Annotated in this window: 112 protein-coding genes and 1 pseudogene (2 of these 113 cut by a window edge); 75 read left to right on the top strand and 38 right to left on the bottom strand. The window is 48.2% G+C overall.

Annotated elements, in window-relative coordinates; genetic code table 11:
• On the top strand, positions 1–835 hold the 3' portion of the coding sequence (locus KJS63_RS15330) for a transglutaminase domain-containing protein (protein ID WP_213619892.1). The gene continues 1547 nt to the left of window position 1, outside the view; only the last 835 of its 2382 coding nucleotides appear in the window; the start codon falls outside the window, past its left edge; its stop codon occupies positions 833–835.
• Positions 836–908: 73 nt separating this feature from the next.
• Here the strand turns inward: KJS63_RS15330 and KJS63_RS15325 are convergent, their stop codons facing one another.
• The 3 genes from KJS63_RS15325 to KJS63_RS15315 are packed head-to-tail and all read right to left on the bottom strand — an operon-like array spanning position 909 to position 1944.
• Complete coding sequence (locus KJS63_RS15325; RefSeq protein WP_213619891.1) at positions 909–1160, bottom strand: helix-turn-helix domain-containing protein; 252 nt, start codon at positions 1158–1160, stop codon at positions 909–911.
• A gap of 6 nt (positions 1161–1166) precedes the next feature.
• Positions 1167–1337 (bottom strand): YvrJ family protein, encoded by a 171-nt coding sequence (locus KJS63_RS15320; protein WP_213619890.1) that lies wholly within the window; start codon positions 1335–1337, stop codon positions 1167–1169.
• A complete protein-coding gene (locus KJS63_RS15315) occupies positions 1330–1944 on the bottom strand; it encodes a sigma factor-like helix-turn-helix DNA-binding protein (RefSeq protein ID WP_213619889.1) in 615 nt (204 codons plus the stop codon). Before KJS63_RS15315 ends, KJS63_RS15320 begins: the two co-directional genes overlap by 8 nt.
• A gap of 627 nt (positions 1945–2571) precedes the next feature.
• On the opposite strand from KJS63_RS15315, the gene KJS63_RS15310 reads away from it, so the two are divergent.
• From KJS63_RS15310 to KJS63_RS15290, 5 genes are all read left to right on the top strand, one after another.
• Positions 2572–3087 carry a mismatch-specific DNA-glycosylase gene (locus KJS63_RS15310; RefSeq protein ID WP_213619888.1) on the top strand — a complete coding sequence of 172 codons (516 nt, stop codon included), beginning with the start codon at positions 2572–2574 and terminating at the stop codon, positions 3085–3087.
• Between the two features lie 158 nt (positions 3088–3245).
• A complete protein-coding gene (locus tag KJS63_RS15305) occupies positions 3246–4244 on the top strand; it encodes a LacI family DNA-binding transcriptional regulator (RefSeq protein ID WP_213619887.1) in 999 nt (332 codons plus the stop codon).
• A 164-nt stretch (positions 4245–4408) separates the two neighbouring features.
• Entirely contained in the window at positions 4409–5878 is a 1470-nt protein-coding gene (locus tag KJS63_RS15300; RefSeq protein WP_213619886.1) for a glycoside hydrolase family 32 protein, read from the top strand.
• A 42-nt stretch (positions 5879–5920) separates the two neighbouring features.
• Positions 5921–6919, top strand: coding sequence for a PfkB family carbohydrate kinase (locus tag KJS63_RS15295; RefSeq protein ID WP_213619885.1), 999 nt, complete (start codon positions 5921–5923; stop codon positions 6917–6919).
• Positions 6912–8858 (top strand): sucrose-specific PTS transporter subunit IIBC, encoded by a 1947-nt coding sequence (locus tag KJS63_RS15290; RefSeq protein ID WP_213619884.1) that lies wholly within the window; start codon positions 6912–6914, stop codon positions 8856–8858. Before KJS63_RS15295 ends, KJS63_RS15290 begins: the two co-directional genes overlap by 8 nt.
• Before the next feature lie 80 nt (positions 8859–8938).
• Here KJS63_RS15290 and KJS63_RS15285 read toward each other — a convergent pair whose 3' ends face one another.
• Together KJS63_RS15285 and KJS63_RS15280 are read right to left on the bottom strand one after the other, a co-directional pair.
• Complete coding sequence (locus KJS63_RS15285) at positions 8939–9862, bottom strand: exonuclease domain-containing protein (protein WP_213619883.1); 924 nt, start codon at positions 9860–9862, stop codon at positions 8939–8941.
• Positions 9863–10070: 208 nt separating this feature from the next.
• Complete coding sequence (locus KJS63_RS15280) at positions 10071–10274, bottom strand: hypothetical protein (RefSeq protein WP_213619882.1); 204 nt, start codon at positions 10272–10274, stop codon at positions 10071–10073.
• A gap of 138 nt (positions 10275–10412) precedes the next feature.
• Between KJS63_RS15280 and KJS63_RS15275 the strand changes: the two genes are divergently transcribed.
• Positions 10413–11363, top strand: coding sequence for a ring-cleaving dioxygenase (locus KJS63_RS15275; protein WP_213619881.1), 951 nt, complete (start codon positions 10413–10415; stop codon positions 11361–11363).
• Positions 11360–11968: an alpha/beta hydrolase gene (locus KJS63_RS15270; protein WP_213619880.1), complete on the top strand. Its 609-nt coding sequence runs from the start codon at positions 11360–11362 to the stop codon at positions 11966–11968. Before KJS63_RS15275 ends, KJS63_RS15270 begins: the two co-directional genes overlap by 4 nt.
• 116 nt (positions 11969–12084) lie before the next feature.
• Here KJS63_RS15270 and KJS63_RS15265 read toward each other — a convergent pair.
• Both KJS63_RS15265 and KJS63_RS15260 read right to left on the bottom strand, forming a co-directional pair.
• Positions 12085–12877, bottom strand: a pseudogene (locus KJS63_RS15265) (SDR family oxidoreductase).
• A 107-nt stretch (positions 12878–12984) separates the two neighbouring features.
• A complete protein-coding gene (locus KJS63_RS15260) occupies positions 12985–13962 on the bottom strand; it encodes an aldo/keto reductase (protein WP_213619879.1) in 978 nt (325 codons plus the stop codon).
• 170 nt (positions 13963–14132) lie between these two features.
• Here KJS63_RS15260 and KJS63_RS15255 point away from each other — a divergent pair, with 170 nt between their 5' ends.
• A complete protein-coding gene (locus tag KJS63_RS15255; protein ID WP_244862615.1) occupies positions 14133–15755 on the top strand; it encodes an S-layer homology domain-containing protein in 1623 nt (540 codons plus the stop codon).
• Positions 15756–15785: 30 nt separating this feature from the next.
• On the opposite strand, the gene KJS63_RS15250 is transcribed toward KJS63_RS15255, so the two are convergent.
• Positions 15786–16217, bottom strand: a complete 432-nt coding sequence (locus KJS63_RS15250) for a threonine/serine exporter family protein (protein ID WP_213619878.1) — start codon at positions 16215–16217, stop codon at positions 15786–15788.
• 21 nt (positions 16218–16238) lie between these two features.
• The gene (locus KJS63_RS15245) at positions 16239–16931 is read right to left on the bottom strand and encodes a threonine/serine exporter family protein (RefSeq protein WP_213620077.1); all 693 of its coding nucleotides are present in this window, start codon (positions 16929–16931) and stop codon (positions 16239–16241) included.
• A gap of 327 nt (positions 16932–17258) precedes the next feature.
• On the opposite strand from KJS63_RS15245, the gene KJS63_RS15240 reads away from it, so the two are divergent.
• From KJS63_RS15240 to cyoD, 5 genes are all read left to right on the top strand, one after another.
• Positions 17259–17519 (top strand): hypothetical protein, encoded by a 261-nt coding sequence (locus KJS63_RS15240; protein ID WP_068615010.1) that lies wholly within the window; start codon positions 17259–17261, stop codon positions 17517–17519.
• A 280-nt stretch (positions 17520–17799) separates the two neighbouring features.
• Entirely contained in the window at positions 17800–18720 is a 921-nt protein-coding gene (locus KJS63_RS15235; RefSeq protein WP_213619877.1) for a ubiquinol oxidase subunit II, read from the top strand.
• 24 nt (positions 18721–18744) lie between these two features.
• Positions 18745–20727 carry a cbb3-type cytochrome c oxidase subunit I gene (locus tag KJS63_RS15230; protein WP_068615012.1) on the top strand — a complete coding sequence of 661 codons (1983 nt, stop codon included), beginning with the start codon at positions 18745–18747 and terminating at the stop codon, positions 20725–20727.
• The gene (cyoC, locus tag KJS63_RS15225) at positions 20727–21332 is read left to right on the top strand and encodes a cytochrome o ubiquinol oxidase subunit III (RefSeq protein ID WP_068615015.1); all 606 of its coding nucleotides are present in this window, start codon (positions 20727–20729) and stop codon (positions 21330–21332) included. Before KJS63_RS15230 ends, cyoC begins: the two co-directional genes overlap by 1 nt.
• Before the next feature lies 1 nt (position 21333).
• A complete protein-coding gene (gene cyoD, locus KJS63_RS15220) occupies positions 21334–21660 on the top strand; it encodes a cytochrome o ubiquinol oxidase subunit IV (protein WP_213619876.1) in 327 nt (108 codons plus the stop codon).
• Positions 21661–21793: 133 nt separating this feature from the next.
• Here cyoD and KJS63_RS15215 read toward each other — a convergent pair whose 3' ends face one another.
• From KJS63_RS15215 to KJS63_RS15205, 3 genes are all read right to left on the bottom strand, one after another.
• A complete protein-coding gene (locus KJS63_RS15215) occupies positions 21794–22462 on the bottom strand; it encodes a hypothetical protein (protein ID WP_213619875.1) in 669 nt (222 codons plus the stop codon).
• A 128-nt stretch (positions 22463–22590) separates the two neighbouring features.
• The gene (locus KJS63_RS15210; RefSeq protein WP_213619874.1) at positions 22591–24663 is read right to left on the bottom strand and encodes a class I SAM-dependent methyltransferase; all 2073 of its coding nucleotides are present in this window, start codon (positions 24661–24663) and stop codon (positions 22591–22593) included.
• A 112-nt stretch (positions 24664–24775) separates the two neighbouring features.
• A complete protein-coding gene (locus KJS63_RS15205) occupies positions 24776–25516 on the bottom strand; it encodes a peptidylprolyl isomerase (protein WP_213619873.1) in 741 nt (246 codons plus the stop codon).
• Between the two features lie 240 nt (positions 25517–25756).
• Here KJS63_RS15205 and KJS63_RS15200 point away from each other — a divergent pair, with 240 nt between their 5' ends.
• From KJS63_RS15200 to KJS63_RS15180, 5 genes are all read left to right on the top strand, one after another.
• The gene (locus tag KJS63_RS15200; protein WP_213619872.1) at positions 25757–26830 is read left to right on the top strand and encodes a GGDEF domain-containing protein; all 1074 of its coding nucleotides are present in this window, start codon (positions 25757–25759) and stop codon (positions 26828–26830) included.
• A gap of 112 nt (positions 26831–26942) precedes the next feature.
• A complete protein-coding gene (locus KJS63_RS15195) occupies positions 26943–28319 on the top strand; it encodes a spore germination protein (protein ID WP_213619871.1) in 1377 nt (458 codons plus the stop codon).
• Positions 28312–29412 (top strand): GerAB/ArcD/ProY family transporter, encoded by a 1101-nt coding sequence (locus tag KJS63_RS15190; protein ID WP_213619870.1) that lies wholly within the window; start codon positions 28312–28314, stop codon positions 29410–29412. Before KJS63_RS15195 ends, KJS63_RS15190 begins: the two co-directional genes overlap by 8 nt.
• Positions 29409–30512 carry a Ger(x)C family spore germination protein gene (locus KJS63_RS15185; RefSeq protein WP_213619869.1) on the top strand — a complete coding sequence of 368 codons (1104 nt, stop codon included), beginning with the start codon at positions 29409–29411 and terminating at the stop codon, positions 30510–30512. Before KJS63_RS15190 ends, KJS63_RS15185 begins: the two co-directional genes overlap by 4 nt.
• 88 nt (positions 30513–30600) lie before the next feature.
• Positions 30601–31539 carry an aldo/keto reductase family protein gene (locus tag KJS63_RS15180; protein ID WP_213619868.1) on the top strand — a complete coding sequence of 313 codons (939 nt, stop codon included), beginning with the start codon at positions 30601–30603 and terminating at the stop codon, positions 31537–31539.
• A 93-nt stretch (positions 31540–31632) separates the two neighbouring features.
• On the opposite strand, the gene KJS63_RS15175 is transcribed toward KJS63_RS15180, so the two are convergent.
• From KJS63_RS15175 to KJS63_RS15160, 4 genes are all read right to left on the bottom strand, one after another.
• Positions 31633–31956: a hypothetical protein gene (locus tag KJS63_RS15175; RefSeq protein ID WP_213620096.1), complete on the bottom strand. Its 324-nt coding sequence runs from the start codon at positions 31954–31956 to the stop codon at positions 31633–31635.
• Between the two features lie 533 nt (positions 31957–32489).
• Complete coding sequence (locus KJS63_RS15170) at positions 32490–33833, bottom strand: MFS transporter (protein ID WP_213619867.1); 1344 nt, start codon at positions 33831–33833, stop codon at positions 32490–32492.
• 37 nt (positions 33834–33870) lie between these two features.
• Positions 33871–35199 carry an aminotransferase class III-fold pyridoxal phosphate-dependent enzyme gene (locus KJS63_RS15165; RefSeq protein WP_213619866.1) on the bottom strand — a complete coding sequence of 443 codons (1329 nt, stop codon included), beginning with the start codon at positions 35197–35199 and terminating at the stop codon, positions 33871–33873.
• A 255-nt stretch (positions 35200–35454) separates the two neighbouring features.
• Entirely contained in the window at positions 35455–36690 is a 1236-nt protein-coding gene (locus KJS63_RS15160) for a helix-turn-helix domain-containing protein (protein WP_213619865.1), read from the bottom strand.
• A 335-nt stretch (positions 36691–37025) separates the two neighbouring features.
• On the opposite strand from KJS63_RS15160, the gene KJS63_RS26235 reads away from it, so the two are divergent.
• The 3 genes from KJS63_RS26235 (at position 37026) to KJS63_RS26435 (ending at position 38270) form a co-directional block, all read left to right on the top strand.
• A complete protein-coding gene (locus KJS63_RS26235) occupies positions 37026–37292 on the top strand; it encodes a hypothetical protein (RefSeq protein WP_244862613.1) in 267 nt (88 codons plus the stop codon).
• Between the two features lie 356 nt (positions 37293–37648).
• A complete protein-coding gene (locus tag KJS63_RS26230) occupies positions 37649–38101 on the top strand; it encodes an IS3 family transposase (RefSeq protein WP_244862611.1) in 453 nt (150 codons plus the stop codon).
• The gene (locus tag KJS63_RS26435; RefSeq protein WP_280520815.1) at positions 38001–38270 is read left to right on the top strand and encodes an IS3 family transposase; all 270 of its coding nucleotides are present in this window, start codon (positions 38001–38003) and stop codon (positions 38268–38270) included. Before KJS63_RS26230 ends, KJS63_RS26435 begins: the two co-directional genes overlap by 101 nt.
• Before the next feature lie 209 nt (positions 38271–38479).
• Here the strand turns inward: KJS63_RS26435 and KJS63_RS15150 are convergent, their stop codons facing one another.
• Positions 38480–39427: an AEC family transporter gene (locus tag KJS63_RS15150; protein ID WP_213619864.1), complete on the bottom strand. Its 948-nt coding sequence runs from the start codon at positions 39425–39427 to the stop codon at positions 38480–38482.
• 1 nt (position 39428) lies between these two features.
• Positions 39429–40661, bottom strand: a complete 1233-nt coding sequence (locus tag KJS63_RS15145; protein ID WP_213619863.1) for a M20 family metallo-hydrolase — start codon at positions 40659–40661, stop codon at positions 39429–39431.
• Positions 40662–40989: 328 nt separating this feature from the next.
• On the opposite strand from KJS63_RS15145, the gene speB reads away from it, so the two are divergent.
• Complete coding sequence (gene speB, locus KJS63_RS15140; protein ID WP_213619862.1) at positions 40990–41991, top strand: agmatinase; 1002 nt, start codon at positions 40990–40992, stop codon at positions 41989–41991.
• Positions 41992–42336: 345 nt separating this feature from the next.
• Here speB and KJS63_RS15135 read toward each other — a convergent pair whose 3' ends face one another.
• Positions 42337–42513, bottom strand: a complete 177-nt coding sequence (locus KJS63_RS15135) for a hypothetical protein (protein WP_187386108.1) — start codon at positions 42511–42513, stop codon at positions 42337–42339.
• A gap of 198 nt (positions 42514–42711) precedes the next feature.
• Here KJS63_RS15135 and KJS63_RS15130 point away from each other — a divergent pair, with 198 nt between their 5' ends.
• On the top strand, positions 42712–44157 hold the full coding sequence (locus tag KJS63_RS15130; protein WP_213619861.1) for a SulP family inorganic anion transporter: 1446 nt from the start codon (positions 42712–42714) through the stop codon (positions 44155–44157).
• Between the two features lie 248 nt (positions 44158–44405).
• On the opposite strand, the gene KJS63_RS15125 is transcribed toward KJS63_RS15130, so the two are convergent.
• Positions 44406–44756 carry a hypothetical protein gene (locus KJS63_RS15125; RefSeq protein WP_213619860.1) on the bottom strand — a complete coding sequence of 117 codons (351 nt, stop codon included), beginning with the start codon at positions 44754–44756 and terminating at the stop codon, positions 44406–44408.
• Between the two features lie 157 nt (positions 44757–44913).
• Here KJS63_RS15125 and KJS63_RS15120 point away from each other — a divergent pair, with 157 nt between their 5' ends.
• From KJS63_RS15120 to KJS63_RS15085, 8 genes are all read left to right on the top strand, one after another.
• Positions 44914–46524 carry an AraC family transcriptional regulator gene (locus tag KJS63_RS15120; RefSeq protein WP_213619859.1) on the top strand — a complete coding sequence of 537 codons (1611 nt, stop codon included), beginning with the start codon at positions 44914–44916 and terminating at the stop codon, positions 46522–46524.
• 154 nt (positions 46525–46678) lie between these two features.
• A complete protein-coding gene (locus tag KJS63_RS15115) occupies positions 46679–47662 on the top strand; it encodes an ABC transporter substrate-binding protein (protein ID WP_213620076.1) in 984 nt (327 codons plus the stop codon).
• A 9-nt stretch (positions 47663–47671) separates the two neighbouring features.
• On the top strand, positions 47672–48676 hold the full coding sequence (locus KJS63_RS15110; RefSeq protein ID WP_213619858.1) for a FecCD family ABC transporter permease: 1005 nt from the start codon (positions 47672–47674) through the stop codon (positions 48674–48676).
• A complete protein-coding gene (locus KJS63_RS15105; RefSeq protein ID WP_213619857.1) occupies positions 48673–49701 on the top strand; it encodes a FecCD family ABC transporter permease in 1029 nt (342 codons plus the stop codon). The genes KJS63_RS15110 and KJS63_RS15105 overlap by 4 nt, the downstream gene beginning before the upstream one ends.
• Before the next feature lie 39 nt (positions 49702–49740).
• Complete coding sequence (locus KJS63_RS15100; protein ID WP_213619856.1) at positions 49741–50556, top strand: alpha/beta hydrolase; 816 nt, start codon at positions 49741–49743, stop codon at positions 50554–50556.
• Positions 50557–50671: 115 nt separating this feature from the next.
• Complete coding sequence (locus tag KJS63_RS15095; protein WP_213619855.1) at positions 50672–51448, top strand: Cof-type HAD-IIB family hydrolase; 777 nt, start codon at positions 50672–50674, stop codon at positions 51446–51448.
• A 131-nt stretch (positions 51449–51579) separates the two neighbouring features.
• A complete protein-coding gene (locus tag KJS63_RS15090) occupies positions 51580–52614 on the top strand; it encodes a LacI family DNA-binding transcriptional regulator (RefSeq protein ID WP_213619854.1) in 1035 nt (344 codons plus the stop codon).
• 258 nt (positions 52615–52872) lie between these two features.
• Positions 52873–54780: a sensor histidine kinase gene (locus tag KJS63_RS15085; protein ID WP_213619853.1), complete on the top strand. Its 1908-nt coding sequence runs from the start codon at positions 52873–52875 to the stop codon at positions 54778–54780.
• Positions 54781–54794: 14 nt separating this feature from the next.
• Here the strand turns inward: KJS63_RS15085 and KJS63_RS15080 are convergent, their stop codons facing one another.
• From KJS63_RS15080 to ytaF, 3 genes are all read right to left on the bottom strand, one after another.
• Entirely contained in the window at positions 54795–55037 is a 243-nt protein-coding gene (locus tag KJS63_RS15080) for an NHLP leader peptide family RiPP precursor (protein WP_213619852.1), read from the bottom strand.
• Positions 55038–55113: 76 nt separating this feature from the next.
• Complete coding sequence (locus KJS63_RS15075) at positions 55114–56049, bottom strand: hypothetical protein (RefSeq protein WP_213619851.1); 936 nt, start codon at positions 56047–56049, stop codon at positions 55114–55116.
• Between the two features lie 204 nt (positions 56050–56253).
• A complete protein-coding gene (gene ytaF, locus KJS63_RS15070) occupies positions 56254–56871 on the bottom strand; it encodes a sporulation membrane protein YtaF (protein WP_213619850.1) in 618 nt (205 codons plus the stop codon).
• A gap of 183 nt (positions 56872–57054) precedes the next feature.
• Here ytaF and tatA (KJS63_RS15065) point away from each other — a divergent pair, with 183 nt between their 5' ends.
• The 7 genes from tatA (KJS63_RS15065) to KJS63_RS15035 all read left to right on the top strand — a co-directional run bounded on the left by tatA (KJS63_RS15065) (position 57055) and on the right by KJS63_RS15035 (position 61218).
• Positions 57055–57258 carry a twin-arginine translocase TatA/TatE family subunit gene (tatA, locus tag KJS63_RS15065; RefSeq protein ID WP_068615103.1) on the top strand — a complete coding sequence of 68 codons (204 nt, stop codon included), beginning with the start codon at positions 57055–57057 and terminating at the stop codon, positions 57256–57258.
• 242 nt (positions 57259–57500) lie between these two features.
• Positions 57501–57890, top strand: coding sequence for a DivIVA domain-containing protein (locus KJS63_RS15060; protein ID WP_213619849.1), 390 nt, complete (start codon positions 57501–57503; stop codon positions 57888–57890).
• 242 nt (positions 57891–58132) lie between these two features.
• Positions 58133–58600, top strand: coding sequence for a Dps family protein (locus KJS63_RS15055; RefSeq protein ID WP_068615109.1), 468 nt, complete (start codon positions 58133–58135; stop codon positions 58598–58600).
• Between the two features lie 276 nt (positions 58601–58876).
• Positions 58877–59044, top strand: a complete 168-nt coding sequence (locus KJS63_RS15050; RefSeq protein WP_187386109.1) for a hypothetical protein — start codon at positions 58877–58879, stop codon at positions 59042–59044.
• Positions 59045–59222: 178 nt separating this feature from the next.
• On the top strand, positions 59223–59561 hold the full coding sequence (locus tag KJS63_RS15045) for a KGG domain-containing protein (RefSeq protein ID WP_213619848.1): 339 nt from the start codon (positions 59223–59225) through the stop codon (positions 59559–59561).
• Between the two features lie 183 nt (positions 59562–59744).
• Positions 59745–60308: an RNA 2',3'-cyclic phosphodiesterase gene (gene thpR / locus KJS63_RS15040; protein WP_213619847.1), complete on the top strand. Its 564-nt coding sequence runs from the start codon at positions 59745–59747 to the stop codon at positions 60306–60308.
• A 145-nt stretch (positions 60309–60453) separates the two neighbouring features.
• Positions 60454–61218 (top strand): cell wall hydrolase, encoded by a 765-nt coding sequence (locus KJS63_RS15035; protein ID WP_213619846.1) that lies wholly within the window; start codon positions 60454–60456, stop codon positions 61216–61218.
• 37 nt (positions 61219–61255) lie between these two features.
• On the opposite strand, the gene KJS63_RS15030 is transcribed toward KJS63_RS15035, so the two are convergent.
• On the bottom strand, positions 61256–62431 hold the full coding sequence (locus KJS63_RS15030) for an MGDG synthase family glycosyltransferase (protein WP_213620075.1): 1176 nt from the start codon (positions 62429–62431) through the stop codon (positions 61256–61258).
• Between the two features lie 301 nt (positions 62432–62732).
• Between KJS63_RS15030 and KJS63_RS15025 the strand changes: the two genes are divergently transcribed.
• From KJS63_RS15025 to KJS63_RS14985, 9 genes are all read left to right on the top strand, one after another.
• On the top strand, positions 62733–63347 hold the full coding sequence (locus tag KJS63_RS15025) for a TetR/AcrR family transcriptional regulator (RefSeq protein WP_213619845.1): 615 nt from the start codon (positions 62733–62735) through the stop codon (positions 63345–63347).
• Positions 63348–63371: 24 nt separating this feature from the next.
• The gene (locus KJS63_RS15020; protein WP_213619844.1) at positions 63372–65555 is read left to right on the top strand and encodes a YhgE/Pip family protein; all 2184 of its coding nucleotides are present in this window, start codon (positions 63372–63374) and stop codon (positions 65553–65555) included.
• A 205-nt stretch (positions 65556–65760) separates the two neighbouring features.
• Positions 65761–66339, top strand: a complete 579-nt coding sequence (locus KJS63_RS15015; RefSeq protein ID WP_213619843.1) for a TetR/AcrR family transcriptional regulator — start codon at positions 65761–65763, stop codon at positions 66337–66339.
• A gap of 45 nt (positions 66340–66384) precedes the next feature.
• Complete coding sequence (locus tag KJS63_RS15010) at positions 66385–68658, top strand: YhgE/Pip family protein (RefSeq protein ID WP_213619842.1); 2274 nt, start codon at positions 66385–66387, stop codon at positions 68656–68658.
• A 351-nt stretch (positions 68659–69009) separates the two neighbouring features.
• Entirely contained in the window at positions 69010–73605 is a 4596-nt protein-coding gene (gene gltB / locus KJS63_RS15005; protein ID WP_213619841.1) for a glutamate synthase large subunit, read from the top strand.
• 650 nt (positions 73606–74255) lie between these two features.
• Positions 74256–74801 carry a dTDP-4-dehydrorhamnose 3,5-epimerase gene (gene rfbC, locus KJS63_RS15000; RefSeq protein WP_213619840.1) on the top strand — a complete coding sequence of 182 codons (546 nt, stop codon included), beginning with the start codon at positions 74256–74258 and terminating at the stop codon, positions 74799–74801.
• 306 nt (positions 74802–75107) lie between these two features.
• Positions 75108–75995, top strand: a complete 888-nt coding sequence (rfbD, locus tag KJS63_RS14995; protein WP_306432908.1) for a dTDP-4-dehydrorhamnose reductase — start codon at positions 75108–75110, stop codon at positions 75993–75995.
• Positions 75996–76084: 89 nt separating this feature from the next.
• Positions 76085–76990, top strand: coding sequence for an ABC transporter ATP-binding protein (locus KJS63_RS14990; protein WP_213619839.1), 906 nt, complete (start codon positions 76085–76087; stop codon positions 76988–76990).
• A complete protein-coding gene (locus KJS63_RS14985; protein WP_213619838.1) occupies positions 76983–77801 on the top strand; it encodes an ABC transporter permease in 819 nt (272 codons plus the stop codon). Before KJS63_RS14990 ends, KJS63_RS14985 begins: the two co-directional genes overlap by 8 nt.
• 398 nt (positions 77802–78199) lie before the next feature.
• On the opposite strand, the gene KJS63_RS14980 is transcribed toward KJS63_RS14985, so the two are convergent.
• Positions 78200–78619: a bactofilin family protein gene (locus tag KJS63_RS14980; protein ID WP_068615140.1), complete on the bottom strand. Its 420-nt coding sequence runs from the start codon at positions 78617–78619 to the stop codon at positions 78200–78202.
• 203 nt (positions 78620–78822) lie between these two features.
• The gene (locus KJS63_RS14975; protein WP_213619837.1) at positions 78823–79788 is read right to left on the bottom strand and encodes a M23 family metallopeptidase; all 966 of its coding nucleotides are present in this window, start codon (positions 79786–79788) and stop codon (positions 78823–78825) included.
• Between the two features lie 197 nt (positions 79789–79985).
• Between KJS63_RS14975 and cls the strand changes: the two genes are divergently transcribed.
• Positions 79986–81416 carry a cardiolipin synthase gene (gene cls / locus KJS63_RS14970; RefSeq protein WP_213619836.1) on the top strand — a complete coding sequence of 477 codons (1431 nt, stop codon included), beginning with the start codon at positions 79986–79988 and terminating at the stop codon, positions 81414–81416.
• Positions 81417–81423: 7 nt separating this feature from the next.
• Here the strand turns inward: cls and ligD are convergent, their stop codons facing one another.
• The 3 genes from ligD to ku all read right to left on the bottom strand — a co-directional run bounded on the left by ligD (position 81424) and on the right by ku (position 84666).
• Complete coding sequence (gene ligD, locus KJS63_RS14965; protein WP_213619835.1) at positions 81424–82317, bottom strand: non-homologous end-joining DNA ligase; 894 nt, start codon at positions 82315–82317, stop codon at positions 81424–81426.
• Positions 82318–82718: 401 nt separating this feature from the next.
• Positions 82719–83663 (bottom strand): ATP-dependent DNA ligase, encoded by a 945-nt coding sequence (locus tag KJS63_RS14960; RefSeq protein ID WP_213619834.1) that lies wholly within the window; start codon positions 83661–83663, stop codon positions 82719–82721.
• A gap of 97 nt (positions 83664–83760) precedes the next feature.
• The gene (gene ku / locus KJS63_RS14955; protein WP_213619833.1) at positions 83761–84666 is read right to left on the bottom strand and encodes a non-homologous end joining protein Ku; all 906 of its coding nucleotides are present in this window, start codon (positions 84664–84666) and stop codon (positions 83761–83763) included.
• 280 nt (positions 84667–84946) lie between these two features.
• Here ku and tsaE point away from each other — a divergent pair, with 280 nt between their 5' ends.
• The 12 genes from tsaE to KJS63_RS14895 all read left to right on the top strand — a co-directional run bounded on the left by tsaE (position 84947) and on the right by KJS63_RS14895 (position 94483).
• Positions 84947–85441 (top strand): tRNA (adenosine(37)-N6)-threonylcarbamoyltransferase complex ATPase subunit type 1 TsaE, encoded by a 495-nt coding sequence (gene tsaE, locus KJS63_RS14950; protein ID WP_213619832.1) that lies wholly within the window; start codon positions 84947–84949, stop codon positions 85439–85441.
• Positions 85438–86286, top strand: coding sequence for a tRNA (adenosine(37)-N6)-threonylcarbamoyltransferase complex dimerization subunit type 1 TsaB (gene tsaB, locus KJS63_RS14945; RefSeq protein WP_213619831.1), 849 nt, complete (start codon positions 85438–85440; stop codon positions 86284–86286). The genes tsaE and tsaB overlap by 4 nt, the downstream gene beginning before the upstream one ends.
• A gap of 12 nt (positions 86287–86298) precedes the next feature.
• A complete protein-coding gene (rimI, locus tag KJS63_RS14940; RefSeq protein ID WP_068615160.1) occupies positions 86299–86820 on the top strand; it encodes a ribosomal protein S18-alanine N-acetyltransferase in 522 nt (173 codons plus the stop codon).
• Entirely contained in the window at positions 86817–87866 is a 1050-nt protein-coding gene (gene tsaD, locus KJS63_RS14935; RefSeq protein ID WP_244862610.1) for a tRNA (adenosine(37)-N6)-threonylcarbamoyltransferase complex transferase subunit TsaD, read from the top strand. Before rimI ends, tsaD begins: the two co-directional genes overlap by 4 nt.
• Positions 87867–88088: 222 nt before the next feature.
• The gene (locus tag KJS63_RS14930; protein ID WP_213619829.1) at positions 88089–88877 is read left to right on the top strand and encodes an SDR family oxidoreductase; all 789 of its coding nucleotides are present in this window, start codon (positions 88089–88091) and stop codon (positions 88875–88877) included.
• Positions 88878–89130: 253 nt separating this feature from the next.
• Complete coding sequence (locus tag KJS63_RS14925; RefSeq protein ID WP_213619828.1) at positions 89131–89787, top strand: cysteine hydrolase family protein; 657 nt, start codon at positions 89131–89133, stop codon at positions 89785–89787.
• 203 nt (positions 89788–89990) lie between these two features.
• Entirely contained in the window at positions 89991–90734 is a 744-nt protein-coding gene (locus KJS63_RS14920) for a glycerophosphodiester phosphodiesterase (RefSeq protein WP_213619827.1), read from the top strand.
• Complete coding sequence (locus tag KJS63_RS14915) at positions 90731–91921, top strand: SLC45 family MFS transporter (protein WP_213619826.1); 1191 nt, start codon at positions 90731–90733, stop codon at positions 91919–91921. Before KJS63_RS14920 ends, KJS63_RS14915 begins: the two co-directional genes overlap by 4 nt.
• 46 nt (positions 91922–91967) lie before the next feature.
• On the top strand, positions 91968–92543 hold the full coding sequence (locus KJS63_RS14910; RefSeq protein ID WP_213619825.1) for a DUF1572 family protein: 576 nt from the start codon (positions 91968–91970) through the stop codon (positions 92541–92543).
• 417 nt (positions 92544–92960) lie between these two features.
• On the top strand, positions 92961–93377 hold the full coding sequence (locus KJS63_RS14905) for a DUF2500 domain-containing protein (RefSeq protein ID WP_213619824.1): 417 nt from the start codon (positions 92961–92963) through the stop codon (positions 93375–93377).
• Positions 93370–93828 carry a GNAT family N-acetyltransferase gene (locus KJS63_RS14900; protein WP_213619823.1) on the top strand — a complete coding sequence of 153 codons (459 nt, stop codon included), beginning with the start codon at positions 93370–93372 and terminating at the stop codon, positions 93826–93828. The genes KJS63_RS14905 and KJS63_RS14900 overlap by 8 nt, the downstream gene beginning before the upstream one ends.
• A 94-nt stretch (positions 93829–93922) precedes the next feature.
• Complete coding sequence (locus KJS63_RS14895; protein ID WP_213619822.1) at positions 93923–94483, top strand: GNAT family N-acetyltransferase; 561 nt, start codon at positions 93923–93925, stop codon at positions 94481–94483.
• A gap of 8 nt (positions 94484–94491) precedes the next feature.
• On the opposite strand, the gene KJS63_RS14890 is transcribed toward KJS63_RS14895, so the two are convergent.
• Complete coding sequence (locus tag KJS63_RS14890) at positions 94492–95265, bottom strand: YqcI/YcgG family protein (RefSeq protein WP_244862644.1); 774 nt, start codon at positions 95263–95265, stop codon at positions 94492–94494.
• Positions 95266–95421: 156 nt separating this feature from the next.
• Here KJS63_RS14890 and KJS63_RS14885 point away from each other — a divergent pair, with 156 nt between their 5' ends.
• Positions 95422–95790: a hypothetical protein gene (locus KJS63_RS14885; RefSeq protein ID WP_213619821.1), complete on the top strand. Its 369-nt coding sequence runs from the start codon at positions 95422–95424 to the stop codon at positions 95788–95790.
• 148 nt (positions 95791–95938) lie between these two features.
• On the opposite strand, the gene KJS63_RS14880 is transcribed toward KJS63_RS14885, so the two are convergent.
• The 3 genes from KJS63_RS14880 to KJS63_RS14870 form a co-directional block, all read right to left on the bottom strand.
• Positions 95939–96310 (bottom strand): rhodanese-like domain-containing protein, encoded by a 372-nt coding sequence (locus KJS63_RS14880; protein WP_082927081.1) that lies wholly within the window; start codon positions 96308–96310, stop codon positions 95939–95941.
• Positions 96311–96398: 88 nt separating this feature from the next.
• Positions 96399–97319 (bottom strand): cysteine synthase A, encoded by a 921-nt coding sequence (gene cysK / locus KJS63_RS14875; RefSeq protein WP_213619820.1) that lies wholly within the window; start codon positions 97317–97319, stop codon positions 96399–96401.
• A gap of 424 nt (positions 97320–97743) precedes the next feature.
• Entirely contained in the window at positions 97744–99696 is a 1953-nt protein-coding gene (locus KJS63_RS14870) for an ABC-F family ATP-binding cassette domain-containing protein (RefSeq protein WP_213619819.1), read from the bottom strand.
• Positions 99697–99943: 247 nt separating this feature from the next.
• On the opposite strand from KJS63_RS14870, the gene KJS63_RS14865 reads away from it, so the two are divergent.
• The 7 genes from KJS63_RS14865 (at position 99944) to groL (ending at position 105302) form a co-directional block, all read left to right on the top strand.
• Positions 99944–100576 carry a 5-formyltetrahydrofolate cyclo-ligase gene (locus KJS63_RS14865; protein WP_213619818.1) on the top strand — a complete coding sequence of 211 codons (633 nt, stop codon included), beginning with the start codon at positions 99944–99946 and terminating at the stop codon, positions 100574–100576.
• Between the two features lie 62 nt (positions 100577–100638).
• Complete coding sequence (gene moaC, locus KJS63_RS14860) at positions 100639–101106, top strand: cyclic pyranopterin monophosphate synthase MoaC (RefSeq protein WP_068615200.1); 468 nt, start codon at positions 100639–100641, stop codon at positions 101104–101106.
• Positions 101107–101145: 39 nt separating this feature from the next.
• A complete protein-coding gene (locus KJS63_RS14855) occupies positions 101146–101631 on the top strand; it encodes a MogA/MoaB family molybdenum cofactor biosynthesis protein (protein WP_068615203.1) in 486 nt (161 codons plus the stop codon).
• An 81-nt stretch (positions 101632–101712) separates the two neighbouring features.
• Positions 101713–101940 (top strand): twin-arginine translocase TatA/TatE family subunit, encoded by a 228-nt coding sequence (tatA, locus tag KJS63_RS14850; RefSeq protein ID WP_213619817.1) that lies wholly within the window; start codon positions 101713–101715, stop codon positions 101938–101940.
• Positions 101941–102273: 333 nt separating this feature from the next.
• Positions 102274–103035, top strand: a complete 762-nt coding sequence (tatC, locus tag KJS63_RS14845) for a twin-arginine translocase subunit TatC (RefSeq protein WP_068615210.1) — start codon at positions 102274–102276, stop codon at positions 103033–103035.
• A gap of 269 nt (positions 103036–103304) precedes the next feature.
• On the top strand, positions 103305–103586 hold the full coding sequence (gene groES, locus KJS63_RS14840; RefSeq protein WP_068615212.1) for a co-chaperone GroES: 282 nt from the start codon (positions 103305–103307) through the stop codon (positions 103584–103586).
• Between the two features lie 96 nt (positions 103587–103682).
• Complete coding sequence (gene groL / locus KJS63_RS14835) at positions 103683–105302, top strand: chaperonin GroEL (RefSeq protein WP_068615214.1); 1620 nt, start codon at positions 103683–103685, stop codon at positions 105300–105302.
• Positions 105303–105563: 261 nt separating this feature from the next.
• Here groL and KJS63_RS14830 read toward each other — a convergent pair whose 3' ends face one another.
• Together KJS63_RS14830 and KJS63_RS14825 are read right to left on the bottom strand one after the other, a co-directional pair.
• Positions 105564–105908, bottom strand: a complete 345-nt coding sequence (locus tag KJS63_RS14830; RefSeq protein ID WP_213619816.1) for a hypothetical protein — start codon at positions 105906–105908, stop codon at positions 105564–105566.
• A gap of 156 nt (positions 105909–106064) precedes the next feature.
• Positions 106065–106934, bottom strand: coding sequence for an AraC family transcriptional regulator (locus KJS63_RS14825; protein ID WP_213619815.1), 870 nt, complete (start codon positions 106932–106934; stop codon positions 106065–106067).
• Positions 106935–107235: 301 nt separating this feature from the next.
• Here KJS63_RS14825 and KJS63_RS14820 point away from each other — a divergent pair, with 301 nt between their 5' ends.
• Positions 107236–107385, top strand: a complete 150-nt coding sequence (locus tag KJS63_RS14820) for a hypothetical protein (RefSeq protein WP_213619814.1) — start codon at positions 107236–107238, stop codon at positions 107383–107385.
• Between the two features lie 148 nt (positions 107386–107533).
• Positions 107534–108835, top strand: a complete 1302-nt coding sequence (gene melA, locus KJS63_RS14815) for an alpha-glucosidase/alpha-galactosidase (RefSeq protein WP_213619813.1) — start codon at positions 107534–107536, stop codon at positions 108833–108835.
• A gap of 363 nt (positions 108836–109198) precedes the next feature.
• On the opposite strand, the gene KJS63_RS14805 is transcribed toward melA, so the two are convergent.
• Positions 109199–110077, bottom strand: coding sequence for a cation diffusion facilitator family transporter (locus KJS63_RS14805; RefSeq protein WP_213619812.1), 879 nt, complete (start codon positions 110075–110077; stop codon positions 109199–109201).
• Positions 110078–110264: 187 nt separating this feature from the next.
• Here KJS63_RS14805 and KJS63_RS14800 point away from each other — a divergent pair, with 187 nt between their 5' ends.
• The 3 genes from KJS63_RS14800 (at position 110265) to KJS63_RS14790 (ending at position 111856) form a co-directional block, all read left to right on the top strand.
• Positions 110265–110489 carry a hypothetical protein gene (locus KJS63_RS14800; protein WP_213619811.1) on the top strand — a complete coding sequence of 75 codons (225 nt, stop codon included), beginning with the start codon at positions 110265–110267 and terminating at the stop codon, positions 110487–110489.
• Positions 110490–110618: 129 nt separating this feature from the next.
• Positions 110619–111293, top strand: coding sequence for a Na-translocating system protein MpsC family protein (locus KJS63_RS14795; protein WP_213619810.1), 675 nt, complete (start codon positions 110619–110621; stop codon positions 111291–111293).
• 170 nt (positions 111294–111463) lie between these two features.
• Positions 111464–111856 (top strand): response regulator, encoded by a 393-nt coding sequence (locus KJS63_RS14790; RefSeq protein WP_213619809.1) that lies wholly within the window; start codon positions 111464–111466, stop codon positions 111854–111856.
• A 249-nt stretch (positions 111857–112105) separates the two neighbouring features.
• Here KJS63_RS14790 and KJS63_RS14785 read toward each other — a convergent pair whose 3' ends face one another.
• Positions 112106–113863, bottom strand: a complete 1758-nt coding sequence (locus KJS63_RS14785) for a glycine betaine ABC transporter substrate-binding protein (protein WP_213620071.1) — start codon at positions 113861–113863, stop codon at positions 112106–112108.
• A complete protein-coding gene (locus tag KJS63_RS14780) occupies positions 113863–115065 on the bottom strand; it encodes a quaternary amine ABC transporter ATP-binding protein (protein ID WP_068615236.1) in 1203 nt (400 codons plus the stop codon). The genes KJS63_RS14785 and KJS63_RS14780 overlap by 1 nt, the downstream gene beginning before the upstream one ends.
• Positions 115066–115293: 228 nt before the next feature.
• Here KJS63_RS14780 and KJS63_RS14775 point away from each other — a divergent pair, with 228 nt between their 5' ends.
• Positions 115294–115343, top strand: partial view of a GbsR/MarR family transcriptional regulator gene (locus KJS63_RS14775; RefSeq protein ID WP_213619808.1) — the 5' portion only. It continues 517 nt past the right edge of the window; only the first 50 of its 567 coding nucleotides appear in the window; it begins with the start codon at positions 115294–115296; the stop codon falls past the right edge of the window.

The following is a 115343-nucleotide window of genomic DNA, read 5'->3' as shown; positions in this document are numbered from 1 at the left end:
GTTGATTCTTGGGGTTAAGCAGTATAGATATGACTATGATACTTTGACTCTGGAAGTAAATTACGATGACACTGAAGAGCATATTAAGAAGAAGCAGGGCGAGATCATTGCGGAAGCCAAAAAGATTGTAGCTGCAGTAATCAAGCCGGGTATGAGCGATGATGATAAACGCAAGGCGCTTTATGATTATCTCAACGATAATACCAAGTATGATGATGAAGCTTTAAAGAGTGCGGAAGCAAGCGGCTTCAAGCAAGTGGATGAGAAGTATAGTGATTCGTTTAACACTTATGGAATCATGGTTAAGAAGGTGGGTGTCTGTGCATCCTACGCGGCGACCTACAAAATGCTTAGTGATCTGTCCGGGCTGAAAGCTATCACGGTCACTGGCTATATGAGCGGAGTTCCTCATGCATGGAACAAGGTGAAGATTGGGCAGGAATGGGTAAACGTGGATACAACGAATAACGCAACCAACTCGGGTGTGCCGTATCTGCTGTACAACTCTGACGATACTACTGCAAAATCCATAGAATATGAAACAGATCAGGCTTATTGGCTTGATAAGGAATTGTCAGAATTCAAATCTACCGATAATTCCAAGGACTATTATGTTATGAATGGCCTTGAAGTTAAATCGGTGACTGAATATGGAACCAAGCTCGCAGATCAATTGAAGTCAGGCAAACCGGTTATAGCTATCCGGATGGGGGCCAAGTTAAACGAAGATGAAGTGTTCGATGAGGCGGCCAAGGTGCTAAGCGAGGTGGCTAAGGATAAGCTTAAGACCGCCAAGCTTGCCACCTTGGGGACATATATTGTACTTAAGCCATAATTTGATTAAATATAATGAGCACAGAGAAGGAGGGTCAGCCGATCGGCTGACCCTCCTTTTTTGGATAAAACATCTATTCCCTTTGCTCCTTCTCCAAGGTGTGAATGAACTCTGTAAGTGTAGGTATGCGGCTTCGGTCGTAGGCGAGAATTTTCTCGGTTAGCTTCTCATGGATGCTCTGTTCCAGATCCTCCCGGTCCGACCGACCGACCGACCGGCTGTGCTTTTTGACCAGCGGAGCGAATTGGTTCAAAATTTGATAGAGCGCATCCCTGTCCCCTGACTGGGCTTTGGCTACCAGCTCAAGCAGTGTATTGTTCTCCATCGCGGGTTACTCCTTTGCTTTTTTTCTTTTATGGAAATCGGCGTCCAGTTCCTGAATCGAGTGGTCGAGAGCACTTAGCTTCTTCTCAAACCGGAAGAACAGATATCCAATGACGACAATGGGAAAGCCAACGTTGTTAACGGCGTGAACCAAAAAGTTAAGCAGAGCTTCATCCACTTTTCTTCACCCCTTTCGATTGAACAGAGGAACGCAGCTTGTGCAGTGCCTGCTGCCGGGTCTTGAATACGGCCTGTGGGCTAACTTGTAGGCTTTGGGCGATTTCGGTATCCCTGTAACAAAGCACGTAAGACATAAGCACAATCTGCTGCTGCTTGCCGGTTAACAGGCGGAACGACCCGTAAAGCTTCTCATCCTCAATGGTATCGGCGAACGAGGAGTACTCTTTGAAATAAAAATCGACGGATGGACCATACTCATACGGACGTGCTGGGTGGCCGTGTCTGTCTTCTGGCAGCGGCTGATCAATGATCAGCGGGTTGCGCTGCTGTATCTTTTGGTTCGACCGGATGAAGGACAGAGTTGACAGATGAATCACGGAGGCCACATACCGGATGAACCTGATCTGAAACAGATGCTCTTGGAAGGCACGTTGAATTTGATTCCAACAGTTCATACACCCTGTGAGAGCGTTTGCTAGAGTGATGACATGAGGAGTGTGACGGAAGAAGGACTGGATAACCGGATTCTGGAAGGCGACTTCATGAACAGCTGCATAATGCTCAAATATCGTTAGCTCATCGCGGGTTAAAGCTCTTACTTTCATAAGTCTAAACCCCCTTCGTTATGATGACTCCTTACACTTAAGATATTAGAGGATTATCCAAAATAAACCTGTATTTGAACGTATGTTCTTATTTTTAGAAAAAAATAATAGTGCATTTACTGGAGTTCAATTATTTCACAGCTGGAATTTTCTTACAAGGGTCTAAAGGGCTGAAATGAAGCGGATTGCTGTTATCATTCATAGGGTAAGTTGCAGACTAGAAACAAGTTTGGCAGCACGGGTACATAGAGGGGCAAGAAACGGTGGTTGAATAATCACAGACAGCACGGCGAGACAAACAAAACAACACGACATTTGCAACCAAGACGATTTGACGAAATGTAATCTTATCAATCTGGCACGACAACCCCTCCCTCTGTTTATTTAAGCTTTTACCTGGTAATCTTAGGTCTTTGTTTGGTTCTATCTATAGAGGAGGTATAGAAGAACAAGGTGATCTGGCTCTAGCCAAGTAAAAAGCTTATATTATTAAAGTGTCCCAACTTATGGGAAAAACAACCTATTTTACGGGTTTTTTATCAATTTTGTCAGTGATTTTTCTCTCACTTGATCTTTGAATGCTTTACCGCGTCATAGGGCTTTTAGAAGGAAGGAGGTAAATAGACCATGCAAGAAGTCACAGACCATCTGGATTACGGTCTCCAAATTGTGTTTATCGGTTTCAATCCAAGTCTTCGCTCAGGGGAAGTCGGGCATCATTATGCCAATCCCCGGAATAACTTCTGGAGAATTCTGCATCAATCCGGCCTCACTCCCCGGCTGTACGATCCTTCAGAGGATCAGGATCTGCTCAAGCTGGGATATGGCTTTACGAATATTGTCGCGCGGCCTACTCGGGGCGTTGAAGATATTAGCCGGGAGGAATACCGCGAGGGAAGGGAGATTCTTGAGGCGAAGCTTAAGACCTATCGTCCGCAAATTGCCTGCTTTGTAGGCAAGGGGGTCTATACGGAGCTTACGCGGAGGAAGAAGGTAGCCTGGGGATTTCAGCAGGATTCCTATGTTGAGGGTATACATGAATTTGTAGCCCCTTCTTCAAGCGGTTTGGTCCGTATGCCTATGGATGAGATTGTCGCTATCTACAGACAGCTGCGGGATTTTATCTCCCCGGATCAGGAATAGGGGTGCTGATATTTCGACTTAATCTCTATTGGCTTCTGGTTGGGAGTGGGGCAGATGCAGCCTGAAATTTCAGAGATGGTGGATGCTGCTTGATCAAACCAAGTATAATTGGGATGGACAGAGCATTCTATCGCCAATAATCATGTGAAGGTGAACAAATGATAAAGACGATTTCAGATATTGCCCGGATCGCAGGTGTATCTAAGAGCACGGTATCCCGTTATTTGAACGGGGGATCGGTCAGTGAGCCAACCAAGCAGAAGCTTGAGCAGATTATTAAGCTCAACAATTATGTTCCTAATACATTTGCTCAAAGCCTGAAAGCTAAAAAGACCAGTATCATTGGGACGGTTGTGCCTAGACTGGACTCTTTTGCAACCTCGCAAACCCTGATGGGGATTGATGAGGAGCTTAGGAACTTTAACTATCATATGCTGATTTCAAATACAAGCCAGGATATGCAGAGGGAAATAGAAGCGATCTATGATCTGGCAAGACAAAAAATCTCCGGTATTATTCTGCTGGCCGCTCAAGTGACCGAAGGCCATCTTAAGGCCATCCGGGAGATTGAGATTCCAGTCCTGCTGGTCGGGCAGCAGCATTCTGAGCTGCATAGCTTGATTCATGATGATTTTCAGGCCGGTTATACAATGGGCAGGCATGTGCTCGCGAAAGGGCACCGGAGAATTGCCTATCTGGGTGTGACGGAGAAAGATGTGGCTGTAGGCATACACAGGAAAGAGGGGTTCAAGCAGGCTGTAAGTGAAACAGGAGACTGTGAGGTAAGGTACTTTGAGACGGGATTCAACATGGCGGATGCCGTGGCAGCGTCATCCCGAATCCTTGAACAATATGACCCAACGATCATTGTATGCGCAACCGATAATATTGCCCTTGGGGTATTCAAAACGGCTTATTCGAACCACATTTCGATTCCATCGGGTCTGTCTGTTACCGGTTTTGGTGGGTATCAGATTACAGAGATTATTCATCCAGCCCTGACTACAATTAAATTTTACTACTCGCAGGCGGGAAAAATGGCAGCACAGAGCATTATCAAATTGGTGAATGAAGAGCAGGTGGATCGATTAACCATACTGAACAATGAGCTGATTGACCGGGAAAGCGTTGACAAAGTTTTGAGCTCTGATTTATAATTTCATTGGAACCGGTTCCGTCGCGGTTTATGCAAGAGCTTAGGCACGTGGAACCGGCCCAAAATTTTTTTACTGTGAATTGGAACCGGTTCCTCTCTTTTTTTAGCTTGTTTTGGAACCGGTTCCGTTTTGGCGAAAATCCTATTTCCTAATGGAGAACAATCATGAATATGTCACGAATGCAAAAGTACCGACGGATTGAGCAGGCGGCGCCGGGCGAACTAGAACGGCTTCGGGAACAGGTCAGCCGTTGCCCATGGAGACAGACCTTTCATATACAGCCATCCACTGGGCTTCTTAATGATCCAAACGGGTTTGCATACTACCAAGGAGAGTATCACTTGTTCTATCAGTGGTTTCCGCTGGGAACTGAGCACGGGATGAAATATTGGTATCATATGAAGTCCGCTGACCTTGCACATTGGCAGGATGTTGGGATTGGGATCGAGCCGGGAGGCCCTTATGATTCCCATGGAGCTTACTCCGGAAGTGCCATCGAGAAGGATCATAAGCTGTATTTGATGTATACCGGGAATACGCGTGATGCGGACTGGATCAGGAATCCTTACCAATGCATCGCTGTGATGGACGAACACGGGAGAATTGTTAAGGAGGAGAAGCCTGTTATTTCCTCCGTTCCTGAGGGGTATACCGAGCATTTCCGGGACCCGAAGGTGTGGGCAGAGGCAGGCCAATACTACTGCGTTATCGGTGCCCAGCGCAGCAATCTTACGGGATGTGTGCTGTTGTACCGCTCACCCGACTTGAAGGAGTGGGAGCTTCTCGGAGAGATGGTGACCCGCTTGAGCCATTTCGGTTATATGTGGGAGTGCCCCGATTATTTTGAGCTTGCGGACCAGGGTGTTCTCATATTTTCACCACAGGGCATAGAGCCGGAGGGAGAACATTTCCGTAATATCTACCAGTCCGGTTATCTGACCGGCAAGCCGCTGAACCTGGACACGAGAGTATTCGAGCATGGTGAATTTCAGGAGCTGGACCGGGGATTCGACTTCTACGCTCCCCAGACGATGGCGGCACCGGACGGACGGCGTCTGCTGGTTGCCTGGATGGGACTGCCGGAAATCGGGTATCCGACCGATGGCAGCGGGTGGGCCCACTGTCTGACTCTCCCCCGGGAGCTATCCTTACGGGAAGGGAAGTTGATTCAGAAGCCGGCTAGGGAACTCAGCAAGCTTAGGAAAGAGATGACCCGGGCCCATCACTCCTTACATGATGAAACCCGCAGGTTGGATGGTTTCAGCGGAGCCTCCTACGAAATGATCTGTGAATTTAGTGCATATGATGCCGAACAGTTCGGCATTGAGTTTAGAGCCGGTGCCCATGAGAAAACAGTGCTGAAATATGATCGGCTCCGCAAAAAGGTCATCCTGGACCGCTCGTTATCCGGTCAGACGGTGGGAGAAGAGTACGGACTGACCCGGGAGTGCACTGTGGATGCCCCGGCGCTCAAGTTTCAACTGTTCGTGGATACCTCGTCGGTGGAGATCTTTATCAATGACGGTGAGGAAGTATTCACAAGCCGTATTTTTCCTGACAAGCTGAGTACGGAAATCCGCTTTTTTGCATCTGGAGGAAGTGCGGAGCTGGATGCGGTGGTGTGGAAATATTAATGCTAATAGCTTGTTTCAAATTTTATGCTGGAAGGTGACAGCGTGGGGAAGTTATACACAATCGGGGAAGTTCTAATTGATTTTATTCCACTGCAAAAAGGGTGCGCGCTTAAGGATGTCGTATCCTTCGAGCGGGCCGCTGGAGGAGCGCCGGCGAACGTGGCTGCTGCGGTTGCGAAATTTGGGGAAGAGGCGTCCATGATTACAAAGCTCGGAAATGACGCGTTCGGTGATTTCCTGCTGGAGCAGCTGCAGGCCGCTGGAGTCCAGACGGACCAGGTTTTGCGGACTTCACAAGCAAATACTGGGCTTGCCTTCGTCTCCCTTATGGACAATGGAGAGCGTGATTTCTCTTTTTACCGCAACCCGTCTTCCGATTTGCTCCTGACTGCGGATGAAGTGAACATGGAGCAATTTAAACAAGGGGATATTCTGCATTTCGGATCGGTAGATTTGGTGGACAGTCCAATGAAGCAAGCCCATATTAAGGCTATAGAAGCTGTTCAGCAGGCGGGCGGTCTGATCAGCTTTGATCCCAATGTGCGTCTGCCTTTATGGGACGACCCTGAAGCCTGCCGGCAGACGATCCTATCTTTTATTCCGCTGGCCCATCTCATTAAGATCTCGGAGGAAGAAATCGAATTTATTACCGGAATCCAGGACGAGGAGCAGGCAGTGGCCTCTTTATTTAAAGGAAATGTCCGAGCAGTGATCTATACCAAAGGTGCGCAAGGGGCTGTGCTGCACCTGCCGGATTATCAATTTAACGCAAGCGGATATAAGGTTGAGGTTCAGGACGCAACAGGAGCAGGAGATGCTTTTGTTGGAGGCTTCTTGTATCAACTCCTCGTCAGAAGAGCGGATCAGAGCAGCTTGAAGAACATCCTTCTTGCAGATCATAACGAGATTTTGAGATTTGCCAATGCAAGCGGGGCTTTGACGACCACCGGGAAAGGCGCGATTCCTGCGCTTCCGTCCAACCGGGATGTATTAAATTTCATAAATGGTGCAGCTAGAGAAAGGGGCGAGGAGAATGTCTGACAATCGGGATATAGCCAAAGAAGTTGTACAGGCCATAGGTGGGCAGGAGAATATAGCTTCTTTCGCACACTGTGCAACCCGTTTACGCATTATGGTTCATGACAAGGAAAAGATCGATCAGAAGAAGATCGAGAATATTGACAAGGTCAAAGGGGCCTTCTTCAACTCCGGCCAGTATCAAATTATATTTGGAACGGGCACGGTCAACCGGATTTTTGAGGAAGTAGAGAACCTTGGCATTACAGGAACGTCCAAGGAGGAGCTCAAGGGCCAGGCGAAAAAGCAGGGAAACGCGTTCCAACGTGCGATCCGGACCTTTGGCGATGTGTTCGTGCCAATCATTCCTGTGCTGGTGGCTACGGGTCTCTTCATGGGACTACGCGGTTTGCTCACGCAGCCCCAGGTTCTTGCGTTATTCGGGGCTGTACCGGAGGACATTCCGGCTAACTTCCTGCTGTTCACGCAGATTCTTACGGATACGGCGTTTGCTTTTCTGCCTGCATTGATTGCTTGGTCGGCGTTCCGGGTGTTCGGAGGCAGTCCAATCCTGGGCATCGTGCTTGGGTTGATGCTGGTGAATCCAGCGCTCCCGAATGCATATAGTGTGGCGAATGGTTCAGCTGAAGCACTGACCATGTTCGGATTTATTCCAGTGGTCGGGTATCAAGGCTCTGTGTTGCCTGCCTTTTTCATGGGCATGCTGGGGGCCAAATTCGAGAAGTTTCTCAGAAAACGCATACCGGAAGCACTAGATTTGATCCTGACCCCTTTCATCACCCTGCTCGTGATGATTACACTCGGTTTATTTGCGATCGGTCCGATCTTCCACTCTCTGGAGACTTGGGTGCTTCAAGGGACGACATTTGTGCTCCATCTGCCATTTGGAATCGCTGGCCTTGTAATCGGTTTCTTCAATCAGATCATTGTGGTTACAGGCGTCCATCATATATTTAACTTCCTGGAGATCCAGCTCCTGCAGAAGTATGGCAACAACCCTTTTAATGCGATCGTAACCAGTGCTATGGCCGCACAAGGGGCAGCCTGTCTCGCAGTAGGACTCAAAACGAAGGATAAGAAGTTAAAAGCACTTGCGCTGCCGTCTTCCTTCTCCGCCTTTCTTGGAATTACGGAGCCCGCGATTTTTGGGGTTAACCTGCGCTTTATGAAGCCGTTCATTATGGGGTTGATCGGTGGGGCGATCGGCGGTTTTCTGGCCTCCCTCTTCGGCCTGGCTGCAACTGGTATGGCCGTTACAGTTATTCCGGGGACGCTGCTGTATTTGAATAATCAGCTTCCGCTATACATTCTCTGCAACCTGGTTGCCATGGCAGTGGCTTTTGTGCTCACCTGGATGTTCGGTTATAAAGACAAGCTGCCGGAGATTGCCCCGGAAGCAGCTTCAAGCGGGAATTCAAAGTCTGGTAAAGCAGCCCCTGCTGACAAGGCGGCTCCGGCTCCGGTCACTCAATTGAAGGTGCTGGAGGTTTCGGCCCCTATTACAGGAACAGTGGTTCCACTGGAGACGGTACCCGATCCCGCATTTGCCCAAAAGCACATGGGAGAAGGCATCGCCATTGAGCCTTCCGAAGGCAAAGCGGTTGCTCCTTTTGACGGTACGGTTGCGCTTGTTATGGATAAAAGCAAACACGCCATTATTTTGGAACATGAGAGTGGTGTACAGATCTTGATTCATATCGGAATCAATACGGTGTCCTTAAAAGGGAACGGCTTTACCACCCATGTCCAAACCGGGGATCAGGTAAAAGCCGGGCAGCTGCTCATTGAGTTCGATATCGAAGCCATCCGGGCTGCCGGGCTGCCTCTGATCACTCCGGTTCTTGTCCCTTCAGGGCTGGAACAGGTGGCCGAGGTTGCACCAAGCGCAGCTGGAGATGTGACTGCTAATGAGAAAAGCGTTATGAAGGTGCACCTTGCCTAATGCAGTGCACTAGGCAAAGAGGCCGTCCAAATGGACGGCCTCTCTTCTTGTTTAGAGCTGGGAGTACGGGAGTGCATTATCTAACCCAGCAGAGGCAGAAACTCTTCTTCCGGCAGAATCTTGACCTTCCGGCCCGAGGATATCAGCTTTTCGGCTTTTCGAATCTTGCTGTTGCTCTTGACGCCGTCCTGATGCTTTACATAATCCTTCGTGCCCACCACAAGATAGTGTGTAGTTGGCAGCACTTGGTCTGCGGGAAAACCGCCTGCATCGGCGACCCGCTGCATCGCTTCGCGGCGGGACAACGAGCCCAGGGTGCCGGAGAAGACGACGTTCTTACGGAATAATACATGATTCTCGTCAAACTCCGTCACGGAAGGAGTGATCTGGCTAGCCCGGACACTTCCCCCGGTGCTGCGGGTGGATGCGAATGTAATATGTGTATAATCGGGCAGAATAGAGCCGATCCGGTATTCATACCGCTGCGCCAGATCTTGAGCAAGCATGGTGTCTCCGGTCTGAAGACACTTCATGAAGACAAGTGCGGCTGCCCTGGCATCCTCAAGCGCGTCGTGATGACGGAACGCATCCAGACCGAGGTAGCTGCTTACGGAATTAAGCCGGTAGCTCGTGAGCCCCGGCCAGATTCTTTTGGCCAGCAGGTAGGAACAGACATATTGAAAGCCTTCGCTTGGAAGCTCGTTAGCCGTCATGCAGTGCTTAAGCACATTGATATCAAAAGCGGCATTATGGGCGACCACGATCTGGTTGTCCAATACTGGGCCGACCGTATCCCACACCTCCTTAAAGGTTGGCGCATCATGGACCATGGCTTCCGTAATTCCATGGACACGCACACAAAAAGGATCAAAGTCCGCAAGCGGATTCACCAAAGAGTAGAATTCATCCACAATCTGGCCCTCGCTCACAACAACAAGTCCAATGGCGCATACACTGCCGGGATTCATATTTGCGGTTTCAAAATCAAGAGAAACAAAATTCATAGATGAGTCACCACACTTTCAGTATCTCTATCTATTTTACAATAAACCGGTGTCGTATAGTTGAAATTAAGTTTTTTGTAAAATATAGTTACCGCCGGTTAGCTGCTGCGCATAGAGCTTAGAGAAAAGTTGAAGATAAGATAAAGCAAAGGGACGCGGGCAGCGTCCCTTTGCTTCATCTGAAGGTTAATAGAATCGGTTCATGGAGTTAAGATGAAACCTCCAGAATCCCAAGTGTGGGTTCAAATTCTGGTTGTGTCTGGTCCGCACCGGATTGGAACTGCTCATTCTCTCCGCAGCTTATGGCATCTCCAGGCTTGTTTAAGGGTTCCGTCTGCTTCTCTCCAAGTGGCCTGTGCACCAATCTGTCCATACTAACAGAGAAGATGTACGCCTCATTAACCGCTTTCATCCGAGTTCAAACTTCACTTTGAACAAGGGGCTTGACGTGGGAAGTAAACGGGTGTATATTTATCTTAAATTAAAGATATTCAAATTAAAGATAACTAAAATTGATTTCGCAAATAACAATAAAAGGAGTGTCCTAGCTATGACACAAAAAACCGCAGGTATTCACCACATCACCGCATTTGTTCGCAATCCACAGGATAATGTTGATTTTTACGCTGGCGTACTTGGGCTTAGACTGGTGAAACAAACGATAAATTTTGATGCGCCAGAAGTATATCACCTCTATTTCGGCAATCATATTGGCAGTCCAGGTACGGCGATCACGTTCTTCCCTTGGCCCGAATCCCGCTTAGGCAAAATTGGCGGGGGACAGGTGGGCACAATAACTTTTGCGGTGCCGGAAGGAACTCTTTCTTTCTGGGAGGAGCGGCTGAACCGTTTGGGAGTTGCTGTAACTAAGGCGGAAAGATTCACGGAATCGTATCTGCAGTTCACAGATCATGACGGTCTTCAGCTTGAGCTTGTGGAGCGCTCGGAAGGGGCATTAAGCCAGTGGGGATTCGGCGGGGTTCCGGCCGACAAAGCGATCAAGGGATTCGGAGGCGCCCAGCTGCTAAGTACAGCACCGGCAGAGACCATGGCTCTTCTGCAGAATGTTATGGGGCTTGACCGAGTTGGAGAGGATAGCGGTATGGTCCGGTTCCGTGCTCAAGGGGATATTGGTAATCTCATTGATGTAAATGCCAGCCCGGTAGGCTGGGGAAGGGGCGGAAGCGGAACCGTCCATCACATCGCCTGGCGTGCAGCGGATGACCAGGATCACGCGAAATGGAGAGCCCACATTCTCGAGAATGGATATAATCCGACACCAGTTAAGGACCGGCAGTATTTTAACGCGATTTATTTCCGGGAATCCGGTGGAATTCTATTTGAGATTGCTACAGATACACCAGGATTTGATAATGACGAGCCGGCGGAGTCGCTCGGTGAGAAGCTGATGCTGCCTAGCTGGTTTGAACCGCACAGGGCGGAGATTGAAGCGGGGCTGCTTCCGTTCAACGTCCGTGTATTGGAGGGGGATGCACAATGATTCATGTATTCAAAAAAGGTGTAAATTCCGCAGCGCCTGTGATTTTGCTTCTGCACGGGACAGGAGGAACGGAGCATGATCTTATTCCGCTGGCCGGGCTGATTGATCCCGGAGCTTCTTATCTTAGTGTAAGAGGCAACGTGCTGGAGAATGGCATGCCGCGTTTCTTCCGGAGATTGGCTGAAGGCGTGTTTGATGAGGAGGACTTGATCTTCCGCACACAGGAATTGAATACTTTCCTGGACTCTGCTGCAGAGCAATATGGCTTTGATCGGCAGAATCTGATCGCTCTTGGTTACTCGAACGGGGCGAACATTGCGGGCAGTCTGCTGTTCCATGAACCCGGCTCATTAAGAGGGGCCATTCTTCATCACCCGATGGTTCCCCGGAGAGGAATTCCACTTCCTGATCTTACAGATATCCCGGTCTTTATTGGAGCAGGTTCGAACGATATGTTGTGTACTCCACAGGAAACGGAGGAATTGGCCTCCCTGCTTCAAGGGGCGAATGCTTCCGTTGAAGTTCACTGGGAACAAAGAGGGCACCAGCTTACACAGACAGAAGTCAACGCGGCAGCTGAATGGTATCACAAGCATTTTAAGTAATTCTCTCTCTAATCACCCAACATTCATTAAATATGGAGAAGCCCTGACCTACTAGGTCAGGGCTTCTGTGTTTTATAACGCCCCCCACTGAAGGGGCGCCTTCATTCTTCGATGGCTTATCCGCGCAGCAAGGATTCCGCTCCGTCCACGTAAACCTCAGTCCCCGTCACATGGGAAGACTCGTCACTTGCCAGGAACAGCACCAGGTTGGCTACCTGGGCCGGAGAGCCGGGCTGATCTTCAAGCGGATGGCTGCCCTCTGGAAATTCCACCGGAATTTTGACCTTTTCCAGATCGTCCGTGGGATACGTATTCTCATTGATATTGGTGTCAATGGCCCCTGGACAGATCGCATTGACTCTGATTTTGTAGCGGGCCAGCTCCAAAGCGGCCATCTTCATGAAGGCAACCTGGGCTGCCTTGGTCGAGGCATAGGCTGAGAAGCCGATGCCGGAGAACACACGGTTCCCGTTAATGGAGCTGGTGATAATCACACTACCGCCATGATCTTTAAGGTAGGGAACTGAATATTTGACGGTTGCAAAGGTTCCCCGAAGGTTGATGTTCATCGTCTGATCCCAATCTTCAATGCCCATCGTCTCGATAGGAGCCATAACACCATTGATGCCGGCGTTGGCAAATACGATATCCAGCCTGCCGGACTGTTCACTGACACGCTTGAATCCTTCCTCAATCATGCCGGGCTTGGATATATCACATTCCACTACGTATGCCCGGCCTCCGGATTGTTCAATCTTTGCCTTGGTCTTCGCAGCATTCTCGGGAGTGCGGTCGAATAGATATACCTCTGCTCCATGTTCGGCAAAGCGAATCGCGGCCGCTTCCCCGATTCCTGATCCTCCCCCCCGTGACGACGGCAACCTTTCCTTTCAGGCGTTGTTCTGGCATGCTCGGGTATCCTCCTTAAACTGGTTTGTATTTTATACAATTCAGTAGTTAAATACCCTGGCACCTGGACCTGAATCAGCTGATCTTAGTCCAGCCGCGTTTCTGGTTTACGGCAGAGCTACGCCGCGAGAGGTGACATACAGCTTATACCATTCCTCGCGGGTCATTTGTCTGGACTGGGCTTCCGCATCCCGGCAGGCCTGTATCCGCTCTGGATTGGTTGTCCCGATAACCGGTTGAATCATGGCAGGGTGGCGCATGAGCCAGCCGAGCACGATCGCTTCGGCTGTGGTGCCCTTCTCTTGGGCCAACTGCTGCACAAGCGCCGCTGTGTTCTTAATGTTCTCGGGCTGATCCTCCAGAGACCGGCCTGAGAATTTACCCTGAGCCAGAGGCCCCCACGATTGTATCTGTACGCGGTTGGACTGGCAGTATTCAAGCAGCCCCTCGGCGAAGTTAACGGCGGTTCCGGCCTTCTGATTAATATGTACACCCTGATCCACGAAGTCGAGCCGCTCCAGACTGAGCTCCAGCTGGTTAACCACAAGAGGCTCGGGCAGTGCCTTCTCCAGGAATCGGATTTGAGCGGCGCTCATATTGGAAACCCCGAAATATCGGACTTTGCCGGAAGATTTCAATTTGCCAAACGCCTCGGCTACTTCCTCTGGTTCCATGAGCGGATCTGGACGGTGAAGCAGCAGGATATCCAGATAGTCAGTCCCGAGTCTCTGCAGAATGCCATTGACGGACTCCAGAATGTGTTCCTTGGAGAAGTCGTAGCGCCCCGGAATGTCGCCCTCGGCAAAACGGATTCCGCATTTAGATTGAAGCACGATCTGTTCCCGGAGGCCGGGTCTGACTTTCAGCAGCTTCCCAAAAGTCTCTTCGGCTTTGCCGCGGGTATAGATGTTCGCATGATCAAACATGGATATTCCAATGGACAGCGCAGCGTCCACAGCTCTTTCGGCCTGCAGGACGTGGTCTTCTCTAACCGGTTCTTCATTCCAGCCTCCGCCGAACGGCATGCAGCCTAGGATAAGGCGGCTGGTAGAGATTCCTCTTTGTTCAAGTGGCATGATTTTCATAGGTTTACCTCCTCGGATGCGATTTCATACTCTCTAACCATACATCTTGGAGACACCGCTTTCAAGAAAAGGGATATTTAATTTCTACCATTATTTGCGCATCGATAGATTTAGGGTTTTCTGATAGTATGGCGGCGAGGTTTAATCAGTGTTCTGGAAGAGGTGGCAGTGTGAGACAGGGGAAGGCCGGATGGATATTGGTCATTACAGCTATGGTGTGTGCGGGCAGCTTAGGGGTATCAGACGTGCGGAACAGGGCATCTGCGGAGGCGGTTAATCTACCTTTTACCGACATTGACCATGCTTATGGAAGAAATGAGATTGCTAGTCTTTACAAGGATAATATTATGTTGGGAACTTCGCCAACCCTGTTCTCGCCGGACAGGCCGATTACACGGGCAGAGAGCCTGACGGTTCTTGCCCGGCTGCTTAAGCTTGAGCCCGTCCAAGGTGCGATACCCGCGTTTACGGATGTGCCAAAGGGCAGGTGGTATTACAGTACCGTTCAGGCCGCCGTCAATATCGGGATTACCGAGGGCACGGGTTCAGGCACGTTTGCGCCTGAGCAGCCGCTGACCCGCCAAGAAGCTGCGGTATGGCTCGTCCGGTCGCTGAAGATGACAGCCTCTGCAGAGGACGGAGCCAATGTTTTCATAGATAGCGATGAAATTGCCCCGTGGGCGGCACCCTCCGTGGCGGCCGCACAGAAGCTGGGGCTGATGCAGGGGGATCAGGGGAAGTTTCGGCCCAATGATTCCATTACCCGGGAGGAGACCGCGGTTCTGATGGCCCGGGTGCTTCAGAACAAGAACTGGGCTGACGAGATCAGCCGCGCGCCTGCGGCTGGTATCCAGCTGGGATGGCAGTATGGGCAGACCAACGCCCAGTATGAACAGAGCGTGCTGAATTCGCCGGTTAACGTCATGTCGCCTCGGTGGCTGTTCCTGGAGGATAACAGTATGGTTAGTTCATACGTGAACCGTGCCATGATTACTTGGGCAGATCAGCATAACAGGAAGGTGTGGGCGATGCTGGGGAACGGCTTTGATGCGGATGCCACCCACACAGTCCTGGCCGATTCCGCCAAAACCACTTCGGTCGTCCAGCAGCTTGGGGACCTCGTGAAGAAATATGGGCTCGGCGGAATCAACATGGATTTCGAGAATATTTATCCTGAGGATAAGGCCGGTCTCACCCTGTTTATCCAGAAGCTTGCTGCCCGGCTTCATGCGGAGAAGGCAGTGCTGTCCGTGTGCGTTTCGCCGGACCTTGGCACGGACTGGACCGAAGCTTTTGATTATACGGCCATTGGTCAGTATGCAGATTATGTCGTGCTGATGGGATATGATGAACACTGGGATGGAGACCCGATCCCTGGATCGGTGTCTTCGCTGCCCTGGGTGAGAAGCGGGCTGGATAAGCTGCTTGGCCGTGTGCCGGCAGCTAAGGTTATAGTTGCCCTGCCTTTGTACACCCGGGATTGGGCGCTTCAGACAGACGGCACGGCGGCCTCGTCAGCAGATATTTCCCTGCCTGAGCAAAATAAACGGGTCAGCACCTACAGGCTGAAGCCGGCATGGGACAGCACATTGCAGCAGTATGCCGCTTCGTATAAGACCGGTTCTGTACGGCACCGGATCTGGATGGAAGACGGCCGCTCCCTGACAAGGAAATATCTATTGGGAGCAAGCCGTCATATCGGCGGTTTCGCTTATTGGTATGTGGGCGGGGAGAGTGGGGACGTGTGGCCCGCCCTTCGCAATGCGTCCAGATTCTCGGGATACTCTTTTTAGAATAACCAAACCTAGAATAACTTAAGTCCGTTACCTGCCCTGTCTGGCTCTTCTCAACATTTGGTTAAGAACTTCGGACAGGATCAGGCCCATGGCAATGGCTCCAGAGATGAGGAAGACCTTGGCGGCCAGCTGGACAGCGCTATTATAATCGTTCTCCATAAACTTTCGCATGGCGTCATAAGAGAGGCCTCCAGGAACTAATGGGATAATTCCGGCCACGCTGAAGATAATCACAGGCATCTTGTATATTTTCGCAAATATCAGACTTAGAATTCCCACAAAGGCACTGGCGGACAGGGAGGCCACAACGGGGCCAAAGTCCTCCAGAAGAAGATAGATAACCCAGCTGAGCATGCCGACCAGCCCGCACTGAAGAAGGGCCCGCTTCGGGACATTGAACAGAATGGTGAATGCGGAAGATGCGATGAAGCTGACAATCAGTTGAGCAACCAAGATCATGATGGAAATACCTCTTTCATCCTAGAAAAATAAAAACACAACCGCAATACCGGTTCCGATCGCAAACGCGGTCAGAAAGGCTTCTGCTCCGCGGGCTAGCCCGGATACCAGATGTCCGGCCATTAAATCGCGTACCGCATTCGTAATGAGAAGACCGGGGACAAGAGGCATCACTGAACCGATGATGATCTTGTCCAGGGATGATCCGATGCCTGCCCGCACGAGCAGCAGCGAGACTAAACCGATCAGGAAGGAAGCGAACAGCTCGGAGAAGAACTTGACCCGTACCAGCTGTTGAAAATAAATGACGGCCGAATAGCCGATGCCTCCGCTGATCAGGGAAGGCAGGAAATCGTCCCAGCCTCCCTTGAACATAATCATGAAGCAGGCGCTGGCAATGGAAGCCGCCGTAATCAGCAGCCAGGTCGGAAAGGCGTGAGCGGCCTTGTCGATATCCATCAGAGCTTCTCTGGCCCCCTCAAGATCAATGTCGCCAGCGCTGAGCTGGCGCGAGATCAGGTTCACGGCGGTAACCTTCTGCAGATCAGTGGTGCGTTCTGAAATTCCGATCAGCTTGGAGGAAGCCTCGCTGTCCGACTGGAACATGATTCCTGTCGGTGTGATATAGCTGTGTGGACGGGGCCTTCCCAGGCTGTTTGCAATCCGTGCCATCGTATCTTCAACCCGGTAGGTTTCAGCCCCGCTTTGCAGCATAATTTTTCCAGCCAGGAGACACAAATCTGTAACAGCTTCTGCGCTTATATTGTGATTCGGCTCTGAAGCAGCCGGGTTCTGTTCCAATGTAATCTACTCCTCTTGACATCTAATTCAGGCTTAACCGACCACATTATACCATGAGGGGCACGGTGAAGATATGTTTCGCTTCATGGGGAAGGGGTAAGTGAATGATAAGTTAACACAAGTTCAAATTGTGACGGAATTATAAAAATAATTTGAACAAATTATGAACATTTTTCGTTTTTTGTGGTATACTTAATACATCAAGTAACCCCTTTCAACATTTAACCAGGAGTGATGAATATGTCAGCCAAAGTATATCCTTTCAGCAAAGTTCAGCAAATGAAAGATGATGGCTACACCGTTGCCTTCTATATGACTGTAATATCCTGGGCGCTTCTTATATTTGGCGTTGTCCTTTGCCTTTTTAATCTGAGCGAATTCAATGACCGCAACCTTGCTCTTATGGGCGGACTCGGCAGCATGATCGCCAGTGTGTTTGTGTATACCATTGGAACCTCCATTTATTTGGTTCAATCGAACTCCAATAAAGAGAGCCGTTGAATATCGTAATGGTGGGTTGAAACAAAATTGTAAAAACCCTTTAGGACATGTCTTAAAGGGTTTTTTTGCGTCCATATTAATAGTTGTGAACACTTCGTGAAAATAATCCCGATTTGTGCAAATCAATTTATGACGATTTGGTTAAAACGTGACAAATCTCACATGCAATCTGCTAAACTGAAACAGCTTTGGTGTGTATGGGTATTAATATTAATAAAGTGCAGTTTGAATTTGCGGAAAACCGCCTTCAGACTGTACCTGATGAAGAGGTGATGGGAATATGAAAAGCAAGCGGTCCGGCTGGAAACTGCTCACGATTTTGGTCCTCAGTTATGCGCTGATCATCGCGGTATCCGTTGCCCTCGGATGGGATAAGTTCATCGTGCTTGATCCGAAAGGACCTGTTGCTGAAGTTCAGCAGAAGCTGATCATTCTAACAGGACTCATATGTATGGCTATCGTGATTCCAGTCATTGTGCTCATGGTGTACATCGTATGGAAATACCGGGATACGCCGGATAACGATGCGCCTTACCAGCCGAATTGGAACGACAGTAAGCTGCTCGAGACTATTTGGTGGGGGATTCCAATTGTGATTATTATTGTCCTGGGATACTTCACCGCACGGGACACGTACAAGCTGGCGAAGCCTCCGGTAACGGATGCGAATCCGATTACGATTCAGGTTACTTCGCTGGACTGGAAATGGCTGTTCCAATATCCGGGACAGAAGATTGCTACTGTGAACTACGTGCAGATCCCTGCAGGCGTTCCAGTACGTTTCCAACTGACTTCTGATGCGCCGATGAACTCCTTCTGGATTCCACAGCTTGGCGGTCAGGAATACTCGATGCCGGGAATGGCGATGCAGCTCTGGCTTCAAGCCGATAAGCCTGGCAAGTACTTTGGCTCTGGTGCGAACTTTACAGGACGGGACTTCGCGCATATGCAGTTCGAGGTTGAATCCAAACCGCAAGCCGAGTTCAACGACTGGGTGAAAGAGGTTCAAGCTTCCTCACCTGCTTTGACCAAGGAAGGGTACGCCCAACTGGCCAAACCAGGAACGGCGAAGCAGGAATTCTTCGGTTCCTATCCGGAGGATCTGTATAAGGAAGTTGTATTTAAAAACGGTGGAATGTATATGAACCATGGCATGGACAGTACCGAAACCGGCAGTTACAACGGAACATCAAAACCATAATGTTAGGCGAAAGAGGGTTACGTAATGTGGGAAAATATTAAAGAGTTCGCCTCCACTTTTTTCGTCACCGGTGATCCGCTGATTTATGGTGCGGATGTTGCCATCGTATTGACGAGTATCGCTATCGTCTTTGTTCTGACGTATTTCAAAAAGTGGAAGTGGCTTTGGACGGAATGGATTACAACCGTCGATCACAAAAAAATCGGTATCATGTATCTCATTGCATCACTGCTGATGCTGTTCCGCGGTGGTGTCGATGCGCTGCTGATGCGGACACAGCTTGCTCTGCCGAACATGAAGTTCCTTCAGGCAGATCACTATAACGCTGTATTTACAACACACGGTACGATCATGATCCTCTTCATGGCGATGCCGCTGATGTTTGCCTTATTTAATCTGGTTGTACCTTTGCAGCTGGGGGCAAGGGACGTGGCTTATCCGTTCCTGAACTCTATGAGCTTCTGGCTGTTCCTGATGGGGGCTATGCTGTTCAACTTGTCTTTCGTTATCGGGGGTTCTCCTGATGCGGGCTGGCTCAGTTATCCGCCTCTGTCTGAATTGTCGCACAGTCCGGGTGTAGGACAGAACTTCTATATATGGGGGATTCAGATCTCGGGTATCGGTTCCCTGGCGACGGGGATCAACTTCCTGGTAACCATCCTTAAGATGCGCGCGCCAGGCATGAAGATGATGAAGATGCCTCTGTTCTCCTGGTCTGTACTTTCCAGTTCGATCATGATTATTTTCGCGTTTCCAATCTTGACCGTTACTCTGGCACTGCTCTTCCTGGACCGTTTCCTGGGAGCGCACTTCTTCACAATGGATATGGGCGGCAACCCGATGATGTATGTCAACCTGATCTGGATGTGGGGGCACCCTGAGGTATACATTGTGGTTATTCCGGCATTCGGGATATTCTCCGAGGTTGTGGCAACCTTCTCGAAGAAGAAGATTTTCGGTTACAAATCGATGGTATTCTCCATGATGCTTATCAGTATTGTATCGTTCTTCACTTGGGTCCATCACTTCTTCACGATGGGATCGAGTGCGAACGTTAACGTATTCTTTGCGATATCGACCATGGTCATTGGTATCCCGACAGGGGTTAAGATATTCAACTGGCTGTTCACGATGTTCCGGGGACGGATTACGATTTCCCAGCCGATGCTGTGGACCCTCGGCTTCATTCCTTGTTTCGTGGTTGGTGGAGCCACCGGGGTCATGCTGGCGGTTGCGCCAGCGGATTACCAGTACCACAACAGTTACTTCCTGATCGCGCACTTCCACCAAGTATTGATCGGGGGCGTTGTGTTCGGTTACCTGGCTGGGATGTACTACTGGTGGCCGAAGGTGTTCGGCTTCAAACTTAATGACCGCCTGGGCAAATGGGCGTTCTGGCTCTGGAACATCGGTTTCTATGTATGTTTCATGCCACAGTATGCACTCGGCTTCATGGGTATGACCCGCCGTCTGTACACTTACGGTTCCGATACAGGCTGGGATCTGGGTTGGGCACCGCTGAACATGGTGTCCACAGTCGGGGCCTTCCTGATGGGTCTCGGGTTTATCTTCCAAGTATGGCAGATCAGCTACAGCATCAAGAATGGCGAGCGGGATCTCACTGGAGATCCGTGGGGTGGACGTACACTCGAGTGGTCGATTCCGTCACCTGCGCCAATGTATAACTTTGCGGTAGAACCGCATGTAACTACGGACGATGCATGGTGGAAAGTGAAAGAAGACAGGGAGAAAGGCATCAAGCCTGCACCTGTCAAGCTTGAACCGATCCACATGCCGAAGAACTCGGCTATTCCGTTCATCATGTCAGTCTGCTGGTTTGTTGCCGGCTTCGGCTTTGTATTTGACTGGATGTGGATGGCTATCCCAGGTCTGGTTGGGGTGGGAATCTGCTTGCTCGCACGTTCCTTCTCTTATGACACGGACTACTACATTCCAGTAGATGAAATTGAGCGCACTGAGGCAGCTCTAAGAGGGAGGACCGTCTAATGGCACACGCGGTAGCAGAGCATTCCCACGCGCATGAAGCCCATGAGAGTCATGAATCCCTGAAGGTGCTTGGCTTCTGGATCTTCATCGTTACAGATATTCTGATTTTTGGTACTCTATTTGCTTGTTACGCCGTACTGCATACGCACACGAACGGCGGCCCTGGCGCCAAAGAATTGTTCGAAATGCCAGGAGTTATTGCAGAAACATTCATCCTGCTTACAAGCAGCTTTACGAGCGGTCTCGCGATGCTTGCCATGCATAAGGGCAAGGTGAAGCAGTTGATTTCCTGGCTTGCCGTAACAGCCATTCTTGGTGCTGTCTTTATCGGGTTGGAATTGAAAGAGTTCATTCTGCTCGTGGAAGAAGGACACAAAATTTCCAGCAATGCATTCCTGTCTTCCTTCTATACCTTGGTAGGAACGCACGGACTTCACGTATCCATCGGTTTGGTCTGGATGATTGCCCTGATGATTCAGCTTGCACGCCGGGGTGTCACAGAAGTGACGAAACGCAAAGTAACCAATTTAAGCTTGTATTGGCACTTTCTTGACGTCATCTGGATCTTTGTCTTCACCGTCGTATATCTAATGGGGGTGATGTAAGATGAGTCAGCATCAAACCGGACATGAACATGCCGAGGGCCACGGCTCTCTGAAGTCTTATGTGTTAGGTTTTATCTTCTCCATCGTTCTGACGATCATTCCGCTTGTGATTGTAATGAACGGTCTGCTCAATAAGACACAGACCGTAATTACGATCATGATCATGGCGATCCTGCAATTGATTGTGCAGCTCTTCTTCTTCATGCATATCCGTGAAGGAGAGAAACCAAGATGGAATGTCATGACACTGATCGTAGGTATCATTATTGTGTTCACAGTGGTGGCCGGGTCCATCTGGATCATGTCCTTCAACTCCACGGTGCAATAAGAGGCCGGATCAGTCGCAGCTGAATAGTTGATTCCGGGAGAGACAGGCAAGGAAGTTGCCTGAAGGCTGCCGGATGTTATAAAAGGGCTGTTCTAAGCAGAATTGATCTGCTTAGAACAGCCCTTTTTACTGCCTATTTCAATTGCTCGGCGCCAATCATCGTGCCTGTGTCTGTAATTACCTTGAGCTTGATATTGGAAATAACCCAGCGATCCCGCTCATTTTCGGTCAGCTTCTGCACCGTAATTTGGGCTTTGCCCTTATCGATGTTCTCTTCCATAACAACTAGTGGATATTCGAAAGTGAACTGCACCTTATCCTTGGAGAGCTTAACGGGAGCAGGGAGCTGAACTTTGCCCATATGTGGGCTGGACCCCCCGGTCACCCAGTAGTTGGTATTGAAATCTTTGAGCGTTTGTTTTCTAAGAGCCGGGGATAGGACTGCATATTGAAGGGAACCATTGCGGTTCTGTATGCCTTTGATCCAGGTGTTTACCGCCTCTTCAGGGGTAGTCGCTTCCAAAGCGCTCTCGAACTGGCTGACCTGATGGGCAAGATCCGTAGCCTTCGGCAGTGTGATCCGGATATTGTTCTTGTCCGCTGTCACCTGTCCTTTGAACTCGTCAACAATCTTGCGCAAGGGCACCATAGTGGTTCCGTTTTCCACTTTTAATTTCAAATAATCGGCCGTATAGGGCATATCGTTGATAAACAGATTCAATCCTGATTTGGCCCATGCTGTTGCTGAAATTACTGCTGTTGCTACTACACATGCTGCTCCTGCTGCTACCCATTTTTTCATAAATTGTACGCCTCCATAAACTTGTATGATTCCGAACTCTATTGTAATAAATTTCCTGATGTATGGAGTGTCAGTACAGTTAACTTGCGGTAACAATTTAGAAGGAAAATATGAGCTTGTTTTACAAATTATTTACTTTTCTCAATCACAATGAGACATGTGCTGTCTGGCAGAGAGGCTGGCTGGCCATGTTCATCCATAAATAAGATCCGGCCTTGCAGAGCCTCGGTGTAGCCTTCTTGAAGAAAGTGGCGGCTTTCTATGATATGGGCACGACTTCCCAGAGTGCAGCGGATGAAGTCGGCATAGGCGCTAGGGGTGAAATATCCGAATTGCTCCTGGACCTCATGGACATAGGCCTCTTCCCCCCATGTATAGGTATACAGGAACTCCATAGCGTCATTGACTGGCATAAGGACTTCCATGTCTCCGATAAGCTCGAACCGGATCTGGCGTCCGCGGAAATCTTTCTGGTATCTCTGCAGCCATTGCAGCCCATCCTCTTCGAGGAACCGGATACGCCGCATAAGCTCCAGCGGCTCGGTCATGATGCCGTCCCGGATAATGATTCTTCCCCCAAGGGGAAGAACCTCAAAAGCGCTTTGAAGTGCTGCGGCGACAGTGGCGTGGTTGAACCTGCGACCTTCATATTCAATATAGGAGTACAGTTCATGAAGGATGGAGGAGAAGATAATAGAGTCCACTTGTCCGGATTCCACATAGCCGGATAAGTTCAGGGCATCCCCTTTCATCACCTGCCAGTTGTGTCCCTCCAGTTCCTTCTTCCGCTCAAGCGTTTCAATCACATTGGTGGAGATGTCAATCCCTACTGCTTGGACCTGAGGCAGCTCCTGCTCAATCAGGTCGAGCATAACGCCGCCGCCCGGTCCAATATCAAGCACACGGTCTCCGGTAATATAATCTAGGATGACCTTCTTGTAGTCCGAGGTCTGATTCATGTCCGACAGATATTCTTCTTCATTATGGAACCGATCATAAGCGTCGCGTCTCAAATCGAACAGGTCGAACAGCATAAGCACCGCTTTCTCGTAAAGAGGTGACTTCTCAGCCTCAATGCAGAACTCGATCAGTTTCTCTGCTGCAGCCGAGAACACAAAATTGAAGAATAATGTATCCGGGAGCTCCTGGAGCCGGTTTACCGTATGGGTCAGGTGCGGACTCTCTGGTATTCTGCCATCTAAGATCATTTCCCAGGTTAGGCCGGACAAATGTCTCTCGATAATTCGTTGTTTGTAAACATTAACTTTCTTGATGCCTTTGTAGTCATAATACATATGGTTCATCAGGCGCTCAAAGCTGATATGACGAATAGGCTCAGGCTGGGCATTGGCACATTGAACGGACAGAACTAGAATCTTGAGAAAATCGTCCAGCGAGAATTCCTGAGTGGCAGATTCCACATACCATAAGGTCTGGTGTCGAAGCGGGGCAAGCAGCTTCTCCAGGTCCACCTGCTGCATAGCTTGAGCAAGCTCATTATCAAATCGTTCGCCCTTCTGTACTTGGAGCGAGCGCAGCTTGCGCAGCCTGTCTTGAAGCAGACTCTCGGGAAGCTGGGATGACGCCGCGATCTGGTTGATCAGATCGAGCACTTCCTGCTGGACCGAGGTCCATAAGTCAACACTCACACCGGCAATAATGCACTGATTGAGAGCAGCCAGCAGGCGGGCTAGTTCCTCTGGTGTAAGAAGCCCTCTATGAATTAAATCCTGTAAAGGCTGGTTCTCCTCTGAAGGGACTTCCCCTCGGATCTGCTGACCAATCAACCCGTGTGTGGCGATTAAGGTATGAATCATATACTCACGGTCACCGGATTCCTTATGATGCTTATGATAAAGTTGGGCTGAGCCGATATTATGTACAAACAGGTTAATCCCTTGCCCCTGCCAGTCTCTTCGCTGACGGAGGGTTCCGCCTTTCGCAACCTCGGACCAGATGAGGACTTCTTCCACAACTTCTTTAATCCAGAAGGAGAGAGGGAGGCTGTCCAGAATAAGCAGGGTCCTCTCCACATAATCAAGAACAGGATTGGCATCCGTGAGTTCTTGCAGGGAGTCAATGCGTTCCAAATTAATGACGGTCTGTTCAGCGGACACGATATAGCCCATCCAGACGGGCAAATCTGATATATCCCCATCACCTTGATGGTAACGGGTTAAGCTTGAAAGTGAAGCCAGCATGAATAATCCTCCTCGGGGGCAGATTCTACTCCCCATCATAAACGATATATAGACGGATAAGTAAGAGAAAAAAAGGCAGGTGGGATCTCACGAATCCCGCCTGCCTGCACCTTTATTTAATGGTTTCTGGTTCTTTGTAGTCGACTCCGAAGGTATCAACGGTCACTTTCTTCATGATCTGCTTCGTTTTAGGAGCGTCGTTGGCATCTCGCGGCTGATTCACGATAGAGTCTACGACGTCCATGCCTTCAGTCACCTTGCCAAAGGAAGCGTATTTGCCATCCAGGCTTGGATACTCCTTGGCAACCATAATAAAGAACTGAGAACCTGCGCTATCGGGTGCATTCGTTCTGGCCATGGATAGAACTCCGCGGGTATGCTTCAGATCATTCTGGAATCCGTTCTCACTGAATTCACCTTTAATGCTGTATCCGGGACCGCCTTCACCAGTCCCTTGCGGGTCACCACCTTGAATCATAAAATCGGGGATGACGCGGTGGAAGTTGGTGCCGTCATAGAAGCCTTTTTTGATGAGGGAAATAAAGTTGTTGACTGTATTGGGAGCGACCTTAGGATAGAGCTCGGCCTTGATGATCTTGCCGTCCTCCATCTCAATGGTAACAACAGGATTCTTGCTGCCTTTATTGGCAATCTTGTCGGCCAGCGATTCTGTCGCTGCATCCTGGCCATTACCTGATGGAGCTTGCGATCCGGTACTTTCCGATGGAGCTGCTGGCGTTTCCGGTGTTTTGGCATTTTCGGCGCCTTTCTTCGCTCCGCAGGCGGAGAGGACAAAGATGAGCATCAACATCATGATGATGAGGAGCGGGCGGGTTTTGATGGCTTTTAACATAGTTAATAAATCTCCTTTATGATAGTGTCTCAGAGTCTATTATAGCTCTTTGTACAACTGAGAGAAACCTTGGCTCAGGCCTGGAAATTCGTTCCTGAAGAGTTTCTTCTTCATAGTTGTATATGATATCCTATAAAGATTAGGTTCATTCTTATGGGATTGATAGAATATCCTACCTGTTTAATATATACTGACATTTCATCATGCATCCTGCGGGATGAACATCTTGTGAGGGATCCTATGTTTGAGAAACTGATTAATAACTTTACACTGCTTACCTCCTTCTTGTTCTTTGGGAATATGGCCAGGAGCCGGTATCTGAAAGGGAAGGTGAGCCGGGCGGTCGATTACTTCGTCAGCGGTATTGTTCTTGGATTATTTGGGCTGCTGTTAATGCAGTTCACTTTTTCTGTAAACAAGCTGGTTATAGCTGACTTTCGGCAGATTGCCATAATCGTGTCCGTGTACCTAGGCGGGGCTGTGTCCGGATTCTGGACCACGCTGATCATTGCAGGATACCGTTTGTATTTCCTGCACGGAATAAGCTCAGCCTCCGTTCTGGCAGCGCTCAATGCTGTGCTGACCTACGTAATTGCGGCCTCGCTGCTCCCGCGCAAGAACAATCATTTATCCAAGTGGGCCATGGTGGTGGGGCTTTCTCTGGTCTCTACGATGGCGATTTTCTATGTAACTCTTCAGGAGAATGTGTTGAGGATCGTACTGCCTTACAGTCTCGTCTTCGGAATGGCGGGGCTGTTCACCTACTATTTGCTCCGGTATTTGAGAAGATCCGATGATCTGCTAGATATGATGCGGGAAGCGGCGCACAGGGATTTTCTTACGGGGCTGTATAATTCACGTGCCTTCCAGACTTTCTTTGAATCCAAAGTTGTGACAAGCAGGGCAGCCTCGGAGGTTTTCTCGCTGCTTGTGGTCGATATTGATCACTTCAAACGGGTGAATGATACCTATGGTCACGCAGCGGGTGACGCTGTCCTCCAGCAGCTGGCCCATGTGCTGAGGGATACGTTTGGCCCAGAGGATCACATCGCCCGCAAGGGTGGGGAAGAGTTCGTTGTGATTGTGGACCACTGCGGCCGGGATAGAATCAAGACTGCTGCGGAGAGGCTGCGCAGAAATGTGGAGAGGCATGTGTTTGCCCTGCCAGGAGGGGGCACTCTCAGGATTACCGTCTCGGTAGGGGCGGCAGTGTTTCCGGATATAGACGCTCACGAGCTGTTTGATAAAGCGGATCAGGCCCTGTATGCTGCCAAGGAATCGGGGAGAAACCGGGTTTGCTTAATAAGCGCATAGGAAGAGGGGCATGCCCGAAGGGCTGCTCCTTTTTTGCATGTTTTTATGCTTTTTGTGCCAAAATAGGGAAACCACGAGCGGGTGGGAATCCCAGGACAAGGAGCGATAGTCCATGCCAAGCAGCAGGAAGAAGCCAGACAGCCTCCTCGAGAGTCTTAGTGAGAAGCTGTCCAAAAGTTCAGACTTGGAACAACGCAGCTTGTGCACCGCCGAGCATCAGGTTAAGCTGATCTATTTGAAGAGCGTGTGTGATTCCGCTACTTTAAACCGTTTTATTCTCACCCCCTTTTTCGAGACAGAAAGCGAGCAGTCTTATGAGAACTACATCGCTTCTTTTCCCGGAACCACATCAAGCGAAGATATCAAGGAAATTCTGGACTATATCCTGCAGGGGCGTGTGGGGATTGTTTTTAATAGCGGCAAAATATATTTGTTCGAAGCCGTCCGTGTGGAGGCTGGACCAGTTCAGGATGCCCAGACGGAGGTTATTGTACAGGGGCCTTCGGATTCATTCAACGAGAGCCTGGAAGTGAATATGAACCTGATCCGCAGACGGTATCAATCCCATGATTTGAAGGTAGAGACAACCACTGTCGGCAATAAGTCCAAAACCAGTGTGGCGATTATGTATGATCAGACCCGAATTGATCCGGATGTGTTAGCTGAAGTGAAGAGACGCCTTGAGGGGATCGCCATTGATATTCTTCAGGCAGCGGCCGAACTGGACAAATATTTGTCTGCCAACAAGTTCCGCCTGTTCCCTACGACAATTGTTACAGAGAGGCCTGACCGGGCCGTATTCAATATTTCGGAAGGGAAGATTGTTCTGCTCGTGGATACGGCCGGGTATGCTGTCATACTTCCGGCTATCTTTAACGACTTCTTTACAGCTATGGATGATAAGCTCCAAGTGCTTCCTGTAGGGTGGTTTCTCAAAACTATAAGATACATCGGCCTGATTATGACCGTAACACTGCCAGCCTTTTATGTAGCCTTCACTTCATTTAATACCGAGGTGTGGAAGGTACAGATTGCGCTGTTGGTATCAGGGAGCCGGGCTACGGTTCCGTATCCTTCGTTTATGGAAGTTATCCTAATGCTGCTGATGATGGAGTTTCTGACCGAGGCAAGCTTACGTCTGCCCAAGGCTATCGGGCCAACGGCAACAACGGTAGGCGGTCTGATTCTGGGAACGGCTGCGACCGAGGCGGGGCTGGTCAGTAATATTATGATCATTCTCGTCTCCGCTGTAGCGATATCCAACTTTGTCATTCCGCTCAATATGATGGGCTTTACGATCCGGGTCCTCAAGTATGGATTTATCTTTCTGGGTACGATTTACGGTCTTCTTGGGGTTGTCCTTGGCATGGTGGGCGTTGTGATGTACTTAACAGGGCTTCGCAGCTTCGGGAAGCCTTATTTCAGAATGTTCGCCGTCGATAGAGCCAAGGTGAGCAGCTCTTCCAAGGGGGAGAGAACGGATGGTTAAATCGAAGTATTTCTACTATTTGTTCCTGATCAATGCCTTGATTAATATCATTAATTTTGTCCCAAGGGGGTTGATCTCCCATCGGTTCAGCGGGGCAATCATGAGCATTCTGGTGGCCGTACCTATCGGTACACTGTTTACATACTTGTTTGTGAAAGGAATGAGTAAATTCCCCCAGAAGGGTTTGCCTGAAATCCTGAATGAGAATTACCCAAGGATATTGTCAATCTTAATGCTATTGGGCCATGTCGTGATTTGGTATATCGCGGGACTGATTACCCTGTTATCCTTCGTGGATGTCTCTCTCCGGTATATCAGCTCAGACGTTCCGCCGTTCACCATTATGATCGGCTTCCTGGTTGTGGTCTGTTTGTCGATCCGCTTAACCTCAGAATCCATCATGTATGCTTTGGAAGTTCTGATTGTCCTAAATATTCCGCTGATCATCTACTTCCTGCTGAAGGGCCTTTTGAATCCGTACTTCAGCTGGGATGCGGTCATGCAGATTGTGACCTATTCGTGGACGATGCCTTCTTTTGATTCAATTGCCCAAGCCACGTTTATTTTCTCGGGTTATATTAACCTGGCTTTGTTCAACCGGGTATTTAAAAATTTAAGGGTCAGACATTTCTGGCTCATCGGTGTAGCGGGATTTCTGATCCTGCTTGTATCTTTTCTGGTTCCAATCGGCTATCTGGGAACGATAGGGGTCGAAAGGCATGTGTACCCCTGGTTCTCGACCGCTGACGTTCTAAGAACCAGAACCTTCATAGTTGAGCGTATTCTGTTTATATTTTATTTCACTTATTTGACGCTCTCTCTGGTCAGCACCATTGTTCACTGGCATGTGGCGCTTGAATTTGCAAAGGGCATATTTGTTTCAAGAAAACAGCGTACTTCACCGAAACGGAGCCTTGAATTGTGGATTATTATTCCATTTTCCATAGTGGCCTTGTTAGGGCTGAAGATGGGACAGTTTACACTGGATCATCTGGGGCTTCTGTTTCTTGATGTTCGTTTTATCGCTGAAATGTTGATGATCATGAGTATCTACTTTACCTACTGGTTAAAGAGGAGGAGGAGAAAAACATGAAGAAAGCAGCTTGTATGATACTGGCTCTTATTCTGTTTCTTCCTCTCCAGGGGTGTAAGTTTAAAGATATCGACCTCAAGTTGTTTGTTATGGCGATAGGCATAGATGTGTCTGATGAGAGCCCCAACAAAATCAAGGTAACCCTAAAGCTTGCCATCCCCCAAGGTGATCCGAAGAAAGCGGATGAGAAAGTCCAGATGCTTACCCAGGAATCGGAGACCATCGCGGAAGCTGTCCGCGAGATGAAGTCAAGAGTGGATAAGGAGCTCGATTTCGGACACTGCAAGGCCCTGATATTTGGGGAGAAATATGCAAAGACCAGTCTGCGCGATGCGCTGGATTGGGCGATGCGCAGGAGGGATATTCAGATGATGATGTACTGTGCTGTGGGCAAGCCTTCGGCCAAGGAAGTGCTTGGAGTTCAGCCGGCCTCGGAACGGATACCCGCCAACTCCTTGTTCCTGGCACTCAGCAGAGATGGAACCGAGTCCCCATTTATCGTGCCCGTTTTTTTCTATAATTTTAAAAGACGGTTTGATGAGACCGGTCTCGATCCGCTTCTTCCGGTAATTGAAGCCAAAAGTGAGCAGGAATTCGAGATCAGCACCGTTTATTTGTTCAACAAGCAGAAGATCGGCTATCTAATGAATCCGGAGGAGACAAGGTTCTATAACCTGCTGACCACAAAAAATTTACTTACGAACTTTAATATCAAGTACAACGGATCTCCCTATGCCTATAATGTGGAACGCTCCAAAGCAAGCTACAAAATCAAAAAAACTAAAGACGGGGAGCCTTATATCGAGTACAAAATCAATCTGGTTGCTGAACTAGAGGAGAACAAGACAGAGAACATTGTAACCGAGCAATTTCTTAACGATCTGTCTGCGGCAGCCGGGGCTGATCTGAATCAGAAGATTCAAAAAGCGTTGGAGAAGGTGCAGCAAAGCGGAAGTGATCCGTTCGGCTGGGGACTGCGCTATGCGGCTACCCACTGGAATAACCGTACCGAGTTCAAGGACTGGGCGGATATGAGCGAACGACTGAAATTTAAAGTGAACAGCAAAGTCTTCATTAAATATACAGGAATGATCCGCTAACTGCGGGTCATTTTGTTTTTGACCAGGACATAGGTACAATAATAGAAGACTTATCCAACAATCAACCAATTTGAAGGAGGCTTCTGGCATGCAATATCGGAGACTTGGAGGCAGCGGGCTCAAGGTTAGCGAGATCAGCTTGGGCAGCTGGCTGACTTATGGCGGTTATGTCGAGAGAGAGAAAGCGGTTCAATCTATCCGTACGGCTTATGATCAAGGTGTTAATTTCTTCGATACGGCAAATGTGTATGAACGAGGCGCAGCGGAGGAGCTGCTTGGCCAGACTCTGAGGGATTATCCGCGTGAGTCGTATGTGCTTGCAACCAAAGTATTTGGCAAAATGGGCGATGGCCCTAATGATCAGGGCTTATCCCGCAAACATATCACCGAACAATGCCATGCCAGCCTGAAGCGGCTGAGTGCTGATTATGTAGATATCTACTACTGCCACCGGTATCATCCCGAGACCCCGCTGGAGGAGACGCTGCGGGCGCTGGATGACCTGGTACGCCAGGGCAAAGTACTGTATGTTGGTGTCAGCCAGTGGACTGCGGCACAGATGGAGGCAGCCCTTGGCGCCGCAGACCGCTACCTGCTTGACCGGATTGTAGTGAACCAGCCACTTTACAACATGTTCGAACGCGGTATCGAACAGGAGATTATTCCGCTGGGTGAACGCAAAGGGATTGGGCAGGTTGTCTATTCCCCGCTCGCTCAAGGCGTGCTTACCGGGAAATACACAAGTAGCGGGGAGATCCCGGAGAACAGCCGAGCGGCGAAGCTGGGCTGGGACAGCACTCGCCTGACCGAGGACCGGATTGCCAAGGTGAACCTGTTGGCCGGCGTTGCGTCTGAGCTGGGCATATCCCTCACCCAGCTGGCGCTGGCCTGGATTCTGCGCCAGCCGAATGTGGCCAGCGCTCTGGTAGGGGCCAGCAAGCCGGAACAAGTGGGTGAGAATGTGAAGGCTTCGGGCATCGTTCTGCCGGGCGAGGTACTCATGCGGATTGAAGAGATCCTGGGTTAGTTTATAGCAGCAGAGAAATAACGCCCGCAGCTCCTGTCTTTTGAGAACTGCGGGCGTTATTTAATTCTGCGTGAAATCTGGGGAATTTAAAGATTATTCATCCTCTCCGCCATCATATCCGTTAATCAGGTCGGTTCCGTGCATAATAATCTCTGGCGGGGATGCGGGGTCCACCGGAGTATTCTCCTGGATGGCATCGGCATCAGGCACATCCTCAAGCGGCGCGTCCTCTGAAGCATCCAATAGGCCACCTGAGCTCTCTTCGGAATATGCACTTTTGCTCTGTGTGATCCTTGTATCATGCGGAAGCACATCATCGGCTGGAATGTCGTTTTCAGGATCGTGGCTCGTCAGAGTTTTATACTGCGCATACTCCTGATCGCCCCGGTTATCGTAACTTCTTGAATTGTGTTCCATAACTCTCGTCCTCCCTTTAACAGCTGTTTACATGGAGCTTACCCAAAACCCTTATCTTCCAAACGAAGCAAAGGGTGGGAAGTTCTGGGGGACGCATCATATGCAACAGACTATTCAAGGAGAGCTTCATAATTTATTGCATATTTTCTTTTATAGTCATTCAGAAGTGTCGGAGGACAAGAACATAGTCACTTGTAGGACAAGAACTTGGTCCGTTTGCCGAAATCCCTTTCTTTTCTTTATTGTGTTATTTGGGCAATCAATTTTAGATACACCTATCGCTTTTTCTTCACTGTACATTGATATTTGAATTGTTTGTTTTGTTTCCTTAATATACTTAAATGAAAAGTTGATTTTTGGTATTGATGCTAAATCACTAACTACATTCCTTCTTATTTTATTTTCAGTACCACCTTCTGGGGCATATTTAAGCCAGGCATAAAAACTGAATATTGTGTACTATTTGTTTATGTAAACAAAGCCAACAAAAAGATCGAGAAAAATTCCTGGATCTTTTTGTTGGCTTAAGGGCTCTAAATGGATCTCAAGGTTTTACCTGGACTACTCGTTTCTTGTAGCGTCTTTCTCTTTGTTTCTGGAGCCCATACTAATGCAACCAAGAAACCGATAAAACATAACACTGCTGCCCAAATCATCGTCTGATTGACACCTATTTTTAGTAATGCAACAGGGACGAGATAAGTTCCAACGGCAGACGAGAGACGCGTTATCGCAGTTGCAAAGCCAAAAGCTGACCCCCGGATTTCAGTTGGAAATAGTTCAAGTGGATATACTGCAGTTAAAATATTTGGACCCCCATTAAAGAGAGCGTATACAGCAAAACAAATTACGGCGATCATGCCCGTTCCTTCTGGCAGAAAACCTAAAACAAGCAAAGGTATCGTTAACAGTAAATATCCCCAAACAGCTAGAGGACGTCTACCCACAGTTTCAACTAATCGTAGTGCAGGAAAACAGCCTAAGAGCAAGAACAGTGTCAATGCAGCATATCCCCAAATCCATTGATTGCCTTCAGCCAATCCTAGTGCTTGCAAAATTTGAGGCCCAAAACTATACATTGCATACTGTGGTATGTTAATAATGGACCACAGAGTTATGACGAAAACAAGCCTTCCCAAATATTCCTTCTTAAATAGCTTGGCAAAACTTGCTTTATTTTTTTGATCTTCCTGCAGGTCTTCAATTGTAACATTATCTCCCCATATCTTCTTTGCAATTAATAAGGCTTCATCGACTCGCCCTTTACTTGCAAGCCAACGGGGGGACTCAGGAGTATCCCATCTACCAATCAATAAGATTATGCAAAAAACAGCTGAACTTCCTAACATCCATCTCCATGAATCAGGACCCCATGATAACATATAGAATCCAATGGCTGAAGCGACAATTGCTCCAACATTCCATATGGTTATTACTGCTCCATTTAAAACACCTCTATGTTTTTTGGGAGTGAATTCTGTTACTAATGCCATGGATATGGGATAATCTGCACCTATCGCAACGCCCATTATTAACCTCGTAATAAAAAACTCAAAAGGGCTTTGTACTATAAATATTGCTAATGAACTAACAAGCATTATCAATAAATCTATGATATACATTTTTTTTCGGCCGACAAAATCAGATAGATAACCGCCTATTAATCCCCCAAAAAACATACCAACCAAAGAGGCTATTGCCTCCAAACCAATCCAAGTTTCATTCATACTCAGTGCTGGCGCTGCGGTAACAAGTGCAATACCAATCATGATGAGTATATAACCATCAATAAAAATTCCACCACTAGCAAACCCGACTATTTTTCTTATTTTAGAAGAAGTTTTAGAGTCTTCAATTAATGATGCTGCAATACTCATGGCATTATGCCCCCCCTAATATGAATGAACGTGCTTGTCAATCAACTTTGTGCACATATTTATCAAGTAAAGATAAACCATTGTCCAAAACAGACATAACTTCATCAATCTGTTCTTTTGTACATATTAATGGAGGTGTAATTAGTACAATATTTTTGGTATATCCAAATAAAATTCTATTCTCTTCCATAAAACGAATCAGTTCATCTACAGGACTTGCACCTCCATAGTAGGGACACATGGGTTCGCGAGTTTTTCTGCTGTAAACCAACTCGAAACCTCGCATTAAACCAATACCTCGCACATCATCCATACACTGGTGTTTATGGCTAAGCGTTTTGAGCCATTCATCAATGTATTCACCCATGTTTTTTGCATTTTCTACCATATGTTCTTCTTCGATAACCTCTATTACAGCGTCTGCCGTCGCACAAGCTAGAATGTGACCACTATATGTTAGACCCGCTGGTAAATATTTATCATCGAAATAGTTACAAATATCCGTACTTACTGCCACTGCTCCAAGAGGAATATAGCCACTTGTTAATCCTTTAGCCATGACGACCATATCTGGTTTTATACCATAATGTTCAAAAGCGAAAAACTTGCCTGTTCGACCAAAGCCAGCCATTACTTCATCGAGGATAAGTAAAATATTGAATTTGTCACATATCTCTCTTAGCTTTTTTAAATATCCATCAGGAGGAGGAAGCATACCATTCGCACCTATTACGGTTTCTACAATTACTGCTGCAATATTGTATGGGTTCTCATACATCATAATCTCTTCAATGTGAGTAGCACATTCCAAATTACAAGATCTTGATTTTTTGCCGAATGGACAACGATAACAGTAAGGAGCAAAGCTTTTCACAGCCCCAGGCACACCTGGCTCAGATGCCCATCGTCTTTGATCACCAGTAAGCGAAGCAGCGCCAGCAGTAGCACCGTGGTATGAACGATAACGAGAGATAATCTTTTGTCTACCGGAGTAAATTTTCGCCATTTTAACTGCATTTTCTACAGCATCAGCACCCGCGTTAGTATAAAAGATCTTTCCAAAATTATCAGGAAGCTTACTAATTAACTTTTCCGATAAATTACCCTTAGGAATAGATGAGTATTGAGGAGAGCCACATGTAAGTTTATCGATCTGTTCTTTCATGGCAGCAATTACTTTTGGATGCTGTTTTCCTACATTGCAGCTAGCCTGATCGGCACGCATATCATAATATTTATTTCCATTTGCATCATATACAAATAGCCCGTTACCAGATACCATTGGTGTTCCGGTTACCTTATTCTGGACAGCCCATGTGAATAAACTATAATCCCTGTTTTTTTTTATAATCTCGCTTTGATTCATAATATACACCGTTCCCTTTCTTTTTATTTTTCATATCTATAAATTAACTTCTAGAAAAACTCGAAACAATGTTTAAACTGCACATATATGTTGTAGCGTGTGCTCAAATATTACATGAATATGTTATTTAACTTAACAAATAGATTGATTCTTATTGATTTTTTCTTTCACAGCTCGAATTTTTTTGCAACAAAAAAGCTTATTACAGAATGATTTTCCGATTCTGAATAAGCTTAAAATCATATGGGTTATCGATTAGATTGTTTGCCTGTCCGAAAATGCGAGTTTATAGAATATGGTTAGCAGTTGAAGTTCGAAACAATCATTGATGTCAAGGAAGTTCTTATTAATGATCTGCTCAATTTTTTGCAGTCTGCTAGACATGGTATTTCGATGAATAAACAGTTTCTCTGCCGCTATGCTAATGTTTTTATCACATTCGAGATATACGCTGAGTGTTTCAAACAAATTCGTTTTTTCTGTTCGATCAATTTCTAACAAAGGTTTAATGTTCAATTCAATTAACTCATTAAGCAAAGGGTTATTTATTTGAGAAACAATAAAGAGAGGAATCAACATATCTTTGACTTCAATTACCCTGTTAGAAATTCCCAACTTATAAGCGACGTTTGCGACTTGCTTTGCTTCATCTATACTCTGGTGAAAGTCATTGAGGTCTTCGTATATATTTCCAATCCCAATATTGAAACTTGATTTATCTTTATATTCTTGGAGTTCATTGAGTATCATGTTGGCGATTTTGTTAATGGGAAGATCAAACTGGTTCTTGGGAATTAGAATTAAAAACGAGTCCAATAGAGAGGCCATTAGAGCTTTTTCGAAGTAGCGATTAAGTGTTTTTTTACAAATACTCTCGATAAAGTCTACCACTTGAGAAGATCTTTTGACCCATTCTGACGTGTCTGTTTGATGTTTTGTTATAGACAATGAGATTACAATGGCTTGATGTGGGAGTGATAACTCGAATTTATGAAATCTTGCACTTGCGATAAAAGCGTTTTTATCTCTTATATCATTGGTCATGATATCAAATAAAATGTGTTGTCCCTTTATTCTTCTATCATCGTTGTTTACAATTCGATAGCTAATTTCAGAGACAAGGTCTGTTATGGCTGGTTGTTCGCTATCTAAATATATAAGTGGCAATTCGCCTTCTTTGGCCGCATTAATTACGTTAATAGGAACATGTGGCAAGTAATCACTCTGATAAATAATAACTGCGCTAAGATTTAGTCCTATTGCTTTGTTCATTAAAAAGAGCAGTTTCTCTTCTGGGTTTTCTTTTAATATCTCTCCCAGTATGATTAAGCAATCTCCACTTCTAAGACATGGAATTACATCCCCTGGATTTTTGGATAACTCTGCCACATGTGACCATCTAATGGCATTATATAGTTTCTTTTCGCCAGCCAATAGTTTTGCTCGTTTTAAATACTGGGACTCCAACAAGTGGATACATCTATAAGACATATGTTCCCCCCCTTTTTTTGCAAGTCGTCAATGAGTAATATGAAGTTCATGTTATTGTATATATCATTATATGTCAACAATAATAACAATAGGGCTTGATAGTAATTAAGAGTTAATAGAGAATTCGAAGTTAGTGGGGGAAGTTACATAATAAATTTGTTTATTATTATAAAGACTTAATTAAAGGTGACCACTTTAGTTATATTGCCGAAAATGAAAAGAACATGATACAACTACTGAACTGTAACCCGTAAGATGGACACTTGAAAAAAGTGACCTCTTACGGTTTTTTGTGTTTTAATCATACTATCGAGAAAACACGGAGAATGAACATCATGAGAAAAATCAGAACAGGATTTACTGAAGTAGAGATCAGGCTGTTGGAGTCCAATCCGAATCTAAGCCGCGTATCGAGGAGAAACATTTCGTATGCTCCAGCTTTTAAGCTCGCAGCGGTTCAAGCTAACCAAGCGGGAGGGCCACCCAAGGAAATTTTCCCAAAGCAGGCTTTAATATCGAATTCATCGGTTAGAGGACACCTACAGAGAGCCTATATCGTTGGAGAGAGACCTATGCTAAGTACGATGAGGCTGGTTTGCTAGCGGAGCGCAGAGGTATAGGAAGTACAGGGACGATCAAAACGTGAATCTTCAGCAGAAGAGAAGCTGAAACAAGCAGATGCTCAGATTAAACTCCTCGAAGCGGAGAACGAGCTTTTAAAAAAGCTAGAAACGCTCGAAAGGCGAGACAGTAAGGAGTTGACGCCTTCCGAGCGCTTTCAGCTCATTAACCAAACGGTTTGTAAGCATGCGTTACGACGTTTAACACGTTACCTTTGTCGAATTGCTGATGTTAGTTCGAGCGGCTATTATCGTTGGTGCAGCGCCGAAAAAACACGTGGCTACGAGAGACAGCCGATCCATACGACTTCCAGCTTATTAAGGGGCATTTTGAAGCCTTGAACGGAACAGCAGGCGCATTGGTCATCAAGATGAGGCTGGAGAAATTGAATGGCATAGTAATGAATCATAAAAAGATTCGTCGTATCATGCGCAAGTTCGGGTTGGCAGCTATGATCCGTCAAGCCAATCCCTATCGCAAGATGGCTAAAGCGACGCAAGAACATCGTACATGTCCTAACCTTCTGGAGCGCAAGTTTGATCAGGGAGAACCAGAGAAGGTCTTCCTTACAGACATCACATGCATGCGCTATGGTAGCGGTCAATGGGCATATCTTTCTTGTGTGAAGGATGGTGCTATGAAGCAAATATTGACGCACTATCTCTCTTCAACTTTAGAGTTAACATTGGTTGAACGGACCATGGCTCGCTTACTCAAACGATTGGACGGCAATATTCATCCAGACGCCATCTTCCATTCCGACCAGGGGGACACACCATACACACCCTAGAACCCGTCTCCTTATCGCCAAGGCTAGGTACTACAAAGATTGTCAATCTCTTAAAGAACTGCGACTACAGGTTAATGATTATATGGCCTATTACAATTCAGAAGGCTATCAATGGACATTAAAAAAGATGACTTCTGATGAATTCAGAAGCCATCTCTTAGCTGCTTAAGATCATAGTCACTTTTTCAATGCTATCCACAAAGGGGTTACAGTTCACTACCCGGTTCTTGAAGGCTTTTGCTTTCCTGGCGATATCGAAGGTGATCGGCCACACTTTGTTAATAGTCGGTATACATAAAGGGGCATCCAACAAGTCTTCATTGACGACTTTTGAATACACCCCGCTTGACTGAACCTACTCAGATTGTTACTACACTTCTATGGAAAAAGTACATATTGAGCACAAATTGCTGTTATTGGGATAGTCACAATACTTAGTAATGTGGAAAGTAATGTCCCTTTTGTAGCAAAATCGATATCTCTATCAAATTTTTGAGCAAATACAACAGAAGATAACGCTACGGGCATACCAGCTTGGATAACAATGACCAATTTTAATAAATCAGGCATCCATGTTACTTGATGTACTATTAATAATGCCAGAAAAGGCGTTACAAGTAATTTGAGAAAACACGTCCAAAATATAATTGAGTTACTAAAAAAGTCTTTGATTGGAATCGTGGCCAATTGTATTCCTAATATTAACATAGCCATTGCAGGTGTAGCAGATCCTATAATTTCAATTGATTCTTTAAAAACATTTGGCAGTGAAATTTGCGCCGAGAATAACAATAAGCCCAGAATTACACTAACAAAGCACGGATTCATCAGACTTCGCAAGAAAGTTTTTTTTCGAAACTTATCTTTTATATTACTTCCACCCATTTTTACCATCTGCATTCCAACAGAAAACATAAAGATATCGTACACCGCGTCACATAATATTCCATAGAAAGCAGCCTCTTGACCAAATAAAGAATTTAATACAACAACGCCTATCATACCTGTATTACCGAATACTGACATGAAAATAAAAAGATTCGATTGATTTACGTTGATATTTTTTATTTTAACTAATAGCTTTGCTAAAAGTAGTAACACCAATATCAATATCGTAAATATCAATACTATGATTAAAGCATTTTTTACGACTTGACTGGAGTAATCTAACTGCATAGAACTTAAAATCATACACGGATAAGTAACCGTTGTTGCTACCGTTGCAAGCTCAATGGATGTTGATTTTTTAAAAGTATTGAATTTGCGTGCAACATAACCTGGAATAATCATAACAAATATCTTAATCAAAGCTAAAGCAATGATCATATCACTCCTCCTTAGATAGCTTCAGTACGGTATCTAGGAGAACGTTCAAGCCTTTTTCAATATCAGCAAAATGAGCATTTTCTTCTGGGCAATGGCTCTTACCACCAACAGTCTTTATAAATATCATGCCGACTGGGTAGAGGTTTGAGATTTGAAAGGCATCGTGGCCTGCTCCGCTAAATAAATAATTAAATTTATCGCCGCGTTCAATTACAGATTCCTCTATAATGTGTTTAATCTTATCATCAAAAATTACAGCTTCCATATGACCAATTCGTTTAATTTCATAATCCACTTTATACTTTGCACATGTGTTCTTTACAATTTCATAGACCATCTCTAAGCCATGTTCTACAATTTTGGAATCTTCACTTCGTATATCCTGTGTAAAAGTAACTTTCTCCGGAATAATACTTGGTATATTCGGTTCCACCTCAAATTTCCCAAATGTAACTGTTGTATTGCCGTTATATGATTCAATCATTTCTTTCACCTTAGTTACAATTTGTGCAGCCGCCAATAATGCATCCTTACGCATGGACATGGGTAGAGGACCTGCATGATTTGCTTCCCCTTTAATTACAATTTCATTCCATGCCATCGATTTTACACCCTGTACAATACCTAGAGATAGTCCTTCTTCTTCTAGTATTGGTCCCTGTTCAATATGTAACTCCAAGTAGGCTTTCATATTGTTTATACGATTTTCTTCTTCTCCGCAGTAGCCAATTCTTTTTAATTCTCCTTCAAATGTAATGTTTGAACCAACTGCTTTTTGAGAGTAACACTCCTCTTTATTAAAAGTTCCAACAATAACCCCAGAACCCATCATGCCTGGCAAAAAACGAGTACCCTCTTCGTTAGTCCAAGAACACATGACAATTGGGCACAAAGTCGAAATATCCATGTCATTTAGGCTTCTTATTATTTCAAGTCCAGCTAACACGCCGATGATTCCATCAAATTTCCCGCCATTTTGAACAGTATCGAGATGAGAACCAATGACAATAGGTGGCAGTTGGTTATCTTTACCTTCTCGGATACCGTAAATATTTCCCATATCATCAATTTTCACTGTTAAGTTAGCGTCTTCCATCCAAGCAACCAACATATCTCTTGCTGCTTTATCCTCATCTGTTAAAGCCAATCTAGTCAGGCCCCGATTTTCCTGATATCCACCACAAGCCAATAATTTATCAAAAGATTCAATATACCTCGTAATATTAACCTTCATAATGTATACCTCTCTTCTAATCATAATGATTAGCATTATATGATTTAGCTAAATCACGGACAATTATCATAGCTAACATAATACATGTGCATTCTGCTGAAAGATCAAAGTACTGTCATGGGTTCCTATATCAACAAGTGATTGTAATTGTGTTGAAGAACAAATTATATGTTTTAGTTTATTGTAGGTTCAACAGGATGCATATTTTTATTATGCAAGAAGGCCATACCTCCTGGTTCATTAAACTAATACAATATGGATAAATGAAAAACATTTCTCATATTTATCGACTTAGCTAAAAAATAAAAGTTTTAGGAGGGTCAATCAATTGAGTCAAAAACTTAAAGCAACGAATAAACTTTTGAGAAACAGAACAGTCGGTGTAAATACTTTTATGAAATTACCTTTAGTTGAAGAAATTGAAGAATTGGAAGGAGAACCAGCTGATTTTGCTGTTGTAGGCATCCCGGATGATTCTGGTGCATTTTTTCGTGTAGGTCAACGTTTTGCGCCAAATTCCATTCGGGAGATCTCTGCGATGTTAAGATCAATAAATATGGCAATTGGAACTAATATTGATGAAGAACTCAGAGGTTTTGATAATGGGGATGTAAACTGTGTACCATCCAACACTGAAGAAAATCAACATCGAGCAGCAGAAAAAATTACTAAACTTGTAGAACATGGTATCATTCCTGTTTCCATGGGCGGCGATCACTCAATATCATTAGGCCCAATTCGAGCCGTGGGGAAACACTATGGAGCTGTAGGATTAATTCATTTTGACTCACATGTTGACTCTTATGAAGGAGGCTTCGGCTCAAGATACAACAACGGAACTACGTTACGACGCGGTATAGAAGAAGGTGTGTTGGACCCAAATAGAATCATCAGCGTTGGTATTAAAGGTACCTTATTTAACGAAGACGCAGGGGGGAAAATTTCAGAGGATTTAGGAGTCGAAGTTCTTACTATGCAGGACTTTGAGGAAATTGGAATTGAAGAAACTATCCAGCGTATTCGTGACAAAATCGGCGAAGGACCAGCATATCTTACTTTTGACATTGACTGTATGGATCCTTCATGCGCTCCAGGAGGTGCAGTTTATGAATTAGGTGGGTTTAACTCGCGCGAAATTATTCATATTATGAAAGGAATTAAAGATCTTAACATAGTCGGCTATGATATTGCTGAAGTTTGTCCTCAATATGATACTGGATCTATTACGAGTTATATGGCAGCAGAATTTATGCATATGTTTATTGCGATGATTGGAATACGGAAACGTAATATGACGGAAAAACAGAACTCGATTCCATCCCAAATCTAATTGCAATGATCAAACGCTTCTCAACATGTTGAAAAGTAAAATTTTCACAAGCTGTAACAACTGTTTTCAGAAATATGCCATTGGAGAACAGTCGCTTAGTAGCTTTATCCTACTTACAAGTTGTTTATACAAATATAAATATCTTCGTAAAAGAGGGTTGGTCAACCCCCCATTAGTGGAACATTGAAAGAACACCTAACTACAATAGTCATTTCAGAGTAATCTTTGATTTTGTTGTCTGCTATTAATAGAGATGAGAGCGAGCCGGGATTAGCTTTGACTACGCAGGCAAAAAGCCCGGGGAAGTTTCTTTCCCGGGTTATTCAATAGACAGTTAAATGTTATTTAGAATTTAGGGAATACATATTTGACGAGGAAGTAAAGAAAGCCGAAGAACAGAATGATATAAGCCGCGTACTTGATAAACGTGGAAGCTACCATGCTGGAATCCGTTTTATGCTGGATATCCCGTCTTTCCACTTCAACATTGCTTACCTCTGTCCGATCCTGCTGATTGTTCATGACCTTTTCCTCCTTTTCGTAAGATCACTTTCCATAGCGCTTACGGTTGTTTGATATTTTATAAACGGATGCCTGACGAATGAAACAAAGGCTTTATTACGCACTAGATTGTGCTAACCTTATCTTCTTGACGGGTACGATATAATGGAAAAGATGAATTTGGAGACATAGACATAAAGATCGGAGAGTGAGAGATTTTTGGTAGTGGATTGGATCAGACAGGGTTTCTTAGGAAATGTCCGTAAAGATATTTTATCAGGGCTTACCGTCGCATTTGCCTTGATTCCAGAGGCGATTGCTTTCTCCATCATGGCAGGGGTAGACCCGATGGTCGGCTTGTATGCCTCTTTTATAATTGCAGTAAGCATTTCGTTCTTCGGAGGAAGGCCGGGAATGATCTCCGCCGCTACCGGAGCCATGGCCTCGTTGATGGGCCCCTTAATTGCCAAATACGGCATTGAGTATCTGTTCGCCGCAACAGTCTTAACTGGGATTTTGCAGTGGATCATGGGTGCGCTCCGGTTTGGGCGGTTCATTACTTTTGTGCCGCATTCCGTTATGGTAGGTTTTGTTAACGCGTTAGCTATTATCATCTTCATGGCCCAGCTCCCCAACTTTGAAGGAGCTTCTTGGGAGGTCTATGCGATCTTGGCAGCGACGCTGCTCATTATCTATTTGTTCCCGCTGCTGACCAAGGCGGTTCCTTCCGCTCTTGTGGCGATTATTGTGATGACTCTGGTGACTGTCCTTGGGGGGATCGATGTGAGAACTGTGGGAGACATGGGGAACATCACCCAGTCTCTGCCGTTCTTTCATATCCCCCAGGTGCCTGTTAGTCTCGACATGCTGCTGGTAATTCTGCCATACTCTCTCGCCCTTGCCGTCGTAGGCATGACGGAATCCTTGCTGACCGCAACTCTCGTGGATGAGCTGACGGAGACCAGCAGTAATAAGAACCGTGAAATCCGCGGCCAGGGGATAGCCAATGTCCTAACCGGTTTTTTCGGAGGGATGGCGGGTTGTGCGATGATCGGTCAGACCGTCATTAATGTGAAGTCCGGAGGCCGCACACGCCTGTCTACTTTTGTGGCGGGCACGTTCCTGCTGTTTCTTATTCTTGTGCTTGGGGATATCGTAAAGGAGATTCCGATGGCAGCTCTGACAGGCGTTATGTTCATGGTCTCCTTCGGAACATTTGATTGGGGCTCACTTCGAAGTCTTCATAAGATTCCAAGGACCGATGCGGTTGTTATGGTCGTGACGGTACTGATCGTTGTAGCTACGTCCAATTTGGCCATTGGCGTCATATGTGGTGTGATTCTGAGTGCATTATCATTCGGCTGGAGAGCGGCCCGTCTGAGGTTCACATCCAAGATGGATTCGGGTCATGTCAAAAGATACACCGTGACTGGACCGCTCTTCTTCGGCACGGCTTCCCAGTTCATTCAGGCGTTCTCGGCGGCCGAGGACCCTGAGAAGGTGATCATTGACCTAAGCGGTTCCCATGTGTGGGATCATTCAGCGATAACCGCGATCACTAAAGTGACCGCCAAATATGCCGAGTCCGGCAAGCAGGCTGTAATCATCGGCTTGAATGAAGAGAGCCGGCTGTTGATGGATAAGGCGGGTTACGCCCGGAGCTAAAAGCTGGGCTGAAAGGATAAAGCTTCCTTATAATAAGGCGACCGTAGAGCATGTCCCTGATGGGATATGGCCGGTCGTCTTTTTTACGTTGTAACAGAGCCTCATACACACAAGAAATCAGTCTCAGAATGAGACTGATTTAATATCAGCAAAACATGCAATTCTTCAGAACAATTAGAGAACCTAGTTACAATCTCAATTCACATTTCTGTTTATTTAAGAAGGCTTCTTAACTAATAAGTAGAGGATTATTCAAAAATCACAGTTTCACTTTGATTATTCCAGTTCATTTTAAATTTTATTGGCCCCTTAGTGTTCTCTGAATCACTTAAATTCCCCGATATTTCAAAAGGAGGGGTTTGTTTTTTTAATGCATTGCCTTTTTGAGAAATGTTATTGCCTGTGATCTCGTAGCCAAAGTTATTGATCAGGGTTTCTTGGCCTAAATACTTGATTTGATAATAGCCCGTAATCCGCTGTAGAGAAACATCCCAGTGGTTACTTTTTTTATGAATTATATCATTATTTCCACACGCAACAACCGAGATAGAAAAAACAATAAAAAGAATTAAGATAAGTGGTATTTTAATTGACTTCATTATGATTCCTCCTTCTCATAGATATAACCACCTTTGTGGATAAATTATCCAACAAACTGGATGTATTTCAGTTTGCAGGAGATCTTGACCGGGAAGGAATGATTATGATAGTTTAACGATAATGATTATCATTTTCATATAGAAAGGGTTGTTTGCTTTGTGTTCTGCTCTTATCCGGACTGAAAGCCTGCCGGTATTCTTGGACGATCTATGGTTCAAATTTCGCAGGATTGACTTGGTAAGGGGTGACGGGCTGCCGCAGCAGCTCATAGACTCTTATGCTCTGATCGTGGTTCGAACCGGCATGGGTCAGCTCATGGTGGATCTCCAGGAATATGGGCTAAGAGGCCAGACTGTACATATTATCCGTCCCGGCCAGACCCTAGGCGCTGAATTTGGGGCATACAGCAATTTGGAAATGTACGTGATTCATTTTGATATCTACCAGGATTCGGGAGCCTTTGACTCCTTCCCGCTGAAAGGGGAAGTTCCCGTCGGCTCTGGAGATCAGCTGTTTGAGCTGTGTGACTTGATGCTGCTAAGCAGCCAGAGCGCTTGCGAGCTTGAGCGGTTCAGGGGACAGTCCGCATTTCAGGAGCTGCTGTATAGAATACTTAAGAATTTCCGCACGGAACAGGACATTGAGGGCCTTGGGACGCTTGAGCGAACCAAGCTGTATATAGACCAATATTACGCGGAGGCCCTTTCGGTTCATCAATTGTCCCAGATGGCGGGACTCAGCCCTAAATATTATGGGGAGCTGTTTAAGAAGACTTATGGCATCAGCGTGATGGACTACATAGCCCAGACCCGGGTCAATTCAGCGAAAAAGCTGATGCTGCAATCGAACGCCCGTCTGGCCGATATTGCGCATCAGGTTGGTTTCAACGATGAATTCTATTTCAGCCGCAAGTTTAAGAAGGAGACAGGAGTATCCCCGACAGCCTATTTAAAGAACCGCAGGCGCAGAATCGCGGCTTACATGTCACCAGTGCTTGGCTTTTTGCTGCCGCTGAATATGATGCCTTTTGCCGCACCTCTTCATCCGAAATGGACGGCTTACTACCATAAAATGTACCGCTCCGACATTCCCCTTCATCTTAGTGCGTACCGTTATAACCAGGATTGGGAGGCCAATGTGGATGCCTTAATGAATTCGGCCCCCGATCTCATCATTGCCTTGGATATTCTCCGCCCTGAAGAACAAGACAAGCTTGAACGGGCTGCAGAGCTCGCTCTGATTGATTCAAGGTCGGATTGGCGGACCCAATTCAGACAGATTGCCTGTCTGGTTGATGCGGAGCAGGAAGCCGAAGCCTGGCTGAGGGCTTATGAATGGAAGGCAGGATCAGTCAGGGAACAGCTGCCGAGAAGGATCGGGGATGAACGCCTGATGGTATTAAGCCTGCAGAAGGATAAGCTGGTCAATTGTCCGGCCAGAGCGGTTGGGGAGGTCATCCGGGATGATCTCCAGTTGAATGTGACAGTCCCTACCAGGAGCCTGGAGCATCGTCAGGATACTATACTAGTGAGCGAGCTTATGGAGTCTGATCCCGACTGGATTCTGCTTAATGTACGGCAGGAATCCGAGACTTTAGCTTATTGGGAGATGCTTAAGGCTTCGCCTCAGTGGAGGGATCTTAAGGCCGTCCGCAAGAATCAGGCTCATATGATCCACTCTGACCCTTGGCGAGAGTATTCAGCTTATGCCTGCAAGCGTATGCTGGATGATCTGCTGTATCACATATCCGGATATCGTCCAGATTGATTCTGGAGAACGTCCATGTTCTTTGGAAATAACTCTCCTATATAATCAATAATGAGAATCATTATCAATCTAAACGATTGAATAAATAGAAGACCAGGAGAGGGGAACAAAGAAAGTGAAGAACAGAGGGTGGGCCGCACTGGCCGTTATTTTGATGGTGGGAGTACTATCCGCTTGCGGATCGAAGGGGGAGGTCAAGGACTCTGCAGGTGGAACCAAGGCCAATAGTACAGCTGTCACCACATCCGCAGGGGAGTCCAAGAGCTCAGGCTCAGCTGAGTCAGGTGAGACGAGAACCATTACCTACCTGGACAAAACTTACACTGTTCCGGCCAAGGCGCAGCGGATTGTAATTACCGGATCGATCGAATCCATGGAGGATGCGCTGGTGCTGGATGTCACTCCGACAGGGGCGATTACCGTGGGCGGTAAATTCCCGTCGTTGTTCACCAAGATCACTGAAGGGACTGTGGGAATTGGGGAGAAGACACAGCCTGATCTGGAAGGAATCTTGAAGCTGAAGCCGGATGTGATTTTAGCCAGCACCAAGTTTCCTGCGGAAACCTTGGAGAAATTCGCCAAAATCAGTACCACGATCCCGGTATCTCATATTTCATCGGATTGGGAGAAGAACTTGAATCTCCTTGCGGAACTTACAGGAAAGCAGGAGCAGGCCAAGCAGCTGCTTGAGAAGTATAAGTCCGACTTGGCTGAGGTTAGGAAAACCCTGAATCCGGTGTTCAAGGATAAAAAGGTGCTGGCGATCCGCATCCGCAAAGGAAGCATCTGCATTTATCCGCAGAACGTCTTTTTTAACCCTTCTATATATGAAGAATTAGGAGCCTCCGTACCGGATGAGGTGGCTGCGGCCAAGGCGCAGCAGCTGATTTCTCTGGAGAAGTTCTCGGAGATCAACCCGGATTATGTATTCATCCAATTCTCGGAGGATGAGAATAAGGAAACGCCAAAAGCGTTTGAGGAGCTTCAGAACAATCCGATCTGGAAAAGCGTGAACGCTGTGAAGAACGGGCATGTATACACGAATCTCGTTGATCCTTTGACCCAGGGCGGAACAGCATACAGCAAATTTGCTTTCCTGGAAGCCTTGAAGAACAGCACCTTAATGCAAGCAAAGTGAGTGGGTCTAATGCGCTTTAAAATTCCTGTTCATCTCCTGATCCTGTGGAGCGCACCAGTCATGGTCGTGCTGATTATGCTTCTCTCCATTCTATATGGGGCCAAGAACATCAGTCTGAACACCTTGAGCGAAGCGGTGTTCCACTTTGATCCAACCGAGGTGAACCATCAGATTATTATGCAGTCCAGAATTCCAAGAGCCGCCGGGGCACTGCTCATAGGAGCATTTCTTGCCATATCAGGTGCCTTGATGCAGGGGATGACAAGAAATTATCTTGCGTCCCCTTCTCTTATGGGGATTTCAGACGGATCGGTATTTGCAGTTACGCTGGGTATGATTATTCTCCCAGGATCGTCTTCCCTGGAGCTGATCGGCTATTCGCTTATAGGTTCTGCGCTTAGTATGGTTATTGTATTTGGGCTTGCGTCCCTGATGCCGGGAGGTTTATCTCCGGTTAGACTTGCTATTCTTGGAACCGTCATAGGCACGTTCCTGAGCAGTGCCTCCGCAGCGGCGGCAGCCTATTTTCAAATTTCTCAAAATATCAGCTTCTGGTATAACGCCAGACTTCATCAAATGGACCCGGCTCTCATCAAGCTAGCTGTGCCATTCGCTGTGGTAGGCATCGTGCTGGCCTTAAGCATTTCCAAATCGGTCACCATTATGTCCTTAGGGGAGGATGTCGCCACGAGTCTGGGCCAGAGAACATTCTGGGTCAAATGTGCAGCCATTGCAAGTGTCGTACTGCTAACGGGGATTGCGGTAGCGATTGCGGGCAAAATCGGATTCGTCGGGCTGATTATCCCACATATTGCGAGGTTTCTTACCGGCACGGACTATAAATGGATTATTCCCTGTGCCGGCGTGCTGGGGGGATGCTTCCTTGCGCTGTGTGATATTCTCAGCCGCTTATTGAATTATCCGCTGGAGATGCCGGTCGGTGTCGTGACAGGCATCATCGGAGTTCCCTTCTTCCTGTATCTGATCCGGACCAAAGGGGGCAGAAGAATATGACCAAGGGAAGCAGAGGTTACTATACGGCCGTCCTTGGAGTGATGATTCTGCTGCTTCTGTTCGGGGCTTATTTCAGCCTGACACAAGGCTCCATGGATATGACGGTGAAAGAAGTCATAACAACCCTGCTCCGCCTCGATGTCCAGCCAGACCGGGATCTGGTCATCTTTGAGTTCAGGCTGCCGCGGATTGTCATTGCCGTGCTGGTTGGCGCCGGGCTGGGAATAGCCGGGGCTGTGCTTCAGGGGATTACCCGGAACGGCCTGGCCGATCCCGGAATCCTCGGGATTAATGCGGGGGCGGGAGCAGCCATGGTGATCTTTCTGTTCTTTTATCAGGGCGAGATTAAAGGGACGGGCTGGGGCGCGATCATGGCTATGCCGATGTTCGGGCTGATTGGGGGACTTCTTTCGGCCGCGCTGATTTTTGTTTTTGCCTGGAAGAGAGGAAGTCTTGAGCCGGAGAGGCTGCTGCTTAGTGGGATTGCTGTGGCATCAGGGCTTGGAGCGCTGACCATTTATTTTACACTGAAGATGGATGCCAAGGACTTTGAGATGGCCGCGGTCTGGACCGCAGGAAGCATCTACAATGCAAATTGGAAATATATCGTATCGATGCTTCCCTGGCTGCTGATTCTGATACCTGTCATTTATTCCAAATCCCGTCTGCTCGACTTGTTAGGGCTTAAGGATGAAAGTACGAGAAGCTTGGGAGTCGCAGCGGATAAGCAGAGAACCCTGCTGCTTCTATGCAGCGTGGGTATTGTCAGTGCCTGTGTATCCGTATCAGGCGGAATAGGATTCATCGGATTGATGTCCCCTCATATCGCGGCGCGTCTTGTTGGACGCCGCCATTCCCGTCTGCTTCCGGCCTGCGGTTTGATCGGGGGATTGCTTGTCATGAGCTCGGATTATATCGGGAGAACATTATTCTCGCCGGTTGAGCTGCCTGCGGGAATGGTTGTGGCTATCCTGGGAGGTCCTTATTTTATCTATTTAATGTACCGGAACAGGCGGCAGGGCTGACTAATATAGACTTTTAGACAGGAAGGGGCAGTGGAAAAGATGAATCTTATACAAACTCAGGCGGCGCATCCGCATGTGAGATACTTCTCCATGAAATCCGGTTCAGGGGACCGGAATTATCGCATCTATGTGGCCTGTCCTTTTGCGGAACCTCCGGCAGATGGATACCCGGTTATTTATGTGCTTGACGCTAATGCCGTAATCTATACGATAGTTGAAGCCCTGTGCATCCAGGCCAGACGTCCAGAGAAGACGGGAGTAGGTCCAGCTGTTATTGTGGGGATTGGATATGACACGGATGAGCCTTTCTCCCCGGCCCGCCACTATGACTTTACGATGGAGGTTCCCTTGGAGGAACTGCCAGCCCATCCCGAAGGTAGAACCTGGCCCCGGCAAGGAGGGGCTGATCGGTTCCTGCGGTTTATCGAGGAAGAGCTCAGGCCTGTCATTGAACAGAAGTTTCCGGTGAATGGTGACCGGCAGACCTTGGCTGGCCATTCGCTGGGAGGTCTGTTTGTGCTGTATACTTTATTCACGAAGCCGAATTTGTTCAGGAACTACGCTGCAGGAAGCCCGTCCATTCACTGGAATGAGGGTCTTCTGGCTGATCTGGAGTGCAAGTTCGCCGGAAGCCTTCCCTCAAGGGCTGGAGATATTCGTGTATTTATTGGGGTAGGGGAACTGGAGCGAAGACATCCCAGCCGCATGAATGAGAATGCCGAGGCACTCTATGAGCGGTTGCGTATGCTCGAAGGGGCCGGATGTTATACCGAATTCCACGAATTTGAAGACGAGAATCATGGATCTGTTCTTCCTGTTTTTATGAGCAGGATTTTGCGTTTTGGCATGCGGTAGGCAGGAATATAACTCCCCCACTGGAAAGAGAAATTTTAGAGGGGACTTGACCTGAATTGCGTTTCATATCTTATGCTTTCCCTACAGACATCATTAAAGATAGGGTGGGATAGGTATGGAGCGAAAACTCATATTTTTTGATATTGACGGTACACTGCTGGATCATAGAAAAGAGCTGCCTGAATCTACGATTCAGGCGGTACATCAGCTGAAACAGGCTGGGCATGAGGTGGCAATCGCCACCGGACGTGCCCCGTTTGCTTTTAAGGAAATCCGGGAGCGGCTGGGCATTGAATCCTTTGTGTCGATGAACGGTCAATATGTGGTTTACCAGGGTAAGGTCATTCACAAGAATCCGATCGAGGCTTCGGTTGTTCAGTCGCTTACTGAATTTGCAGCCCTTCAGGATCATCCGCTCCTGTATATGGATGAGGAGGATATGAAGCTAAATGTAGTGGAGCATGAGCGGATACTTGCGAGCTATGTGCCGCACAAAATGGATATCCCAACCTATGACCCAAAGTATTACTTGGGTAGGGACATATATCAGTGCATTCTCTTCTGTACTGAGGAAGAGGAGGCGCGTTATTTGGAGGGCTTTACCCAGTCCCTCAAATTTGTAAGATGGGGTGAGGTGGCAGCTGATGTGCTGTCGACAGGCGGCTCCAAAGCGGCGGGGATCGCGAAGTTTGTGGAACATACCGGTTTTGACCGGGAAGAGGTTATTGCATTTGGAGATCATCTGAATGATCTGGAAATGCTTGCGTATGTCGGACACGGGGTGGCCATGGGCAATGCCTTGGATGCCGTGAAGCGCATTGCGAGATATACAACCAAGGATGTGGGCGATGACGGGGTTGCCTATGGACTTCTGCAGTTAGGGCTTATCTAGACAGAGAGCAGGGAGCAGGGAGCAGGCCGCACTCGCGGCTTGTTTTTTGTTTGTTATTGACTTCTAGCGGGGGCTTGTCTACAATGTGCACAGGATTGCTGGAAATATAATCAATTTGGGAGCTGAACTTCTTGATCACCATTTATGACATTGCCCGTGTTACAGGATATTCACCGACTACGGTATCGAAGGTGTTTAATGGCTATACCGACGTAAGCCAGAAGACACGCCGGATCATTCTGGATACCGCTGCCGAGCTTGGATACGTGCCTAATGCCAATGCACGGAGCTTAACCATGAAGCGCTCCTGGACGATAGGCATGCTGTTTGTCGAGCCGACGGGCACGGGTATCCGTCACCCCTACTTTGCCGGTGTTATTGAAGGATTTAAGAAGGTTGCGACCTCTCAAGGGTATGATCTTATATTCATATCCAAAGACATTGGCGGGAGACCAAGCGGTTATTTGGAGCACTGCAAGATCAGGGGAGTTGACGGGGTCGTTGTTATTTTGCCGGATCATTCAGATCCCTACTTCCATGAATTAATGGACAGCAGCTTTCCCATGATCATGTTGGACTATGATACAGACCGGGCCAGTACGGTCAGTTCGGATAATACTGAGGGCAGTATAACAGCTGTAGAATATCTTTACTCGCTCGGACATCGGAGGATCGCCCATATCTCGGGAGGCATGAGCACCTTCGCCGGAGCCAGACGTAATTTGGGCTATAAGCAGGCGCTGGCTAAATTGGGCCTTACCCTAGATCCCGCTTATATTGTAGAGGGAATTGAGGGGGATTACACGGTGGACAGCGGCTATTATGCCATGCGCAAGCTGCTTGAGCTTAAGGATTGGCCAACCGGCATATTTGCAGCAGGGGATAATCTTGCTGTTGGCGCCATGCGGGCAATTAAGGAAAAGGGACTTAGTGTGCCAGAGGACTTCTCGCTCATAGGTTTTGATGATATTGAAATGGCGAAGTATCTTACACCGGCTCTGACGACAATCAGGCAGGATACATATCTGTTGGGAAAAACCGCTGCCGAGATGCTTATCAGTTCTATAGAGAACGCAGATGCGAAAGGCGGCGCACAAGACGTCATTCTACCCACCGAGCTAGTGATCCGTGAATCTTGCCGCCGGTTAACTGAAGATGAAGATTAGGAGATCTCATTTTGAGGTCTCCTTTACTATGTTTACACCTGAATTAGAACTTTTTACCTATTAAATTATGCTAATCTATTTACCAAAATGGAAATATTTGATAGTGTTAAGATAGCCGGCAAGCAAACATCTACGATATGAGCAGCTAAGATAAGCACCGTTGAAGGTGCTTTTCTTATGGTCAGCAAACTTCTGCAGGCTTGAGGTTGTTGAAGTAATAGGAATGCGGTTCTTTCATTAAATCGTAGAGGTGCAAAAATGAAGGGTGTTCTCAAAGGAATTATCATTGTAATGGTTTTGGTTGGCCTTGGCTTTGCTCTGTATTCCACAGGCCTGCTTAATAACAACAAGCTGGATGCCTATAACGTGACCAAATGGAACGTTGGATGGGTGAAGGACCTGAACATGCCTGCACAAGATGAGGAGATTAAGACAATTAACGGCTGGCACCCGGCAGATATCGACAATCCTATGCCGGGAAGACCGGACAATGCCTCAAAGGCTTGGATTGAGTTTAAATTACCTTCTAACTGGGAAAGCAATCAAGCAATCCTTCTAGACAAGATTTATGCTAAAGAGGTTGTCGTTTATATTGGAAATACTAAAATATATGAATCGAAAGCAAATAGAACCTACAGCAAGAAAAAAATTATTGCTCCGTTACAATATTTTGAAGAAGGCGACAAAGTATATATTGGGTTATCGTCTAAAAGTTCAAGTATTGGTATTATCCAGGATGATATCAAGGTAGGGAATTATGAAGACCTTCAAAACTATTTCGTTAAACGAGATATTTCTGATTTTATACTTGGTGGGGCACTAATAATTATTTCATTAATTATGTTGGTTTGTCTGCTCTTCCTAAGGGCAGGGTATTTAGGCAGTTGGCTCGCTTTAATTATGGTAATTCTCTCAAGTGGCTTGTCAGCAATTACATATTCACCATTTTTGTATACTTTCTATAATGTTAAAGTAACCAATGCACAGTGGTTGTTTGATATTTCCTTGTTTATCTTGCTCTACTCTATGAATTATTTTTTTGAGAAAATGTTCGGCAAAGGTTACTTATCTATCATTACTATTTCAAGAAGGGTACATGTAGGTTACTCAGCATTCTGTTTCATATTTGTGATATTTAACATTATTAATAATCATCAGTATGATCATATTTATTACATCCTTACCACACAAATAATGGGCTACATTATGATTACTCAATTTATTATTCTAATTACTACTGCAATAATTGATGCTTTGAAGGGAAATATAGAAGGCTTAATATTTACTATAGGGTTCTCATTACTTGGTATTGTAAGTTTGGCTGAATTAGTATGGTACTTGGTCAATAATCAGAAATATGAGTTAGTTGCTTGGAAGTGGGGATTAATATGTTTTTTGATTTCGCTTATAGTCATTTTGGGAAGCAAATTTGCCAAGAATCATGACCAGGTTGTAGAATATTCCCGCCGTTTGGAGTTGTATAATAATGATCTGCAGCAGTCTGAAAAGATGGAGATTATTAGTGAGCTTGCAGCTTCTGTTGCTCACGAGGTAAGAAATCCTCTACAGGTAACCCGTGGATTTATTCAGCTCATGGCAGAAAAGGAGCTGAGCCAGAATAAAGTATATTTAAATATGGCTCTCGAAGAGCTTGATCGGGCATCGGGGATTATTACAGACTTTTTGACGTTTGCTAAGCCAGAAGCAGGCAAGTCGACAGTTCTAAATATTTATAATGAGTTTATTCATATTGAGGGCATTTTGGTACCTATGGCAAATCTTCAAGGTGGTAGTATTAGTTTGAATATTCCACCACTACTCGAAGTTAAGGGAAGTTCCTCAAAATTCAAACAAGCATTTATAAATATTATAAAGAATAGTATTGAGGCGCTGCACGGACGAGGGGAAATACAGATATGGGCCTATGAGAAGGGAGATCACGTTTATATTCATGTAAAAGATAATGGGGAGGGGATGACTCCTGCAGAAGTTGCACGTCTTGGTGAGCCGTATTTCTCGAATAAGAGTAAGGGGACGGGCCTGGGATTAATGGTTACTTACAGCATTATTGAGGCCATGAGCGGGGAACTGACGTTTAAAAGCCAGAAGGGAGTAGGGACTGAGGCAATTGTCCGGTTTCCTAATTTAAATAGAAACCGGACTTAATGAAGCCAATCTATTTAGTTCCAAGTACTTCTAACTACTAAATTCTCGCCAAGCTTTTTAGTCGGACTAGGGGGCAACACTAGATACAACTCGTCCGATTTCTCTTCAAGAGCAGTTACACGAATATGCTCTGGGAGGATTACACCTAATGCTTCCTGAATAGCTTTTTTGGGATTCGCTAGCAGTTGTTCTTTAAAACTGGGGTCCTGCCAAGCTCTGTGAATCAATTGATTAGTAAGAATAGCATCATTAGACATTGTAACCATCCTTTCAAAAATAGGTATTTTGTTCCAAACTAAATATAGCATAAAGGTTCTGGGCAATCTAGGAATCTTATACATTTTTCGTTAACCAGTAGTTTAATCCCCCCTTGATTAGTAAATTTCGATTATTTTTGATCTCCATCGCTATACTTTGCAGTTCATTTACCATATGAATACTGAAATCTCTTAAGTGAGGGGAGTGCTCGGAGATGGATTGAACATGGATGTGATTGAGGTTAGCAAACTCCCCGTATCGTAGGAGACAGTCTCCGAGAAATATCGTTTGGTCCATTTCCTCCTCAGACAGGGACTGACTGTTTGGGACTCCAAGTTCAGCCCTTACAAAAGCAATCAGACTATTATAGTTATTGTTCTCCAAGTCCTGCTTCCAGTCCTTAATGTCATCAAGCATCTGCAGCGTGATTAACGTATAATCCACTGCCTTGTCCAATGCCGCAATAAGGCCAGGTTGATTGGACAGGAGCATAGCACTAGCGACAGACAGCTTGACCGGGGCAGCCTTATGGGCCATGCCCAGCGGATTATCCTGCAGGTAGTTCTCTTCCTGCTCACGAGATACCGCAGCGGCCCATTGCTGGAGATAGCTGCGGTAATAATCCCAGAACGGGGAAGCCTCCGGAAAATAAGAATAATAGATGGAAGTGAACTCTAGTTGAAAAAGACTCGCAAGTGGAAGCGATTCGGCTGGTGAGGATTTGGGGTTGTCCATGACATCATCGATAAGCTGATAGTATAGCAGTCCGAAAATATTGGCTAAAGCAAATCTTCGGCTATCAATGATGCTGAGCTTCGAGCACTCCCGAAGCCAGAGTGGAAGCAGGTAGCTTATGTAGTTCTTACTTCGTCCCTCTTTAAGTACATGGAACTTGTCCAGAAAATCCAACCCTGCTGACCTGAACGGAACAGGAAAACGCGATACGATATCCTCTGCTTCATTGAAAACAACCTGCATATCTCCCTTATAGGCGGTAAGCCATTCCTCCATATTACTCCCCCTTATAGACCTGTAACATTTCAGCGTAGTAAGCGATGTTATAGTGATAACACTGCATGTTCGACTTAAGTTACGCTAATATACGAAAATTTTACAAAACCCCGGTACGATCGACAAAATACAGGCTGATCAGCCGCCGCAATGGGCAGCGGAGGCTGATGGGAGTATTACCGTTTGGCATTGCTGTAAGAAAACCTACACAATCTGATGCAGGCCAATCAGAATCAGGAGGACTCCAGAGATAATGGTAGCCCGGTCCCCAAGCTTCTCCGCGGCATAACGTTCACCGAAGAGAGAGCAGAGGGCAAGCAGGATAAAGCTGAAGATCCCCACAGATAGCGAGGTCAGCCACACATTAAGGTGGGTCACTCCGGCATTAAACCCCCCGGCCAAGGCATTCATGGCAAGCGCAATGCCAAGCAGTACAGCTTCCGTGAGGCTGATGCTCTTGGAGCTGTCCCGATCGGCTTCTTCCGGATTGCTTAGGTAGCGTGTGAAATTGCCGCTTTGAGCGGGGGGTGCGGGAGCAGCAGCATTCTTCTCCCGGAACGGCTGAAGAAGAACCCATATCCCGACGGCGACAATGACCGTGGTCCCGATGGCCTGGCCGATCCAGGGTTCAATCCATAATGAAATGAGGTTGCCGAACAGGCCGGACAATAGTGTTGCTAGAAAGGAGATCACCGCGATCGTCAGGTTGGAGTACCAGGGGATACGGATTTTACGGACGCCATAGGCAATCCCGACTCCGGCATTGTCAAGGTTGGAAGCTACTCCAATCGTGAGAATTGCGATCAGACTGTAAGTATTCATGAGGTTCGCCCCTTTACCATTGCTTATGACATCAGCATATGCCCAGGAGCTGAGTTTGGTTTCTTGAAAAAGAGAAGCGAAACTTATCCTGATTGAAATGTTTCCAATTTTGTCGAGAAAAAGTTACCCAGAACAGGGTTAACAGTGTATAATCTGAGTATGATCCACTGAGGAGTGATAATTGTGCTTGAGAACTTATTGCGACCAACTCACTTGCTGCTGCTCGTTATTGCCGCACTGCTCTTGTTTGGTCCAAGCAAGCTGCCTGAACTTGGAAGAAGCTTTGGATCCATGCTGAAAGAGTTCAAGCGGGGCGCACGCGGAGATATCGTTGAAGAAGAGAAGGCTCCGGAAACGAACAAGCTGGAAGAGACTAATAGCAAATAGATAGATCGTCCTAGGGCATCCGTTAATGGGTGTCCTTTTTGTTGTTTATAACTAAACTAAAGCGCTTGCATATCCTGCTGTTGTTAAAGGGATTCTAAGGGTTGGATGCTTCGCTGGCTTGGTTTTTTACTGATATGAGAAATGTGATACATTATAAGGAGAAAAAGAACAATAATATGGATAGATGGCTAAGTGCCAATTCCATATGACTCAAGTTGTTCAGGTTATGGAGGGGATTCAAAATGCAGGAGGACTACGAACGCAAACTAAAAGACCAGAAGGACCTATTCAGGCAGCTTGGCATTAAGCTGGACGCACTTACCATCCATGAGAAGGAATTTCCTGTGAAGATGCGCGGTTACGAGAAAGAAGATGTGGACCGTCTACTGGATGAGGTTATCGTCGATTATGAGCGGTTTTATGATATTATTACGGATTTGCTTGATAAGTATAAGGAAATTCAGCGGAGACAGGCTTATTGGGAGGACGAGAAAAGGGCACTCACGGCTCAGAGAGCCAAGCTGGAGAACACCAATGTGGTGGACCGCCATTTGGTCGATGAGGGAATACGGTCGATGGAACGCTGCATAGAGCAGTTCCGGCTGAATATCCGCAAGGAATTTGATATCTGAGTTAAATTAGATAAATGCCTGTATAAAATGAACTTTAGAATTTACCGATCTCAGCGGAGAGGACGAGTGATTCTGATAGTCTGAATTGATTCTTGTGTTCAGCAAAGTGTCATATAAAGTTCATTGAATCTTCATGTGAAATAAACAATTAAGTGGTATGATTAGATCAGGAATTAGAATAAGTCTAAAATCAATATTGAATCAGAGAGTCACAATTCACTTTTCATATGGAGGTCATACAAATGGCAAATTCAACTCAAATTGTAAATGCGGCAGGAACAGAACTGGAGAAAAAGCTGAATCGGCAGGTTGCTAACTGGACCGTGCTGTATACGAAGCTTCATCAATTCCACTGGTATGTCAAAGGGCCTAACTTCTTCACTCTGCATGCAAAATTTGAGGAGCTCTACACAGAAGCAGCAGAATATCTCGATGAAATTGCAGAGCGGCTGTTGGCGATCGGCGGAAGACCGGTGGCTACACTTCGGGAGTCGCTCGAATTAGCGTCTGTACAGGAAGCTGACGGTCAAACTTCAGCAGATCAAATGGTAGAAGCGGTAATTCAGGACTTCAAGCTGCTGGTTAGTGAGCTTAAGGAAGGAATGAGTACAGCAGAGGAAGCAGACGATGAAGCGAGTGCGGATCTTCTGCTGGGCATTCAGGCAGCCTTGGACAAACATATCTGGATGCTGAGCGCATATCTGGGTTAATTTAATCAAACAAAATAAACCTTGTGAATAATTGAATTAGAAACCTTATCTTCGTCTAAGCTGGTTGCCGCTCTTGTGGCAGCTCATGGCGAGATAAGGTTTCTTTTGTTTTCCATGGAAATAATATATGGATCTTTGATCCAGCCAGTTAGCAGGCTGTTTCGAATTTAGATCATCGGGTATATAAATCTAGTATTGCTAAAGTCAATAACAAAACCTTCAACCAAACATTCAATGGGCATGATAGCCCTGCACAAGATAAAGGAGAGCATAACTATGAGAGAACAGGAACAACGTTTTAAAAGAATTATGATCACGGTAAACGGTGAGCCGGTAGGAAGCGAGCTGCTCATCGATGAGGAGACCTACCTTCCGGTGGCCCGGCAATACGTAATTGGAGCCGAACAAGGTCCTAATGAGGCGGCTGAATCAGCCTCTTTGTAACAAGCGTTGGCAGATGCCTAAGCACTCGAATAATCATGTCGGGTGCTTTTTATACCAAATTTTGATTATAATTACTTATTTACAAAATTGTGTTTAGGAAACCTGATGCAGGGTAATAGAATAGCGTAGCAGACAACAAAGTCTGACAAACTTCAAAAACCATAAGGAGTGATTCATAATGGCACGTAATAACGATAACAACAAAATGAGCCGTGAAGAAGCAGGACGCATGGGTGGAGAAGCTACAGCTAAAAATCATGACAAAGAGTTTTACCAAGAAATTGGTCAAAAAGGCGGCGAAGCTACCGCAAAAAATCATGATAAGGATTTCTACCAGGAAATCGGCCAAAAAGGCGGCGAAGCCACTTCCCGGAGTCATGGTAAAGAATTCTATCAGGAAATTGGCCAAAAGGGCGGCGAAGCCAGAAATGATTCCGATGGTGGCGATGGCAAAATGAGCCGCGAAGAAGCAGGACGCAAGGGCGGCGAAGCCCGGGCACGCCAGCGTGATAATTAAGAACCAAACAGAACCTAGAATTGGAATACATTAGTGGGAAATGCCCCGGATTGCTTATCGATCCGGGGCATTTTCTTGATCTTTGTACCCCAAATAAGTTATATTGGGAAAATGTGTGTGGAATACTGGTGTTCTGGCTAATCTAAATTATGGGTTATGTGGAATAGATAAGGGGGTTTGAACGTGAGCCTTAGAGAAGAAAATTGGCGTATTTTTATTGCAGTTCCACTCGCAGATACACTTAAAGGCACGTTGGATGACTGGGCTAGGACCTATCAGAGCCAGGGAATGTTCCGCAAATGGGTGCATCCTTCTGATCTGCATATCACGGTTCAGTTTCTGGGGGATACTCCTACGTCTAACCTAAAGAAGCTTGGAGAGATGCTTCGTGAAGCCGTGAAGGGCTTTGGTGCAATTCAGCTTGAAGCCAAAGGCGTGGGCACTTTCGGAAGGCCTGGGCAGCCAAGCATTCTGTGGGTTGGGGTCGGTGGAGAGACAACACGTCTGGGGGAACTTCATAGGCTTGTAACGGGCGCCACCTCCAGACTAGGGTATATACCGGAGGAGCGGGCTTATCAACCGCATATCACGCTGGCCCGAAAATATCAGGGGGATGTCCCGTTTCAACAAGGGGCGCTGGAGGTTCCTGCAGGCTTCGGGGAATGGACTGCGGAGGCACTGGTTGTTTACAGGACACGCATGGGCCAGAGTCCGATGTATGAAGTAATCGATAGGGTAGCGTTTTGAATCTTCCATATTCGGTTACATAGATAGAGTACGCATAGAGCAAAAACCAACATGAAGATGTCTTCTGTGGGAGAGAGGGATATCCGGGGTATCCAGAACACTTCATGATAGAGAGAGAATTTTACAAGGGCGTAGGAGGTCACTTATGGATTTATTCAAACAGAATCGTTACGTCGCGCTTTTAATCGGCGCTATATTAGTGTGTGTGGGGTCAATTTGTCTATTATGGAGAACGGTTGTCGTAGAAGGCCAGGAGTATTTTCCTGCGCAGGAGATGGACTCCTACATGCCGATGAAAGAGAATAACCAGGTTCAGTCTGCTTCTTCTTCTTTCGTCAGGGCCAAGACCCATCAATTGCCGAAATCGGCTGTGGTGGGTATTCCGTTGAAATCTAAGATGATACAGCAGCATCAACTACTTAAGGAGCAACAGGTACCTGCTGTTCCTAAATTAGACAAAACCATCCCCCCTAAACAAATCTTCTTCACCAAAACGGCGCTGTTAAAGCCAGAGGATCAAGCCAAATCCACTTGGAAATACGCGCTGTCTGATGAAGAGCTGCTTCTCCTGCAAAAGATCGTCATGGCAGAAGCAGAGGGCGAACCGTACGAGGGCAAAGTGGCAGTTGCCAATGTTGTCCTGAACCGGCTGCGGTCAGCCAATTATCCCGACACCATTAAAGAAGTTATATATCAAAAGCATCAATTCAGTCCTGTACGCAATGGGCGCTTAAAGCGTGTGAAGCCGAACAAGGATACGGTTCGTGCTGTTACCGAAGCTTTGTATGGACGCAAGGAAGTCAGTGATGACACCTATTATTTCCTGTCTATAAAGTTAGCCAGTGATTTAACTGTGGCACGAACTCAGAAGAAGACCAAACAGATTGGCAATCATACATTCTATAAATGATCCGGTCCTCTTCAGAAGATTCCCAGGGAATCAGCTGTTACATGCCAATAGGAGTTAGAAGCTGCTCGTCAATATGGCTTTTGGAGCGCCCAGCCTGGATCTGGTTCAGCATTTCCGCCAAATCACGCACACAGCGGTCCGGCTGATAATTGGGCTTGAAGGCTTTGATCCGGGAATGATTAAACTGTTCATGGTGATGTCTGGTTGTCAGACGTTCAAGCCAGCGGTCGATCGCTTCCGAACTGAGCATTTCCCCGTAACCGCTATTGATGAAATATTCACGATTGCTGTCTTCTTGACCTGGAATGGACTCGCAGAACAGCATAGGCAGATCCTTCGCCAGAGCTTCAGTACAGGTCATGCCTCCAGGCTTCGTAATGAGCAGGTCAGCGGCATCCATCCATTTGCTAATCTCATTCGTGTGGCCGAGAATAACAATATTCGGGTGCGTGAACGAGGGGTGATGCTGAAGCTTCGCGGCCAGCTTCTCGTTCGTGCCTGTGCAGAAGACAAGCTGAACCTTGTCTTTCCAGGAAGTCAGCGTATCCAGGACCTGCTTCTTAAACAGCAGTCCCCAGCCACCGCCCATGACCAGCACAGTTGGAATGTCGCGGAGATTCAGTTCACTTCTTGCACAGGATTTATTCTTGGTCGTCCAAAAATTCGGATGAACCGGAATGCCGGTTACTTGGATCTGGCTTGGTTTAACTCCCCGCTTCATCAGCAGTCTGCGGACTTCAGGAGTGGAGACCAGATAGCGGTCGATTTCCGGGTTAATCCAGGCCGCATGGGCGTCATAATCTGTGATCAGGGTATATAAAGGCACTTTAAGGCCGGCTGCCTTCAATCTGGAGATCACGGCACTCGGAATATAATGAGTGCAGATAATCAGATCCGGCTTTAGCTGCTCAATAACATTTATAGTTTGGGTGTAAAATATTTTATGAAGTGCCAGCCGAGTCAGCCGGTTAATAGGTTTATCGTATTGCTTGCGGTACAACATCCCGATCAGTGCCGGGCTTGTAACGACAGTTCTGCGGTAGGCCGACAGAATAATTGGAGCAATGACAGGATTAAGGAACGATCCCAGCTCAAGCACCTTGGTATGAATGTCGGGACTGACGAGTTTCATTCCCGCAGCGATTGCATAAGCCGCCTGAGTATGTCCGCCACCGAAGCCTTCAGATAGAATAAGCACTCTTTTTCTTTTCACTATATTCACCTGCTTCATGGATAGTCCTCCTTATATTAAGGAGGCTATTTTTTTTCTTTCAAAGAAAGATGTGAGCAGCCACCCTTGATATGTATATTAACGTTCGTTTGTTTATAGTGTATTACTTTTTTGCTCCAGAGAGAACAGGCCGTGGACCAGTGAAATCCTGGACCAAGGTCGAGGAGCAAGCATGGAATAATTAGGTCTTGCGGCTGGAGGAAGAAAGTGGTACATTTGTAATTGACCAAATGACCATATGAGAATATTAGTCATTAAGGAACCTGTGGAAAGGGTGAAAGCTATGTATGTGGTGGATCGCCGGAAGCAGATTACCGAGGCGGCTGCCAAATCATTTGCCTTGTTCGGGTACAAGGCTACAACAATGGACCAGGTGGCGAAGATTGCGGGTGTTGGGAAGGGGACCATCTATACTTTTTTTGCGAATAAGGAGCAGCTGTTTGATGAGATTCTTCGCTCTGTATTCGTGGAAATGAAGGGGATTATAGAACGCGAGGTCCAGGTGGGCAGGTCGTTCACTGAAAATTTGCAGCGGACCCTGGATGTGTTACTGGATTTCCGTGAGGAGCATGAGCTGCTTATGAAGCTCTCACAGGAGGTTCGTGACTTTGGTACTCCCCAGGCTAAGGAGGCCATGTACAAGGTAGAGAATGTTATTCTTGAGCACTTGGAGATTCAGATTCAGCGGGCCATGGAACAAGGAGCCATTCGGAGACTAGATCCGAAGATACTCTCCTTTGTCATGCTGGAGCTGTATATTGCCCTCACTTCGAAATGGAATAAGAACCACACACCTCTAGATAAAGAACAGATTAAGCAGGTATCCCGGATTCTTCTTGCTGAAGGGCTCTCAGTAACGGAAATTGACCGGACCTGTAAGAAAACTGAACGGGTATAGATTAGATAAGGGAGTGTAAGAGAAATGAAGTCTTTATCTGTGTTTATAAGTGATATGATATCCAGTTTCAAAAAGCCGAGGGTTATCATCCCTATCTTGGTTGTCCTGTTTATCCCAGTACTATATAGCGGGATGTTTCTTACCGCCTTCTGGGACCCCTACGGCAAGATGAATGAGCTGCCTGTTGCGGTGGTCAATCAGGACCGGGGCGCTGAGTTCAAGGAGAAATCTCTGCATGCCGGCGAGGATCTGATTGAGGAATTGAAGAAGAATGATGATTTTAAATGGGAATTCGTAACCCGCCAGGAAGCGGAAGAAGGCATTAAGGATAACAAGTACTACATGACGATTGTAATTCCCGAAGATTTCTCAACCAAGGCCACCACGGTGATGGATGAGCATCCGCAGCCTGCGGATATTGTGTTTGAGCCCAACGAAGGTTATAACTTTCTGGCCGGACAGATTGGGGGAACGGCTGTAAAGGAGATTAAGTCGAAGGTGTCTGCTAAAGTCACGGAAGCCTATACGGAAACCCTGCTCACCCAAGTGGAGAAGATCTCAGGTGGTCTGTCCGATGCAGGCAGCGGCGCAGATAAGATCCATGATGGCGCAGCCAAGGTAGATGAGGGTGCTGATAAGCTGAAGGTAAATCTGGCCAAATTGGTTGAAGGAACCGTGAAGCTGGAGCAGGGCGTGACTCCACTTACCCAAGGAGTCAACAGCCTGGACAAAGGCGCTAAGGACCTGCATAAAGGAGCAAGCAAGCTGGCAGATGGTCTGGGAAAATTAGCGGGTGCGGAGAAGCAGCTGGAGCAGGGCGCCGTGGCGGCTGAACAAGGCGGCAGCAAGCTTCACGCAGGTATCCAGTCTTCGCTGAATGGAGCAGCCAAGCTGCAAGCTGGGCTTGAAGCCGCGAAGACAGGCGGCAGCAAGATTGACGAAGGAATGGAAGCGGCACTTCAGGGGAGCGGCAAAGTCACAGAAGGCGCGCAAGGTGTAGCCCTGGGCCTGGAGCAGTTAGTCAAAGCAAGCCCGGAACTTGCGAAGAGCCCGCAGGTTCAGAAGCTGCTGGCAGCCAGCCAGGCGGTAGCCAAAGGCAGTGAGCAGGTGTATAAAGGCCAGCAGCAGCTTGCCCAGGGAGTCAAGAGCCTGGGTGAGGCTCATGAACAGCTGGCTGGAGGCAGCAAGCAGCTGGTCGAAGGGCAGCATCAGCTTGCCCAGGGGGCAGCTCAGCTGAATGAAGGCCAGTCCAAGCTGGCTGCCGGGATGAAGCAGTTCGGCAGCCAGCTGGCCGAAGCGGCATCAGGCGGTAAGGAGCTTGCAGCCGGGGCAGGCAAGTTAAGCGCGGGAACTGGGCAGTTAAGCGCCGGAGTAGGTAAGCTTGCAGACGGAACCAAGGCCGTTGCCAGCGGCTCCAAGCAGCTGGATAGCGGCGCGGGCCAGCTGAAGGAAGGTACCGGCAAATTGACGGAAGGCTCTGGAGAACTCGCCTCGAAGCTGAATGATGCCGCTAAGCAGACTTCAGAAGTGAAAGCGACCGATGATACGGTAAGCATGTATGCGAAGCCTATCGATATTCAAGAGAACAAGCATAATCCAGTTCCTAACTATGGTACGGGATTCGCTCCTTACTTCTTATCTCTGGGGCTGTTCGTGGGGGCGTTGATCGCCACATTGGTTATTCCACTTCGTGGTTCTTCCATAAATGAAGCGAGTGGTTGGAACCGGTTCGTCAGCCGTTCCCTGTCGTTTGGTCTTATGAGTCTGGCGCAGTCGGTTTTTGCTGTTACGCTCGTGCTTTACGGACTCAAGCTGCAGGTGCACAACAAACCGATGATGTTCTTGTTCAGCTTCGTAACAAGTCTATGTTTCATGTTCATTATCCAGGCGCTTGTCACCTGGCTGGATAACCCTGGACGTTTTGTTGCGATTCTGATCCTTATCATTCAATTGACTACAAGTGCCGGAACCTTCCCGCTTGAGCTGATTCCTGACTGGATGAAGGTATTCAATCCATGGCTGCCGATGACCTATAGTGTATCTGGTTATAAGGCTGTAATCTCCAGCGGTGATATGCACTTGGCATGGTCATATCTTGGAATTCTTGCGGTCTTTGGCGGCATCTTCTTGATTCTAACTTTGATTTACTTCCTAATGAAACATAAGCGTACATCAGAAGTTGAGAATGAACAGGCGCTGACCGCTTAAGAAAGATTACCTTAATAGGTGAAGAGGAAGCATCCGATATAAAACATCGGATGCTTTTTTTCTGAAAAAAGATGAAAATTTATACAAGGGAGTTGCAAAACGTAGAAAAAGTGTGATAAATTTAACAGTGACCGAATGACTGGATGACTAAAATTGATTATTAGTCAAAACTAAAATGAAATCTTCACTTGAAAGGAGGAGAACCATGTCTTCAGTAGATCGCCGCAAACAGATTGTTGAGGCAGCGACTAAATCTTTTTCCATGTTCGGCTATAAGGCGACGACGATGGACCAGGTTGCCCGGATTGCGAATGTTGGCAAAGGGACCATTTACACGTTTTTCTCCAACAAGGAGGAGCTGTTTGATGAGATCCTTCATGTGGTCATCGGAGAGATGAAGCGAATTACGGAATTAGAGGTTCGTGAAGACAAAGCTTTTTTTGACAATCTGTACAGCGGACTTGACTCAGTCCTCGAATTCAGGAAGGAGCATGAGCTGCTTATCAAGCTGTCGCAAGAGGTGAGGGAATTTGGAACACCCCAAGCCAGAGAGGCCATGCAGAGGGTTGAGGTTGCGATCCTTGACTACTTGGAGCAGCAGGTCACACGTGCCGCGAATCTTGGGGAAATCCGCAAGGTCGATCCCAAGGTGACATCCTTAGTGATGCTGAAGCTGTATATTACGCTGGCATCCGACTGGAACAAGCTCTATGAACCTCTGGATAAGGAGCAAATCAAGTCTTATTTTAAGCTGTTCCTCGCGGATGGCTTAGCGAATGGGTAAATAATTTTATAGAGAGAACGAGAAACATAAGGAGAGAAAATCGCGATGAAAACATTATCGGTGTTTTTCAAAGACATGAGATCTGGCATAAAAAAACCGATGACCCTGATATCCTTCATTGCGGTCATTTTTGTGCCCATTCTGTACTGTGGTATGTACTTAACCGCCTTTTGGGACCCGTATGGTCACCTGGATGAGCTGCCGGTTGCAGTGGTGAATCAGGATAAGGGTGCCGAATATGAAGGCAAATCGCTGCACATCGGCAATGACTTGATGGATGAATTGAAGAAGAACAAGGATTTCAAGTGGGATTTCGTAACCGAGCAGGAGGCGGAGAAGGGAATCGACGAGAATCGGTACTATATGAAGATTACGATTCCGGCAAATTTCTCTTCACAAGCCACTACGCTGATGAACGACCATCCCGAGCCAGCTGATCTGATCTATGAGCCTAACGGCAACTATAACTTCGTTGCAGGACAGATCGGAAACAGCGCTGTGAAGGATCTCAAAGCGAAGATTTCTGCTAAGGTTACGGAGGCCTATACGAACAGTCTTTTCGATAAAGTAACGGAGATCTCTTCAGGCCTTAAAGAAGCAGGCGATGGAGCCGGGGATATCCATACCGGTGCCGGCAAGCTTAAGGACGGAACCGTGAAGCTGAAGGAGAACCTGAACAAGCTCGTGGACGGGACACTTCAGCTGAAAGATGGGGTAGCTCCTCTAGCCAGCGGGGCGGGCAAGCTTCATAATGGAGCCACCGACCTCAGCAAAGGAGCCACCTCCCTCGCAAGCGGGCTTGATCAGCTGAGCGCGGCTCATAAGCAGCTTCAAAACGGAACCCAGCAGGCCGTGGGAGGCGTCTCCCAATTGTCACAAGGTCTGCAGTCCTCCCTTGAAGGGAACAAAAAGCTGAACCAAGGGCTTCACTCTTCGGCAGAAGGCACGGCCAAGCTTCAAGAAGGCCTGCATTCTGCGGTGGACGGCAGTGCGAAGCTGAACCAGGGGCTGCAGTCCTCGGTAGAGGGCAGTGCCAAGGTTGCCGAAGGTGCCAAAGGCGTAGCCCAAGGGCTCGACCAATTGGTGAAGGCGAATCCGGCACTCGGCAAGGACCCTTCCATTCAGAAGCTGCTAGCCGCAAGCCAGGCGGTTGCCCAGGGCAGCCAGCAGGTGGCTGACGGGCAGAAGCAGCTGGCCCAAGGCAGCGAGCAGCTCGCTGCGGGAAGCAAGCAATTGGCTGACGGCAGCGACCAGCTGGCCGCAGGGAACAAGCAGCTTGTAGCCGGCAGCGACCAGCTTCTGGCAGGTAACCAGAAGCTGGTCGAAGGAGCAAGCAAGCTTACGGCCGCAGGCCCGCAGCTGACCGGCGGCATGGCGAAGTTCGGCAGCAAGCTGTCTGAAGCGGCAGCTGGAGGCCACAAGCTGGCTTCAGGCGCCGGGCAGCTCGCCAGCGGCACAGATTCCCTGGTACAGGGAATCCATAAGCTTGGCGGCGGCGTGAATACGCTCGCCAGCGGTTCCGAGAAGCTGAACAAGGGCGCCGGTGAGCTCAAGAACGGCATGGGCGACCTGGTCAGCGGCTCCGGCAAGCTGGCGGATAAGCTGAACGAGGCAGCGAACAAGACTTCGGATGTCAAAGGTACAGACGAGCGGGTAACGATGTATGCACAGCCGGTGGATGTTAAAGAGAACACGTCCAAGAAAATTACGAATTACGGAACAGGGATTGCCCCTTACTTCCTGTCCATCAGTTTGTTTGTGGGTGCCCTGCTCTCTACGATCATCATCTCTATGAGAGGGACTACCGTAGAAGGAGCAACGGGTCTGCAGCGGTTCTTCAGCCGGACGTTCATGTTCCTGCTGATGAGTATGTTCCAATCTGCGGTAGTTGCTACCCTGGTATTGGTGCTGGTTGGTCTTAAAGTGCAGAGTGTACCGCTCTTCTACTTGTTCACTTTCGGAACGAGCTTTGCATTCATGATGATTATTCAGGCTATTGTAACCTGGCTGGATCAGCCTGGCCGGTTCCTGGCCATCATCCTGATGGTTCTGCAGCTGACTACAAGCGCGGGCACTTTCCCGCTCGAGCTGCTTCCGGAATGGATGAAACCGATCAATCCAATCCTGCCGATGTCCCATTCGGTAACGGGCTTCAAGTCGGTTATCTCCAGTGGGGATTACAGCAGCATGTGGCCGCAGTTCGGTCTGCTGCTTGGATATGGCCTGGTATTCATGATGATTACGCTGGCTTACTTCCTTATTCGGACTCCGAGATCCACAGATATGAATCAGGAAGAGATTGTAACACCGCTTGCGTAAAAAAGTATAAATTTGGAGGTTGCCCCAAGGCCTTAATGGCTGAGGTGCAGCCTCTTTATTTTTTTATGGATATACAGCATTTGGAAGGCCGTTATTTTCATAAAAATTCTTATCGCTATCATAAAAAGATTAGATTATCCAGCGTATAGCGCGGATGCTACAATATTAGAACCCATAATACGAGGGTGCAGTGTATCCAGGTGCACAGGATATGGAACGGGCACAGAAAATTAATGCAAGCAACTGAAGATTTATGCAAATAAAGTGTTCAAAAGTCTATTGGAAACCCGTCGTTTTACGTATAGATTGGTGGGAACGAGCTATTTTACGAACAGAAAGGTTGAAAATGATATGAAACATACGGATATTCCTGCTAGGCAAGGTTTATACGACCCGTCTTTTGAAAAAGATGCCTGCGGTATGGGCTTTGTCGCTCATATTAAGGGACGCCCGTCTCATAGTATCGTCAGCCAGGCACTAACCATGCTCACCAATATGGAGCATCGCGGGGGTCAAGGCAGTGAACCGAATTCCGGGGACGGCGCGGGGATTATGATTCAGATTCCTCACCGCTTCTTCGCGGCTGAAGCGGAAGCTCTCGGTTTCCGTCTGCCCGAGGCGGGACAGTACGGCGTGGGTATGATGTTCTTGCCGCACGATGAGAAGGTGCGTGGTGAACAGGAAGCCCGCTTTAAGGCGATCGTGGAAGAAGAAGGGCAGGAGCTGCTCGGCTTCCGAACCGTGCCGACTAACGATGAGATGCTCGGCAAATCGGCCAAGGCAGCCAAGCCTTATGTGCGCCAGGTATTTATCGGCCGCAGCCAGGATCTTGTGAACGATCTGGATTTCGAACGCAAATTGTACGTCATCCGCCGCCGGGCGGAATTAGCCATCCGATACGGGGGAGCTGAGCAGGGGGATGCATTCTATATGCCGAGCCTGTCCTGCCGTAAAGTGGTTTATAAAGGGATGCTCACGACCGAACAGGTGGGCGAGTTCTATGTGGATCTGCAGAACGAACAGCTGGAATCCGCAATCGCTCTGGTACATTCCCGGTTTAGTACGAATACATTCCCAAGTTGGGAACGCGCGCACCCGTATCGGTTTATGATTCACAACGGGGAGATCAACACGCTGCGCGGCAATGTGAATTGGATGCATGCGCGCCAATCGCTCTTCCAGAGCGAGGTGTTCGGTGAGGACCTCGCAAAGGTGAAGCCGGTTATCAATCCGGATGGGTCCGATACCGGAATGTTTGATAATACGTTTGAATTCTTATATTTGAGTGGACGTTCGCTGCCGCATGTGGCGATGATGATGGTGCCAGAGCCTTGGAACAATCATGAAACCATGGACGACAGCAAGAAGGCGTTCTACGAGTATCACAGCAGCTTGATGGAGCCATGGGACGGTCCTGCCGCAATGGGCTTCACGGACGGGATTCAGATTGGGGCCATACTGGACCGCAACGGGCTTCGTCCATCGCGTTATTATGTGACCAAGGACGACCTGATCATCCTCTCCTCCGAAGCGGGGGTACTCGATATAGCACCGGAGAACGTGCTGTACAAAGACCGCTTGCGCCCTGGGCGGATGCTGCTTGTGGATACGAAGGAAGGCCGGATCATCTCCGATGAGGAAGTGAAGGCTTCGATTGCGAGCGAGAATCCTTACCGTGAATGGCTGGATGAGCACCTTATCCGTCTGGAGGACCTTCCGGACGCGCCGGAGCTTCCGGAGAAGAGACATGACGATGTGACCAAACAGCAGCTTTCCTTTGGCTATACGTTCGAGGAGCTGCGCAAAATCATTGAACCTATGGCCTCGACAGGCCAGGAGGCAATCGGATCGATGGGATACGATGCCCCGATTGCTGTATTGTCCGATCGGCCTCAGCGTCTATTCAGCTACTTCAAGCAGATGTTCGCCCAAGTGACGAACCCGCCAATTGATGCGATCCGCGAAGAATTGGTCACCTCAACGCTGACTACAATCGGGCCGGAACGCAACTTGCTGAATCCGGAGCCGGAGAGCTGCCGTCAGATTCGTCTGGAATCTCCGATCCTGTCAAATGAGGATTTCGCCAAGCTGCGCCATGTGCGCCGTCCGGGCTTCAGATCGATGACCATCCCAACGCTGTTCCCTGCTGCCGAGGGTGCGGAAGGCCTGCGCAAAGCGATTGAAATCCTCTGTGAGGCGGCCAACCGCGTTATCGACAAAGGGCACAATGTTCTTATTCTGTCCGACCGCGGCGTGGATGCGGAGAATGCGGCGATTCCTTCGCTGCTTGCGGTATCCAGCCTGCATCACCACTTGATCCGTCAGGAGACGCGCACTAAGGTAAGCATCCTGCTGGAATCCGGGGAGCCGCGCGAAGTGCACCATTTTGCCCTGCTTCTTGGTTATGGGGTAAGTGCGGTGAACCCTTATCTGGCGTTCGAGACGCTGGATGACATGATCACCCAGGGCATGCTGCGCGGCGTAAGCCATGAGAAAGCCTGCAAGAACTTTATCAAAGCGGCAACCAAAGGCGTGGTCAAGGTGTTGTCCAAAATGGGAATTTCCACGATCCAGTCTTACCGTGGTGCCCAGATTTTTGAGGCTGTCGGGCTGAATCAGGAATTCGTAGACCGCTACTTCACTTGGACGCCTTCCCGCATCGGAGGGATTGGGCTGGAGGAAGTGGCTCAGGAGACGCTTGCCCAGCATCACCGCGCATTTAATGAGAAAGACGGTAACGACCTTGTGCTTGATTCCGGTGGTGAGTATCAATGGCGTGCCAACTCGGAGGAGCATTTATTCAATCCTCAGACCATTCACCTGCTGCAGCAGGCGGTTCGGACAGGGGATTACAGTATATACAAGAAGTACGCTTCGCTTGTTCAAGGAGAGAACGAGAGTCATCTTACTCTGCGTTCCCTGCTTGAGCTGAAGCCAGCTGGACCTAAAGTGCCGCTCGAAGAGGTAGAATCCGCGGCTTCGATTATGAAACGCTTTAAAACCGGAGCCATGTCGTTCGGTTCGATCAGTAAAGAAGCACACGAGTCGATTGCCATCGGGATGAACCGCATCGGCGGCAAGAGCAACACGGGTGAAGGCGGGGAAGACCCTGCCCGCTATATTCCAGATGCCAACGGCGATTCCCGTCGCAGTGCGATCAAGCAGGTGGCCTCCGGCCGGTTCGGAGTAACTTCCCATTATCTTGTTAATGCCGATGAGATTCAGATCAAAATGGCGCAGGGCGCCAAGCCGGGTGAAGGTGGGCAGCTTCCGGGCCGTAAGGTCTATCCTTGGGTTGCGGAAGTCCGCGGATCAACCCCGGGTGTGGGTCTGATCTCTCCGCCTCCGCATCACGATATTTATTCGATCGAGGATCTGGCTGAGCTGATCTATGATCTGAAGAACTCCAATCCGCGTGCACGGATTAACGTGAAGCTGGTATCTGAAGCCGGTGTGGGCACGATTGCTGCTGGGGTAGCTAAAGGCCGCGCCGATGTCATTCTGGTCAGCGGTTATGATGGGGGGACTGGAGCTTCCCCACAAGGTTCGATCCGTCATGCGGGTCTGCCTTGGGAGCTTGGTGTGGCTGAGACCCATCAGACTCTGATGATGAACAACCTTCGGGACCGTGTCGTCCTCGAAACCGACGGCAAGATGCTGAACGGCCGTGACTTGGCAGTAGCAGCACTGCTTGGAGCCGAGGAATATGGCTTCTCCACAGCGCCGCTCATTGCTGTAGGCTGTATTATGATGCGTGTGTGCCAAATGGATACATGTCCGGTTGGGGTTGCAACCCAAAATCCTGAGCTGCGCAAGAACTTCACAGGTGACCCACAGCATGTGGTTAACTTCATGACCTTTGTAGCAGAAGACCTGCGCGAGTGGATGGCTGAGCTGGGCTTCCGTTCCATTAACGAGATGATCGGACGTACAGACTGCCTGGAGACCAGCAAGGCTGTGCAGCACTGGAAGAAGAGCGGTGTGGACCTTAGCCCGCTTCTGCATATGCCTGAGCTTCAAGAGGGGGCAGAGCGTTATAATACGCAGGAGCAGAACCATGGACTTGAGAAAACACTGGATATGACAAAGCTCGTTGAACTTGCGGCTCCTGCCTTGGAGCGTGGGGAGTCCGTTTATGCGGAGCTTCCGATCACGAACGTCGACCGGGCCACAGGTACGATTCTTGGCAGTGAGGTTACCCGTCTGTACGGGGCGGCAGGCCTGCCAGAGGATACAATCCGGTTCCATTTCATTGGATCGGCCGGCCAGAGCTTCGGCGCGTTCGTGCCGAAGGGCATGACGCTTACCATTGAAGGGGATGCCAACGACTATATTGGCAAAGGCCTCTCGGGCGGTAAGCTGGCGGTGAGACCTTCACCGAAGGCAACCTTTGTCGCTGAGGAGAACATTATTGCCGGGAATACGGCATTCTACGGCGCAACCAGCGGTGAAGCTTATGTCCGTGGTATTGCCGGCGAGCGCTTCGCCGTCCGGAACTCGGGCGCGAACGTGGTGGTTGAAGGTGTTGGTGATCACGGTTGTGAATACATGACCGGAGGACGTGTTGTTGTTCTTGGTGGAACCGGACGCAACTTCGCGGCGGGGATGTCTGGCGGTATCGCTTATGTGTACGATCCGGAAGGCACCTTCCTTGACCGCTGCAACCTGGAGATGGTTCTCCTGGAGCGGGTCGAGGAGGCCGAGGAAGCAGCCGAACTTCGTTCCCTGATTGAGCGCCATGTGGAATACACAGACAGTGCTGTGGGCCACAGAGTGCTGGACAGCTGGAATGAGTCGCTGAATGCTTTTGTCCGTGTAATTCCGAAGGATTACAAACGCATGCTTCAGCAAATCCGCAAGGTTCAGGATCAGGGGCTTCAAGGCGAGGCTGCTCTGCTTGCAGCGTTCGAGGCGAACATGCGTGAGCTGGCCCGTACAGGGAACTAATTCGAAATTGATAGAGCAGATACGGAATTAGCTTTAATTATGACAATAATGTTGAGATTAGGCCTGCAGGTCCTTCTATGAAGGATCTGTGGGTCTTTTTTTTCTCCACATATATGGGCAAAAGTTCACTGAATACGGGACGGGCGATAAAAGCAACGTAAGAAATACAAGAAGTGCAAGAAATACAAGAGATACAGTAGAGATACTAGAGATACTAGAGATACTAGAGATACTAGAGATAGTAGAGATAGGCGAGACAGATATCTGCTTCCATCAACTCAATGCACTTCAGCAACTCAATGCACTTCAGCAACTCAATGCACTTCAGCAACTCAATGCACTTCAGCAACTCAAGGCACTCCAGTAACTCAATGCACTTCAAGAAATTAAAGTACTCCAAGCAGTTACTGGAAATTACTGTGGTTCTTGAAAACCTACGCCCCATAAGCATCCCAAGCAGCCAAGCAACCAAGCAACCAAGCAACCTAAGCACTTAACAACCCAAATAATCACTGCTGAGAAACACGCAGGGGTATCTTTCAAGCCTAAGACCAGGAGGCACACGCCGTGCCGAACGGCGCCAGCCTTACATACGTTAGGAACAAGGACTAACTGCCGCCTTTGGCAGGCAGCGGGGGAGGTGTGTTCATATGCGTATTCTAGAGACAGGATTGTCCGGGGCTGTGATCCTTGAACCTCAGGTACATGGGGATGCAAGGGGGTTTTTTAGCGAGAGCTATAACCGGGAGGTGCTGGCTAAAGCGGGCCTTCATTATAACTTTGTTCAGGATAACCACTCCTATTCGGCTGAGGCAGGTACGCTCAGGGGACTTCATTACCAGTTGCTCCCCAAGGCGCAGACCAAGCTGGTACGGGTGCTGTCAGGAGCAATCTATGATGTGTTTGTGGATTTAAGAAAAGATTCTGCCACTTACGGGGAATGGAGATCGGTCATCCTTACCGCTTACAATCACAGACAGGTTCTCATTCCCAAAGGTTTCGCTCATGGGCTGTATACGCTTGTACCTCATACTGAGGTTCTGTATAAGGTGGATGAGTTCTATTCGAAGGAGCATGACCGGGGGATTCTCTGGAATGATCCCCAGCTGAATATTCCTTGGCCGGGCTCCACAGTAATTTTGTCGGATAAAGACAAAGCCCATCCGCTTTGGACGGATGCCGAGTTTGACTTCTGAGGGGACCCATGGTGGAAGGGGAAGAATGTGAGTAGTTAGCAGAGCGAGTGCAAAATAAGAGCAACGCAACGGTACGAGAAGTATAGAAGTAGAGTAAGTGGAGAGCCAAGGGCATGAGGGATAGAAATAGTAAAGGAAGAAACAGAGCAACAGAAAAAGAAGAGGTTCAGACACAGAAAAGTTAGAAGGCGCAAAGAACCCAAAAAGCTTAAAAAGGAACATGAGCATGCCCAGGGCAGTGTGCTGTATTAAGGTCCGGAAGCTGATGGCTGATGTTCCAGTTAAGGCAGGCCAGGGGGGAGAAGGTTGGAGGAGAAGATGAGGGAAGCTCAGCCCGAAGACAAAACGAAGGTTTTGATTACTGGTGCGGGTGGCCAGTTGGGCCTGGAGCTTCAAAGGGTGTTTCGGGAGAAAGGGTATGAAGTATATGGGATGGATCGGGACAGCCTCGATATTACAGATGCGGAGCAGTGTCATACCATGCTTAACCGGGTGCACCCCGATGTGGTTATTCATGCCGCAGCCTATACTCAGGTTGATCAAGCTGAGAGCGATTCGGATACGGCATACCGGGTGAATGCCTATGGGACACGCAACATCGCAGCCGCGGCAGAAGCGGCCGGGGCCAAGCTGGTATACGTTAGCACGGATTATGTTTTTAACGGAAAGGGAACTATGCCGTATTCGGAGTTTCATCCCACCGACCCGGTTAATGTGTATGGCCGTTCTAAATGGGAGGGGGAGGAACTGGTTCGTCAACTCCATACGCGCTTCTTCGTCGTCAGAACTTCTTGGGTATACGGAGCAGGTGGGAGTAATTTCGTACGTACAATGCTGAAGGTGGGCAAAAGAGACGGCCGTGTCTCGGTTGTTGCTGACCAAATCGGTTGTCCGACCTATACCAAGGACCTGGCTTTTGCCATCGAGCAGCTGAGCTCAACGCAGAGGTATGGCACATATCATGTGTCAGGTGCAGGCAGCTGCTCCTGGTATGAGTTCGCCTGTGCTATATTTGAGGATGCAGGAATGCGCGTCGACGTCGTTCCGGTAAATACGGAAGAGTACCCGCGCCCGGCTCCCCGTCCAGCCTATTCCGTGCTGGATCATCAGGCTCTCAGACTGAACGGCTTCCATCCGATTCGTCATTGGAGGGAAGCGCTGCAGGACTTTTTAAGATCAAGTCATGAAACCTAACCCTGGGCCCGCACGTTATACTCAGGTATGGTAAAATTAGAAAATCATTCCGTCCTTAACGGACGGGTACATAAGGAGAGTGAATTCATATGTCTCAGGAACCTGTTGTCCGCTTGACGAATGTGACGAAGAAGATTGGCGCCAAGACCATCATCGACCGTCTTACACTCGATATCCCGGCGGGTCAGGTATTCGGCTTCTTAGGCCCCAATGGGTCAGGGAAGACCACAACGATACGGATGATGGTAGGACTCATGTCGATTACACAGGGAGATATCGTAATCAATGGCTCAAGCATCAAGTCGGATTTTGAAAAAGCGGTTGCGCATGTTGGAGCGATTGTAGAGAACCCCGAAATGTATAAATTTCTGACAGGGTATCAGAACATGGTGCATTATGCGCGGATGTCCGGTGTAGGCAAGGAGCGGATTGACGAGGCCGTTGCCCTGGTCGGGCTGGAGAACCGAATTCACGATAAGGTGAAGACGTATTCTCTAGGTATGCGCCAGCGGTTAGGTGTTGCCCAGGCGATTCTTCAGCGTCCGAAGCTGCTGATCCTGGACGAGCCCACCAACGGGCTTGATCCACAGGGCATACGGGAGCTGCGGGATTATCTGCGCCAGTTGACCCAGCAGGAAGGTACCACCGTCTTCGTCTCAAGTCATCTCTTATCCGAGATGGAGCTGATGTGTGATACCGTAGCGGTTATCCAGGGGGGCCGGCTGATTGATGTGCGTTCTCTGAAAGCCCAGGATGCCGGAGAGCAGTATGCTGAAACGGGCTTTGATGTCAGTGAGCCGGAACGCGCGCTTGAACTGATTGGGACAGGCCGTCTTGAGGGCACAAGGCTGATTGTAACCGCAAACCGCGAGCAGATTGCGGATTTGAACAGCAGACTTGTCAGCGCTGGAATCAAGGTATACGGCATTCAGACCTTAACAAGATCGCTGGAAGATCAATTCTTGGAAATGACGGGAGGTGGGCAAATTGGGTAATTTTCTGGCATTAGTACAGAACGAAAATATGAAAATCTACCGCCGGCTGCGCACGTGGATTATGTTCGGAATGATCATTGTCCTGCCGATTGTGTTCGCAGGTCTGATTGCCTTCAGCGAAAGCCATACCGGCTCTTCGCAGACGGGCGCCTGGGATATGGCCAAGAATTTGGGCTCCATTTACTTTCTGGTGTCAATCTTCACCCTTATTGTTGCTGCGGATATTGTAGCGGGCGAGTTCACCTGGGGAACGGTTAAGCTGTTGCTCATTCGTCCTTGGTCCCGGAGCAAGGTGCTTTTGTCCAAGCTGCTCAGTGTACTGCTCTTTAGTATCCTGATGAGCATTGTCTTTTTTATCGTTATTATCTCGGTATCCATGCTCTTCTTCCAGAACACCCCGCCAGCCTTCCTGGAGCTGGGTTCGACCCCGCTGGAACAGGTGCTTCTGGTACTGCTATACAAATTTATTGATCTTCTTGTAATTTCGAGCCTTGCATTTATGATCTCCACGGTCTTTAGGGCCAGTGGAATTGCAATCGGATTGTCTATGTTCATCATGATGGCCGGGAATACGATTGCCATGCTGCTTAACCCGATTCGCTATCCGTGGGCCAAATACCTGCTGTTCCACAATATGGATCTGTCCAAATACGTGATGAATACGGGAGGAGATACTTCATTCTCATTCGCAAGCCTTTATGAAAAGGCGGGCATGTCGATGGGCTTCTCAGCAATCGTGCTCGCTGTATATGTAGTGGTCTTCCTTGCCATTGCTTGGATGGTATTCAAGCGCCGGGATGTTGCAGCTTAGGGGACAGGTATAACAAGGTTAGCAGTGACAGCCAGTAAGCAGCCGATAAACAGCTAGTAAACAGCCAGTAAACAGCTAGTAAACAACCATAAACAGTCAGCCTAAGTAAAGTTAGCCAGCAGCTGCTGTAGTACCGTCCAGCTGCAAGCGAAACTGTTGCAACTTTATACCAAGCAGGTGAATGTGGCTGCCCGAATCCCTTTTTTTTAGCTCAAGTCCTCACAGCATTAACTTCCGGGCAGCCAACCCGTTCGGGCAAGAAAGCCGGTTAGGCTAGTTGAATAATAAAAGAAGGGACACATTCTCACAGGAGTGTGTCCCTTTATTGTGCTGTGTAATTGCAGCATATTGTGGGCTTGGATAGGTGGGAGACCAGGCTGTTCATATCCTTCTGCAATTTAGCCAGCTTCAGGCTGAGGAGTTTTTTTGCTCTTATTGTTGGAGTTAGGGGAGGGCACCGCGCTGATCAAGGGCTTCTCCATAATACTGATTCCGTTTAATACCCCGCCTTCCGCAATGACCAGGGAATGGGCGGATACATTTCCGTCAACATGTCCGCTGGCCGTAATGGTCAGTTTGCCTTCTGTAGTAATATCACCAAACACTTTACCCGCCACAATAATCTCATTTCCTTTGATTGAAGAGTGGGCTTCTCCTGATTCCCCAATGACAATCTCACCCGTACATTCAATTTCCCCTTGGAATTTCCCCTCCAACCGGAGGTTATACTCCGAGCGGAGTTTTCCTTCGAAATGGCTGCCTGCACCAATCAGGGTATGAGTCCCTTTTACAGCGGTATTTTTGTTATCTTTAAACATGATATTCCTCCATTATTTTTGATTTATAGAAGCTGAACTAGCAAGTGATCAAAGAATCGGAGAGAGGGTGGAATGCTCCTGGAGAAGCGTATATTTCGCCTTGGTGAACAGATTTCTACTGTTTTGAAATGGTTTAGATCAAGGGATACGTGAACAATAGATCGGAGGAATACATCACCCGGATGTTTTCAACTGTACACAAATTAATTCAAATAGGGGACAGGGTCTACCGGTTCATTCTCCTTAACGACCTGAAAGTGCAGATGGGGGCCGGTGCTTCGTCCAGTGGAGCCGAGCTTGCCGATCACTTCCCCTTTTGTGACTTTCTCCCCTGTATTAACTTGAATTTTATTTAAGTGCATATACCATGTCTGAAGTCCGCCTGGATGTTGAATAATAATAAAGTTGCCTCTTGCAGGAGAGTGATCGGCCTGAAGAACCGTGCCGGCCCCCGCCGAATAGATCGGATCTCCTATTTCCCCGGAAATATCGACACCTGCGTGAAAAGCCGCTTTCTTGGTGAATGGATCCGTACGGTAGCCGAAGCTGGAGGTCATGCGTCTGGAGAGTGTTGGCCATAAAGAGGGCGTGCCGGACATGGATTCATGGATGGCTTCAGCTTGGTCAACCATAGCGGGGACTCTATGGAGCATGGCCTGGATGAGGGCTGACATTTCCGCATAATCATCTCGGGTAGCCTGGCCGGATATTCGGCTGTCCACATCATGAACCGCGATGAATTCTCCGCCGATATAGGAGCTGTCGCCTGGAGTGGCTGCTTCGGACGTTTTGCTGTTGCCAGTTCTGAACTTATTAATAATCTGCTGCAGCTCATCCTCCATCTGCGAGACTTTCTTGATCTGGCTTCTCATATTCTTTGACTCCGCTGTGAGAGTCACGAGCTGATGTTGAAGCCGGCGAATGGCCTCCTCTTTGTCCGTTACGACCGCTTGAAGCTGAGTGTTGCTGCTCTGCAGTTCCTGTTCCAGACTCGCGGCCGTGTGGCTGGAGTAGGCTTGAAGGCTTACAATCAGTCCGGATATGGAGAGCAGAGCAACGAGGGGAACCGTGATGACCAAGGGCTTGGACACCTGGATTTGCTTGACGGACTGGTTGGCATCCTGCAGCACAAGCAGGGTCATTTTGCGGGACATCGGGGCATTTTTCATGGCATCTCCTTTCATAAAGAACTGAAATTTTGATATTTTTCTTTAATTCATCCAACATTACTTCTATAATTTATGTATTCACTGCTCTCTTAAAACATGCTTAAAAGACCAGACTTATATGCCTATCATAGGGGTTCCGGTATCCGGGTATTCCATGCTGCATGCCAAATAGATAAGGATATAGAAGGGGGACATCCATGCTTTGGCTGGTTATTGCGCTGATAGCTTTCATATTTCAAAGCGCGACAATATTAATACTCGAATTTAAAAATCCCTCCAAAACCGTAGCCTGGTTGTTCATCCTGTTTTGCTTCCCGTTAATCGGCTTTGTTCTCTATTATTTTGTTGCCCAGGACTATAAGAAACGTAAAAATCTGCGTCGTAAGGGAACGAGATTGTTTCAAGAGATGAAAGGAAGACTGTGGCGCCAAGCGAAGATTGTGAAGCGGGTGGAAGAGATGCAGAACCCGGAATTCCATCATCAGGAGAGGCTGTTCAATCTCTTGACCCATCTGTCCGAAAGTCCGATCACAGGCTGTAATGCTACCAAGGTGTTAACGAACGGGGAGGATACTTATGATGCGATACTTAGTGAAATGGATAAGGCCAAAGACCATATTCATATTGAATATTACATATTCAGAAGTGACGAAGTAGGGAGAAGGTTCAAGGAGGTTATGATCCGCAAGGCCCGGGAAGGGGTCAAGATCCGGATGATCTGCGACGGTCTGGGCAGCTATTATTTGAAAAATGAATTTATACATGAGCTGAAAGAGGCGGGAATTCAATTCTACTTCTTTCTCCCGCCACTTATCGCAACGATTGACAGACGGATTAACTACCGGAACCACCGGAAGATTGTTGTGATTGACGGAACGGTGGGATTTCTGGGTGGAATCAATGTCGGTGAAGATTATCTGGGGCTGTACCCCAAGCTTGGGGAGTGGCGGGACACCCATCTGCAGATCGAAGGCGACTCGATTTATTTCCTGCAAAATACTTTTCTGACGGACTGGAGGCTGGCCTCCGGGGAGCGAATTTCGGACCCTGCTCTATTCCCCGAGCATAATTGTGCGAAGAATGAGCAGGTTCAGATTCTCACAAGTGGCCCGGACCAGCAATGGGATGCAATCCAGGAGATGTGCTTTGAAGCGATAGCTGTAGCCAAGAAACGGGTATGGATCACCAGCCCTTATTTCATTCCGGACCCGAGTGTGTACGCGGCTCTCAAGACGGCCGCCGTCAGTGGGGTTGAGGTCAAGATTATCATTCCTTATCATTCCGACAGCAAGCTGGTTCATCTGGCCTCGCTCTCCTATGTGGAGGAGCTGCTGCATGCTGGCGTGAAGTTTTACCAGTATACCAAAGGCTTCATCCATGCCAAGGTGATGATTATCGATGACCTGCTGGCAACGGTTGGAACCGCAAATATGGATATGCGCAGCTTCTTTTATAACTTTGAGATGACAGCGGTGTTGTTCGACCAGGCTCCTATCCGGCGGCTCATGAACGATTTCGAGGTGGATCTGACGCACTGCCGCCCTATCCATCTCCGGCAATTCTCCAAGCGGTCCCGTCTTCAGAAAGGGGCGGAGATGCTGACACGAATGCTGTCACCGTTGTTATAATGGAAGGTTACTTCACCCGGTTTAAGTGTTTCAAAATCAAATCTACGGATTGAGGCGGCACGGCTTGAAGCAGGTCGCCTTTTTGCTGCAGCCGCTGGGCAATATTATTCAGATTAAACTCGGAAGGGTGCGGGTTCTGGCGGACCTCCTCCCAGGTTAACGGCGTGGATACGCTGGCTGCAGGTTTAGCCCGGGGCGTATAGGGGGCGGCAAGAGTTTTGCCGCTGTAGTGCTGAAGATAGTCAAAATAAATTTTGTCTCCCCGGTCCTTCTTCAGGCGTTCAATTGTGAACAAAGAGGGAAAGCGCTCCGTAACAAACCTGGCAATGAAATGCCCAAGCGTCCGAAGCTCATCGAAGGTGACCCCGTATTCAATCGGGACAATGATCTGGACTCCTGTTGCTCCTGAGGTTTTAGGAACCGATTGAAGCCCCAGGGAGCCGAGAATATCTCCCACATGGGCGGCAGCTTCCATAATCCGGGGATCCTCTTCGAGAGTGGGATCGAGATCAATCATCCACTCACAGGGGAGGGAATCATGGACATAGTGGAGGGAAGGGTGGAACTCTATGGACGCCAGATTCCCAAGCCACAGCAACGCCGGCAGATTGTCCAGCACGATATACCGGATATTCTCATGTGTTGCGGTCTTCACGAAGTCCGGCAGCGGTTCGGGGGCATTCTTCTGGTAAAAGAAAGGCCCGTCCACTCCGCCCGGATACCGGATGGTTGTTAACAAGCGGTTGCGGCAGTAAGTAAGAAGGTAGGGAGACAGCTCCGCCAGCTTCTTCAGATAATCGCGCTTGGTGATTCCGGCCTCCGGCCAGAGCAGCTTGCCGGGATTGGATACGGGAACCTCATAGCCTTCAACGGTGATAGTACCTCTGACAGTTTTAGGCAAGCGAAGCAGCTCCTTTGTTCATTGTGGTATAGACAGCTGGTGGGAAAGAAAGTTTAACCTTTGGCAATAGGATCTGCAAAAGGCATTCCTGCGGGAGTTCTAAAGCAAGCAGTGTGCGGCATGGGTTGCTATGGATTAAGCAGCAGCGGTTAAGCCAGTTAAGCCGAGTACAGATTAAGATCCATGTGAACTTTAGAATTAACCGATCTGAGCTTCGGTCCCGAGTGATTCTGAAGAAGCGGAGCGTCCGCCTTTGTCTCCGAAATGCTCCTACTTGGATATATAGTTCAAGCATTTCGGAGACAACAGCGGTCGTAAGAACACTCGGCATCGCAGCGCCCGATAAGGGTAACCTTCATAAGTTCATTTTATATAGACGGGTTGTACTTGAGAAAAGCTCCTTAGCTGGACCCAAACCTGCACATCTTCGGATCGGCGGAGACCAACGCCTGGATGCTCGGCTGGCGGAGGGTGCCACCGGGTGTCCATTCCAGAAAATTAACCTTCACGGTAAGCTGAGGACTTACCCAGTAAGATTCCTTGCTCCGGGAAGGCAGGGCGGCAAAGGGGAGCACAGTTTGAGTAAGCGGTTTGAGCGTCCCCGTGATGTCTCTCCAGTCCTGAACGGTCAGCTTGCCGGTACCCGCATGCCCGATATACCAGAGTCGCCCCTCTTGATCGTACAGACCGAGCATAAGCGCGTTAACAATTCCACCCCGCAGAGTATAACCGCCAATGACAGCAACAAGGTCCTGAATAACCTTCTTTTTCATCCATCGTTTATCCTTGCCATCCGGGGCGTAGGTACTGTTCAGGTCCTTGACGATCACGCCTTCCATGCCATGCTGGCTCATGACCTCATACAATACGCCGGGAGACGGGAAGTCGGCTGTGATCTGGACCCTGTCCGTAGGTTTCACCGTCTGTCTAAGCAACTCCTGTCGTTCTCTTAAAGGCAAGCTTGTCACCCATGATCCGTTGTAATACAAAATATCAAACAGCATATAGGTCACTGGAACCTCCTGCTGAACACGGCGAATGTTCTCAGCCTTGCGTGAACCGTCCCGGCGCATCACCTCATGGAAGGAAGGCTTGCCTTGATCCAGGGCAATGATCTCGCCGTCGAGGATCACCGAATCAGCCCCGCAGTATTCACCAATAGAAGTTAATTCCGGGTATTGAAGAGTACGTTCGTTAAGCTTGCGGTTAACAAGCTGAACTTCTTGACCGTCATAATAAGTTAGCATTCGCACACCGTCCCATTTAATCTGGGCGGTCCAATCTTCTCCTTCGGGAAGCCGGTCTGTGGTCACCGGCTCAAAAGGAATAATGGGTTTCAGGTTCATAAAGCCCACCCCTTAGCATGGAATCGGGTATGGGCCAGGTTAGCGCCGAACATGTCCATATTACGGCTGATATGGGGAAGTTCCAGCCCGGTCATCATCAGCTGATGGTCTTCTTGGCTTTGCTGGAGGTTTTCCGTTTCGGCTTAGGTGCTGCTGCTGTGTCAGCGGCTTCATCCGCCGCGGCCGTCCGTTTGGCCCGGGTTTTCTTCGCAGCAGGCCCCGGATCAGTGGCAATAGGCTTGACTGCTTCAATGCTCGCCTGCAGCGCGGCCATCAGGTCGATTACATTGCTCTCCGGCTTGGCCGGAGCCAGGCTGATTTCTTCCCCGGCGATTTTATGCTGGATCAGGTTCATCAGGGATTCGCGGTAATCATCCGTGTATTTGGATGGCTCAAAAGGGGTGGAGAGCTGTTCGATCAGCACCTTGGCCATTCCAAGCTCCTTATCGTTGATACCGGCGGCTTCCGGAAGGTTAGGAACCTGACTGATCGGGCGAATCTCATCCGGGTAAAAAATGGTTTCAATCGCGAGGCACCCTTCCATAACCCGGATCGCTGCGAGACTGCTCTTGGACCGGATGGCAATCTTGGCAATGCCGATCTTGCCGGTCTGCTTCATCGCTTCAAGGAGCAGCAGATAGGCGTTGGAGCCAGCCTGATCGGGGGAGAGATAGTATGTTTTCTGAAAGTAAATGGGATCGATATCCTCAAGGTTGACAAAATCAAGGATGGTAATAGTTCGTTCCACCTGCGCGGAGAGCTGCTCGAGCTCCTGTTTCTCAAAGAGGACATACCTCCCCTTTTCGTATTCGTAGCCCTTAGAAATTTCCTCCCAATCCACATCCTTCTCACATGAAGGGCATCTCCTCACATAAGAGATCGGGCTTCCACAGGTTTTGTGAATGTACTTCATGGAAATGTCCTTGTCTTCCGTGGCGGAGAACATCTTTACGGGCACGTGAACAAGTCCGAAGCTGATCGCGCCCTTCCAAACGGTATGCATGTTGTTCCAGCTCCTTTCAAAAAAAGTTATTGGTGATCCGGTGCGGTCCATAATCGTGCTGTGATACCTTTAGTATGGGACAAAAAAGGCTTTCTAATAACAGTCTTCTCCTATGCAAATCATGATAGGGTTTCTTGCGGGGGGGACATGGTACCGATATAATGAGAACAGATGTATGGCCTGTGAATTTGGTCATACCAGGTAAGAGAATGACCGGAATCATCATGACAGGCGTGGTGCAAGCGCGTGTTCCTTTTCCGGGTAAAAGGTGGTTGGTTGGGTGAAAGAATTAAAACATAAGGCGGATCTCGTCTGGAATGCAAAGAATCTGGAGGATACGGGCAGACTGGCAAGTCTGCTGGCGCTCAAGGCGGCGCCGGGCACTGTGATTGCGCTGGATGGCGATTTGGGCGCGGGCAAGACGGCATTCTCCCAATTGTTTGCGAAGCATCTTGACGTACATGAACAGGTGAATAGTCCGACATTCACGATTATTAAGGAGTATGAGGGAAGATTGCCCTTTTATCATATGGATGTGTACCGCTTGTCGCTGGAGGAAGCGGATGAGCTTGGGCTGGAAGAGTACTTTGATGGACAGGGAGTTACACTTGTGGAGTGGGCCAGCCTGATCACCGAAATTCTGCCGCCGGAGCATCTGCATCTGTACATTGAAGTGACCGGGCTGAGCGAGAGACGGATATATCTTAAGGCTGAAGGCAGCCCTTATTGCGAGTGGGTACAGGCCTTCAAGACAGAATGGGGAACCGGATTATGAGCGAAGTGAGCAAATCTACGAAGTATACACTGGCTTTTGACTCGTCCACGGCTTCATTGGCTGTGGCGGTGATGAATGGGGGCGATCTGCTGGCTGAGAGGAATATTACAGCAGAGCGGAACCACTCAGTTCATCTCATTACGGCAATTGAAGAGGCGCTGGGCGAGGCCGGTGTCCGAAAGAGCGAACTGAGCGGAATAGCTGCAGGCGTAGGGCCGGGGTCCTACACGGGCATCCGGATTGCAGTGACCACGGCGAAGACGCTGGCGTGGTCGATGGCTCTGCCGGTGGCGGGCATCTCCAGCCTCGCGGCGCTGGGGCTGGGCGGCTGGGCCGAGGGCACAGATCAGCCGCCTGCAGCCTTTGCGGCCTTGGCGGGCAGCCCAGCCCGCCAAGGCACAGCAGCCGGTGAACAGGCTGCTGATGGAAGTGCGCCAGCGGAATGGATTATTCCGCTGGTGGATGCGCGGCGCGGTCAAGTGTACACCGCGCTGTTCGAGGCGGCGCCGGGCAAGCTGCCCCGGCGCCTTGAGCCGGACGGCATCCGGCTGATGGAGCGCTGGACTGCAGCGCTTGCCGGACGCCTGGAGGCGCTCGCGCCAGAGGCGCGGCCATCCGCCGTGTGGTTCACCGGCGAGACCGCGCTGCACGCGGAAGCTGCCGAGGCACTCCGCCCCCTCTTGGGCGGGCGGCTTCAGATCCGGCCGCATCTGCTGCAGGGGGCGTGGGCCGGTCTGCTTGGCGCGGACCGGCTCCTAAGGGGAGAATCGGACGAGGTGCATTCGCTCGTCCCAAATTACACCCAGCTTTCGGAGGCTGAAGCAAACCTGGCTCGCGGCAAATAAGGGGGGACGTTAATGGAAGAGGCGCAGATTATGGGAGGCCTGCATGGGGCAGACGGCATCCGGTTTCGTCCGATGACGCTGGACGACATCCCCGATGTGATGGTCATCGAACATGAGTCATTCACGCTGCCTTGGACGGAGAATGCGTTCCGCAGTGAGATGACGCAGAATCATTTTGCCAAATATATAATTATGGAGAAGAATGGGGACCCGATTGGTTATGCAGGCATGTGGACCGTAGTGGACGAGGCCCATGTGACCAACATCGCGGTGCGTACGGCATATCGGGGGCAGCACTTGGGTGAACGGTTAATGCGGGAGATGATGCTCATGGCCGGACGGATGGGCATGACCAAGATGACCCTGGAGGCGCGCGTATCCAATACGGTGGCACAGTCCCTATACAGCAAGCTGGGATTCCGTCCAGTCGGGCTGCGCAAGGCCTATTACTCTGACAATCAGGAGGACGCACTGATTATGTGGTGTGACCTCCCTGAAGATATCGTTGCAGAAGGAAGCGAATGGAACTTATGAGCATATATGATAAACCAGCGGACCAGGATGCCTATATTCTGGCCGTGGAGACCAGCTGTGACGAGACCTCGGTAGCTGTGGTCAAGAATGGGCGGGAGGTGCTCTCAAATCTGATCTTCAGTCAGATTGAGACCCATAAGGCTTTCGGCGGGGTAGTGCCGGAAGTGGCTTCCCGAAAGCATGTGGAGAGCATTACGCAAATGCTGGAGGAAGCGGTTGTACAGTCAGGCATAGCTCCAGCCCAGCTGTCCGCGGTTGCGGTGACACAGGGGCCTGGACTTGTGGGAGCGCTGCTTGTCGGGATCATGGCGGCCAAGAGCCTCGCATTTGCCCTGGACAAGCCGTTAATTGGCACGCATCATATTGCCGGGCATATTTATGCCAACCGGCTGGTGCAGGAGATTGAATATCCTTGTATGGCCCTCGTTGTATCTGGTGGACATACGGAGCTTGTGCTGATGGAGAAGGAAGGGCATTTCCGACTGATCGGCCGCACGCGGGATGATGCGGTTGGCGAGGCATACGATAAGGTAGCCCGGGCCCTTGGGTTCCCTTACCCAGGCGGGCCTTATGTTGACCGTCTGGCCCATGAGGCTGAGCAGGCGACACTGCTTCCACGCTCCTGGCTGGAGCCGGATTCGTATGATTTCAGCTTCAGCGGGTTAAAGTCCGCTGTATTGAATGTGCTGAATCAGAGCCGGATGCGTGGGGAGGAGCCTGACCCAGCAGCCATTGCACGCGGGTTTCAAGAGTCCGTGATCGAAGTGTTAGTTGAGAAGGCGATTCGTGCTGTACGGGAGACGGGAGCCAAGGAGCTGCTGCTCTGCGGCGGTGTGGCTGCGAACCGCGGGCTTCGCGAAGCTCTGGCGCAGCGGTGTGATCAAGAGGAAATCGTCTTGCGTATTCCGCCATTGAAATACTGTACGGATAATGCGGCCATGATCGGGGCTGCCGCATATTTGAAATGGAAGAGTGGGGAGTTTGCTCCCCAGACGATGAAGGCCGAACCTGGGCTTTCTCTTGAAGAGTGGTCGGTAGAAGATTAGGATTAGGATTAGGACCACCTTTCTGGAAAGAACAAAGAAAGCGATCAAGCCCATCTCATAAGCTGCAAGCTTTAAGGTGGGCTTTTGTCTATAAGGAAGCTTTGGGTACTGCTGAAATTATTCTTGAAACGGGTTTAGGAGTATAGGGAGGGAGAAGAGGATTCTTGCTGATCATAAGAATTAGTTAAGCAGATACGGGATTATTCAGAGGAGGTGCTGGAATTGGACTTGGGACTGGGAGGTAAGTCTGTATTTGTCGCAGCAGCGAGTAAAGGTCTTGGCAAAGCCAGTGCGGAGGCTTTCGCACGTGAAGGGGCCAAGGTGACGATTGCAAGCCGGAGTGAAGAGCATCTTATCCGTGCAGCTGAGGATATCGAAGCTAGTACAGGTCAAAAGGTGGCTGTCATTCAGATGGATGCTACAAGCCAGGACGATATTGCCGGGGCTATTCGCACTACAGTGCAGACCCAAGGCGGTCTGGATGTCGTGGTTACGAATGCGGGCGGACCTCCGGGCGGAACTTTTGCCGATATGCAGGATGAGGATTGGCAAAGGGGGTATGAGCTTAATCTGTTAAGCGTGATCCGCATGATTCGGGAAGCTCTTCCACATCTGCGCTCCGCCGGTTCTGGAAGAATCGTCAATCTGGCATCAACCTCGATCAAACAGCCGATTGAAGGCTTGATTCTATCCAATGTGTTCCGGGCCGGGGTACAGTCGTTGACCAAGACCCTTGCCGGGGAGCTTACGGACAGCGGCATTTTGATCAATACGGTTGCCCCGGGGCGAATTGCCACAGACCGGATAACGGAGCTTGATTCCAAGCGGGCCCAAAGTGAGGGCAGCTCCTTGGAGGAGATTCAATCGCGGATTGTTAAGGGGATTCCGCTGGGACGAATGGGCGAACCGGAGGAATTTGCCAGGATAGTGGCTTTCTACGGATCTTGGGCCAATACCTATGTCACCGGACAATCCATTCTTGTGGACGGCGGGATGATTCGAAGCTTATAACAGTAGTAGAGGCGGGAGACCGTCATTTCACAAACAAATATGAACCTTTCTGCACCGTGGTGCGGAAAGGTTTTTTTATAGGTCCTGATAAAATTCCCGATTACTTAATTTACCTGTATACGATACAATTTTTAATAACCAAGCAGCCTGTGCTGAGCAGGCACAATGATCTGCCAGCTGAATTGCGATCTATTGGGGGAACGGAAAAGATAAGGCGGTTAGGGAACTTCTATAAGAATGAGGGGGAAAGAAGATGTCCAAGTATACGACACCCAATCTGGAGAAGGCTGCTGTGATTACTATTGATACCCAGAATGATTTTACGCTTCCGGGGGCAGCTGCCGAGATTGCCGGAACCTATGAAGTCCTGCCCAACATGGCCAGAATTCTTGAAACCTGCAGATTGCGGAATATGCCGGTGGTGCACGTTATTCGGATCTATCAGCCGGATGGGTCCAATGCTGATCTTTGCCGCAGAGAGCTTTTGCAGAATGGAAGTCAAATTGTTCATCCGGGTACGTTCGGGGCCCAGCTGGTGGATGTAATCAGTCCGAACCCTAACGTCCAACTGAACTATGCGGCCTTGTTGGATGGGCAGATTCAGCCGGTAGGACCGCAGGAATGGGTGATGTATAAACCAAGATGGGGAGCGTTCTACCAGACAGGTCTGGAGCAGTTTGCCCGTGAGCTGGGCGTGGATACGCTGATCTTCATCGGTTGTAATTTTCCCAACTGCCCTAGAACTAGTATTTATGAAGCAAGTGAACGGGATTTCAAGGTGATTCTGATTGACGACGCCATGTCTGGCGTATATGAGAAGGGACTTCAAGAGCTTGCGAACATCGGAGTGCATGCATACAAGACGGAGCAGTTCCTTTCTAAGTTTGAGGCTTTGAATAAAGTGTTGTGAGCAGAAGCTGCTGCTGTACAAGTTGAACTACTGATAGACAAGTAAGATTGCCGTGAAACGTTCTTTCCCCGTGCCTTGCCTGTTGGTAATTCTAGTGTCCAACTTATATAACATAGATTTTACATTCAGGGATTATAGTTATAGGGATGAATGTTTTTTTCCGTTATATGATGAATGCTTTTAGCTGCTAAGGAGGAAGCGCGGTGCACACTTGTATTAATTTTGCCCATCGGGGCGCGGCCGGGCATAGTCCTGAGAACACGATGGCTTCATTTATCAAAGCCATTGAGCTTGGGGCGACAGGAATCGAGACGGATGTGCAGATGACCAAGGATGGCCAGCTGGTCCTGATCCACGATGAGACGCTTGCCCGCACAGCCGGATCACCGGAATGGGTCAAGGATCTGACATGGGCCGAGCTGCGGAAGCGGGAGGCCGGCTCTTGGTATCATTCCGATTACCAGGGAGAGCGGATTCCTTCATTGGAGGATTTGCTGGAATTGGTAAGAAGCCATGAGCTGATGATTAACCTCGAACTGAAGAACGGAATTGTCCAGTACCCTTCACTTGAAGCCAAGGTGATTGAAGTGGTCCGCCAATATGAGCTGGAGGAGCGGGTGATCCTGTCCAGCTTCAACCATTATTCTTTGGTGGAATGCAAGAGATTGGCTCCTGAGATACGTACAGGCATTTTGTACATGGAAGGGTTATACGAGCCTTGGGATTACGCCGCAAGAATCGGGGCAGATGCCCTGCATGCCTTCAAGTATGCATTAACGCCTGAACTTGTGGGAATGGCTGCCGCGAAGGGCATGCCTTATCACCCGTTTACCGTGAACGAACAGCAGGAGATGAGAGCTCTTCTGACCGCCGGAGTCTCGGGTATCATTACGGATTATCCGGACCGGCTGGCGGCTTTGCTGGCTGAGGCGGAGGATAACGGATGAAAAAGACTTGGCTGCTGGGGCTTGGCTTCTTCAGTATCAGTCTGACGTGGGCGCTGTATAATGCGTTTGTGCCCCTGTTCCTGGATGATTACTTGAACAAGGCGGCACTGATTGGCTTTATGATGACAATTGATAACTATCTGGCGCTGTTTATCCAGCCGTGGATTGGCTACCGGAGCGATAAGACGCATACCCGGTATGGCCGGCGCATGCCTTATCTCCTGATTGGAATGCCGCTGGCGGCTGTGTTTGTTACGCTCATTCCCTGGTATAACAGCCTGATTATGCTTGTGGTGTTTATGGTTCTGATGAATCTTTCGATGAGTCTATTCCGCTCACCGACCGTAGCCCTGATGCCGGATATTACAGCAGAATCTAAGCGGACCAAGGCGAACGGAATTATTAATTTTATGGGCGGGCTCGGCTCTGTGCTGGCTTTTGGCGTAGGCTCCACATTGTATGGAATCGGCTCTTACCTTCCGTTTCTCGGGGCGGGTATTATCATGCTTCTTACGCTGGTTGTCCTGAAGCTGGTCATTCGTGAGCCTGTTGCAAGCAGCCAAGGTGCTGGGGAACAAAGCGCTGTCCGTATCAAGGATCAGTTGGATCGTACAACCGTGTTTATCCTCCTGGCGATTTTCTTCTGGTTCGTAGCTTACCAGGGAGTGGAGGCACTGTTCACCCTGTATGGGACAAAGTATCTCGAAATGTCGGATAAGGACGCATCCTTCTCGCTCACATTCTTCTCCCTTGCCTTTCTGATCTTTGCCCTTCCCAGCGGATGGCTCGGAGCCAAGTTCGGCAAAAAGAGTGTCATAATGGTTGGTGTATTGGGACTTTTCATTATATTTGGGTCCATACTGTTTGTTCATTCTATACTGCTGCTTCGGATTCTCCTGATTGCGGGAGGGATCTTCTGGGCATGCATCAATATTAATTCGTATCCATGGGTGGTGGCGACCGGTAGAGAACAGAGCATCGGAACCAGAACTGGCTTGTATTACCTGGTTTCCTCGCTGGCCGCGATTATCTCGCCGCCGCTGCTTGGCTGGATGATGGATTTGTTCGGCTACCCGATGCTGTTTATAACAGCATCGGCTGGCCTGGTGCTCGCGTTTCTTTGTCTTCTTGCCGTGCGCGGAGAACAGCCGGATACACCAAGCGGAATTCAGGCTCCATCCTTATAAATCTAACGATCCGATCAATGTGTGAAGAAAGGAAGGGAAGACAACGATGAATGGTGAAGTCTATTTGAAAAGCATGAGAAACCAGTTCTTATACTATAAGACACTTGGAGAGAAGGCGATGGATCAGCTGGAGCCTGAGCAGCTGTTCACGACGTATAATACCGACACGAACAGCATCGCCACTATAGTTAAACACCTTAGCGGCAATATGCTGTCCAGATGGACCAATTTTTTGACAGAGGACGGCGAGAAGCCTTGGAGAGACAGGGATAGTGAGTTTGAGCAGGATATCATCGTAGACCGGGAAGGACTTATGGAGAAATGGGAAAAAGGATGGAGCTGTCTGTTTGAGGCTCTGGACCCGCTCCGTCCTGAACAGCTGTCAGATATCGTCTATATTCGCAATGAAGGACATACGGTGATGGAGGCCATCAACCGGCAGCTCGCGCACTATTGCTACCATGTCGGACAGATCATCTATGCATCCAAGCTGCTTAAGCATGACGACTGGACCAGTCTGTCGGTCCCTAAGAACAGCTCGAAGTCCTATAATGCGGCGAAGTTTTCTGAAGAGAGAACGATCCATAATTTTACGGAGGAAGAGTTGAAGAGATTGAAATAGTATACGGTTAACACAGGATGCTGTTGTAACCCCATAAGAACCGAGGCCATCTCTAGGGCTTCGGTTTTTCTTTTTTAATAAAATTTATGCGAATTCCGGCAAATGTCATATTTTTGCAGCAGGCAAAGAGAGAAGTTCAGCTTATTTAGAAGCTCTGCTATAGGCGCGCTTAATTAATTATTATTTTGTAAGCTGGAGATTACAAGTTTCGGGATTAGTTGTATAATTATGGAAAATGGTATAGAGTAGAATTCCAACCTATTTAAATCGCAAATGAAAACTAGGAAGAAAAGGAGTGAGCCCTAGTGTCGACTCAAATCCTCGGCTCCCCGGGCCTTGTACAGTTAAGGACGGCGGCGTACGAAGATATAGGCTAAGTCTATATAGACTAATATAATGATAGAAAGGCTGGGAACCATGGATAGATTTGACGGGTTTGGCGGACCTGAAGCTTTTTTTGAATTTTTGATTGGTGTTCCGATGTGGATGAAGGTGGCAGGCGTCGTTTTGCTGGTTGTCGTTATAGCCATATTTGCTTATGCTATTATCAAAGGTTTGATGGTTTGGTCTGCCAATAACAAAAACCGTTTACTCATGAAGTACGCGGTAGTCTCATCCAAGAGGACGGAGATGCATGGAACGGGTTCCGGGCCTTATACACCCCGCTATTTCATCACGTTTGAACTGGAGGATGGGCGAAAGCTGGAATTTCGGATGGCGGCAAGAGAGTATGCCATACTAAAGGAGAAAGATGAAGGCGAGATCACCTACCAGGGTGGTGTCTTTAAAAATTTCAATCGGAGAATAAAAGGAGAGTATAAGCAGCATGGATAACTCTATAATTGTGTGTCAGGCAACGATCAGGGATTTGGATTTAGTAGCGGAATTATTTAATGAGTACAGGGTGTTTTATGGGCAGGCTTCAGACTTGCAAGGCGCGCGGGACTTTCTGTTTGAGCGGTTCGAGCACCTGGAGTCCGTGATACTCTATGCGAAGGAAGCGGCTTCGGGTAGACCGGCTGGCTTTACACAGCTGTATCCGCTCTTCTCATCTATTTCCATGCAGCGGCTGCTGCTGCTCAATGATCTGTATGTCGCTCCGCAGTACCGTCGTAACGGGGTAGGGCAGTTGCTGATGGACGAAGCTAAGCAGTACGCCAAGCTGGTGCGTGCCAAAGGCATTCAGTTATCCACCGGTGTGGAGAATCAAACAGCCCAGTCGCTGTACGAACGAAATGGTTATGTCCGAGATTCAGTGTACTACCATTACTTCCTTGCTATATGATGATACTTAAGCGATATAAGCCCTCTTTAATCTTTTTTGGACTCCTTACATATTAGGGATTTCTCTATAAAAATTATAATAAACCGAGGATAACATGTTTAGAGAAAAAGTAACTTCAGAGAGATTAATTCTGCGCGTGGTGGATGAGAGCAATGCCCCTCGTATTCTTGAATTTGTCATCCGCAACAAGGAGCATTTGGCTGAGTGGGAACCCGCAAGGGAGCCGGAGTATTACACGCTGGCCTACCAGCGACAGCTGATTATGGGCGACATGCGAAATATGGCCGGAGGCCAATTATATAAGCTGTGGATGTTCAAGTCGGATCAGCCGGATTCTCCGGTAATCGGCTCTATCTCGCTTAGTAATATCGCCCGGGGCGCGTTTCTATCCTGTCATATGGGATACCGGCTGGATGCGGCTGAGCTTAATCAGGGTTATATGACAGAAGCCGTGCGATGTGTGGTTGACCTGGCCTTCCGGGAATTGGGTCTCCACCGGATTGAAGCTAACATTATGCCCCGTAATGAGGCGTCCTTAAGCGTCGTCCGCAAGTGCGGCTTCCAATCTGAAGGATTGGCCCGGAAATATCTCTGCATTAACGGAAAATGGGAGGACCATGTTCATATGGTCCTCCTGAATGAAGCAATGGAGTAATTACAAAGCTAGGATGTTCCCTGTCCTTCAGAAGCATGGGATTTCTTCTGTGCGTGCCTGGAGAAGGGGCAAGAGGGGGCGGAGCTGTGGTCATCTCTGAGGAAGTACTGCTTCCACTCATAATTGTCCTTCTCACCATACAGTTTCAGATCCGGGTGGGGAGAGATCGTATCATAGGCTTCAAGTCTCTGCCGGATCAACGGCTTCATGGTTTCAGCCTGCTTCGGAACCTTATTGAACTCTACGAGCACCCATCGCGGAGTCAAAGCGAGCATGAAATAAGGGAAATATCTGCTCTGCCGGTTTACATGTGAGGGTGTTGCACAATAGACGAAATAGGATTCGCCATGAAGACAATATTCCCAGAAGTGGTGCGAAGGCTCTGTAGGAATATGTGCTGGCCAATCCAGGGCGTCCTCACCACTGGTCCGGCTTAACAGATCCCAGAACAGGGACTCGTAATGTTCTACGGAGGACTGGTGTCTCAGATCATCAGGAGTATGGAAGAACAAGATAAGTGAGGTATATTTACCGAACTGTCTCGAGTTATCTGTAAATTGCCTTACAAGCTCGGACACAGCTGCCGGGGCTTCGCTGCTGCGGGGATCTGGCAAGAACCCGTATTTCAGGTGATTGTGGGCAAATCCGAGAGTTGCCGGGATACAAGGGAATTTATCCTCCCGGTTTGTCATTTTGGCGGCGAACGCCTGATAGGCGGCAACCTTCCAGTCCTCCTTCGGGACATAGTGATCCTCCAGATTGGCTTTGTCATAAAGCATCATCTGCATCACTCCTTCTCCCCCAGCTTATTAGGCACAGCAGGTTTAGGTGACTGTCCATATAGGACTACAGCAATCATGTACATATTCTTATTTCACATAGCTGGTAGAGTATAGAACAAGAAGATGGATCCACAGGAGGAAGAGAGGTCTTGAATCATGACGATAATACTTATGACACTGATTTTTGTGGGAGCCGTGGTTGTTCCTTTAATTGTAATTGAGGTCAACCGGAGAAGAGAGATCACCTCGGAGTTCAATCAGCAGTTTTTCGGTTACAGCTGTCTGACGCTGGGGATGCAGGTCGTCTTTCTGCTTTTGTTCCTGACCGATAAGCTCCAAGGACTCGGCATGTGGGCGCATGCCATATGGTGGTGGATTGTCCTCGCAGGCCTTTATGTGGCTGTGGTAGGAATTTGGAAGAAAACTAGGAATCGCAAGAACGTCGTTTTGTTTCTCTTAACGGGGGGGATCAGTGTGATTCTGGGCATCTTGTATTTGCTAGGGGTATTTATTACGAGCATGTAGGAAGGAGAGAGGCAAGAATCTGAAGTTCACTTGCTCTCCATCGCTCTTAATCTTTGAACCTGCACGGCCATTCATTGGTATGCTTATTAAAAATAGCCCTGCCGTTCCCTGAGTGGGGCGTGCAGGGCTGCTCTATATCAGCCAGTTATTAAGATTGACGCTCCAGCCGGTCGGCATCAAATTGCTCAATCACATTCTCTGGGCCGGTCACGACCTCCTTGTCCCAGTTCAACATCCCGCCTTCGTAGTTATGAACCTTCGGGAAGCCTTGGCTTTGAAAGAAGCGTGCAACCTCGTAACTCCGTCCTCCGCTGCGGCAGACAAAGACATATTCGCGCTCCTTGTCAAAATCCTGCAGGTAAGCAGCGATTTCCCCCATTGGAATCAATGGAATACCAGGGATGTGTCCCGCGGTATATTCGTCAACCTCCCGTACATCAATGACTAGAGCGCGCCTTTCATCGTCATGCAGAATCTCGTACAGTTCCTCCCGGTCCACATGGGACACGCCGTAAATCATCTTGCTCACTATATTCTCCACCCTTCTGTTGAAAGTGTACCTGAGCGATATCAGGTTGAATTATCGGTTTATCATCGTTCATATTGGATCAAAAGATGTCCATGCTCAGATAGCGCTCACCTGTATCCGGTGCTATACATAAAATGCGTTTGCCCCGGCCGAGCCTTCGGGCCAGCTGGACAGCAGTCCATACGGTGGCTCCGGCTGAGGGTCCGACTAGAATTCCCTCCTGGCTTGCCAGCTTACGTGTGGTCTCCAGAGCGTCCTCGTCCGCAACCTGCACAATTTCGTCGTAGACCTCAGTATTCAGAATGGAAGGGACGAACCCGGGGCTTGTACCTACCAGCTTATGCGGCCCTGGCTCTCCGCCGGATAGAACGGGTGACCCCTTGGGCTCAACCACATAAATCTGGATTCCGGGGAGCTTCTCCTGGAGCACTTCCCCTGTTCCTGTTATGGTGCCGCCTGTACCGGATGAGGCCACAAACACATCCAGCCGACCTTCCATCTGCTCAAGTATCTCCATAGCAGTTGTTCCACGGTGGGCATCCGGATTGGCCGGATTCTCGAACTGCTGGGGGATGAAGCTGTCCTGGATTTGCGCCTTCAGCTCAAGCGCTTTCTCGATAGCTCCTGGCATCCGCTTCGCAGCGGGGGTAAGAACTACTTCTGCTCCGTAAGCCTTGAGAATATTGATGCGCTCTTTCGTCATGTTATCCGGCATGACCAGGATGGCACGGTAGCCCTTGGCCGCAGCATTCATCGCAAGGCCGATTCCGGTGTTGCCGCTGGTCGGTTCAATGATCGTGGAACCTGGCTTCAGATGTCCTTCTTGTTCAGCGCGGAGAATCATATGATAAGCGGCTCTGTCCTTCACACTGCGGCTGGGATTGAAATATTCGAGTTTGACATAAACCTCGGCATCCTCTGGCCCAACAAGTCGGCCAAGCTTTACAGCCGGCGTGTCACCGATCAGTTCCGTGATGCTGTTCACTATTTTCCCGGACATCGTAAGCCCGCCTTTCTTGAATAGTATGGTTTTATCTTAGATAATGAATTGGCCCGTAGGCAAGACACATGAATTAAACCTGCTAAACACACATATAGGACAAAAGTCGTGGTTGTCAAGATGTGGACAAGGTTATCCACAGTTTACCTGAATAATGTGCATAAAATGTTGAAACCCTTACCCAGATTCACTTTATATGAATCATGAAAAAGGGGACAAGATTTTCACAATCCAATGTGCAAACTGTGGATAATGTGGATAATCCAGTGGATAATCACAGGCTAAGTGAGTAAGGACGGGTGAAAAACCAGCAAAACAGGCCGTTTGGATAAGGACATATTTCTTAATTGTGTGGATAAGGCTGTGTATAAGTTAACCCGATTGTAAGCCTAATGTAAAAAAAAAATATTTTATGCCGCTGTCATTAAGCCTCAGCGAGAAGTTCCTCCCATTCGGCATAGGCCGCAGCCAGCTGGTTCTTGAGGTCATCAATCTTCGCCTGCCGTTCCTGCACGGCCATATAGTCCTGATAAACCTCAGGAAGAGCGAGCTCGGCCTCAAGTTCCGAGATATTCTCCTCATGCTTGGCAATCAACTGTTCAAGTTGATCGATACGGCGCTGCCGATTGCGTTCCTCACGTTTAGCCTGTTTATCTGCCTCAAAGGACTGGGCACCGCTCTTCGGCTCAGCTGCGGCCTCTTCAGTCTGCTTCTTGGTGGGGGAGGAATTGGCCGCCGCCTTCTCCAGAGCAAGTTCTTCAAGCTCCTGTTTTTTCTCAAGGTAATCGTCGTAATTGCCAAGATACATCTCTGCTCCAAGCGGGTGCAGTTCCACGATGCGCTCGGCCATTTTGTTCAGGAAGTACCGGTCATGGGAAATAAACAGCAGTGTGCCATCATACTCAATTAGAGCTGCTTCAAGCACCTCTTTGCTATACAAGTCGAGATGGTTTGTCGGCTCATCCAGGATCAGCACATTAGCTTTGAGCAGCATCAGCTTGGCCAGAGCAACCCTGGCCTTCTCACCGCCGCTTAAGGCGGAGATCCGCTTGAGCACATCTTCACCACTGAATAGGAAATTGCCGAGCACACTGCGGATTCGCGCCTCTTCAATATGAGGGAACGCACTCCACAGCTCTTCAAGCACCGTATTGCTTGGATTCAGATGGGTCTGCTCCTGGTCATAGTACCCAAGCTTGACCTTGGTTCCCCAGTTGATTCTTCCGGAGGTTGCCTTCAGGTCGCCGGTCAGCATTTTCAGCAGGGTGGACTTGCCGATTCCATTAGGACCGATCAAGGCAACCGTCTCTCCCCGGCGCAGATCAAAGCTGACATTCTGGAAGAGCGGAGCATCCTTATCGAACGCATAAGCTAATTGTTCAACCTGCAGTACTTCCTTGCCAGACATGATCTCCGCTTCGAAGGAGAAGTTGGCCTTCTTCAGATCACCCTGCGGCCGGTCCAGTACTTCCATTCGGTCCAGCGCTTTGCGGCGGCTCTGTGCCCGCTTGGTGGTCGATGCGCGGACAATATTTTTCTGAATGAAGTCCTCCAGCCTTGCGATCTCGTCCTGCTGCTTCTCGTATTGCTTGAGCTGGCTTTCATATTCCGCAGCCTTCAGTTCAATGAACCGGCTGTAGTTCCCGGTGTAGCGTTTGGATTGGTGACGTTCGATCTCCACAATGGCAGTGACCAGCCGGTCCAGAAAGTACCGGTCATGGGAGACGATCAGAAGGGCGCCTGAATAGCTTCTTAGGTAATCCTCCAGCCAGGTCAGCGTCTGGATGTCCAAATGGTTCGTCGGCTCATCCAACATCAGCAGATCCGGAGCCTGAAGCAGAATGCGGGCGAGAGCCAGACGAGTCTTCTGTCCGCCGCTCAGTGTGGATATCCGGGTCTCCGGAGGAAATGTGCCAAATCCCATGCCGTGAAGCACACTGCGGATTCGCGTCTCCATCTCATAGCCGCCATGGTCCTTGAACCAGTCGGACTTACGCGCGTAACGCTCAAGCAGGTCTTCAAACGCCTTCTCATTCGCCGCGGTTTCCGGACTCGCGATCTCCAGCTCCATCTGGCGCAGTTCCGCCTCAGTCTCAATCAGAGGTGAGAACACATTCAGCATCTCTTCCCAGATGGTCCGGTCTGAATGAAGTCCGCTATTCTGGGCAAGATATCCGATTGTTGTCTCTTTAGCTTTGAAAATTTGTCCACTGTCATAAGACATTTCTCCGGCTAGGATTTGAAGCAGGGTAGATTTGCCGGCCCCGTTTACACCGACCAGACCAATCCGGTCACGCTCCAGCACCTGCAGCCCGATGCCTTCTAATATATGTGTCGTTCCGTATGATTTTCTGATATCTGTAGCTTGAAGCAGCATAACTTGTATATCCTCCATAGTCTAATAGCAGCCTTGCGTGCTGCCCAGGGGTTCTTATTTCTAGTTTACATGAAACCCTATGCAAATGCACCGGATACTCCCGGATCTTCGGGGACGATGGCGCTTTGTTCAAGTTTTCATTTTGGCGGAACAGTGATAAACTAAAGGGAGATATTTGGCGCATGAATGAAATTTTCCTTGCGGACCGGCGTCAACCTAAGCATTTCGAAAGACAGGTGCTACGAACTTGGATATACCTGAATTAAAAAGAGAGCTTCGTGAGCGCATGCTCCGCATCCGTGCGGCTGTTCCCGAAATCTCCAGAACTAAGCAGGCTGAGTCAGCAAGCCTCCTGGCCGAGGAGCAGCTCTTATCCCGGCTTCGGGCGGACAAGCCCGGCGGGGGACTTGTGGTGTTCAGCTATCTGTCTTTTCGGGACGAGCCCTCTACCCTGCCTTTGATTCGCAGCTGCTGGCACCATGGAGACCGTGTTCTTATTCCACGTATAACGGGGAAGTCTTCAATGAGTCTGCATGAGATTAAGAGCGAACGCGATTATTCACCAGGTTCTTGGGGGATTCCTGAGCCTGAAGACCACCTTCCGGTTTGGCCGGTTGAACAGTACCAGGAGATTGATCTGGTTCTCGTTCCGGGACTTGCTTATGATCGAAAAGGCGGAAGAATCGGCTTTGGGGCCGGTTATTACGACCGGTTTGTGGAACAGCTTACGCGGCAATTACAAGCGGGACGTAAGCCAGTGCTGGCGGCACTCGCCTTGCAGGAGCAGCTGGTTCCCGAGGTTCCGATGGAGATGCATGATTTTAAGCTGGACCTGCTCTTTACAGCTGACGGTGTGATACGGATTGCGCAAGCGGTTTGAAGCATAAATGAAGATAAAAGGTTGGGAGAATATTGACGGATTCTGCATCAGATCAGGCGAAAATGACCCACTTCAATGAACAGGGCCGGGCAAGAATGGTCGATATCTCGGAGAAAGCGGTCACGGCCCGAACAGCGGTGGCGGTTACGAAGGTCACGATGCTGCCTTCGACTTTGCTCGCCATCAAGGAGGGCAAGGTAGGCAAGGGCGATGTCCTCGCTGTAGCCCAGGTTGCCGGAATTCAGGCGGCTAAGCGGACTTCAGACTGGATTCCGATGTGTCACCCGCTGCCATTGACAGGTGTGAATCTTATGTTCTCTGATAACGGACATGATGAGTTATATATAGAGGCTTCAGTGAAGACCGAAGGCAAGACCGGGGTTGAGATGGAGGCGCTCACCTGCGTGTCGGCAGCTGCTCTGACGGTATATGATATGTGCAAGGCACTGCAGAAAGATATGATTATTGGCCCGACTCTTCTAAAGTCCAAGACTGGCGGGAAGAGCGGCGATTATAACCTCGGGGTATAGACAGATAAATGTTCCAATTCGGATAAGGAGGGTGACTTCATGGTATGGAAAACAGCGATCTTGACGGCTAGCGACAAGGGAGCCAGAGGCGAACGTGAAGATACGAGCGCCCAGGTTATCCGGGAACTGGTCGAGGAAGAACTGGGCGGAGAAATTGTGGAATACCGCATCGTTCCTGACGAACAGGATGAAATTATTGCCGCTCTCATTGAGATGACGGACTATTTCCAGGCGAACCTGGTGCTGACCACCGGCGGCACTGAGCTGGCAGCCAGAGATGTGACGCCTGAAGCAACACGGCGCATTATTGAGCGGGAGGTGCCGGGCATGGCGGAAGCCATGCGGGCGAGAGCGATGCAGAAGAATCCTGCGGCAATGCTGTTTCGCGGCGTTGTAGGCATTCGGGGCCGAACCTTGATTGTGAACCTGCCGGGTACGCCCAAAGGGGTTCATGAGAATCTGGCAGCCATTATGGGCCAGCTGCCGGATGCGCTGCTGATGGTAACAGGCCAGTTCCGGTTATAGTGGATGCTTGCTTAGACCTGTCACATAGTTTTTACTTATGATATGATGTGGACATAAGGACAGAACGGAGGAACTAGTCTGATGTCAGCTATTATTATAATCATTATTGCAGCCCTGCTGCTGTTTGGGCCGAACAAGCTGCCGGATCTGGGACGGGCGGTGGGCCGTACCTTCCGTGAATTTAAAGAGGCAACACGGGATATCGTGAGTGATGATGACGAGCCTCAGATGAAGAAGGTTGAGGCTGCGCCCGTGAAGCCTGTGGAGCAAGCTCAGACACAGCCTGCAGAGCGCAGACTTCCGGAATAATAGACTCCTTCCCGAAGGAAGGAGTTTTTTTTTCAAGACTTCTTTATGATATAAAATGAACTTTAGAATTAACTTGATCTCAGGAGAGAGGTCGAGTGATTCTGAAGAAGCGGTGCGTCCTAGAGGTGTGTAACCTTCATAAGTTCATTTTATTAGTACCTTCTTAAGGCTCGTATATTTGAGCAGGAGCTAGTCAGGAGCTAGTAGGAGTTAGACCGCGGGAATGGCTGCTTCCTATAAAAGGGGAGGAACCTGAAGACCCCGTGAACCGGCACCGGGAGGTGCTTTTATTTTGTCTGGTTATGCTGAAGATAGACAGGAGGGCGGCGTTAAATGCCTGAGGAACAGGAAGGAATGTCGGTAGTTGATCATTTGGCGGAGCTTCGCAAGCGCTTGTTCGTCACGCTGCTGCTGTTTGCTGTGGTGCTTGTCGGCGGTTTTTTTGTGGCGCACCCGGTATATGATTATTTGACCGTACAAGGACCTAAGGGATTGGAACTGAAGCTGAACGCCTTCTCTTTCTGGGACGGGGTCAATGTGTACATGAAGCTGGCCTTGATTGTTGCCCTTGCGGTGACACTGCCGTTTACCATATATCAGATTTGGGCGTTTGTGAGTCCTGGACTTAAGCCGAAGGAGCGCCGGGCCACACTGAAATATATCCCTTTTGTGTTTATTTGCTTTTTGGCTGGTGTCGCGTTTGGTTATTTCGTAGTGTTCCCGCTGGCGATGTCCTTCACCACCAGTCTAAATAAGCAGCTCGGATTGGTTGAGACCTACGGGATCGCAGATTATTTCAAGTTCATGATGAATATTATCCTGCCGATCTCGCTGCTGTTTGAGCTGCCGATCGTGGTGCTGTTTCTGACGCAGATACGGCTGCTTAATCCCAAACGTCTGAAGAAGATGCGCCGGGTTGCGTATTTCGCGCTGGTCGTCGTTTCGGTTATGATTACGCCGCCGGACTTCTTCTCAGCGTTCCTGGTGCTGGTTCCGATGATTCTGCTGTATGAGTTCAGCGTTATGCTGTCGGGCAGGCTGTATCGCAAGCAGCAGGCAGCCGAGGCGCTGCGGAAAGCTGAATATGATCTTTAATTATGCAAGCCCCTGGCTCGTAGCTTCCAAAGCTTACGAGCCAAGGGGCTTTTTTGCGAATTCTTCTATATAAAAGGAATATTTAAGCTGTGGAAGGGATAGGATGAAAGAGGCGTGTCCAAGAAAAAAATGGTCGCAGGGACTTGAAATCTTACGCGAGTTTGAGTATTATAAAGTTGGCTGTTAGCACTACACGATGTTGAGTGCTAACAAAACAAACATAGAGTATCAGCAAAAACAACATAACTAATTTAAGGAGGCTATTTTTCATGATCAGACCTTTGGGTGAACGCGTATTGGTAGAACCGATTGAACAAAACGAAACAACCTCTTTCGGGATTGTGCTCCCGGACACTGCCAAGGAGAAGCCGCAGGAAGGCAAAGTTATTGCTGTAGGCAGCGGTTCTGTGAAAGATGGTGTCCATGTAGCTCTTGAAGTGAAAGTGGGCGACGTGGTTCTGTTCTCCAAATATGCAGGAACAGAGCTTAAGTATGAAGGTAAAGAATATTTGATTATGAAAGAAAGCGACATTCACGCGGTTATCGGCTAAGTCAGCCAGATCCTGAACTTGAATATACGCAGTCTAAATTGCACGATGAATACGGTATGAACCGTATTACCAATATATCAGGGAGGTTTTTGAACAATGGCAAAAGACATTAAATTCAGTGAAGACGCTCGCCGCGCTATGCTTCGCGGGGTTGACGCTTTGGCAAATGCGGTAAAAGTAACCCTCGGTCCAAAAGGACGCAACGTGGTGCTGGAGAAGAAATTCGGAAGCCCGCTCATCACGAATGACGGTGTGACGATCGCCAAGGAAATCGAACTTGAAGATGCGTTCGAGAACATGGGTGCGCAGCTTGTTAAAGAAGTAGCTACCAAGACTAATGATGTAGCCGGTGATGGTACAACTACAGCTACCGTTCTTGCTCAAGCCTTGATCCGTGAAGGTCTGAAGAACGTAACTGCTGGTGCAAGCCCAATCGGCTTGCGCAAAGGGATCGACAAAGCGGTTCGCGCAGCTGTAGAAGAGCTGCAAAAGATCTCCAAAACAATCGAAGGCAAGCAGTCCATCGCTCAAGTAGCTGCAATCTCTGCGGCTGACGAAGAAGTGGGCGAACTGATCGCTGAAGCTATGGAGAAAGTCGGCAAAGACGGTGTTATCACTGTTGAAGAATCCCGTGGATTCGCGACTGAGCTTGAAGTGGTTGAAGGTATGCAGTTCGACCGCGGATACATCTCCCCTTATATGATCACCGATACTGACAAAATGGAAGCTGTACTGGATAATCCGTACATCCTCATTACCGATAAGAAGATTAGCAGCACTCAAGAAATTCTGCCAGTGCTTGAGAAGATCGTTCAACAAGCCCGCCCGCTTGTGATCATCGCTGAAGATATCGAAGGCGAAGCTCAAGCTATGCTGATCGTGAACAAACTTCGCGGCACATTCAACGCGGTAGCGGTTAAGGCTCCTGGCTTCGGCGACCGTCGTGAAGCTATGCTGCAAGACATCGCTGCTCTGACTGGTGGTCAAGTGATCACCGAGAAGCTTGGTCTTGATCTGAAGAGCACAAGCATCGAGCAGCTGGGTAACGCTCGTCAAGTGCGCGTAACCAAAGAAGCTACAACTATCGTGGACGGAAGTGGAGACAAGAACGATATCGCGGCTCGCGTAAGCCAAATCCGTGCTCAACTCGAAGAAACCACTTCTGAGTTCGATAAAGAAAAACTGCAAGAGCGCCTGGCTAAACTGGCTGGTGGTGTAGCGGTAATCAAAGTCGGCGCAGCAACTGAAACTGAGTTGAAAGAACGCAAGCTTCGCATCGAGGATGCCCTGAACGCAACCCGCGCTGCGGTTGAAGAAGGTATCGTATCCGGTGGGGGTACAGCGCTTGTGAACGTATATAATGCGGTTTCCGCTGTTAACGTAACTGGCGACGAGAAGACAGGTGTGAACATCGTGCTTCGCGCTCTGGAAGAGCCAATCCGCACCATCGCAGCTAATGCTGGTGAAGAAGGTTCCGTAATCGTTGAGCGCCTGAAGAAAGAACAAATCGGCGTAGGTTACAACGCAGCTACTGGCGAATGGGTGAACATGATCGAAGCAGGTATCGTTGACCCTGCCAAGGTTACCCGCTCCGCACTGCAGCACGCTGCATCCGTTGCAGGCCTGTTCCTGACTACTGAAGCCGTGATCGCTGATAAGCCAGAACCAGAAAAACCAGCTATGCCTGACATGGGCGGCATGGGTGGAATGATGTAATAAAGGGTTCATAAACCCTGTAATACCAATGTTTAAAAGGCTCCCCTCGGGGAGCCTTTTAATGTTAAATCACATAAAAATCACTTTTCCTGCAAAGTGGTTTCTTGTGAGTATGTATTCTAAGAGTTGTTTCGAGATCATTATGGCCGACTCTCTTTATGATTGTTTTGAGATCAACTCCTGCCTCTGAGAGCCTACTTATACGTAATCAGGTTATAAGCTATCTTGAAGTTTGTCTTTAGAATTGTCTTTTTCTATCTTCTAGGTGGACGCATATGTAACAATCACTGCGGTTCCGAGTGGATTATCGACTATAATCTTAGTATCGTCTTTTTTCCATACCCACGACTTAAAGAGTTCTTCTTCTTGCGCACCTTCACCATATTTTTTTGTTAACTCTGATTTAATAAATTCCATAAATTCATCAATCTTCGCTGGGTTATCCGAGCTGTATGTATACATACCACCAATAAGCTTACCGGATATAAAACTGTACATTAAATCTACGTCATAGTTTCCTAACTTTGCTTTATACACAAGATACGCGTTATCTTTTTCAATATAGTTATTTTGCTTCTTAGCCTCCGCATTAATCACCTCATCCATGCTCATCCCCCATTTAATTAAATTGCAGTTTCCTAGTCCAAAGTTTGAAAAGGGGCTTGGCTGTATATTGAGCGGCTTTTAAAGTCCTGCATGTATGAGGAAGAATTACACTTAAATTTCCATTACTTTGTGATAGCCCACAGCAGTGTGTGTGGGCTATTTTACCTGTATCGTTCTCAATTGATCTCTAAATTGGGTTGGCGACTGCCCCGTACTGCTCTTGAACTGTCTTGAGAAATATAACGGGTCTTGAAAGCCGCAGGAAGCTGCCACCTGCTCCACAGTTAGACTAGTATGAAGCAGCTCCTTAGCCCTTTCCATGCGGATACGCTGGACATACTGCATAGGGGAGAGGCTGGTAATCTGTCTAAATATCTTCGTGAAATGTGTTCGGTGATACCCAAGAGAAGCGGCCAGTTGTCCAATGGATATAGGCAGCATATATTGAGAACGGAACCATTTGACGGCCTGTTCGACTACGCGTTCTGATTCTGTCAATATTCGTGCAGAGGCAGGAAGTTTATCCGCGTTCTGGCGGGCGAATTCGGCTAGGAGGATACGGAGCCAGCCGCCAGCTTCCAGATCCGTTAAAATTTCTCCCGACCGCTTTCCCAGACTTTGCTCAGCCTGTTCGTATATGTTGGCTAAATTTACAGCATCGGCACCTCCTATCACGGGGTTGGACGGCGTAATTCCGATTGTGGCAAGCAGCTCCAGCGCATTTGGTCCTTGAATAGCGATCCAGCGGTATGACCAAGGTTCAGTCTCATCGGATTGATAACTGAATAATCCCCCTGGAAAAATAACGAATGTATCTCCCTGACCGATGCGGTATGTATGCCCTTCCCATTCAAATGTGCCCCTACCCTGGTCCACGCTATGAATCAGAATATAATCATGGACAGCAGGCCCAATCTGATGAAGTGGATAAGGTCTGGCAGCACCAACAAACATTACATTCAGCTCATTCTTATAGGGATAGGGGTTAATCTCTACCCTGTACTCATAATGTTCCGGAGTCTCCATGTGTTGTCAGCCCCTATTATCAAATTAGCAAGCGTACTTGTCTCAAATTGAGCCATTCCTTCTGTCAATATCCATATGTTGATGGTAATGTTTCGGTATCTATCGTTATTTGTATTCTATAGTAAAATACATGGAAAGCGTTATCAATAAATAAAATAATTGACTCATAGACGATGTAGTCACGTTGTTTACAGTTGCTGAAATTGCTTTCAACATTAGGTTTGTCTGAATGCTCAAGCAGACGGTAATATCAGCACTCGAAAGGCCTGAATTCGTACTATTCATCAAGGAGGATGAAGAAATGTTTAAAAAGTGGTTCAACATGGTTATGGCTCTATCCGTGCTCATCATTCTTTTGGGTGTCTGCAGCTCTAGCAACAGCTCTAAGGAGCCGCCAAACCAGCTAAACTCTACGAATGTCATGAACCCATTATTGAAATATGAGGGATGAAAGACCTGGTTAGCGGCCTCTTTCAAACGACAAATGTCCATATGTTGATGGCAATGTTCCATGCCCAACGGATCATTAGTGTTTTATAGTTAAGTGCATAGAAAGCGTTATCAAGACATATTGACGTTGTTTAGGAGGCTGAAGCAGTATGGATAAAATCGTATTTTTAGGCGCAGGAAGTACAGTTTTTGCAAAAAATGTTCTTGGAGATTGCATGCTCACTCCCGCTCTGCAGGATTTCGAAATCGCTCTGTTCGATATTAATCCTGAGCGGCTCCGGGATTCGGAGACGATGCTGAACAACATTCGTACAACGTCAGGAAGCCGCTGCCGCATTAAGGCATATTCTGACCGGAAGGAAGCGCTGCGCGGGGCCAAGTATATCATTAACGCGATTCAGGTAGGCGGATATGATCCCTGCACAATCACTGATTTTGAAATCCCGAAGAAATATGGACTTCGTCAGACGATTGCCGATACTGTGGGGATAGGGGGGATCTTTCGTAATCTGCGGACGATCCCGGTGCTTGAGCAGTTTGCGGTGGATATCCGCGAGGTATGTCCGGATGCCCTCTTCCTGAATTATACGAATCCCATGGCCGTACTGACTAATTACATGAGTCGTTACGAAGGAGTGAACTCCGTCGGGTTATGCCACAGTGTTCAGGTATGTGTACCACGTCTATTTGAGATTTTAGGTATGGACACGACAGGAGTCAAGACACGCATTGCGGGGATTAATCATATGGCCTGGCTGCTGGAGGTATCCCGGGACGGTATGGATCTGTATCCGGAAATTAAGCGCAGAGCGCTGGAGAAGCAGAGGGAAGGCAAGCACGATGACATGGTAAGATTCGAACTTATGATGAAATTCGGTTATTATGTCACGGAATCCTCTGAACATAATGCGGAGTATCACCCTTATTTTATCAAGAAGAATTATCCGGAACTTATCGATAAATTCAATATTCCACTCGATGAATACCCGCGCCGTTGTGTCGAGCAGATTGAGAGCTGGACCCGGATGAGGGATGAGCTGGTTGGGAATGTGAATCTGGAGCACGAGCGGACTCACGAATATGCTTCATATATCCTGGAGGCCATCGAGACGAATGTACCTTTCAAGATTGGCGGGAATGTTCTGAACAACGGTTTGATTACGAATCTGCCACAAGAGGCCTGTGTAGAAGTACCTTGTCTTGTGGACAGAAGCGGAATATCACCTACGTATATAGGTGACCTTCCCCCTCAGCTGGCGGCGCTGAATCGTACCAATATCAACACTCAGCTTCTGACTATTGAAGCGGCCGTGACCAAACGCCGGGAACACATTTATCATGCTGCGATGCTCGATCCACATACAGCAGCAGAGTTGTCCATCGATGATATCGTAGCTCTGTGTGATGATTTGATTGAAGCCCACGGCGACTGGCTGCCGGCTTTTTACTAAGCTAACTGCCATATAACATTGATATGGACGAATGCTTGCTGTATAGCGAAGCAGTGGTCCTTCTCCGAATTATCTTATATCAGGCTGGAATGGCACCCAGTTCGCGCCAAAAGAGCATATTTCCAGGGCTGAAGTTGCAGCAATCATTGAGCAGCTGTTACAAAAATCAGATTTGATTAACTAGAGAAAAATAAAGTAGAAAGGAGGGTGTCTCAAAAGTCATTAACTGACTGAGGGGCGCCCTCTCATTTATTTGTACACAAAAAGAAACCGCTCTTTGGTAAAATGGAGGTACCACCCCTCTGTTAATGTTAAATCACATAAAAATCACACAGAAGCGAATCAGAAATAATGAATATTCTGCTACTCGCTATTTTCCTGATAAGGCTCTACATGAACATGAACATTCATAATGTTATGTTTTTTAGTCATACTCCGTTCAATTTCATCGCTAATCTGATGCCCTTCTACAAGTGACAAGTTCTCGTCAACTAGAACCACAAGATCTACAATGACTTTACTGCCGTAAAACCGCGCTTTAATATCCTTGACTGATTTTACACCTTTTGTTTTTTCAATTGTCTCGGTTAAACTCAGCAGTTTAGAACGGTCAAATCCGTCGGTTAAAGAATGAGTGGCCTCTTTAAATATTCCCCAAGCTGTTTTACAGATAATTAACCCAACAATAATAGCACCAACGGGATCAAGCCAAGGCAGCCCGAACTGTGTCCCAAAAATGCCAATTGCAGCTCCTATGCTGACAAGAGCATCAGAACGATTATCCGCTGCGGCTGACATCAGAGCCAGGCTGTTCACCTTTTTTGCCAGTTTGTGGTTATATAAATACACAAGGGCCATACAAGCGGCACTGAATAAAGCCACCCAAGCAGTTACAATATCAGGGGAGGACTCTTTTCCATGCCACAAGGATTGAATGGTTTGAATCAATACTTGTATACCTACTGCAGCCATGATAAATGAAGCGATTAGGGAGGCTACCGTTTCGGCTCGAAAATGCCCATAAGGATGATCCTCATCCGGCGGCTTTTGGGATATCCGAAGACCAACTAGTACGGCAATAGATGCAACAATGTCTGTCATGTTATTTATACCATCAGCAAAAAGTGCCTCAGAACTATATAAATAACCAACAGTGACCTTTATCCCTGATAGAGCAATGTAAGCGACAATACTTAACCATGCCCCTTTTTCCCCTTCTTTTATTTCAGAAATGTCAGTCATTTGCTTCTCCTTTGCTGCTGAGTTGTAAGTTATGATAGCAAATGGAAATCGTGTGGGTCTAGAGAAACAGATTTGCTTATGTAGCAGAAAGTTAATCCGGGTAAACCAATGCCAACATTTTGATGTTGATAAGGGAACAAATGATCGTATATAATACAAACAAATGTTCTTATTGGAGTGATCGGCTATGGAGCAGCTTGTGCGTAAATATGTTGGTGAACAAGTGGAAATAATATATATCGACAGAGCCGGATCTATTACGCAGCGCCACATTGAGGTGCATGGGATTCGATGCGGGCTGGTTCGGGCAAAATGTTTAAGGAGCGGGCAGCCGCGTGCCTTTCGGGTGGATCGTATTCTGGCTGTACAGCCTGTCCTCGGAAAGAAATCCGCAAGTGGTTTCAGCAAGTAAGCAGTTGGTTTAATTAGCAAGTAACCACCTTCTATTTGCAAGGTATAAGATGTGGTGGTTCTGTACTCGGGGAATTATATTACCTAAATTTTAGTATAAATATTTAGTATCTATAAAAGGTGTGGTAAAATGACTGTAAAAGAAAAGTCAACACTTATAGCAAGCTATACGGGCAAGCTTCTCAGGAACCGCTTCGGCAAGGGTCCTGAGTCTGTCAATGTATCTGTGGATTCCCATGGTATTGCCATACATATCCGTAACTTTATCAGTCCGGTTGAACAATTTCTGCTGGATAAGCAAGAAGAGCAGGCGCTGCGATATACCCGGGAGCTTCTGATGAAGTCTCTGCTGCCCGAATTGTCCGCTTATTTGAAGAACGAGCTGACGCTTGAGGTTCAGGAGATGTACTATGATTGGGGATTGCATAATGCGACAGGCATGATTGTGGGCTTGTTCGAACGACACACGGAAAAGTCGGAATCCTACCCAGGACAGAAGAGCGTACATGATCATGTGATCCAGGTCAGCGGCAAAGTGCAGAAGGAGCCTGTCCATATTGATTCTTGGTGGATGGGGCCAAAGACGTTGATTGTCGTCAGAGAAGGCATCCTGATTCTGATAGAGAAAGAATTAATTGATATGGGATATGAACATATTTTAAAGTCAACCAAGCGTAAGTTGGAGAAGCGGTATTTGGAGCAGAATATAGGTTTTGAGCAGGATCTAGGCAAGAAAATTTCTGACTTCTATGTGGATTGGGACTTTTCGAATGACCGGAGCGTAATTCTGTATACATTTAAATAACATACATAGGTTGTAATGGGTCAGACATGAGAATGAGCTGAACATAAGCCAAAGAAGGAGTATTCAACTCCTTTTTTGGCTTTTTTACATTTTGAGGTAAAGGTGTTCTTCCAAAAGTATATTCCATGGTAACAGCCAAGGTAGATGCTTATCTAATAAGGAGTGAGGTCATGGAATCATCGAGCTATACGATTCTATATATTGAAGATAACGAGCTTAACATGGCGTTAATGCAGCATATATTCAAAAAGATTCCGCAAGTTGATCTCATCGGCGTGCCAAATGCCGAAGAGGGAATTGAACTTGCTGTCAGTACACAGCCGGATATGATTCTGATGGATATCCAGCTGCCCGGCATAGATGGATACCAAGCTCTAAAACTCCTCAGGGAACGCCAAGAGACCAGGGATATCCCCGTTCTGGCCATAAGCTCCTATGCCCAGAAAGGGGATGTGGAGAAGGGCAAGCAGGCTGGATTCGCGCATTATATTACGAAGCCAATACAGGTGAAAGCATTTAAGGAATTAATAGAGCAGTCGCTGGCGTTAAAAAAATTATTCTAACTATATAAGTGAATTTGAGAATTGAGCCACAGGCAAGAGTGTGAAATGATTCTGGAGAAGCGAAGCGTTCGCCTTTGTGAACGGATTTCCACCTTATAAATATAATTTAAGAAATCTGAGAGCAACAGCGATCGTAAGAACATTTCACGCGGCTGCACTACTGGGAGAAAATCAACAGTTCAATTTATATAAGCACACAGAAAGCCCCCAAATCCCTTGCTGGGAATTGGGGGCTTATCGCGTTTACTTCTATTTATTCAGGTCTTCGATGGATTTAAGATCTACATAAGCAGGAACAACAAGTCCGGTGCGTACATGGGTCATGTTGGGACCGAGATCAATCAGATCCCCTTTATACTTGTTCCAGTAGTCCGCATGGGTCAGCGGCAGCCAGGCCGAAGCTGTGGCATCTACATCCCCACTGGCAACCCCGGTCCACATCGGGCCTGCTTCCACCTGAAGGGCATTAACCTTGTAGCCAAGGTCCTCCTCAAGGATGTATTTAAGCAGGTTGGTGCTTGCGATTTCAGAATCCCAAGCCACATAGCTGAGAGTGAGCTTGTGCCCATTCACCTTGTTAAGCCCCTGGGTCCATTCCTGTACCCGGTCTGAATGCTTAACGGCCCAGTTCTTGGCAGCTGATTCCGGGCTCTCGCCTTCTTGGATAGCTGCCATAATCTCTCCCATCTCGTCCGCGGTCCAACTGAACCGGTCGAGGAAAGTATAAGCGGTCAGCTCATCCTGCTTGAGCCCCTTGCGGGCAAGCGTATGAATTTCTTCCGCTTCACCGTAAGTTTTCTTCGGATCATCCAAATATTTCAAATCGTATTTCGTGAACATCCAGTGAGGAGTCCAGCCGGTTACGATAATCGGCTCCTTATTCTTGATTGCCTTATCCAGCATAGCTGTCATGGCAGTACTGGAGCCTTCAATCAGCTTCCAGTCCTTAAGATTGTAATCCTGGATCGCTTTGGCGGTAGATTTCATAATGCCTGAACCAGGATCTATCCCTATGATCTGGTTGTGGAACTGGCTGGCAACCTGTCCGCCTTGATTGGCGTCCGCCGACGTCCCGGAAGGAAGCAGCAGGTATTGAGCAATGCCTCCAACAATAATGACCAGAGCAAGGGATACGGCATAAACCAGGCGGCGGTGCGGCTGCCTTTGAGCTGCCGCTTTGCGGCGTCCTGTCTTGAACAGGTTCTGTGAGAAGCGGTCCAGCACAATGGCCAGCACGACTACAGCAAGGCCAGCCTCGAATCCTTGGCCAATCTTAAGCTGAGCTACCGCCCGGTAGACTTCCGCCCCAATGCCTTGGGCACCAATCATGGAAGCAATGACAACCATGGACAGACTGAGCATAATGGTCTGGTTAATTCCAGCCATCATCGTTGGCATCGCCAGAGGCAGGTCCACCTTGAACAGCTTCTGCCATGTTGTGGAACCAAAGGCTTCGGCAGCTTCCGTCAGTTCTGCAGATACCTGTTTAATCCCCAGATAAGTCATTCTTATGGTTGGGGGAATCGCAAAGATAACCGAAGCAATAACACCGGGCACTACACCCAGACTGAAGAAAGTAACCGCCGGAAGCAGATAGACGAAGGCCGGCATGGTCTGCATAAAGTCCAGAATCGGTGAAAGGATACGGTGCGTGGTTCTGCTGTATGCACTCCATATGCCCAGGGGAATCCCAAGAATGATCGAGATCAGCCCAGAGGTGATCACTAGACCCAGGGTATCCATAGTTTGGGTCCAGTATCCTAAGTTATCAATCAGCAGGAAGCCGATCACGGTAAACAGCGTAAGCGGAACCTTGCCGATGGCATAAGCAAGAATACCAAGGATAACGATGAATAGCAGAGGATGCGGCAGCAGGAATATGCCCGAAAAGAATGCAACCACATGCTGAATCACAGTGGAGATGGCGTCAAACAGGCCTCCTAGGTGATTCCCCATCCAGCTGACCAGAGCTTCGATCCAATCCGCAAGAGGAATTTTCGGCATCATCATTCCTCACCTCCCAAGCTTTTGGTATCTCCGGCGAGTGCTCCTAGTACGGCTCCCCGTACAATGACTCCGAGCAAGCGTCGGTTCTCATCAACGACAGCAAGCGGCACCTTTGAGGAACTGGTGACCTCGAACAAGTCGCCAAGCAGGGTATCCGGGCTGACTTCCGGTCCATCCTTGATCAGTATCTCAGATAACCCGGTTCCGGATTTCATGGCAGAAGAGGCATCCTCCGCTGTAATAACACCGAGCAGCCGTTTAGCCCGGTCAATGACAAACAGGTTGGAGATCCCTCTCTCCCGCATAAGCTGTAATGCAACCCGCGGCCCTCTGTCTAGAGTTACGGTTTCAGGACGTATCATGACATGTGCAGCCGTTAGTACCTTGGACAGGTCCACGTCTTCAATAAACCGTTCAACGTAACGGTTAGCAGGCTGCGTAAGCATCTCCTCCGGAGTTCCCAGCTGCACAAGAGCCCCATCCTTCATAAGAGCGATACGGTCTCCGATGCGCAGCGCCTCATCCAGATCGTGTGTGATGAACACGATCGTTTTTTTCATTTTCTCCTGCAGCTCCAGAAGCTCATCCTGCATATCCCGGCGGATCAGAGGATCCAGTGCGCTGAATGCCTCATCCATGAGCAGAATTTCGGGATCGTTCGCAAGCGCCCGGGCTAGCCCCACCCGTTGCTGCATGCCTCCACTAAGCTCATCGGGCATCTTGGCCCCCCAACCCTTCAGGCCGACCAGTTCAAGCGCATGCTCCGCTTTAACCCGGCGCTGCTCTTTGTCAACCTGTTGGATCTCCATTCCGTATTCCACATTTTGAAGCACAGTCCGGTGTGGAAACAGCGCAAATTTCTGAAACACCATGCTGATCTGTTTACGCCGCACCTCTCGGAGCTGGGCTTTGTTCATTTTGCGCAGATCCTTGCCATGGATCAGAATTTCACCGGACGAAGGCTCAATCAGACGATTCAACATCCGAACCAAAGTGGATTTGCCGCTGCCGGACAGTCCCATAATGACAAAAATTTCGCCTTGGCGAATATCCAGGCTAACCCGGTTAACACCCACGGTTATTTGTTTCTCGCGGGCCAGTTGTTCTTTGGTATGCCCTTTCTCTAATAGCTGAATGCCTTGCTGGGCATTTGGGCCGAACAATTTGCTGACATTCCGCACCTCAAGAATTGTATTTTCCAAAAAAACTCACCCCTCTTGTTCTGTAGGTCTTAGTCTAACAATAATATGACATTCTAATCAACCCTTAAATCTGTACGTACGGAACGTACAGAAAAAACTGTACAAAACAAATGTCGGAAATCCTCCATAATGCTCCCACATGCTCCCTTGCCTGTTTCTTTACATTTAGAAGCGCTTTTTCTAAGATGGATACATAAGAGGACAAAGGTTAAATAGGAGGCTGCAAGCATGGGCTTGGACCAGCTTAGTGAACAAGAACAATCCGAGTTGATGAGAGT

This window comes from Paenibacillus sp. J22TS3 (genome assembly GCF_018403205.1).
Lineage (GTDB): Bacteria > Bacillota > Bacilli > Paenibacillales > Paenibacillaceae > Fontibacillus > Fontibacillus tuaregi.
The sequence above is the reverse complement of the archived record's forward strand: the minus strand, read 5'-3'. Positions and strand labels throughout refer to the sequence as shown.

Excerpts from the sequence above, each read along its gene's own strand:
- KJS63_RS15325 (WP_213619891.1), bottom strand. The coding sequence starts at position 1,160 with ATGGAGAACAATACACTGCTTGAGCTGGTAGCCAAAGCCCAGTCAGGG.
- KJS63_RS15315 (WP_213619889.1), bottom strand. The coding sequence starts at position 1,944 with ATGAAAGTAAGAGCTTTAACCCGCGATGAGCTAACGATATTTGAGCAT.
- KJS63_RS15310 (WP_213619888.1), top strand. The coding sequence starts at position 2,572 with ATGCAAGAAGTCACAGACCATCTGGATTACGGTCTCCAAATTGTGTTT.
- KJS63_RS15305 (WP_213619887.1), top strand. The coding sequence starts at position 3,246 with ATGATAAAGACGATTTCAGATATTGCCCGGATCGCAGGTGTATCTAAG.
- KJS63_RS15300 (WP_213619886.1), top strand. The coding sequence starts at position 4,409 with ATGAATATGTCACGAATGCAAAAGTACCGACGGATTGAGCAGGCGGCG.
- KJS63_RS15290 (WP_213619884.1), top strand. The coding sequence starts at position 6,912 with ATGTCTGACAATCGGGATATAGCCAAAGAAGTTGTACAGGCCATAGGT.
- KJS63_RS15285 (WP_213619883.1), bottom strand. The coding sequence starts at position 9,862 with ATGAATTTTGTTTCTCTTGATTTTGAAACCGCAAATATGAATCCCGGC.
- KJS63_RS15280 (WP_213619882.1), bottom strand. The coding sequence starts at position 10,274 with ATGAAAGCGGTTAATGAGGCGTACATCTTCTCTGTTAGTATGGACAGA.
- KJS63_RS15275 (WP_213619881.1), top strand. The coding sequence starts at position 10,413 with ATGACACAAAAAACCGCAGGTATTCACCACATCACCGCATTTGTTCGC.
- KJS63_RS15270 (WP_213619880.1), top strand. The coding sequence starts at position 11,360 with ATGATTCATGTATTCAAAAAAGGTGTAAATTCCGCAGCGCCTGTGATT.
- KJS63_RS15260 (WP_213619879.1), bottom strand. The coding sequence starts at position 13,962 with ATGAAAATCATGCCACTTGAACAAAGAGGAATCTCTACCAGCCGCCTT.
- KJS63_RS15250 (WP_213619878.1), bottom strand. The coding sequence starts at position 16,217 with ATGATCTTGGTTGCTCAACTGATTGTCAGCTTCATCGCATCTTCCGCA.
- KJS63_RS15245 (WP_213620077.1), bottom strand. The coding sequence starts at position 16,931 with ATGCTGCAAAGCGGGGCTGAAACCTACCGGGTTGAAGATACGATGGCA.
- KJS63_RS15240 (WP_068615010.1), top strand. The coding sequence starts at position 17,259 with ATGTCAGCCAAAGTATATCCTTTCAGCAAAGTTCAGCAAATGAAAGAT.
- KJS63_RS15235 (WP_213619877.1), top strand. The coding sequence starts at position 17,800 with ATGAAAAGCAAGCGGTCCGGCTGGAAACTGCTCACGATTTTGGTCCTC.
- KJS63_RS15230 (WP_068615012.1), top strand. The coding sequence starts at position 18,745 with ATGTGGGAAAATATTAAAGAGTTCGCCTCCACTTTTTTCGTCACCGGT.
- cyoC (WP_068615015.1), top strand. The coding sequence starts at position 20,727 with ATGGCACACGCGGTAGCAGAGCATTCCCACGCGCATGAAGCCCATGAG.
- cyoD (WP_213619876.1), top strand. The coding sequence starts at position 21,334 with ATGAGTCAGCATCAAACCGGACATGAACATGCCGAGGGCCACGGCTCT.
- KJS63_RS15215 (WP_213619875.1), bottom strand. The coding sequence starts at position 22,462 with ATGAAAAAATGGGTAGCAGCAGGAGCAGCATGTGTAGTAGCAACAGCA.
- KJS63_RS15210 (WP_213619874.1), bottom strand. The coding sequence starts at position 24,663 with ATGCTGGCTTCACTTTCAAGCTTAACCCGTTACCATCAAGGTGATGGG.
- KJS63_RS15205 (WP_213619873.1), bottom strand. The coding sequence starts at position 25,516 with ATGTTAAAAGCCATCAAAACCCGCCCGCTCCTCATCATCATGATGTTG.
- KJS63_RS15200 (WP_213619872.1), top strand. The coding sequence starts at position 25,757 with ATGTTTGAGAAACTGATTAATAACTTTACACTGCTTACCTCCTTCTTG.
- KJS63_RS15195 (WP_213619871.1), top strand. The coding sequence starts at position 26,943 with ATGCCAAGCAGCAGGAAGAAGCCAGACAGCCTCCTCGAGAGTCTTAGT.
- KJS63_RS15190 (WP_213619870.1), top strand. The coding sequence starts at position 28,312 with ATGGTTAAATCGAAGTATTTCTACTATTTGTTCCTGATCAATGCCTTG.
- KJS63_RS15185 (WP_213619869.1), top strand. The coding sequence starts at position 29,409 with ATGAAGAAAGCAGCTTGTATGATACTGGCTCTTATTCTGTTTCTTCCT.
- KJS63_RS15180 (WP_213619868.1), top strand. The coding sequence starts at position 30,601 with ATGCAATATCGGAGACTTGGAGGCAGCGGGCTCAAGGTTAGCGAGATC.
- KJS63_RS15175 (WP_213620096.1), bottom strand. The coding sequence starts at position 31,956 with ATGGAACACAATTCAAGAAGTTACGATAACCGGGGCGATCAGGAGTAT.
- KJS63_RS15170 (WP_213619867.1), bottom strand. The coding sequence starts at position 33,833 with ATGAGTATTGCAGCATCATTAATTGAAGACTCTAAAACTTCTTCTAAA.
- KJS63_RS15165 (WP_213619866.1), bottom strand. The coding sequence starts at position 35,199 with ATGAATCAAAGCGAGATTATAAAAAAAAACAGGGATTATAGTTTATTC.
- KJS63_RS15160 (WP_213619865.1), bottom strand. The coding sequence starts at position 36,690 with ATGTCTTATAGATGTATCCACTTGTTGGAGTCCCAGTATTTAAAACGA.
- KJS63_RS26235 (WP_244862613.1), top strand. The coding sequence starts at position 37,026 with ATGAGAAAAATCAGAACAGGATTTACTGAAGTAGAGATCAGGCTGTTG.
- KJS63_RS15150 (WP_213619864.1), bottom strand. The coding sequence starts at position 39,427 with ATGATCATTGCTTTAGCTTTGATTAAGATATTTGTTATGATTATTCCA.
- KJS63_RS15145 (WP_213619863.1), bottom strand. The coding sequence starts at position 40,661 with ATGAAGGTTAATATTACGAGGTATATTGAATCTTTTGATAAATTATTG.
- KJS63_RS15135 (WP_187386108.1), bottom strand. The coding sequence starts at position 42,513 with ATGAACAATCAGCAGGATCGGACAGAGGTAAGCAATGTTGAAGTGGAA.
- KJS63_RS15125 (WP_213619860.1), bottom strand. The coding sequence starts at position 44,756 with ATGAAGTCAATTAAAATACCACTTATCTTAATTCTTTTTATTGTTTTT.
- KJS63_RS15115 (WP_213620076.1), top strand. The coding sequence starts at position 46,679 with ATGGTGGGAGTACTATCCGCTTGCGGATCGAAGGGGGAGGTCAAGGAC.
- KJS63_RS15110 (WP_213619858.1), top strand. The coding sequence starts at position 47,672 with ATGCGCTTTAAAATTCCTGTTCATCTCCTGATCCTGTGGAGCGCACCA.
- KJS63_RS15105 (WP_213619857.1), top strand. The coding sequence starts at position 48,673 with ATGACCAAGGGAAGCAGAGGTTACTATACGGCCGTCCTTGGAGTGATG.
- KJS63_RS15100 (WP_213619856.1), top strand. The coding sequence starts at position 49,741 with ATGAATCTTATACAAACTCAGGCGGCGCATCCGCATGTGAGATACTTC.
- KJS63_RS15095 (WP_213619855.1), top strand. The coding sequence starts at position 50,672 with ATGGAGCGAAAACTCATATTTTTTGATATTGACGGTACACTGCTGGAT.
- KJS63_RS15085 (WP_213619853.1), top strand. The coding sequence starts at position 52,873 with ATGAAGGGTGTTCTCAAAGGAATTATCATTGTAATGGTTTTGGTTGGC.
- KJS63_RS15080 (WP_213619852.1), bottom strand. The coding sequence starts at position 55,037 with ATGTCTAATGATGCTATTCTTACTAATCAATTGATTCACAGAGCTTGG.
- KJS63_RS15075 (WP_213619851.1), bottom strand. The coding sequence starts at position 56,049 with ATGGAGGAATGGCTTACCGCCTATAAGGGAGATATGCAGGTTGTTTTC.
- ytaF (WP_213619850.1), bottom strand. The coding sequence starts at position 56,871 with ATGAATACTTACAGTCTGATCGCAATTCTCACGATTGGAGTAGCTTCC.
- KJS63_RS15060 (WP_213619849.1), top strand. The coding sequence starts at position 57,501 with ATGCAGGAGGACTACGAACGCAAACTAAAAGACCAGAAGGACCTATTC.
- KJS63_RS15055 (WP_068615109.1), top strand. The coding sequence starts at position 58,133 with ATGGCAAATTCAACTCAAATTGTAAATGCGGCAGGAACAGAACTGGAG.
- KJS63_RS15050 (WP_187386109.1), top strand. The coding sequence starts at position 58,877 with ATGAGAGAACAGGAACAACGTTTTAAAAGAATTATGATCACGGTAAAC.
- KJS63_RS15045 (WP_213619848.1), top strand. The coding sequence starts at position 59,223 with ATGGCACGTAATAACGATAACAACAAAATGAGCCGTGAAGAAGCAGGA.
- KJS63_RS15035 (WP_213619846.1), top strand. The coding sequence starts at position 60,454 with ATGGATTTATTCAAACAGAATCGTTACGTCGCGCTTTTAATCGGCGCT.
- KJS63_RS15025 (WP_213619845.1), top strand. The coding sequence starts at position 62,733 with ATGTATGTGGTGGATCGCCGGAAGCAGATTACCGAGGCGGCTGCCAAA.
- KJS63_RS15020 (WP_213619844.1), top strand. The coding sequence starts at position 63,372 with ATGAAGTCTTTATCTGTGTTTATAAGTGATATGATATCCAGTTTCAAA.
- KJS63_RS15015 (WP_213619843.1), top strand. The coding sequence starts at position 65,761 with ATGTCTTCAGTAGATCGCCGCAAACAGATTGTTGAGGCAGCGACTAAA.
- KJS63_RS15010 (WP_213619842.1), top strand. The coding sequence starts at position 66,385 with ATGAAAACATTATCGGTGTTTTTCAAAGACATGAGATCTGGCATAAAA.
- gltB (WP_213619841.1), top strand. The coding sequence starts at position 69,010 with ATGAAACATACGGATATTCCTGCTAGGCAAGGTTTATACGACCCGTCT.
- rfbC (WP_213619840.1), top strand. The coding sequence starts at position 74,256 with ATGCGTATTCTAGAGACAGGATTGTCCGGGGCTGTGATCCTTGAACCT.
- KJS63_RS14990 (WP_213619839.1), top strand. The coding sequence starts at position 76,085 with ATGTCTCAGGAACCTGTTGTCCGCTTGACGAATGTGACGAAGAAGATT.
- KJS63_RS14980 (WP_068615140.1), bottom strand. The coding sequence starts at position 78,619 with ATGTTTAAAGATAACAAAAATACCGCTGTAAAAGGGACTCATACCCTG.
- KJS63_RS14975 (WP_213619837.1), bottom strand. The coding sequence starts at position 79,788 with ATGAAAAATGCCCCGATGTCCCGCAAAATGACCCTGCTTGTGCTGCAG.
- cls (WP_213619836.1), top strand. The coding sequence starts at position 79,986 with ATGCTTTGGCTGGTTATTGCGCTGATAGCTTTCATATTTCAAAGCGCG.
- KJS63_RS14960 (WP_213619834.1), bottom strand. The coding sequence starts at position 83,663 with ATGAACCTGAAACCCATTATTCCTTTTGAGCCGGTGACCACAGACCGG.
- ku (WP_213619833.1), bottom strand. The coding sequence starts at position 84,666 with ATGCATACCGTTTGGAAGGGCGCGATCAGCTTCGGACTTGTTCACGTG.
- tsaB (WP_213619831.1), top strand. The coding sequence starts at position 85,438 with ATGAGCGAAGTGAGCAAATCTACGAAGTATACACTGGCTTTTGACTCG.
- rimI (WP_068615160.1), top strand. The coding sequence starts at position 86,299 with ATGGAAGAGGCGCAGATTATGGGAGGCCTGCATGGGGCAGACGGCATC.
- tsaD (WP_244862610.1), top strand. The coding sequence starts at position 86,817 with ATGAGCATATATGATAAACCAGCGGACCAGGATGCCTATATTCTGGCC.
- KJS63_RS14925 (WP_213619828.1), top strand. The coding sequence starts at position 89,131 with ATGTCCAAGTATACGACACCCAATCTGGAGAAGGCTGCTGTGATTACT.
- KJS63_RS14915 (WP_213619826.1), top strand. The coding sequence starts at position 90,731 with ATGAAAAAGACTTGGCTGCTGGGGCTTGGCTTCTTCAGTATCAGTCTG.
- KJS63_RS14910 (WP_213619825.1), top strand. The coding sequence starts at position 91,968 with ATGAATGGTGAAGTCTATTTGAAAAGCATGAGAAACCAGTTCTTATAC.
- KJS63_RS14905 (WP_213619824.1), top strand. The coding sequence starts at position 92,961 with ATGGATAGATTTGACGGGTTTGGCGGACCTGAAGCTTTTTTTGAATTT.
- KJS63_RS14900 (WP_213619823.1), top strand. The coding sequence starts at position 93,370 with ATGGATAACTCTATAATTGTGTGTCAGGCAACGATCAGGGATTTGGAT.
- KJS63_RS14895 (WP_213619822.1), top strand. The coding sequence starts at position 93,923 with ATGTTTAGAGAAAAAGTAACTTCAGAGAGATTAATTCTGCGCGTGGTG.
- KJS63_RS14890 (WP_244862644.1), bottom strand. The coding sequence starts at position 95,265 with ATGATGCTTTATGACAAAGCCAATCTGGAGGATCACTATGTCCCGAAG.
- KJS63_RS14885 (WP_213619821.1), top strand. The coding sequence starts at position 95,422 with ATGACGATAATACTTATGACACTGATTTTTGTGGGAGCCGTGGTTGTT.
- KJS63_RS14880 (WP_082927081.1), bottom strand. The coding sequence starts at position 96,310 with ATGATTTACGGCGTGTCCCATGTGGACCGGGAGGAACTGTACGAGATT.
- cysK (WP_213619820.1), bottom strand. The coding sequence starts at position 97,319 with ATGTCCGGGAAAATAGTGAACAGCATCACGGAACTGATCGGTGACACG.
- KJS63_RS14870 (WP_213619819.1), bottom strand. The coding sequence starts at position 99,696 with ATGCTGCTTCAAGCTACAGATATCAGAAAATCATACGGAACGACACAT.
- moaC (WP_068615200.1), top strand. The coding sequence starts at position 100,639 with ATGACCCACTTCAATGAACAGGGCCGGGCAAGAATGGTCGATATCTCG.
- KJS63_RS14855 (WP_068615203.1), top strand. The coding sequence starts at position 101,146 with ATGGTATGGAAAACAGCGATCTTGACGGCTAGCGACAAGGGAGCCAGA.
- tatA (WP_213619817.1), top strand. The coding sequence starts at position 101,713 with ATGTCAGCTATTATTATAATCATTATTGCAGCCCTGCTGCTGTTTGGG.
- tatC (WP_068615210.1), top strand. The coding sequence starts at position 102,274 with ATGCCTGAGGAACAGGAAGGAATGTCGGTAGTTGATCATTTGGCGGAG.
- groES (WP_068615212.1), top strand. The coding sequence starts at position 103,305 with ATGATCAGACCTTTGGGTGAACGCGTATTGGTAGAACCGATTGAACAA.
- groL (WP_068615214.1), top strand. The coding sequence starts at position 103,683 with ATGGCAAAAGACATTAAATTCAGTGAAGACGCTCGCCGCGCTATGCTT.
- KJS63_RS14830 (WP_213619816.1), bottom strand. The coding sequence starts at position 105,908 with ATGGATGAGGTGATTAATGCGGAGGCTAAGAAGCAAAATAACTATATT.
- KJS63_RS14825 (WP_213619815.1), bottom strand. The coding sequence starts at position 106,934 with ATGGAGACTCCGGAACATTATGAGTACAGGGTAGAGATTAACCCCTAT.
- KJS63_RS14820 (WP_213619814.1), top strand. The coding sequence starts at position 107,236 with ATGTTTAAAAAGTGGTTCAACATGGTTATGGCTCTATCCGTGCTCATC.
- melA (WP_213619813.1), top strand. The coding sequence starts at position 107,534 with ATGGATAAAATCGTATTTTTAGGCGCAGGAAGTACAGTTTTTGCAAAA.
- KJS63_RS14805 (WP_213619812.1), bottom strand. The coding sequence starts at position 110,077 with ATGACTGACATTTCTGAAATAAAAGAAGGGGAAAAAGGGGCATGGTTA.
- KJS63_RS14800 (WP_213619811.1), top strand. The coding sequence starts at position 110,265 with ATGGAGCAGCTTGTGCGTAAATATGTTGGTGAACAAGTGGAAATAATA.
- KJS63_RS14795 (WP_213619810.1), top strand. The coding sequence starts at position 110,619 with ATGACTGTAAAAGAAAAGTCAACACTTATAGCAAGCTATACGGGCAAG.
- KJS63_RS14790 (WP_213619809.1), top strand. The coding sequence starts at position 111,464 with ATGGAATCATCGAGCTATACGATTCTATATATTGAAGATAACGAGCTT.
- KJS63_RS14785 (WP_213620071.1), bottom strand. The coding sequence starts at position 113,863 with ATGATGCCGAAAATTCCTCTTGCGGATTGGATCGAAGCTCTGGTCAGC.